Source organism: Streptomyces sp. NBC_01381, from assembly GCF_026340305.1.
GTDB lineage: Bacteria > Actinomycetota > Actinomycetes > Streptomycetales > Streptomycetaceae > Streptomyces.
This window is the reverse complement of sequence record NZ_JAPEPI010000002.1, coordinates 2,283,543-2,398,207: the sequence shown is the minus strand read 5'-3', so window position 1 is coordinate 2,398,207 and position 114,665 is coordinate 2,283,543. Positions and strand designations below refer to the sequence as shown.

Genomic DNA, 114,665 nt, shown 5'->3' with positions numbered 1-114,665 from the left:
GCTGATGACGGTGACCGAGGACCCGCACATCGAGCGCGCCTTGGCCGCGCTCGCGGAGTTGGCGCACAGGGTGACCGGTTCGTACGTGGCGATGGTGCGGGCGATCAGTGCGATGTCGGCCTGGATTCCGGGGAGGCTGCCGCCGCCCCAGATCGCGGTGTTGTCCGGCCAGGTCATCCAGGTGCGGGTGTGGCGGACGTCCTCGACGGGCACGCGGTAGCCGCCGGCGGCGGGTCGGCGGCTCGGCCCCGCGCCGGCCCTTCCCTGCGTCAGGGCAAGGGTCGCACCGGCGGCGGTCAGTCCGGCGGCCGCCAGGAATCTGCGCCTGTTCGGACCCGGTCGTGCGTGCGAGCCGACTGTGCTTCCGTTCATGTGGAGCCTCCTGTTGTCTTGTCTTTCCTTCTCTTGCCTTGCCTTTTGTCTTGCCTTGCCTTCTCTGCGAGGCGTCACAGGGCCCGCCGGGCGGCCGCGATTCCTTCCGGGTCCCAGCCGGGGCGCGGCACTGAGTCCATGAGCAGCCGTGTGTAGGGGTGTTGGGGTCCGCCGAGCACGTCGGCGGTGGTGCCCGCCTCGACGACACAGCCGTGCCGCATGACGATGACGTCGTCGGTGACGCAGCGGACCACGCCGAGGTCATGGGTGATGAAGAGGTAGCCGATCGCCGTCTGTTCGCGGATGTCGGCGAGCAGATTGAGGATCTGCGCCTGCACGGACACGTCGAGGGCGGCGACCGCCTCGTCGAGGACCAGGACGGCCGGCTCCACGGCGAGGGCGCGGGCGATCGCGACCCGCTGGCGCTGGCCGCCCGAGAGCTGTCCCGGCCTCGCGTCGGCGGCCCGCGTGCCGAGGCCCACCTGGTCGAGGAGTTCACGCACCCGGGACGTGTGGTCCCGGTCGGGGAAGTGCAGCCGCAGGGTCTCGCGCAGGACCGCTTCGACGCTCGTTCTCGGGTCGAGGGACAGATAGGGGTCCTGGAACACCATCTGCACCTCGCGGGCGCGGGCGAGCCGCCGCGCGCGCCCGCGAACCGCCGCGGGCCTGCGCGTTCCGCCCACCAACACCTCGCCGGTGTCGGCCTGTTCGAGGCCCACGACGATGCGGGCAGTGGTGGTCTTCCCGGAACCGGACTCGCCCACGATGCCGAGCGATCCTCCCTTCGGGAGGGTGAAGGACACGCCGTCCACGGCTCGTACGGCTCCGAAGCTGCGGGTCAGGCCGACGGCCTGGAGTGCGTATTCAGGCATCGGCGGCATCGACGGAGCTCCTTTCGGCGATCAGCCGGTCGGTGTGGTGACAGGCGGCCCGGTGCTCCGACCTGCCCGGTGCCGATCGGGATTCGGGCGACTGCTGGTCGCAGACCTCCGTGGCCAGCGGGCAGCGCGCGGCGAACGCGCAGCCGGTCAACGCCGTTCGCAGATCGGGAGGTTGACCATCGATGGCGGCGAGCCGGCCGGCTGCGGGCGCGTCCAGCAGCCGGCCGGCTGCGGGCGCGTCCAGGCGGGGTGTCGAGGCGAGCAGGGCCGCCGTGTAGGGGTGGCGGGGCCCCGCGAACAGCTCGTCCGCGGGGCCGCTCTCGGCGATCCGTCCGGCGTACATCACGTACACGCGATCGCTGATCGACGCGGCGAGGTCGAGGTCGTGGGTGACGAACAACAGGCCGGTGCCGAACCGTTGTTGAAGCCGGGTCAGCAGAGCGACGACCTCGGCCTGGGTGGTGACGTCGAGGGCCGTGGTCGGCTCGTCGGCGAGCAGCAGGGACGGGTCGCCCATGAGCGCGGCCGCGATCATGACGCGTTGGAGCATTCCGCCGGACACCTGGCCCGGGTATTTCCGGAGTACGGACGCGTCGACCCCGACCTCCTGGAGGAGTTCGGTCGCGCGGGCGGCCGCGTCGGTGTGGTTCATCGCTCCGGTCAGGACGACGCCCTCGGTGAGGAAGTCGCCGATGCGGCGCAGTGGATTGATGGCCGCTCGCGGGTCCTGGAAGATCATGGCGACGGTTCCGGTACGCAGGGCGCGCAGCCGTTCGGCATTCATGGTCAGGACGTCGTCGCCCGCGACGCGGACGCGGCCGTCGGCGATCGCGTCGGGCGGGAGCAGGCGCAGGGCGCTGCGTGAGGTGAGGGTCTTCCCGGAGCCCGACTCGCCGACGAGGGCGACGGTTTCACCCGCGGCGACGGTCAGATCGATGCAGTCGAGCACGGCCCGCGCGGTGCCGGGGAGAGTGATCCGCAGCCCCTGGATGTCGAGTGCGTACCCCTCGTACCCCTCGTACCCCTTGTCTTTGTCGCGGTCTTTGTCGCGTGTGTACGTCGTTCTCATGGGGTCCTCCTGGCGACGCGGTCGGCCCAGCGCTCGCCGACCACGTTGAACGCGACGACGGTGAGCACGATGAGGACGCACGGCAGTACCGCGGACAGCGGATAGCCGTGCTGGACGGCCGTCTGCCCGTCGAAGACCATGCGGCCCCAGTCGGGGGTGAGCGGGGGAACACCGAGCCCGAGGAACGAAAGGCCTGCGAGATCCATGAGCGCGTAGCCGAAGTTGATGGTCGCCTGGGCGAGGACGACCGGGGCGATGTTGGGCAGGACGTGGCGCAGGCAGATCTGGAGCGCCGAGTGGCCTTGGACCAAGTAGGCGCTGATGTAAGGGCGTTCACGTTCGGCGAGGACCAGTGAGCGGGTGAGGCGGCTGACGTAGGGGAGATAGGCGACGGCGAGGGCGATGACCGGGGCGAGCAGTCCTTCGCCGTACACCGAGATGATGAGGATGGCGAGGAGCAACCCGGGGAAGGCGAAGACGAGTTCGGTGCTGCGGGAGAGCACGGAGTCCAGCCAGCCGCCCCGCCAGGCGGCGGCGGTGCCGACGGCCACCCCGGCGAGCGTGGCGAAGACCACCACTCCGAGGGGGCCGAGCAGGGAGGTGCGGGCGCCGAGGAGCAGGCGGGAGAGGGTGTCGCGGCCCGCGGCGTCCACGCCGAGCGGATGGTCGGCGGAGGGCCCGGCCAGCGCGTCGCCCAGGTCGACGGCGTTGGGGTCGTGCGGCACCACCCACGGTGCGAGCAGGGCCGCGGCGACGACGAGGGCGACAAGGCCCAGACAGACGAGGTGGAGCGGTGAGCCGCCGACCCGGATCTTGGCGAGGCCGGGGCGGCGGGTGAGGACTGCGGTCATGCGGCGGACCCCCTTGAGCCGAGCGTGAGCCGCGGGTCGACCAGCGGAAGGAGCAGGTCGACGACCAGGTTCACGGCCATGAACAGGGCGACGATGATCAGCGAGATGGCCTGGACGGTCGGGAAGTCCTTGGTGGTGGTGGACAGTTCGAGGAGCTGGCCGATGCCGCCGACGCTGAAGGCGGTCTCCACGAGGATCGTGCAGACGAGCAGCGTGGAGACGACAAGACCCCCGGTGGTCAGGACGGTGCCGAGCGAGTTGCGGAACACATGGCGGCGGACGACTTGGCGTTCGGGTACGCCGCGACTGCGGGCCACGGTGACGTGCTCGCTGCCGAGCGCTTCGAGCATCGCCGAGCGGGTGACGCGGGCGAGCATGCCGATCAGGTAGAGGGCGAGCGCGACGGCGGGCAGGGTGAGATGCCAGACCATGTCGGCGAAGCCGTCGCCCGCGCCGCCGCTGGGGAACCAGCCGAGTCGTACGGCGAAGAGACCTTGCAGCAGCACGGCCGCGACGAAGGACGGCGTACCGACGGCGAACGTCGTGGCGACCAGGATGGCGGAGTCGGTACGCCCGCCGCGCACGGCGGCGACCCGGCCAAGGAGCAGACCGACGAGCACGACCACGGCGAGCGCCATCGAGATCAGCAGCAGCGTGGTGGGCAGCCGGTCGGCCAACAGGCGGGACACGTCGGTGCGGTAGGTGATGGACCGCCCGAAGTCGCCCTGCAGGACGTCGCCGAGCCAGGCGAGATAGCGGGCGGCGAACGGATCGTCCAAGTGGTACTGGGAGTTGATGGCCGCGACGGCTTCCGGCGAGGCCGAGCGGCCCGAGAGCAGGAAGCTCGCCGGACTGCCCGGCGCCAGATACATCGCGCCGAAGACCACGAACGACGCCGCGAGGAGGGTGGCGGCCATCTCGGCGACGCGCCGCACCGCGAATCTGAGGAAGGTCATCTCGCGGCCCCCACGTCGGCGGCCCACGGGTGGTACATGTACGAGATGGTCGTCGGAGCACCGGTGATCCTCTTGTTGAGGAACACGGCGGTGGGCCACTCCGCGACGGGGATCCACGGCAACTGCCGGGCGGCTCGCCGGTGGGCCGCCGCCTCGATCCCGAGACGCCGGCGCGGGTCGTCGACGGCACTGGCCCGGTCGATCAGCTTGTCGTACGCCTTGTCACTGTGCCCCGCGAAGTTCAGGTAGGCGCCGCTCTTGAAGTTCATCAGCACGTCGAGCGGATCGGTGATCGAGTCGTAGTACGTGAGCGGGAACATGTCGATGCCCTTGCGCGCCCCGGGGTCGGTGAACAGCGCGGTGAACGCGTTGGGCGCGATGGACTTGAGGCGGATGTCGAGGCCGATCCGGGTTCCCGCGTCCTGCACGGCGGTGGCGAGGAGCGAGACGTCCTGGCCGATGGAACTGGTGGCGATGGTCAGGGTCTTACCGGTGGCGCCCGCCTCCTTGATCAGCGCCTTGGCGCGCGCGATGTCGGGGGCGCCGGGCCGCAGCCCCGCAAAGGCCCGCTTCCTGGTCCGCTCCGGTGCGTCCGCCCAGGCGGCGCGGGTGGTGAGCGCACCGGTGGGCGTTCCGACTCCGCCGAGGCCGACCTGCACGAAGCCGGAGCGGTCGAGCGCCAGGGACAGCGCACGCCGGACGCGGAGGTCGCCGAGCGCGCCCCGCATGTTCGTGACGGCGACGTTGACCGTGCTCAGACCCTCGCCGAAGTAGAGCTTCCCCACGCCGCTGCCGTGCAGCCGGGCATAGCTCTCGGTGGGGATGAGATAGCTGCCGTCGGCCTCACCGCTCAGCAGAGCGTTGGTCCTTGCCGAGGCGTCGGGCAGAAACCGGAAGACGACCCTGCCGGACTTGGCCCGCTTCCCCCAGTAGCCGTCGAAGCGGTCGAGCTCGATGGACTGGCCCTTGTGCCAGGTACCCAGGGCGAACGGCCCGGTGCAGGCGAGCCCGCCGGACGTGCCGTAGTCCTTGCCCGCCGCCTCGACACCGGCCTTGGAGGCCACCACCCCGGCGGCGCTCGCCATGTACTGCGGGAACTGGGAGTCGGGCTTCTTGAGCTTGACGGTGACTTGGAGCGCGCCGGTCTTCCGTACGGAGGTGACGTTCTGGAACACCTGCGCCCACGCGGCGGCGTTGTCCGGGTCCCGCTGCCGCTCCAGGCTGTGGACGACATCCTCGGCGGTCATCGTCCCGCCGCCGTGGAAACGCACGCCCTCGCGCAGGTCGTAGACCCAGGTGGTGGGATCGGGGTGCGAGGCTTTGCGGGCCAGGCCCGGCTCGGTGGTAAGCCTCGGCGTCCAGCGCATCAGACTCTCGCAGACATTGGAGAGGACCATGTTCTGCGGGTAGTCGAACGCCACCGTGTAGTCGAGCGTGGGCGGTTCGGCGTAGAGGGCCCAGGTGAAGGAGTCGATGTCGCCCCTGGCCCGGGGAGTGCCGGCCGAGAGGGCTGACGAAATACCGGTGGCGTTCTTGGGCGGCCCGGCGCACGCCGTGAGGACGGCGAGCGCGGCAAGGGCGGCAAGGGCAGCGAGTGCGGTGCGGGCGGCGGTCGGTCCCGCGAACCGCCGGCCACGGCCCCGTCTCCCGGTGCGGCACGCATCTGAGGTGGTCATGGGGGCGCTCACGGCGGAGTCACGCGGTCGGACGGGCGACGGGGATCTGCTGGGTGATGCAGTGCACTCCCCCACCGCCGTACGCGATGGCCGCCGCCCGCACGCCGACGACCTTGCGGCCGGGGAAGGCGTCGGCGATCACCGCGAGGGCGTCCTCGTCATCGGGCAGCCCGGCCACCGGGACGACCACACCGCCGTTGGCGACATAGAAGTTGAGGTAGGACACCTCGACCCCACCCCCCGCCACGTCCGTGAACACGGTCTGCGGGACATCGACGATCTCCAGCGGACGGCCCTTGGCGTCGGTGGTGACCTCGAGCACCGCGCGGTTGGCGCGCATGCGGGCGTGGTCGGGGTGCGCCGGGTCGTCGGGAAGGGACACGACGACCTTGCCGGGGGCGGCGAACGCGCAGACGCCGTCGACATGCCCGTCCGTCTCGGTGTCGAGCAGCCCGCCGTACGGCAGCCACACGACCTTGGTGACACCGAGCCGCGCCTTCAGCTCGGCCTCGATCGCGTCCCGGCTCATACCGGGGTTGCGGTTGGGGTGGAGCAGACACTGCTCGGTGGTGATCAGCGTGCCCTCGCCGTCGACGGTGATCGACCCGCCCTCAAGGATCATGCCGGAGGGAATGCGGTCGATGCCGAGACGCTCCAGCAGCAGGCCGCTGATCCGGTCGTCGGCGTCGTACGGGTGATGCTTGCCGCCCCAGGCGTTGAAGCGGAAGTCGACCCCGGCCCGGCGGCCGTCCCCGTCGAGGACGAACAGCGGGGCGGAGTCGCGGAACCACGAGTCGTCCAGCGGCAGTTCGACCACGTCGACGCCGTCGACGCCACACCGCCTGCGGGCCTCTTCCCCGTGTCCGGGCGGCGCGACCATGGTGACCGGCTCGAACTCGGCGATGGCGCGGGCGACTTGGGCGTACTCGTCCTGCACCTGGTCGAGCACGCTCTCCCACAGGTCGACGCGAGTGGGCCAGGCCATCAGGCAGCCCTCGTGCTCGGACCATTCGGCGGGCATACGGAATGCGGTCATGAGGTGTCTCTCTTCTTCAGAGGAAGTACAGGCGGTTGAGGGAGACCGAGTCGGCGGGCTCGGAGCTGAGCGGGTCACCGTCGAGCGTGACCAGACCGGAGCGCTGATCGACGTCCACAGCGCCGGTACGGGAGTTGAGACGCAGATCGGCGAGCCCGATGCCACGCGTGCCGCGAACGGCGACACGGCGACGCCGGGTGGTCATCGTGTCGTTGCCCTGATCGACAGCGGCCTGGGCAACGAAGGCAACCGAGATGTCGGCGGGCGTCGCACCATGAGCCCCGAACAACGGCCCCAGGACAAGGGGTTCACAGGTGTCGGTGGCGGCATTGGGATCCCCGGTGACCCCATAGGCGGGGAAGCCGGACTTGAGGACCATCTGCGGCTTCGCCCCGAAGAACTGCGGGCGCCACAACACGATGTCGGCCATCTTGCCGACCTCGAGGGAACCGACCTCGTGCGCCAGACCATGCGCAATGGCCGGATTGATCGTCAGCTTGGCCATGTAACGCAGCACACGCGCGTTGTCGTCGTCCGGGCCGTCGCCGCCCATCGGACCCAGCTCGGCCTTCATCTTCCCGGCCATCGCAAACGTGCGGCGTACGGTCTCACCCGCGCGCCCCATGCCCTGCGCGTCCGAGGAAGTGATGCCGATCGCGCCCAGGTCGTGCAGCACGTCCTCGGCACCCATCGTCCCGGCCCGGATCCGGTCACGGGCCATGTGCGCATCACCCGGCAGATCCGTCTTCAGATCATGGACGGAGACGATCATCCCGTAGTGCTCGGCCACCGCATCCCGCCCAAAGGGCAGCGTGGGGTTGGTGGAGGAGCCGATGACGTTCGGGACGCCCGCCATCTTCAACACGTTCGGCACATGCCCACCACCACACCCCTCGATGTGGAAGGCGTGAATCGTCCGCCCTTCCAGCACCTTGAGGGTGTCCTCGACGGAGAGACACTCATTCAACCCGTCGCTGTGCAGGGCGACTTGAACGTCATGCTCCTCGGCCACCCGCAACGCCGTGTCCAACGCCCGCGTGTGGGCGCCCATGTCCTCGTGCACCTTGAAACCCGACGCGCCGCCCTCCGCGAGCGCCTCGATCAGCGGCGCGTCGTGCGAGGACGAACCCCGGCCCAGGAAACCGATGTTGACCGGCCACGCATCGAAGGCGTTGAACGCATGCCGCAGCGCCCAGGGCGAGTTGACGCCAACCCCCCACACCGGCCCGAACTCCTGACCGATGATCGTCGTCACCCCGGAGGCAAGCGAGGCCTCCATGATCCGCGGCGACAACAGATGGACGTGCGTGTCCACGGCACCGGCGGTGGCGATCAGCCCCTCACCGGACACGATCGACGTACCCGTACCCACCACCACATCGACCCCATCGAGCGTGTCCGGATTACCGGCCCGCCCGATGGCATGGATCCGGCCCTCCCGGATCCCGATGGACACCTTGCGGATGCCCTGCACCGCATCGATGACGACGACATTGCTGATCACCACATCACACGTCTCGCGAACCGCCGCACCCTTCAGGTGCAGCCCGTCACGGGCGGTCTTGCCAAAGCCCGCCAGGAACTCATCGCCGTACTGCTGCGCGTCAGACTCCACACGCACGATCAGACCCGAATCACCAAGCCGGACCCGATCCCCGACCCTCGGGCCGTGCACCGCGGCGTACTCGTGCGCGTCGATGTGCCGTGCGGTCATCGGTCAGCTCCCAAGTAGCCGCAGGCCGCAGCCTTCTGCAGCGCCGCCTTCCGCGCGCCCGGGGCGTCGAGCGGCCCGTCCACGAGGCCCGCGAAGCCGATCGCGACGCGGTCGCCGCCGATCGGCACGAGCCCCACCTCGACACTCTCGCCGGGCCCGAAACGCACGGAAGACCCGGCGGGCACCGCAAGGCGCATGCCGTATGCGACCAAGCGGTCGAAGTCCAGACGCGGATTGGCCTCGAAGAAGTGGAAATGGGACGTGACGCTGACCGGCACCGCCGCGGTGTTGCGCACGGTCAGCGTCACGACCGGCTCGGGCGTGGCCACGGTCTCCGACAGCGGCAGTACGGCGCCGGGGGCGTCGTCGCTCCGTGGCCACGCGCCGAACGGGTCGCTGATGTTGGCGAGCCGGGAGCCGTCGTCGAAGACGGCCTCGACCTGGATCTCGGTGACCACGTCCGCCACGCCCGGCAGCACGTCGTCGGGGCCCAGCACGGTGCGGCCGCGTTCGATGGCAGCGGCCAGGCGCAGACCGTCCCGCGCCGCCTCGCAGACGGTGTCGGCGATCACCGCGGTGGCCTCCGGGACGTTGAGCCGCAGGCCCCGCGCATGCCGGGACCGCGCGAGCTCGGCGGCGGTGAACAGCAGCAGCCGGTCACGTTCGGTGGGGGTCAACGGCATGGGCTCATTCCTCGCTCCGGGGTTCGGCAGGGCTCGACTGTGGCACTGACTGAATTTTCAGTCAAGAGTCAGGAGGCGACGAGCTCCGGCGGTGCGGAGGTCCGATCCGGTGGTGGGTTACTTCTCCCGCAGCAGGGCCAGCTCGGCGTCGATGGCGCCGCGCATCAGGTCACGCGCGTGGTCGATCTGCAGTCCGCCGCTGAGCCAGCGCATGCTGAGCCCTTCGAGCAGGGCGGTGAGCCGCTCGCCGGCCGCTGCCAGGGCGGGCGCCGGGGTCATCGGCTGCACCTGGCCGAGGAGGGCGGCCACCTCCTGCACCCACACCAGAGTCGCCCTGGCGAGGTCCTCCCGCAGCACTTCGTCGAAGACGGCACTCGCCCGCAGCTCGCCCCAGGCGGAGCTGTTCTCCCTGACCACCGGGGTGTCCTGCAGTTCCAGGAGGAGGGTCTCCTCCAGTTCCTCACGAGGAGCGAGCGGTTCGGCGTCCGCCTCGCGGCCGGTGGTGTAGCGCTCGGCGCGGTCGTTGATGAACTCGAGCGTCTGGCGCAGGATCCCGGTGCGGTCCTTGAAGTGGTAGTAGATCAGCCCGGTCGAGACGCCGGCCTCGGCGGCGAGCTCTTCGACGCGCAGGCCGCGGACTCCGCGGCGGGCGATGAGCCGTGCGGCCGCTTCGAGGATCTGAGTAGTGCGAGGCGCCATGAATCCGAACCCTACCCGGCCGCTTCCGGCCCGGTGATCTCGGGCGACCCTGCGTCAGCCGCCTTGGCGGTGGCGGCTCATGACCACCGTGACGGGCCCCTCGCCCGGCACGGCTTCGATCAGCCGCACGATGACGATGCTCTTCCCGTCCGGGCTCCGGACACAGAAGGGGCGCTCGTCGGCCAGTTCGTCGTACGGGAGCGTGGTCACCGGTTCGGTCTCGATGCCTCGTACGCAGTCGTCGGGGCTCAGTACATATCCGGCGGCGACGAAGGCGTCGCTGTCCTCGGGAAGGACGAACTCGCCATCGGCCACCTCCAGATACCAGGTGGCGGTCTCGGCCGGGACGACCTTCCCGGCCGAGAGATCGAATTCGTAGTCGGGGTCGGGGGCGGTGAGTTCGGCGTCCGCGTAGTCCGGCACGTACCCGGGCTTGGGCGAGGGTGAGGAGGAAGGTGTGGGCGGCCGGGACGAGGGAGTGTGAGGCCGGCCGGGGTTGTCGGGCGAACCGGAGGCTTCGGAGGAGTCACCTGCCGTGTTCTTGCGGTGGTCGAGGACGTAGTACGCCGTACCCCCGAGGGCCAAGAGGAACGCTGCCGTCAGCATGGCCACGACCCGTCGGCTCCGGCGGGCACGGCGCGGTGCGGAATCCGTCCGGTCGCCGCTGCCGGGGGCTTGTCGAGCACCGGCGGGGGCCGTGGGGGTGGGTGCGGCGAGCGTCGGCTGGGCGTGAATCTGTCCCGGCGCTTCACCATGCGCCGCGAGTCCCGGCGCTTCACCATGCGCCGCGATCTCGCTGCTGACACCGCGCGGGAGCCAGCCGTCGGTGAAATCCGGATGCGCCGCCACCGCGGGATGGGCGCGCACCGCGTCGATCAGCTCGCTCGGGGCGGGCCGGTCATCGGGGTGCTTGGCGAGGCAGCGTCGCAGCAGGTCGTACAGGTCCGCGGGGACCAGGGACAGGTCCGGCTCCTCGTGGACCACCCGGTACAGCGCGGCGGACTCGGGCCCGCCCCCGAAGGGGAGTACTCCCCCGGCGACGTACGCGGCGAGCGCGCCCAGCGCGAAGACATCGGTCGCCGGTGTCACCGCCAGGCCCATCGCCTGCTCGGGCGCCATGTAGGCGGCGGTGCCGATCCGCAGGCCCACGCCGGTCAGACCGCCGGCGTCGGCCGCGCGGGCGATGCCGAAGTCGATGACGCGGGGGCCGTCCTCGGCGAGCAGCACGTTCGCCGGCTTGAGGTCCCGGTGCACGACCCCCGCCCAGTGGATGGCCTGCAGCGCTTCGGCGATGCCTGCCACGAGCAGCAGCACCGTGCGCACCGGGAGCGGGCCGTGCCGCTCGATCACTTGTTGCAGGGAGGGGCCGGGGACGTAGGCGGTGGCCAGCCACGGCGTGGGGGCGTCGACACCCGAGTCGACGACCTGGGCGGTGAACAGGCCATGGATGCTCCGCGCGCTGGCCACTTCGTCGGCGAAGCGCCTGCGGAACTCGGGGTCGGCGGCGAGTTCCTCCCGCACCGCCTTCAGGGCGATGGGCCGCCCGCCCGGCGTACGGGCCAGGTACACGACCCCCATCCCGCCGGCGCCGAGGCGGGCGTGCAGGCGGTAGCCGCCGATTTCACGGGGATCGTCGGCCGACAGGGGGGTGTGGGCGGACTGCGCCCCGAGAGGCTGAGTGGGCATGCGGTGGCTCTTTCGGCGAGAGAGGTCGAGGCGCGGGACAGGCCGGTTGCCGCACCGGCACCAGCACGCGTGACGCGGCGGCCATGGGCCGCCTCTGCGGACGATCGTGCCGCTAACTAAAGTTTCAGTCAATGTGTGACCATACGAGACGGCGCTCAGCCGTCGTACGAGGACGGGGTGACGTGGGCGCGGACCGCAGGACGGCCATCTTGAGGGCGGCGGCCAGGGTCATCGCCCGGCGTGGGGTCCGCGGGCTCCGCGTGTCGGAGATCGCCGCGGAGGCGGGCGTCTCCACGGCGCTCGTCTACTACCACTTCAAGGATCGCGCGGGCATCCTGCGCCGGACCCTGGAGTTCATCAGCGACCGGGCGGAGCGCTACACGGGCGGGCACGCCGAGGACGGGGGCCCTGGGCGCGACCCCCGGCAGGACCTGGAGCGTTGCCTCCTCCTTGAGTTCCAGGACCGGCCCGAGGTCCGCGAGAACAGCACGGCGTGGGGCGAGTTGCGCGCCACCGCGGTCTTCGACCCGGAGCTGCGGGAAGCGCTGGCCGATGCCCGCCAGATCTGGATCGGCGAACTCACCGCCACCCTGGCGCGCATCCACCGGACCGCGCCCGCCGCCGCCCTCACCGCGTCCGCCGAGCGGCTCACCGCCGCGCTGGAGGGCCTCAGCATGCGCTGGCTCAGCGAGGTCCTGACCTTGGCCCACGCCCGCGAGCTCATGCGCGAGGCCATCGCGGTGGAGCTGGCGCATCTGCGGCGCGACGCCGCCATCTTTGACTGAATTTTCAGTTCGTGTCAGAGTCGAGTCAGTTCGGAGTCGAGTCAGCGAGCGACTCCGTCCGCGCCGCATCGCGCCGCATCGCGTCGCGTCGTGTCGCGTTGCGTCGTGTCGCGTTGCGTCGCGCCCTTCACGTGTCAAGCCCGCCCGCACTCGCTCGCCGAGCATCCCTCCATGCCGACGGATAGCTTGATCCCCATCACGATGATCGGAGTTCACCGTGCCTCTGTCTCTCCCCCACCGCCCCTCCCGCCGCACGGCCCTGCGCACACTCACCGGCATCGGTGCCGTGGTGCTCGGCGCCTCGGCGTGCGGACCCGGCGACGAACTGGCGGGGGCCGCGAGCACCGCCGGTGACGAGGACACGGCGGCGAAGGGGTTGCGCATGGGCGCCGAGTGGGAGAGCCACGCACGCACCTTCATGTCGTGGCCCGCCCTGGAGTCGGTGTGGGAGGAGGACCTCCCTTACGTACGCGAGGACATCGCGCGCATCGCCCGCGCCATCGGGGAGTACGAGTACGTCGTGATGATGGCGAGGCCCGACCAGCTGAAGGCCGCCCAGAAGGCCTGCGGTCGCGATGTCGAGGTCATCCCGCTGGCCGTCGACGACCTGTGGGCCCGCGACACCGTGCCGGTGTTCGTGGAGCAGGACGGCAAGGTCACCGGCGTCGACTTCAACTTCAACGGCTGGGGCAACAAGCAGGAGCACACCAACGACGGCCGGGTGGGCCAGACCCTCCTGTCCGAGTACGACATCCCGCGCAGGAAGGCGCCGCTGGTCGCCGAGGGCGGCTCGTTCGAGACCGACGGCGAAGGGACGCTCCTCATCACCGAGAGCTCGATCGTCAACGACAACCGCAACCGCGGAAAGAGCCGGGACCAGATCGAGGCCGAGCTCAAGCAGACCCTGGGCATCAAGAAGGTCATCTGGCTGGCCGGCGTGCGCGGCCAGGACATCACCGACGCCCACGTGGACAGCCTCGTCCGGTTCACCGCCCCCGGTGTGGTGCTCCTGGACAGGGCGCACCGCGACACGCCCGCCGACTCCTGGTCACGCGCGGCCGACCAGGCGAAGTCCGTGCTGAGCAAGGCGACGGACGCCAAGGGCCGGCCCTTCGAGATCATCGATCTGCCGCAGCCCGACCTGTACGAGATCACCGGCGAGGGCGACGACTTCGTCTCCACCTACGCGAACTTCTACGTCGCCAACGACTCCGTCTTCATCCCCAAGTTCGGCGACCGGAAGGCCGACAAGCGCGCCAAGAGCATCCTTCAGGAGCACTTCCCCAAGCGCGACATCGTGCAGATCAACATCGACACCATCGCCTCCGGCGGTGGCGGCATCCACTGCGCCACCCACGACGAACCCGGCGAGCCGGTCGACTGACCCCGGCCCGCCCCGAGAGCGACCGCCGTCATGATGCAACGCCTCTCTCCCCCCGTCCCGTCCCGCGGCAGACTGCTGCCCGAACCGGCGACGCGCACCGCGCGGGTCCTCGACGGCACACCCACCGACATCGGCTCCCGCGACTGGCGCGTCCTCACCGCCGACTCACGCGCGGGCTGCCGCTCGGGACGCGGACCGCCTCGATGCCGCGCCGGGCCGCGCGCACCGCACCGCTCGCGACCACCGCCCAGACCGCCAGGGCGGGCCAGAGCAGCACCTTCCCGCAGGTCCAGAGCGCCGGGATGTCCGCGGCCGTGGAGACGGAGAGCGACGCGACGGCGGTCATCCCGAGCGGGAAGACGGTGGCCCAGCGGCGTACGTCGTAGGGGAGGCGGGGGCGGAGCAGTTCGCAGCCGACCAGGACGGCGTACCAGGCGAGCGCGAGGCCGAGCGTGACGAAGGTGACGGTCCGCAGGGCGTCGTGCGCCGGGGTCGCCCAGTGCAGCGGGCCGTGCGGGACGGACGCGGCGACCAGCTTCGATCCGGCGAGCGCGGAGATGGCCATGGCGCCGGCGATGATCCAGTGGTCGCCCTGGCCGGTGGCGAGCTGTCGGAAGTCGAAGCGCCACAGCACGACGACGTACAGGCACAGGCCGACGACGAAGAAGGCGAGGGCGGGCCACATCAGCCACGCCTGCCGGTCGGCGGTCGCCACCGTCGCGGCGAGCACGACGATGGACTGGGTGGCCACGCACACCAGATACGCGGCGCCCGGCAGTCTGCTCTGCCAGTGCCGGATGACATGGGACATCAGCGACGGCCAGAGCAGTACGCAGATACAGAGCAGCGCCACCGACACGGGCTGCCTGCCGAGGAGCGAGAGCCGGGTGCCGAGTACCCCCGTCGCGGCGATGGCGGTCAGTGCGGGCGACGTGTCGATCTCGTGCCGCCAGCGGTCCCGTTCGGTCAGCAGATGGCGGCCGAAGACGGAGGCCAGGGCCAGCCAGACCACGGCGGCCACGAAGAGCAGCACGCGCGAGGCCCATTCGACGCCCAGGAGATGCAGCCCGACGGAGAGCACGGCGGTGGCCATCACCGCGGCCCCCGCGGCGGGCGGCAGATCGTCGAGCCAGTCCGCCCAGCGGGGGCCACGGCTGCTGGCTGCATCGCTCGGCATGGCGCGGCTCCATCGGCGTACGAGATCGGCGTACGAGTCCCCGCCCGAGATCCTGACACGGCCCCACGGCCCCGGCATGTCGGCGGCCGAGCGCGGCACCGTCAGGCCACGGGCGCGGTGATCCCCTCCGCCGCCCCGGCCTCCTGCGACGCCGCGAGCCGCAGTGCGTCGATGACGAGCCCCAGGTGCGGCTGGCGGGCGTCCCCGGTCCTGTTGAGCACGGAGACGGTGCGGGTCACCGGCCGGGCGAGGGGGTGCAGGCTGATGCCGTTGGTGTCGGCGGGCAGGGCCATGCGGGGGACGAGCGCCACGCCGGCCGCCGCACCGACCAGAGCGGTGAGTACGGAGAAGTCGCCGGCCAAAGCCGTGGCCCGGGGGACGAAACCGGCGGCCCCGCAGGCCCGTTGGGTGAGTTCGTGGCAGGAGGTCTCGGGACCCGGCAGCAGCCAGTTCTCGTCGGCGAGGCAGGCGAGGTCCGCCTTCCGGCCCGGTTCGATGCGGAGCCTGGCGGCGGTCGACGGATGCAGGGCGAGCAGCACCGGGTCGTCGAGGAGGCGGTGCTGCTCGCAGCCGGGGGGCAGGGTGCGCGGGAGCAGGGTGTAGGCGTGGACGACGGCCAGGTCCGCCTCGCGGCGGCGCAGGGCGTCGGCGGCGGGGCCCGGTTCGTGCTCGACGATGCGCAGCCCGGGGGCGGCGGTCTCGGCTTCCCGCGCCAGGGCCCGCCACACGGTGGGGAGCAGGACCCGCGCCGCGGACGGGAAGGCGGCGACGCGGACGACACCGCGGTGGCCCGCGCGCAGCGCCCGCACATCGGCCTCGGCGGCGGAGAGCCCGCCGAGGATCACCTCGGTGTGCTCGACCAGGAGCCGGCCCGCCGCGGTGAGGCGCAGCGTGCGGCCGTGCTTCTCCAGGAGCGGGAGGCCCGCCTCCTTCTCCAGGGTGGCCAGCTGCTGGGAGACGGCGGGCCCGCTGAGGTGCAGGGCCTCGGCGGTGGCCGTCACCGTGCCGTGCAGCGACAGATCGCGCAGCAGGCGAAGGCGACGTACATCGAACAAGAAGCTCACCTTCTCGATAGGAGAAGAAAGAGTAAGTAGACCTTTCTCATGGTAGGCGGAACCTTCGAGAGCGTGAACTTCAGCGTCGCGCACCGCCTGCCGCACCGCCTGCCGGTCTCTCGCCGCTTCCTCGCCCTCGCGGCGACCGTGCTCCTGTGGGCGTCGGCCTTCCCCGCCATCCGCGTCGGCCTTGACGGACTCGGCGTCGCGGGCCTCTCCCTGCTGCGCCTTGCCGTCGCGTCCGCCGCCCTGGCGCTCGTGGCACCACTCCTCGGGGTCCGCCTGCCCGAGCGCCGCGATCTCCCGCTGATCGCGCTGTGCGGGGCGACCGGCATGAGCGCCTATCAACTGCTCCTCAACTGGGGCGAGGTGCACGTTCCCGCCGGTACGGCCAGCCTTCTGGTCGCCGTCGCCCCGGTGTTCAGCGTGCTGCTCGCCACGGCCTTCCTCGGCGAGGCCCTCACCCACAACACCGACCTCGGCAGCGCCATCGCACTGGCGGGCGCTGCGCTGATCGCCCTGGGCGTCGGATCCACGCGCCTGTCGGCCGCCGCGCTCGTCGTGCTGGCCGCCGCGCTCGTCCAGGGCGTCTACCACTTCGCCACCAAGCCGCTGCTCAAGCGGTACACCGGCCTCGAAGTCGCCTGCTACGCCATGTGGGCGGGCACCCTCTTCCTGCTCCCGCTCGCGCCGGACGCCGTGCAACGGCCTGGCGCAGGCCCCTGCGTCCGCCGTCGGATCGGCGGTGTGCCTGGGCCTCCTGCCGTCCGCGCTCGGCTTTGTGACCTGGGGCTACGCGGTGTCCCGCGACACCGTCGCGGGGGCCACCGGCGCGCTCTGCCTCGTCCCGCCGGTCGCGCTCGCCGCCGCGTTCGTCTGGCTCGGCGAGACCCCGCGCCCGGTCGAACTCATCGGCGGCCTGATCAGCATCACGGGCGTCGTCCTCATCAACCGGCGGCTCACCCAGACCCCTCCGGCGCGCCCCGGCGCACGTCAGGAGGACAACGCTCCGGAGCACCGCGCCCGCTCCATCGCCTCCACGGGTGAACGCCTTTAGTACGCCGCCGATCTCGCCGTCGAGCCTCATAGGCTCCGGCACTTGAACAGCGACGGAGAAGTGTCCACGACCCGGCCCGGCCCGAGCGCCCCGCGGCGGTTCGCCCGCTGGCACGCGGGGCTCAGCGCCGCCGACAAGTTCGGCCTGTACGGAGTGCTGTGCGCCGTACTCCCCTTGCTGATAGCGGGAGTTACCTGGCTCGGCCAGTCCGTGGCCCCGCCGTCGCCCGTCGCCATGCTGGTCGAAGAGGTCGTCGACGCCTGCTCCACCGAGTGGCTCCTGACGCCGAAGGGCCGCTATCTGGCAGCGGGCTTCCAGGGCGGCGACGACCGGCAGTTGGCGCGCTGGCAGCGCGACGGGCTCAGCGTGCACAAGGACGCGATGACGGTCGAGGTCAGCCTGCGGGGCAACGCGGACAACGCCGTGGAGATCCGCGACCTCTCCCTCAACGTCACCCACCGCGGCAAGCCCGTGGCCGGGACGCCGCCCAGGGTGATGGGCTGCGGAGGTCCGGAATCCCCCGAGCGGATGGTCGTCGACCTGGACACCCTCCCGGTGGGCCACGACATCCCCGTCTCCTACCTGCAGCGCAGCCCGCACCAGCGCGCGGCGCGCAAGGCGGCCACCGAGTACGGCGGCGAGCGGATCACGCTGCCCCGCCAGGTGACGACCGACACCTTCTACCGCTTCGAACTCATCGCCCGCACCCAGCGGTTCGACTCCGAGTGGACGGCCACGATCACCTGGTGGGACGGCGAGGAGGTCCATCACGACAGGATCGACAACAGCGGGCGCGCGTTCCGGGTGTCGGCGGGGACGGGGGCGCAGGCAGGGGCCGGTTCGGGGACGGGCAGCGGCTGATGGCTGAGGCTGCTTCAGGGGTCCGCCCGCCGCTCGTGGCGCTCAGGGCCCTCGCCCGTCACCCCGTGACCGCCGCCGCCGCGGGCCTGCTCATCGCCGAGGCGCTCGCCGTGCTGCCCGCGCAGATCCGGTGGGCCGACTCCGGAGATCTGTGGACGCTGCGGGTGCTGCCCTACGAGTCGCCCCTGGGCATCCTGCGGCTGCTCACCGTCTCCCCCACGCTCCTGCTCGGCGAACGCAGCGGCGCCACGGGCCTGGCCCACGAAGCGCTGTGGTGCGCGCTCTTCCTCGGGATGCTGCTGTCCACGGCGTGGGCGGTGGCCGAGCGGATCGGCGGCGGAGACGCGGGGCGGCGCTGCCTCGCCCTCTGCCTCGCGCTGACGGCCTTCGCCCCGCAGGCCCATCTCCTTGCCCTGACCGCCCTGCGCCTGCCGGATCTCCTCCTCACCCCGTCCGGCCGTGGCACGAGCGCCCAGGAGCTGCTCGAAGACGCCCGCGAGGGAGCCGCCCATGCGGTACTGATGGCGCTGTTCGCGTGCGCGGCCGTGGCCCTGACCCGGCTCGGGAGGCGAAACCGCGAGCGACACAACCAACTCCCCGCCCTCCAGGGTGAATTGCCGGGCCTCCCGTCCCGCATCGCGGCGGCCGCCGCCGTCGGGCTCGGCGCGACCGGCACCCTGGGGCTGCTCACCTCGATCGGCGCCGCGCGTGCGGTGTGGCCCGCCGCGGAGTCGTGGTGCGCCCATGACCCAAAACCCGGCACCTGCGTCGAGTACCTGGTGGGGACGCTCATCCGCCCGCGCCCGTACTACGCCATGCCGGACGTCACGGGGCAGGTGCCCGAGGACGAGTTCCCCTCGTACAACGGGCCGTTCTTCCTGGACAGTTCACTTACCGCGCTGCTGGTGTTCGCCACAACCTGCGCGGTCGTCGCGTACGCGGTGCGCGCGTCCGCACCACACACCGGCTCCCCGCCGCTGACCGCCCTGCTCACCGGCTGGCTCGCCTTCACCTGGGCGGCGGTCGGGTATCTGGTCCCGCTGCGGTACGAGTTGGACGCGTCGACGTACGACGCGGCGCCGCCGGCCTCCTGGGCGGTGCTGCTGATTCCGCCGACCGGGCTCCAGTACGCGCTGCTCGCCGCCCCGCTGTTCGCGGTACTGCTCGCCGCCGCCACCCGGCTGCGCCGCGCCGTGCCCGCGCTCAGGAGGTGACGTCGTCCCCCCGTCACTCGGCCCGCCCCACCACCACCCACCTCGACGGCAGCTCGATCCGCGTGCCGTCCGGCGTGAACTCGGTGGTGATCAGCGGCAGTTCGCCCTCGGCGTGGACGGTGAGGCCCGCCGACCCGATGTACGCGAGCACGGCGTCGTCGGCGACCTCGCCCGGTGCGATGCCGTGCGCGAACACCGGCGCGAGCTTGGGCGGCGGGCCCGCGGGGCTCTGGGCGAGGCCCTTGAGGACGGGGCCCGCCGCCTCCGCGAGCTCGACCACGAAGGCTCTGCCGCGCTCGCCGACCAGTGCGGCGATCCCGTCGACGAGCGGCTGGCGGTCGGCGGGTTCGCACTGGTGGAGCACGCCGCGCATATAGACGTTCACATCGCCGAGTTCCGCGTGCAGCTGCTCGGCCTCTGCCTGCTCGGCCGCGTCGATCTGCCGGAACTCCGCCTGCCCCGCGGGGTCGGCGTGCCGGGCGTGTTCGAGGGCGGCGGCGGACAGGTCGGCGCCCATGACGCGCGGGAAGCGGTCGGCGAGGAAGCGGGTCTGGGTGCCGTTCCCGCAGCCGAGGTCCACGACGGGCAGGCCGATGGCCGCCATGTGCGGTTCGAAGAGGGCCAGATGGATGCCGACGGCGAGCGCGGGATCGGAGTCCCAGAAGACGGCTCCCTGTTCGTCCGGAGCCTCCCGCCAGAACCCCTCCCAGGCCTCCTTGTACCGACTCGTGACGCTCATGCCCAGCTCCCCAGGATGCGACGGCGGCCGCCGAATCCGACGGCAAGATCGGTCTACCGCGCCCGGGGAGCGCGGACAAGCCACCCGCGCGGTTCTTCACCGCGCATTCGATGTGTTCCCGCCGGGCGCACCCCCGGGGGAGCCGGCTCACCGACGGGGCGGCGCCAGCTCGAACCACACCGTCTTGCCGGTGCTCGTACGGCTCGTGCCCCACTCCTTGGCGAGCACGCTGACGATCCGCAGACCGCGTCCGAACTCGTCGCCGGGGCCCGCGTTGAGCAGCGTGGGCAGGGTGTGGTCGTCGTCCTCGACCTCGCAGATCAGCGTGGGTCCGGAACGGACCAGGCGCAGTTCGACGCGGCCGCCGCGGGAGTGCCGCACGGCATTGGTGACCAGCTCGCTGACCAGGAGCTCCGCCGTCTCGATCAGGGCGTCGCGGGACCAGGCCCGCAGCTGTCCGCGCACCAGCTCGCGGGCCCGGCTCACCTCGCTGGGGTCGAGCGCGAGCCCCCACCGGGCGACGTCCTGTTCGGCGACGCCGTTCAGCCGGGCCATCAGGAGGGCCACGTCGTCCTTGCGGCCGCCGCGCGTGTTCAGGGCCCGGATGATCGTGTCGCAGGCGTCGTCCATGGAGGCCGCGGGGTGGGCCGCGGACTCGGTGAGGGTGGCGAGGCCGACGCCGATGTCCTCGCCGCGCACCTCGACGAGGCCGTCGGTGCACATCAGGAGCCGGTCGCCGGGTGCCACGCGCACGCCGACCGCCTCGAACGGCACGCCGCCCACGCCGATGGGCGCCCCCGTCGGCAGATCGAGGAGCTCGCTGCGGCCGTCGGCGGCGCGGACCAGGACGGGCGGGATGTGACCGGCGTTGGCCAGCTGCAACTCCCCCGCGATCGGGTCGTAGACCGCGTACAGACAGGTCGCGAGATAGTGTTCGCCGAGGCGCTGCGCCAGGTCGTCGAGGTTGCGCAGGAGCTGCGCGGGCGGCAGGTCGAGGGCGGCCATGGTCTGCACGGCGGTGCGCAACTGGCCCATCATCGCTGCCGAGTTGAGGCCGTGCCCCATCACATCGCCCACGACGAGCGCGGTCCGCGATCCGGGTAGTTTCACGGAGTCGAACCAGTCGCCGCCGACCCGGCCGAGGAGCGTGCCCGGCAGATAGCGCGTGGCGATGTCGCAGCCGGTCATGCGCGGCTCGATGTGCGGCAGCATGCTGTCCTGGAGCGTGTCGGCGACGCTCTCCTGGTACGTGTACATGCGGGCGTTGTCGAGCACGAGGCCCGCGCGGGCGGCCAGTTCGGCGCCGGTGACGCGGTCCATGTCGTTGAAGACGGGCCGCTCCCGGTGGCGCAGCAGGATCATGAACCCGAGGACCACGTTGCGCGCCTTGAGCGGTACGACGAGCATCGAGCGGTGGTTGATGAGCGGCCGGATGTCGCGCTTCTCGAACTGGGAGGCGATGGCGTTGCCCATCTCCTCGCTGATGCGCGGCACGAGGACCGGATCGCCGGAGGTCATGCACTGGAAGAACGGCGTGTGCGCCGGGAAGGGCATGGATTCGCCGACCGGTACGACATCGTCCCAGCGGCCCGGCTCGTCCGTGTGCTCCACGGCGACCCGGTGCCAGAGCGTGGTCTCGTCCGGCGGGCCTTCGGGGAACCCCTCGCCCGCGACGACCTGTTCGCGCAGATAGGTGCCCGCGACGTCCGTGAAGCGCGGCACGACGGCCCGGCTGACTTCGAGGATCGTCTGCGAGAGGTCGAGTGAGGAGCCGATACGCCCGCTGACCTCGTTGAGGAACTCCAGGCGCTCGCGCACCGCGGCGTATTCGATGTCCTCGCCCTCGTCCGCGGCGTCCGGCACCGGGATGCGGCCCGCGGCGACCGCTTCCTTCTCGCGCCGCCTGCGCTCCTTGCGCTCGGTGCGCCGGGCGACGCCCCAGTCCGGGGTGACGGGCACCCGGTCGTGCTTGCTGAACTCCAGGACGGGATAGCCCAGTTCGAGGACCTGGGCGACGATGCGGGAGCTCTCGCCGACGCTCATGCTGGGCAGGATCTCGGGCAGCCGGCCCGCCAGCTCGTCCGCTCCGGGGAAGTCGGTGTGCAGGGCGAAACCGGGTGCTATCCGCTCCACCTGGCCCGGTTCGAGGCTGTCCGCGTCGACGAGCCGGTCGGCGTCCGCCGCGAGGACGAGCAGCCGCTCCGGGCTCGGGCCGACGAGCGGGTACGCCCACCACAGGACGTCCACGCGGCTCTGCTCACGCCCCGGGACGGACAGTCGCGCGCGCCCGGCGGCCGGATAGGAGATGCGCCCGTCGAGGGAGGTCTCCAGGTCGGGGCCCAGACCGTCGTACGTCCCGTACGGCTCGCGTTCGTCGGGGATCGCGCCGGCCACCGGCAGCAGGTCGCCCGCCGGGGCGCCCACCGCGTCTTCTTTCGCGTATCCGAACAGCCGCCGTGCGCCGGTGCTCCAGTGGGAGACGAGGCCCGCGGCGTCGATGACGACCACGGCGAGCGGGATCCGGCCGGCCACGGCGTGCCGCGCCATCGGCCCGCCCGGGGTGCCCTGATCCATGGCCAACGCTCCTTCCGGCGACACCGTGCAGCCGCGCCGCCCCAACCACCGTACGACCGGCACGGGTTGCCTTGCGGCGCAATGGGGGAATTGGCCCGCGCCGGAGCGCGCGTCCGGCGCGGGTGGGGCCGCGTTCCGCCGGACGGCCCCTAGTCCTCGTGCCCGAGCTGAAGATCCCGCTCCGTACGTCCGCCGCCCGCGACCTGCAGCACGGTGGCCACCGGCGGGTACCCCGCGGCGATGACCGTGTACTCGCCGGACGACAGATCGATGAATCGGAAACTGCCGTCCTCCCTCGTCGTCAGGGTGTCCACCACGTTCCCCGCCGCGTCGAGGAGCGTCACGCGCGCGTCCTCGACGGGCCGCCCGCCGCCGGCCCGCACGGTCCCCCGCAGCACCGCGCCGCCCGCGAGCTCCACGTCCTGGCGGGTCTCGCGCGAGGCCTGCACGGTGACGGGCAGGGCGGCCGGGCGGAAGGCGGGGGCGCTGGCGGCGAGGGTGTACTCGCCCGCCACCAACTCCGTGATGACATAGCCCCCTTCGCGCCCGCTGCGGGTGGTGGCGACGACTTCGCCGCGTACGTCGGTGAGGGTCACCGCGGCGTCCCTGACCGGGGACCCGTCGGCGGTGAGCACGCTGCCCGCGAGCCGGCCCGCGCCGCCGAGCACCACGTCGAGCTCCACGGGGCGCTCGCCGACGGTGACGGTGACCGCCTGCGGCTGGTGACCGCCCGCGGCGGCGATCAGGACGAACGATCCGGAGCCCGGCGTGGACAGCGCGTACCGCCCGTCCTCGCCGCTCGCGCCCCGGCCGATCTGCCGGCCCCCGACATCGATGAGGGTCAGGGCGGCGCGGGGCACGACGGTGCCGTCCGGGTGCTGCACGGTGCCGCAGACGGGCACCCCTGCGACGTACGCGGTGCGGGCCTGCGGGATGGACGTGGGCTCGGCCGTGGGGGCGTTCTGGGACGCTGCGCTGGACAACAGGGGGGTCTCCTTGAGGAAGAAGGCGATCAGCATGCCGAGGACGAGCACCGGCACCAAGTAGAGGAAGATGCGCGGCATCGCGTCGGCGTAGCCCTGGATGTAGCCCTCGCGCAGCTGGGCGGGCATCGCGTGCACCAGCTGCGGGGTGATGGACTCGGGGTCCGGAAGGCCCGCCCCGGCCGGGATGCGGTCGGCGAGCGAGTCCGCGAGCCGGTCGGCGAAGAGGGTGCCGAAGATCGCGGCGCCCACGCTGCCGCCGATCTGCCGGAAGTAGTTGTTGGCGCTGGTGGCGGTGCCGAGATCGGCGGGGCGTACGGCGTTCTGCACGGCGAGGATGAGCACCGGCATGACGAGGCCGACGCCCGCGCCGAGCACGGCCATCCAGATGCTGTAGTTCAGCCGGGAGGTATCGGCTTCGAGCCGCGAGAGCAGCCACATCCCCACGACCGACAGGATCCCGCCGAGGATCGGATAGATCTTGTAGCGCCCGGTGTGGCTGATGAGCTGCCCGGCGAGGATCGAGGCGCCGACGACGCCGCCCATCATCGGGAGCATGAGGAGTCCGGACTCGGTGGCGGTCGCGCCGTCGACCATCTGCAGGAAGGTCGGCAGATAACTGGCCGCTCCGAAGAGGGCGACTCCGATCACCATGCCTACTAGACCGGTGATGTTGAAGACGGAATCACGGAACAGGCGCAGCGGAATGATCGGTTCTGCCGCGAAGCGCTCGGCGACGAGGAAGAGCACGGTCGAGACGAGTGCCCCGGCACCGAGCCCCAGGATGACCCTCGACCCCCACGCGTACTCGGTCCCGCCCCAACTGGTGAGCAGCACCAGGCAGGTGGAGGCCGCGGCGAGCAACAGCGCGCCGAGCACGTCGAGTCTGGCCTTCGCGGTGGGCTTGGGCAGCTTCAGTACGAGGGTGACGACGGCGAGGGTGACGAGGCCGAACGGCACGTTGAAGTAGAAGCACCAGCGCCAGGTGACGTGGTCGGTGAAGAACCCGCCGAGCAGCGGTCCCGCGACCGAGGCGAGGCCGAACGCGGCGCCGATCAGGCCCATGTAGCGGCCGCGTTCCCGGGGCGGCACGATGTCCGCGATGATCGCCTGTACGCCGATCATGAGGCCGCCGGCGCCGATGCCCTGGATGGCGCGGAAGGCGATGAGCTGATCCATGGTCCGCGACCAACCGGCAAGCGCGGACCCGACGATGAAGATGACGATCGCGAACTGGAAGACGCCCTTGCGCCCGAAGAGATCCCCGAGCTTCCCGTAGATGGGAAGCCCGATCGTCGAGGTGAGCAGATAGGCGGTGATCGCCCAGGACATCTTGTCCAGGCCGTGCAGCTCGCCGACGATCTTGGGGAGCGCGGTGGCGACGATCATCTGCTCCAGCGCGGCGAGCAGCAGCGCGAGCATCAGCCCGACGAACACCATCCGGACACGGGCGGGGCTGAGCCCTTCCACACCCGAAGCGGATTCGTACGGCGGCGGCGATGGTGGCGCCTCTGCCACCTCCGGGCCCGCCGCCTCGCCCCGCCCGGCGCCCTTCACCAGCGTCGTCCCGCCCACGTTCTGCTCCCCTCGTCACGCTTGCGCCGCACATTTCTCGCATTACGCGACAACTGCGAGCAAGCGCGACGAGCCGCCCCGGCACGGGGCCCGGCAGACGTAAGCGCCGGTGGGAGCCCTACGGCGTACAAGCGCACCGAACGGAGAACCACTCGAAACGGTGAGCGTGACAACAACCCCTATGGGCTACAGGAGTTGAGGCTCAGACCTGCTTCCAGACCTACTTCTCCACCTCGGCCGCCAGCTTGGCGAGCACCTCGTCGTAGATCCGCACGAGCCCCTTGGGCGCGAAGGTCTTCTCGAAGAAGCCGCCGATCCCGCCCGCGCCGTTCCAGACGGAGGAGACGACGACGCGCGCCTTGCCCTCGCCCGCCGGGGTGACCGTCCAGGTGGTGACCATCGAGGAGTTGCGGTCCTTCTCGACGAGCTCACCGTCGGTCGGCTCACTGACCTCGAGCAGACAGTCCCGGATCCGCTTGCTGGTGGCCTGCAGCTTCCAGTGGACGAGCGTCCCCTCGCCGTCCCCGCCCTCACGCACCTCGTACTCGCTGAAGCGCTCCGAAAGGATCTTCCCGCGCGTGCCGTCGTAGTCGGCCAGCGCATCGAAGACATCCTCCGGCCGACCCACGATGACCCGCTCCGTGGTCGCCTCGACCTGCGCCATTGCACTTCCTCCAGCACTCGGTGACTCAGAGATTCCGCCAAAGCCAACCACTCTGCGCACCGGGGCCCCAAATCGGGGTCCGCTAGGTATCCGGTCGCACGATCAAGGGAACATGTGTTCTATTGTGTGGCCAGTGCTACCGAGGAGGCGTCATGCGCTGGGAGAACCTCGCCGACGGGCCGTCACGGGGGGTCGCGGATGCCGCGCTGTTCGGCGCGGACGCGGTTACCACCAGGACCTTCGACACACCTGAGTTCAGAGGGATCACGTTTCACGAGATTCGGGCCAAGACGATCGTGAACCGGGTGCCGGGGGCGTCCCGGATGCCGTTCGAGTGGACGGTCAATCCATATCGGGGGTGCACGCACGCGTGCGTCTACTGCTTCGCGCGCAAGACGCACAGCTACCTCGACCTGGACACCGGGCTCGGCTTCGACAGCCAGATCGTCGTCAAGGTGAACGCCCCCGATCTGCTGCGCCGCCAGCTTGCCTCGCGGCACTGGCAGGGGCAGCACATCGCGATGGGCACCAACGTGGACTGCTATCAGCGCGCCGAGGGGCGGTACGGGCTCATGCCCGGGATCATCGCGGCGCTGCGGGATCACGCGAATCCCTTCTCCATCCTCACCAAGGGCACGCTGATCCTGCGGGATCTGGAGCTGCTGCGGCAGGCCGCCGCCGTCACCGACGTCGGGATCTCCGTGTCCGTCGGCTTCGTCGAGCACGAGCTGTGGCGCACCGTCGAGCCGGGCACGCCCGCCCCGGAGCGGCGGCTCGACGTCGTACGGACGCTGACCGAGCACGGCATCGGATGCGGGGTGCTGATGGCGCCGGTCATTCCGTTCCTCGGGGACCGGCCCGAGCAGCTGCGGGCGACCGTGCGGGCCATCGCCGCCTCAGGGGCGAACTCCGTGACGCCGCTCGTGCTGCATCTGCGGCCCGGAGCGCGCGAGTGGTTCATGGAGTGGGTCGCCAAGCACCATCCGTATCTCGTGCGCCGCTACGAACGGCTGTACGCGGAGGGCGCCTACGCACCCAAGTGGTACCAGCGCCGGATCACCCGGCAAGTGCACGAACTGGCCGAGGAGTTCGGCATCGGCCCGGCGCGCGCGGGCGCCGCCCGCCGTATCCGCGTATCCGAAGAGGCCGAACCGGCGCCCGCACCCGGAGGCACCCAGCTCACGCTTCTCTGATCCGACCTCCGGACCTGACCCGCGCGCCGCGGTGAACCGTTCTCTTTCAGGTCATTCATCGGCAGAACGAGCCCTTCCGAGCGGGCTTTCCGGGACGATGCCGCGGGGGCCGTGGCACCCACGGTCCCGAACCCCCCGCCCCGGGAGGCCCGATGAAGAAACGCGCCGTCGCCCTGTGCGGCGTCGCCGCGGTGGTGGCCTCGATGGTCACGGCCGCGGTGCCCGCAGCGAGCGCCGACAGCACAAGCACCCCGCGTACGCCCACCCTCACCTGGAAGAAGTGCACGACCAAGGACTACCCCACACTGCAGTGCGCCTCCCTGAAGGTGCCCCTGGACCACGACCGGCCGCACGGCCGGCAGATCACCCTCGCGCTGTCCCGCGTCCCGCACACCGCGAAGAAGTCCCAGGGCCCGCTCCTGGTCAACCCCGGCGGCCCCGGCGGCAGCGGTCTTTCGCTCGCCGGGTTCGTCGCGAAGTCGCTGCCGGCGAAGGTGGCGGCGCAGTACGACGTCATCGGCTTCGACCCGCGCGGCGTCGGCAAGAGCACACCGGCACTGAACTGCCGCCCCGGCCACTCCTCCCCGGTGCGCCCCGACACCGTGCCCGCCACACCCGCGATCGAGAAGGCGAACCTCAAGCGGACCCAGTCCTTCGCGAAGGCGTGCGCCGAGAAGTACGCGGACGTACTGCCGTTCATCGACACGGTGAGCGCGGTCAGGGACATGGACGCGATCCGCGGCGCCCTCGGCGCCAAGAAGATCAACTACTTCGGCTACTCGTACGGCACCTACCTGGGTGCCGTCTACGGAAAGCTCTATCCGGACCGCGTACGCCGGATGGCCCTCGACTCGATGGTCGACCCGACGGGCGTCTGGTACGACGACAACCTCCAGCAGGACTACGCCTTCGACGCACGCCACAAGGCGTTCGCCGCCTGGGTCGCCCAGCACGACAAGACGTACAAGCTCGGCAAGGACCCGGCGAAGGTCGAGGCCAAGTGGTACGCGATGCGGGGGGCCGTCGCCAAGAAGCCCGCGGGCAAGAAGGTCGGCGCCGGTGAGCTGGAGGACACCTACCTCCCCGGCGGCTACTTCAACGGCTACTGGCCGTTCCTGGCCGAGGCGTTCGCCGCGTATGTGAACGACAAGGACGCGGATCCGCTCGTGGAGGCGTACGAGAACTTCGGCGCCGTCGACGCGGCGGGCGACAACGGCTACAGCGTCTACGCCTCCGTGCAGTGCCGTGACGCGTCCTGGCCGCGCGACTGGGGCACCTGGCGCGACGACAACTGGCGGGTCCACGAGAAGGCACCGTTCATGGCGTGGAACAACGCCTGGTACAACGCCCCGTGCGCGTTCTGGCCGACGGAGTCGCTCCGGCCGACGGACGTGTCCAACGCACAGCTCCCGCCGACGCTCCTCTTCCAGGCGACGGACGACGCGGCCACACCGTACGAGGGCGGCGTCACGATGCACCGCAAGCTGGACGGATCGAGTCTGGTCGTCGAGCAGGGCGGCGGCAACCACGGCATCACCCTGTCCGGCAGCAGCTGCCTGGACGAACACCTGGCGACGTATCTGGAGAACGGGAAGGTGCCGCGCAGCGGCGGCGAGATCGACGCGGTGTGCAAGGCACTGCCCGACCCCAAGCCGCTGAGCACGAAGGCCGGTTCGGGGCGCGGGGCCACGCTGCACGGCCTGCTCGGCTTCCGCAGCTAGCCGGGCCGAACCCCGGGTGTCCGGACAACACCCATGCCCGTCGGGGGCGTTGATGGCTCCATGGTCCAAGATGGACCCATGAGCCGACTGACCCACATCAGCGCCCCCGACGGCGTCTCCCCCGCCACGCAGTACACGCACGTGGTCATGGGCACGGGCCGCTTCGTGGCGATCTCCGGCCAACTCCCCCTGGACAAGGAGGGAAACCTGGTCGGCGAGGGCGATCCCGCCGCGCAGGCGCGGCAGGTCTTCGACAATCTGTGGCACTGCCTCGTGGCCGTGGGCGGCAGCTTCAGGGACGTCGTGAAACTGACGTACTTCGTCACGGACATGGCGTACATGCCCGCGATCCGCACCGCCCGTGACACCTATCTGGACCCGGCGCGCCTCCCCGCAGCCTCGGCGGTCCAGGTCTCCGCGCTGGTCTCGCCGGAGTGCCTGATGGAGATCGAGGCGTACGCGGTGCTGTAGGGCACCGCTGCGTCACTGGTCCGGCAGCCGGGCAAGCGCCGCGGACGCCGCCGCGGCGAGCCGCGGATGGCCGCTCGCCCTCGTCAGGACGTCCCTGGCCCGCGGGTCCCCAAGGGCGCCGAGGCCCTCCACGCACGCGAGCGCGATCTTCCCGTACGGGTCGTGCGGGACGAGCCTGCGCTGCAGCGTGGTGATCAGGGCGGGCACCGACTCGGGGGCATGCAGCTCGGTGAGCAGGCGCACCGGATGCAGGGCGTAGGCGATGCGCAGTTCATTGGTGGCGAGGGCGGCCGCCGCGCGCGCCGTGCGCGGGTCGCCGAGCCGCCCCAGGGCGTAGGCGGCGGCCGCGCACCGCGAGGGATCCCGGTGGTTGAGCAACAGCACCAGCGACTCGAAGGCCCGGCGGTCCCCGGCCGCGCCGAGCCGGACCGCCGCCAGTTCGCGCGCCCACAGCGGCTGCCCGGCCGCCGCGAGCACGTCCGCCAGTTCTTCCCGATCGGCGGTCGCCACCAGCCTCTCGTAGGCCTTCGAGACCCCCGCCTCGCGGCGTAAGCGTTCCGTCACCGTCCGCAACTCCACGTCCATGACGGGGAGCCTATCCGCGATGTAGATCACAAACACCGGGGACTGGCGCGCTCGTTACTCGCCGGTTAGTCTCATGTGAGCGGGGCACACTCCTCGTAAAGCAGTTTCTTTTCTCGCGGCGGCCTGGTGACGCAGCCGGCGCGATTGCTTGTCGGTTCGGTACTTCAGGTACCTCAGCTCCACCCAGTACGACGTGGCTCCGGGACAGAGCCGGTCGACTTCTCACGGGCGTGCGCGCTTTCGCCGCCCGGTCACGACACGCAGCACCTCCCTCCGTACGCCGCGCATCCCTCAAAGCGCCCGCGTGCGCCCCTCAGTCGTCACTCACCTTCCTGGAGTCCACACATGGACACTCCCTTGAACACCGTCGCCGTGATCGGTCTCGGCACCATGGGCACCGGCATCGCCGAGGTCCTGATCCGCGCGGGCCGCGAGGTCATCGGCATCGACATCAGCGAGGCGGCTGCCGTGCACGCCGTCACCGCGATCGAGGCTTCGACCGAGCGGGCCGTGCGCCGCGAGCACCTCACCGAGGACGAGCGGCAGGGCGCCCTCGCCCGCCTGCGCACCTTCACCGACCTGAGCGCCGCGGCCGACGCCGACCTGGTGATCGAGGTCGCCCCGGAGTCGTACGAGATCAAGCAGCAGATCGTCCGTGAGCTCGACGGCGTCGTGCGCCCCGAGACGATCATCGCGACCGGCACCAACGCGCTGTCCGTGACGCGCCTCGCCGCCGAATCGGCGCGCCCCGAGCGGGTGTTGGGCCTGCACTTCTTCAACCCGGCACCGGCGATGAAGCTGGTCGAGGTCGTCTCGTCGGTGCTTACCGCGCCCGCCGCCGTCGCCGCCGTCACCGAGCTCGCGTACGCCCTGGGCAAGGAGCCCGTGGCGGTCGGCGACCGGCCCGGCTTCGTCGCCGACGGACTGCTCTTCGGCTACCTCAACCAGGCCGCCGCGATGTACGAGGCGAAGTACGCGTCCCGCGAGGACATCGACGCGGCGATGAAGCTGGGCTGCGGCCTGCCGATGGGCCCGCTCGCGCTGCTCGACCTGATCGGCGTCGACACGGCCCGCACGGTCCTCGACGCCATGTACACGGAGTCGCAGGACCGCCTTCACGCCCCCGCGCCGATCCTCAAGCAGCTCAGCGAGGCGGGTCTGACCGGCCGCAAGTCGGGGCGCGGCTTCTACTCGTACCAGGAGCCGGGCAGCTCGGTCGTGGTGCGTGACGCGCTGACCCCGCTGGAGAGCGGTCAGCAGATCGGCGGCCGGGAGATCCGGTCGGTCGGCGTCGCGGGGTCGGGGACCATGGCGTCCGGCATCGCCGAGGTGTTCGCCAAGGCCGGCTACGACGTGGTGCTCGCCGCGCGCAGCGAGGAGAAGGCGGAGAAGGCCAAGGCCCGTATCGGCAAATCGCTTTCGCGCTCTGTCGAGAAGGGGCGGATGACGGCGGAGACGGCGGCCAAGACCCTGGACCGGATCGCTCCGGCCGGTTCGTACGACGCGTTCGCCGATGTCGACCTGGCCCTCGAGGCGGTCGCCGAGGACCTGGAGATCAAGCAGCAGCTGTTCGCGGCGTTCGACAAGGTCTGCAAGCCGGGCGCGATCCTGGCGACCACCACCTCGTCCCTGCCGGTCGTGGCCTGTGCCCGCGCCACCTCGCGGCCCGGCGACGTGATCGGCATGCACTTCTTCAACCCGGCGCCGGCGATGAAGCTGGTCGAGGTCGTCCGCACGGTCCTGACGACCGACGAGGTGCACGCGACGGTCCGCGAGGTCTGCGCGACGATCAAGAAGCACCCGGTGGACTGCGGGGACCGCGCGGGCTTCATCGTGAACGCGCTCCTGTTCCCCTACCTCAACAACGCGATCAAGATGGTCGAGGAGCACTACGCGACGCTCGACGACATCGACGCCGCGATGAAGCTCGGCGGCGGCTACCCCATGGGCCCCTTCGAGCTCCTGGACGTCGTCGGCCTCGATGTCTCGCTGGCCATCGAGAAGGTCCTGCACAGCGAGTTCCGCGACCCGGGTCTCGCCCCCGCTCCCCTGCTCGAACACCTGGTGGCCGCGGGCTGCCTCGGCCGCAAGACCGGCCGCGGCTTCCGCGAATATGCCCGGCGGTAAGCCGGGCACGGAGGGGAGCGCGCCCGGCGAAAGACCGCGCACGGACTGGGGCGGGCTGCTCGATCCGTCGGGCGGCCCCGTCCCGCAGGAGCACTCGACTGCGCATATGCAGTACGTTCGGGTCATGCCCAAGGCCGCCAAGTCCACACGTACGTCCGCTACGCCCGACGCTCCGGAGAGCGCGGCCGGCAGCCGCGCCGCCGCTCAACGGCTCAAGATGCGCCGGGAACTGGCGGCCGCGGCGATGGAACTCTTCGCGTCCAAGGGGTACGAGGCGACGACGGTCGACGAGATCGCGGCGCAGGCCGGAGTCGCCCGGCGGACCTTCTTCCGGCACTTCCGCTCCAAGGAAGAGGCGATCTTCCCGGACCACGACGACACGTTGATCCGGGCGGAGGCGGTGCTCAACGCGGCGCCGCCGCACGAGCACCCGCTGGACACGGTGTGCCGGGGCATCAAGGAAGTCATGAAGATGTACGCGGCCTCGCCCGCGGTCTCCGTGGAGCGTTACCGCCTGACGCGCGAGGTGCCCACCCTGCGCGAGCGGGAGATCGCCTCGGTGGCCCGCTACGAACGGCTCTTCACGCGCTATCTCCTGGGCCACTTCGACGAGCAGGCGCACCACGACGGCAACGACGATCCGCTGCTCGCGGAGGTCGCGGCGTCGGCGGTGGTGACCGCGCACAACCACGTCCTTCGCCGGTGGCTGCGTGCGGGCGGCCAGGGGGACGTGGAGACGCAGCTGGACCACGCCTTCGCGATCGTCCGCAGGACGTTCGGTTCGGGCATCGGGGCGGGGCGTGACACCACGACCACTCCGGCGGCCTCGGTGAGCACCGGAGGCGATGTCCTGGTGACCGTCGCACGGACGGACGCACCGCTGGACGAGATCATGCGGACGATCGAGAAAGCACTGCGGGAGCGGGCCTCGTAGGTCCGGGTTTCACCCTGATTGTCCTTGGCTTTTATGGGGGCGCTACCCACGGGTAGCGCCCCCTCTGTCATGCCCGCACACCCTCTGACCTGCACTGATCGATCATCTATCAAAAATTCATGGCACCCAGTGTCTTGCCCCTTGGCACGCGGTGCCATACGTTGATGTTGTCCGGGCGGCCGGCGTGCAGAGAACTTCCGTACGCCGGCTGTCCCCACAAGCCACGGCTCGTGCGCCCGGACGCCTGCGTCACAGGCAACCTCCCGCGCCACACCAAGCGCTGCCGAGCTTCACCCTCCGCCGAACCGACGGCACACCCTCACAAGCACCAGCAGCACCCGACGTAACCCTCAAGAGCGTGTTCCCCTCAGAGGGGGACCGCACTTCGCCGGAGGCATCACCGTGAAGGAAATCCTGGACGCGATCCAGTCGCCGGACTCCACGTCCGCCGACTTCGCCGCTCTCCCCCTGCCCGACTCGTACCGCGCGATCACCGTGCACAAGGACGAGACGGAGATGTTCGCCGGGCTCGAGACCCGCGACAAGGACCCCCGCAAGTCGCTGCACCTGGACAATGTTCCGGTGCCGGAACTCGGCCCTGGTGAGGCCCTGGTGGCCGTCATGGCCTCCTCGGTCAACTACAACTCCGTGTGGACCTCGATCTTCGAGCCGATGTCGACCTTCGGCTTCCTGGAGCGCTACGGCCGCCTGAGCGAGCTCACCAAGCGCCACGACCTGCCGTACCACGTCATCGGCTCCGACCTCGCGGGCGTCGTCCTTCGCACGGGACCCGGCGTGAACGCCTGGAACCCGGGCGACGAGGTCGTCGCGCACTGTCTGAGCGTCGAGCTGGAGTCCTCCGACGGCCACAACGACACGATGCTCGACCCCGAGCAGCGCATCTGGGGCTTCGAGACGAACTTCGGCGGCCTCGCGGAGATCGCCCTGGTCAAGTCCAACCAGCTGATGCCCAAGCCGGACCACCTGAGCTGGGAAGAGGCCGCATCGCCCGGCCTGGTGAACTCCACCGCGTACCGCCAGCTGGTCTCGCGCAACGGCGCCGGCATGAAGCAGGGCGACAACGTCCTGATCTGGGGCGCCAGCGGCGGCCTCGGCTCCTACGCCACGCAGTTCGCCCTGGCCGGCGGCGCCAACCCGATCTGTGTCGTCTCCAGCCCGGAGAAGGCCGCCATCTGCGAGGCCATGGGCGCCGAGGCGGTCATCGACCGCAACGCCGAGGGCTACAAGTTCTGGAAGGACGAGCACACCCAGGACCCCAAGGAGTGGAAGCGCTTCGGCAAGCGCATCCGCGAGCTGACCGGCGGCGAGGACGTGGACATCGTCTTCGAGCACCCCGGCCGCGAGACCTTCGGCGCCTCGGTCTACGTCACGCGCAAGGGCGGCACGATCGTCACCTGCGCCTCGACCTCGGGCTACAACCACGAGTACGACAACCGCTACCTGTGGATGTCCCTGAAGAAGATCGTGGGCTCGCACTTCGCCAACTACCGCGAGGCCTGGGAGGCCAACCGGCTGATCGCCAAGGGCAAGATCCACCCCACGCTCTCCCGCGTCTACTCCCTCGAAGAGACCGGGCAGGCCGCCTACGACGTGCACCGCAACCTCCACCAGGGCAAGGTCGGCGTCCTCGCGCTCGCGCCCCAGGAGGGCCTGGGCGTGCGCGACCCGGAGATGCGGGCCAAGCACATCGACGCGATCAACCGCTTCCGGAACATCTGAAGGCCGAGGGTTCGTACATGACAGAGCGTCAGAAGGACCGGCCGTGGCTCATGCGGACCTACGCCGGTCACTCCACGGCCGAGGCGTCCAACGAGCTGTACCGGCGCAACCTCGCCAAGGGTCAGACGGGCCTCTCGGTCGCGTTCGACCTGCCCACGCAGACGGGCTACGACCCGGACCACATCCTCGCCCGCGGTGAGGTCGGCCGGGTCGGAGTCCCCGTCTCGCACGTCGGCGACATGCGACGGCTGTTCCAGGACATCCCCCTGGAGCAGATGAACACCTCGATGACGATCAACGCCACGGCCATGTGGCTCCTGGCGCTCTATCAGGTGGTGGCGGAGGAGCAGGGCGCGGACATCACGCAGCTCCAGGGGACGACGCAGAACGACATCGTCAAGGAGTACCTGTCGCGCGGGACGCACGTCTTCCCGCCGGGCCCCTCCCTCCGCCTCACCACCGACATGATCACGTACACGGTGGCGAACATCCCCAAGTGGAACCCCATCAACATCTGCAGCTACCACCTGCAGGAGGCCGGGGCCACTCCGGTGCAGGAGATCGCGTACGCGATGTCCACCGCCGTCGCCGTGCTCGACGCCGTACGCGACTCGGGGCAGGTCCCCGAGGAGAAGTTCGGTGATGTCGTCGCCCGTATCTCCTTCTTCGTGAACGCGGGTGTCCGCTTCATCGAGGAGATGTGCAAGATGCGCGCCTTCGGCCGCATCTGGGACCAGATCACCCGCGAGCGGTACGGCATCACCAACCCCAAGCAGCGCCGCTTCCGCTACGGCGTGCAGGTCAACTCCCTTGGCCTGACCGAGGCCCAGCCGGAGAACAACGTCCAGCGCATCGTCCTGGAGATGCTGGCCGTCACGCTCTCCAAGGACGCACGCGCGCGTGCCGTGCAGCTGCCCGCCTGGAACGAGGCGCTCGGTCTGCCCCGGCCGTGGGACCAGCAGTGGTCGCTGCGCATCCAGCAGGTGCTCGCGCTCGAGAGCGATCTTCTGGAGTACGAGGACATCTTCGAGGGCAGCCACGTCATCGAGGCCAAGGTGGAGTCCCTCGTCGAGGAATCGCTTGCCGAGATCGACCGGATCGAGCAGATGGGCGGCGCGATGGCCGCCGTCGAGTCCGGCTACCTGAAGTCGCAGCTGGTCTCCTCGCACGCCGAGCGCAGGGCCCGGATCGAGGGCGGCGAGGACAAGATCGTCGGCGTCAACTCCTACGAGACGACCGAGCCGAACCCGCTCACCGCGGACCTGGACACCGCGATCATGACGGTCGACCCGGCGGTCGAGAACCGCGTGGTGAACGCCCTCAAGCACTGGCGCGACACCCGCTACCAGCCGCCGTTCAACCACCCGCGCCCCTGCAAGGCCCTGGAGAAGCTCAAGGAGGTCGCCGCCGGCACGGGCAACCTCATGGAGGCCACCCTGGAGTGCGCACGCGCCGGTGTGACGACCGGGGAGTGGTCCGGCGCCCTGCGGGAGGTCTTCGGCGAGTTCCGGGCCCCCACGGGCGTTTCGAGCGCTCCGGTGGCCGTGACCGCCGAAGCCGGCACGCCGCTCGCCCTCGTGCGCGACAAGGTCGCCAAGACCGCCGCCGATCTCGGCACCGGCAAGCTCCGCTTCCTGGTCGGCAAGCCGGGCCTCGACGGGCACTCCAACGGCGCCGAGCAGATCGCGGTCCGCGCGCGCGACGCCGGGTTCGAAGTGGTCTACCAGGGCATCAGGCTGACGCCCGAGGAGATCGTCGCCGCCGCGCTCGCCGAGGACGTACACGCCGTGGGCCTGTCGATCCTCTCGGGCTCGCACGCACAGCTCGTACCGGACGTCCTGGTGCGGCTGCGCGAGGCGGGGGCGCCCGACATACCCGTGATCGCGGGCGGCATCATCCCCAACAGCGACGCCGAGGACCTGAAGGCGGCGGGTGTGGCCGCCGTCTTCACCCCCAAGGACTTCGGCATCACCGAGATCATCGGCCGTATCGTCGACGAGATCCGGAAAGCGAACAAGCTCGACCCTCTGGAGGTCCCCGCATGACCGCGCCCATCAACCGTCTCCGTCCCCGCCGTTCATGTCTGGCGGTCCCGGGGTCGAACCCGCGCTTCCTGGAGAAGGCCCAGGGCCTCCCCGCCGACCAGGTCTTCCTCGACCTGGAGGACGCCTGCGCGCCGCTCGCCAAGCCGGAGGCCCGGCACACCATCGTCAAGTTCCTCAACGAGGGCGACTGGACGGGCAAGACGCGGGTCGTGCGCGTCAACGACTGGACGACCGAGTGGACGTACCGCGACGTCGTCACGGTCGTCGAGGGCGCGGGCCAGAACCTCGACTGCATCATGCTGCCGAAGGTGCAGACGGCCGACCAGGTCGTCGCGCTCGATCTGCTCCTGACCCAGATCGAGAAGACGATGGGCTTCGAGGTCGGCAAGATCGGCATCGAGGCGCAGATCGAGAACGCGCAGGGCCTCAACAACGTCAACGCGATCGCGCAGGCTTCCCCGCGCGTCGAGACGATCATCTTCGGCCCGGCCGACTTCATGGCCTCCATCAACATGAAGTCCCTGGTCGTCGGCGAGCAGCCGCCCGGCTACCCCGCCGACGCCTACCACTTCATCCTGATGAAGATCCTGATGGCCGCCCGCGCCAACAACCTCCAGGCGATCGACGGCCCTTACCTGCAGATCAAGAACGTCGACGGCTACCGCGAGGTCGCCAACCGCGCCGCGGCGCTCGGCTTCGACGGCAAGTGGGTGCTGCACCCCGGCCAGGTCGAGGCGGCCAACGAGGTCTTCTCGCCCTCCCAGGAGGACTTCGACCACGCCGAGCTGATCCTGGACGCGTACGAGTGGTGCACCTCCGAGGCCGGCGGCAAGAAGGGTTCGGCGATGCTCGGCGACGAGATGATCGACGAGGCCAGCCGCAAGATGGCCCTGGTCATCTCCGGCAAGGGGCGTGCCGCCGGCATGACCCGCACCTCCAAGTTCGAAGCCCCGGAGGCGTAAGACTCATGCAGTTCGGCCGCACCTACGAAGAGTTCACCGTCGGGGACGTCTACAAGCACTGGCCCGGAAAGACGGTCACCGAGTACGACGACCACCTCTTCTGTCTCCTGACGATGAACCACCACCCCCTCCACATGGACACCAACTATGCGGAGAAGACGACCGACTTCGGGAAGAACGTCGTCGTGGGGAACTACATCTACTCGCTGCTCCTGGGCATGTCCGTGCCGGACGTATCGGGCAAGGCGATCGCCAACCTGGAGGTCGAGTCGCTCAAGCACGTGGCGCCGACCTTCCACGGCGACACGATCTACGGCGAGACGACCGTCCTGGACAAGACCCCGTCGAAGTCGAAGAACGACCGCGGGATCGTCTACGTGGAGACCAAGGGCTACAAGCAGGACGGCACGCTGGTCTGCGTGTTCCGCCGCAAGGTGATGGTGCCCACCGAGACGTACATCAAGGAGCGCGGCGGCGAGCAGCCCGGCCGCCCGGAGCCGAAGAGCCAGGAGAAGAAGTAGCCATGAGCCGACTCGCGCAGACCGCCGGTCTCACCGACATCCAGCAGGAGATCCTCTCCACCGTCCGGGACTTCGTCGACAAGGAGATCATTCCGGTCGCGACGGAACTCGAGCACCGCGACGAGTACCCGCAGCAGATCGTGGACGGCCTCAAGGAGTTGGGCCTCTTCGGCCTGATGATCCCGGAGGAGTACGGCGGTCTGGGCGAGTCGCTTCTCACGTACGCGCTGTGCGTCGAGGAGATAGCGCGTGGCTGGATGTCGGTCTCCGGCATCATCAACACCCACTTCATCGTGGCCTACATGCTCAAGCAGCACGGCACGCAGGAGCAGAAGGACACCTTCCTTCCGCGGATGGCGGCCGGCGAGGTGCGCGGCGCGTTCTCCATGTCGGAGCCGGCGCTCGGCTCCGATGTGTCGGCGATCACGTCCAAGGGCGTCAAGGACGGCGACGAGTACGTTCTCAATGGTCAGAAGATGTGGCTGACGAACGGCGGCACGTCGACTCTGGTGGCCGTTCTGTGCCGAAGTGACGAAGGACACCCCGAGGGCACGGCGCCGCACAAGTCGATGACGACCTTCCTCGTCGAGAAGGAGCCCGGTTTCGGAGAGGTCCGCCCCGGCCTCACCATCCCCGGGAAGATCGACAAGATGGGTTACAAGGGCGTCGACACGACCGAACTCATCATGGACGGACTGCGCATTCCGGCCAATCGCGTACTTGGCGGGGTCACCGGCCGAGGGTTTTACCAAATGATGGACGGCGTCGAAGTCGGCCGCGTGAATGTCGCGGCGCGTGGCTGCGGTGTCGCTCAGCGTGCATTTGAGTTGGGTGTCTCATATGCCCAGCAACGCCACACTTTCGGCAAGGCGATCGCTCAGCACCAGGCGATTCAGTTCAAGCTGGCCGAGATGGCTACCAAGGTCGAGGCCGCTCATGCGATGATGGTGAACGCAGCACGCAAAAAGGACTCCGGGGAACGAAATGACCTCGAAGCAGGGATGGCGAAGTACCTCGCATCCGAATACTGCAAAGAAGTCGTAGAGGACGCGTTCCGGATTCATGGCGGTTACGGCTTCTCGAAGGAGTACGAGATCGAGCGCCTCTACCGTGAGGCTCCGATGCTGCTGATCGGTGAAGGTACCGCCGAAATCCAGAAAATGATCATTGGTCGGCGACTGCTCGAAGAGTATCGATTCCAGGGCTAGATGTCTGGTTTGGGGCGTTTTCGTCGAGAAGAAGATCACACCCTGTCAACGCTCTTCGGCCGTCGACTCAGCTTCCTGGCTTGCCCAGTTGTGGCTGGCAACCGATAGCATCCCGGGAAAAGCCGCCGTCCCCCGTTCACTGCGCGGCATCATCCGCTACGAAGGTCATCCATGCCCCACAGCCAAACCTCTGCACCACGCGATGGCATCCTCAAGGGTCGTCTTGCGCGCGGAGCATCGCCGTGGCTCCTGCCGACCGTCGCCACCGCGGCAATCAGCCTCGTCCGCGCGCGTCGCTCCAAGGGCGCCGCGGCCGTCGCCGTACCGACCACCGCGCTCGCTGCGGGCATGCTGTGGTTCTTCCGCGACCCCGAGCGCGAGATCTCCCAGGGCCGGGTCATCTCACCGGCCGACGGTGTGGTGCAGAGCATCATGCCGTGGAAGGACGGACGCACCCGCGTCGCGATCTTCATGAGCCCGCTGAACGTCCACGTCAACCGCGCGCCCCTCGCGGGCACGGTGACGTCCGTGGAGCACATCCCCGGCGGGTTCGTCCCGGCGTTCAACAAGGAGAGCGAGAACAACGAGCGCGTTGTCTGGCACTTCGACACCGAGCTCGGTGACATCGAGATGATCCAGATCGCGGGCGCGGTCGCGCGGCGCATCGTTCCTTACGTGCCGCAGGGCACGAAGGTCGAGCAGGGCGAGCGCATCGGCCTGATCCGGTTCGGCTCCCGCGTAGACATCTACCTCCCCGAGGGTGTCGAAGTGGACGTCGAGGTCGGTCAGAAGACCGTGGCTGGGGTGACTCGAATTGACCGTGGTTGATCCTGAGACACAGGCCGGCTGGGTTCCCGAGGCGGCGGAGGACGAGGCGGACGAGGAGATGCCTCTCTCACTCCGCCTCTCAATAGCGGACACCCTCACGCTCGGTAACGCCACGTGCGGGTTCATGGCGGTGTACTTCACCACCACGGGCATCCTCATCCCGTACGTGCAGGGAAGCACCGAGAGCGGCATGGCGCGGCACTCCGCCGCGACCGCCGTGATCCTTATGCTCTGCGCGGCTGTCTTCGACCTCTTCGACGGGCTCGTGGCGCGAAAGCTGCGGTCCTCGCCGATGGGCGCGGAGCTGGACAACCTGTCGGACCTGATCAGCTTCGGTCTGGCGCCGGCGTACTTCGTCCTGGTCTACGGCATGGTCGCGGACGACGCGCACCAGAGAGTGGCCGCGGTCGGAGCGATCGTGGTGCTTCTGGCGGTGGTGCTGCGGCTTGCGCGGTTCTCGTGCGTGACCGTGAAGGACGGCACCTTCCAGGGCATGCCGTCGCCGTTCGGCGCGCTGACGGTCGTCTCGATCGTGCTGCTTGAGCTGCCGTTCGTGGCGACGCTGCTCGCGATCATCGGTACGGCGTGGCTCATGGTGAGCCGGGTCGAGTACCCGAAGCCGCGGGGGCCGCTGGCGGTGGCGATGCTGGCGTGGATCGTCGCGGCGATGGGACTCCTCGCCGCGTGGGCCTTCGAGGCACCGGGCGGTCAGCTGCTCCTCCAGACCGGGTGTGCGCTGCAGCTGGTCCTGGGCGCGGTGATTCCCCTGTTCGCGACGGCTCGCCGGGTGAACAACTTCCGGGACAACCGGAGGGAAGCGCGGGCGACGCAGTTGCCGTAGCGGCGCTTGAACGTTGCCTTTGGGGGCCTGAACCGTATGGTTCGGGCCCCCTTTGGTTTTCTTTCCCCAACCCCACCCCTACCCGAATCACTTCCGGCTCCGCCGGCCGCGAAGTGGCCGTAGATCACCGGCTCCGCCGAGTTCGTCCTCAAACGCCGGACGGGCTGAATGGTCTGCGGCCGGGCTGGAAGAACTACCGATCGGGGTGGGTGGGTAATGCGGGGCAATCGGGTGGGTGGGCGGGAAAAGATCCGCCGCGAAGCGGCGGTCTTGTCGGGGTCTGGGGCGAAGCCCCATGGTTTCGGTAAGGGGCGGGGTTGGAGAAGATCAAGGCCTGACCAGCACCTTCACGTGGTCGTCAGGGACTGCCCCCGCGACGCCGCGTCCTGCCAGGCGTCGAAGGGGTCGCGCACCGCGGGGTCCACCACCACATGCGCCCCGAAGCGCCCCGCTAGCTCCCGCCGACGCGGAGACGGCTCCGATACGACGACGGGCGCGACGCCCCGCTCGACGAGCGCCGCGGTCGCGCCGAGCCCGATGGGCCCCGCCCCGATGACGACGGCGCCCGTACCCTCCGCAGGTGCCGCACGGGCGACATTGCCGAAGCCGACGGCGAGCGGCTCGGTGAGCGCGGCCACGCGCGGCGGTACATGGTCCGGGACGGGGACCAGCGCGGCCAACTGCAGGACCATCCGCTCGCCGAAGCCACCGGGGAAGGCGTTGGCGTAGCCGATCGTCCGCAGGGTGTCCTCGCCGTCAAGCGCCCACGGGAGCCCCACGACCACCTGCCCCTCCCACTCGGTGCCCGAGTGGGAGGGGCGGCGAGGAAGTCCTCGGTGTGCCGTGCCGCCGAGAGGTCGGAGCCGCAGATCCCGGTCATCAGCGTCTGCGCGAGCACCTGGCCCGGGCCCGGCACCGGCTCCGGCACATCGGTCTCGACGAAGCGCCCGCCGCGCAGCACCGCCGCCCTCATCCCCGGCCTCCCCGTACGACGGCCGCCTCGACCGCCTGCCGCATCGCGCCCACGAACCGCTCGCTGTTCGCCCGCGCCCACTCCATGGACGCCGTGCGCCCCCGGTTGGCGCCGGTGAAGTGCGGGACGACGTACTCGGCGAACAGCTCATAGCTGCGCCGCTTGGCCTCCGGCGTACCCGTGGGCAGATCGAGGACGAGCAGGGTGCCGAAGCCGCCGGAGGCCTCCGCAAGGGCCTCGATGCGGGCGATGGCGTCCGCGGGGGTGCCGATGGTCGCAACCCCGAAGACCGGGAAGCCCTCGCCGGTCCACTGGGCGACGGCGTCCGCCGCCGTACGGCCCCAGCTCATCGTCGTGCCCGACAGTCCCTCGATGTAGCGCGCCAGATGCAGCACCCCGGTCCGCGGTGTGGCCGTGCTCGGCGCAGGACTTCTCGTACGCGGCCCAGTTGCCGTTGAGCGCGGCGAGGCCCGTCGGGTCGGCGGCGGCGAGGGAGAGCAGGCCAATGCCGTGCCGCCCCGCCTGCACGGAGCCCGATGGAGAGACGGTCGATGCGACCGCCATCTCGATGCCCTCCGGGGCTGAACCAGTCCGTGCGCGCGGTGACGGTGTCGCCGCGCAGGAGACGTACGACGGCGTCCAGCGCGTCCGCCATCATGGCGCGCTGCCGCAGCGGATCGATGCCCATCATGAAGGCGTCGGACGCGAGCTGACCGGGTCCCGCGCCCAGCACGACCCGCCCCATCGTCTGGTGGTCGAGCTGGCGGATGCGGTCCGCGAGGACGAGAGGGTGGTGGTACGGGAGGGAGTTCACGCCCGTGCCAAGCCGGATCCGCCGGGTGTGCTCGGCGGCCGCCGCGATGAAGACCTCCGGGGAAGCGATCGTCTCGTACCCGGCGGAGTGGTGCTCGCCGATCCAGGCCTCGTCGAAGCCGAGCGCGTCGAGATGGCGGACGAGGTCGAGATCGCGGCGGATCTGGAGGGTGGGGTTGCCGTCGATGCCGTGGTAGGGGGCGAGGAAGGTGCCGAAGCGGGTGGGGAGTTGGGAGGAGCCCTGGTGATCCACGCGTACGCCTTTCGCCGGACAGACGTAGGACATAAGGTCTGGCATGCAGGTTCTTACGTCCTATACCTGACCGTCGAAGAGGTCAACAGACAGCAAGGGGTGGGAAGTTGGCCGACGCGCCACGCACACGCCGCCGCGGCGACGGCTCCCCCAGCGCGCGGACGCTGCTGCTCACGGTCCTGGGCGAGTACGTCCGCTACGCCGGCGCCGAGCGGGTCTGGTCGCGGGCCGTCGTCGGGGCGCTCGGCGACTGCGGGGTCGGCGAGGCGGCGGCGCGGCGGGCGGTGACGCGCCTCGTCCAGGAGGGCTGGCTGCGTACGGAGGCGGTGGGTCGATGGACGCGGCTTTCCCTTGAGCCGCGCCTCGTCGCCCTCCTCACGGCGTGGACGCACCGCCTTGAGCGGGCGGTCGAGGAGACGCCCTGGCACGGCGAGTGGCAGCAGCTGCTGCTGCGGGTCCCGGCGGACGGGTGGCGTGACCGGGCGCTGGTGGAGGGGCAGTTGGCGTTCGAGGGATTCGGGTCGCTCGGGCAGGGCGTGTGGATCGCGGCGGACGCCGGGGGCGTGGCGGCGGTGCGGGAGCTGCTGCGGGAGCAGGGGCTCGCCCCGTACGCGGTCTGGCTGTGCTCGCGCTCCGCCGAGCCGGGTGAACTGGTCGGCAGGGCCTGGGACTTGGCTGCGGTGCGGGCGGCGCACGAGGAGTTCCTGACCCGCTTCCGGGGAGCGGGTTCCTCGCCCGCGTCACCCGAGGAGGCCTTCGTCCTGCGCACCCGCCTCGTGCACGCCTGGCGGGCCACGTTCGAGCGGGACCCTCGGCTGCCGGGAGCGCTGCTGCCGCCCGACTGGCCCGGGTTCACGGCGACGCGTCTGTTCGTCGACACATGGCGCGCGGTTCGGGAGCCGGCTGACCGGCGTTGGGCGCGCCTGGCGGAGGATCCGCGGGGGTGAGGCAGGGGCCGAGCCCCTGCCTCGTCGAGCCGTTGCTCACGCCCCCGGCGTGTATCCCTCGGCCACCTCCGAAGCGCCCGGTTCGCGGACGACCTTCATGCCGCCCGTCGCGCTCTTGTCGGGGCGCAGGATCACGCTCTCCTTGGAGGACGGGGACTTGGGGTCGGTGAAGTTCTGCGTGACGCCGAATCCCGTGTCGTACGCGTCGATGGTCAGAAGCGCCTTGTCGACGCCCTCACGGGTGAGGTCCTTGCTGTCGCACGCCTTCTTCAGGGCCTCGCCGAAGACGGAGGCCGCGGTCCAGCCCGCCGTCACGCCGTTGTCGAGGGCGTCCTTCGGGTAGGCCGCCTTATAGTCGGCGACCAGCTTCTTCGCCACTGCCGTGTCCGCGCCGATCGGGAGGGTCGGCGATGCCACGTAGTAGTTCTTCGCGAGGGCCGGGCCCGCCTGCGTGCCCAGGAGCTGGGGCGAGAACGCCGAGTTGTTGCCGATGATCGGGACGTCGAACTTCCCCGCCGCGGCCACACCCACCAGCGAGGCCGCCTGCCGGGGACCCGCGCTGATGACGATGCCCTTGACGCCCGCCTTCTTCAGGGCGGACACCTGCGCCGTCATGTCGTTGTCGGTCGGCTTGATCTTCTGCTCGACGACGGTGAGGCCAGACTCCTTCGCCATGTGCTGGGAGCCCTTCAGGGCGTTCTCGCCGTAGTCGCCCTCGAAGTAGACGTGGCCGAGCTTGTCGCCCTTCTTGAGGCCCTTCTCCTTCATCAGGAAGTCGATCGCGTTGATCGTCTCCAGGTCGTACGTCGAGCCGACCACCCGCACATACGGGCTGCCGAGCAGATTCGCCGACCAGGCCTGCGGCAGGACAAGGCCCTTGTTGCCGTCGACGCGCTGTTTGACCGCGGCGACGAAGGGCGAGCCGATGAACTGGGCGAAGCCGAGGACGTCCGGCTCCAGTTCGGTGTACGCGGCGACCGCCTTCTGGGGGTCGTAGCCGTGGTCGCGGATGGTCAGCTTCAGCTTGTATCCGCAGATGCCGCCGTCGGCGTTGGTCTGCTTGACGTAGAGCTGCTGGGCCTGGGTGACGCTCTTGCCGAGGGTCGCGTAGACGCCGGTCATGTCGGTGAGCACGCCGAGGTTGATCGTCTTCCCGGAGATGCCGTCGCCGGTCTTGACCCCGCCCGCGCCCTTCTTGTCGCCGTCGTCGTCGTTCGCCTTGGAGCTGCAGGCCGCCAGGGCCAGCAGCGCGGCGAGCGCCGTGACCGCCGCAGTGGCCCGCTTCCGTGTGCGTGAACTCATCGTTCCTCCCCTGATTCCACTGAAGCCCGGCCGGACTTCGGCCTGGAGCGCCGGGCGGCGATGCCGGCAAGGCCGCCGGGCAGGAAAAGGACCACCGCCACGACGGCGGCGCCGTACAGGTACCGGGACGCCTCACCCGGTGTGATCCCGCCGGTGCCGGGGGCCGAGACCAACGGCAGCGCGTCGCTGTACCGGGTCAGGAGCTGGGGCAGCAGGGACACCACGGCGGCACCGGCCACCGCGCCCGCGACCGAGCCGAGACCGCCGATGACGATCATGGCGAGGTATTCGAGGGACAGCGTCATGCCGAAGTAGTCCGGCACGGTGCGCTGGAAGACCAGGGCGAGCAGCACCCCGGCCAGGCCCGCGTACATCGACGACAGGACGAAGACACCGGCGCGGTAGCGGGCGACGGGCACGCCGATGACGCCCGCGGCGATGCGGTGGTCGCGGATGGCGTTCATGGCGCGCCCTGGGCGTCCGCGCAGCACGCCGCGGGCGAAGAGCCCGCAGCCGACGAGGAGGACGAGCCCCGCGTACCAGAGCTTCTCCGATGCCCCGAACGGCACGGCGGCGACGACGAGTTCACTGTCGTCGAAGGTGATCCCGAAGACGCTCAGGGGTGGTACGTCGCGGCCGTTGGAGCCGCCCGTCAGGTCGTGGGCGTTGAAGAGCACGTGCTGCCCGATGAAGATCAGGGCGAGGGTCGCGATGCCGAGGTAGGCGCCGCGCAGGCGCCCCGCGATGGGGCTGAAGAGCCCGCCCGCGATGCCCGCGATGGCGACGGCGAGCGCGGCGGCGATCCAGGTCGGCAGGCCGAGCCCGGTCAGGCCGCCCTCGCCGTCCCCGGCCAGTACGCAGTATCCGTACGCGCCGATGGCGAGGAAGAAGGCGTGCCCCATGGAGAGTTGGCCGGTCGCGCCGGTGAGGAGGTTGATGCCGATCGCGCCGATCGCGGCCGCCATGGCGAAGAGCCCGGCCTGCAGCCAGAACCGGTCGAGGTAGAAGGGCAGGGCGAGCAGAAGCACCGCCCCCGCGGCCCAGACGTAGGCCCGGGGGCTGCGCAGTGCCGTACGACTGCGGGAGCGCAACTCGCGGCCGCGGGCCAGGACTTCAGACACGGGCGAGCTCCTTCGTGCCGAAGAGTCCGGCGGGCCGGATGAGGAGGATGACGGTCATCACGAGATAGGGCGCGAGGTCGCCCAACCCACGGCCGAGGAAGGTGAGTTCGCTCTGGTATCCGGTGGCGAGCGACTCCGTCACGCCCACCACGATGCCGCCGACCAGGGCGCCCGTCGTCGAGTCGAGGCCGCCGAGGATCGCGGCGGGGAACGCCTTCAACGCGGCGAGCGATGTGGCCCGTTCGAGCCCGGGGGTCGGGAAGACGGTGAGGAAGAGCGCGGCCACGGCGGCGAGTCCGCCCGCCACGGCCCACGCGCCGAGCGAGACCCTGCCGAGCCGTACGCCCATCAGCGCGGCGGTCTCCGGGCTCTCGGCGGCGGCGCGCATCGCCACGCCCCAGGAGGTGTACCGGAAGGCGAGCAGGAAGACGGTGATGAGGAGCGCGGCGGCGACGAACGCGGCGATCCGTGTGTGGGCGAGGGAGATCGACCCCACCGTGAGCACGGAGTCGCCCCACGGGTCGCCGAGCGCGAGCACGTCGGTGCCCAGGCGCCGGGTGAGTTCGGTGGTGAGCAGGATGTCGACGCCGATGGTGACGATGGCGAGCACACTGTGGTCGGCGCCCCGGTAGCGCCGCATGACGAGGAACTCGACGGCGGCACCGACCACCGCGGCGCCCGCGATGCCGACGAGCAGCGCCGGCCAGAAGCCGATGTCGTCGTGGAGGGACGCGGTGATGTAGCCGCCCGCAAGGAGCAGCGAGGCGTGCGCGAAGTTCACCACTTCGGTGGCGCGGAAGATGACGACGAAGCCGAGGGCGATCAGGGCGTAGACGGAGCCCATCGAGAGGCCGTTGAGGAGGAGTTCGACGAAGGTGGTCACCGGGTGCCCTCCCCCAGGTAGGCCCGCACGACCGCCGGGTCGTTCTGTACGTCCGCCGGGGTGCCGTCGGCGATGCGGCGCCCGAAGTCCAGTACGGTCACCGCGTCCGCGAGCCGCATCACCACCCCCATGTCGTGTTCCACCAGGACGATCGAGATGCCGAGGCTGTCGCGTACGCCGGCGATGACGGCGGCGGTGCGGCGCCGCTCGTCCGCGGTCATCCCCGCCACGGGTTCGTCGAGCAGGAGCAGCCGGGGTTCCATGCACAGGGCGCGGGCGAGTTCGGCGAGCTTCTGCTGGCCGTAGGGCAACGAGCCCGCGGGCGCTTCGAGTTGACGCTCGATGCCGACGAACGCGGCGATCTCCCGGACCCGTTCACGGTGCAGACGCTCCTCGCGGGCGGCCGACGGCAGGCGCAGCCCCGCTGCCACGAAGCCGGTGCGGGTGAGCCGGTGGCGGCCCAGCATCAGGCTGTCGGCGACGGTGGCGCGCGGCGGCAGCGCGAGGTTCTGGAAGATCCGTGCGACACCCAGGCCGGCGATGCGGTGCGGCGCCATGGCCGTCAGCTCGTGCTCCCCGAAGCGGACGGTGCCGCCGGTGGCGCGGTACACCCCGGACAGGACGTTGAAGCAGGTGGACTTGCCCGCGCCGTTGGGTCCGATGACGGCGTGCACGGTGCCGGGCCTGACCGTGAAGCTGACGGCGTCGAGCGCGGTGAGACCCGCGAAGCGCACGGTCAACTCCCTTACGTCCAGCGGCGGTACGCCCGCGTCGAGGGGCGGCGCGTCGGCCGCCGGACGGTCATCGGTCATCGCCGGCCCGCCCATCGCCCGAGCACCGGGAGCGCGCCGGCGCCGCGCGACGCATCGTCCGCCGCGGTCTCGTCGACCACGCCGAGATAGCGGCGGCGCACCTCGTCGGATGCGGCCAGTTCGTCCGCAGGGCCTGCGAGCGCCACTTCGCCGACGTCCAGGACGTACGCATGGGAGGCGAGGCGCAGGGCGAGCGCGGCGTTCTGCTCGACCAGCAGGACCGAGGTGCCCTGGGCGTTGATCTCCTGGACGGTGTCGGCGATGCGGGCGGCCATCAACGGGGCGAGTCCGAGGGACGGTTCGTCGAGGAGCAGCAGCTTCGGCGATGCCATCAGGGCCCTGGCCACCGCCAGCATCTGCTGCTCGCCGCCCGAGAGGAGACCGGCGCGCTGGCCGGCGCGCTCCGCGAGCACCGGGAAGAGTTCGTGGACGCGGCTCAGAGCGGTGGCCTTCGCCGCCCGGCTTCCGGCGGAGCCCAGCGCGCCCGCCCGCAGATTGTCCGCGACGGTCATCCGCGCGAACACCCGTCTGCCTTCCGGCACTTGGGAGACCCCGGCGGTCACGACGCGGTCCGCGGGCCATCCGTCGACGCGCCGCCCGCCGAAGTGGACCGAGCCCGAGGTGAGCGCCCCTCGGTGGAAGGAGAGGGTGCGCGAAATGGCGCGCAGGAGCGTCGACTTGCCCGCGCCGTTGCCGCCGAGCACGGCGACGACGGCACCGTCCGGCACCTCGATCGACACCTGCCGCAGCGCGCGCACCGGCCCGTATCCGACCGACGCGTCCCGCACCACGAGTCCGGAACCACCCACCTGGGACCCCCTGCTCTCCGCCCGCCCTGCGCGTGGCGCTCACCCCAGCACCGCGCGGGGCGCCCGTCCACGGCCCGTGGCCGAATCGCTGCGGGTGACCAGCGGGATCGCCCGCCGGTTGTGCACGGGCACAACACCCCGTGTCAGGGGCCTGCCGGGGGCGGCCGGGCGGTGGCATCCTCCGCACCAAGAGGGGCTACGGGCGGCGGCGAGGGGGAACACCGTGAGCGGGCGCAGGCCTCGGACAGGTCACGACTGGAAAGTGCTTGAGGGGGCGGCCAGGGCGCTGCTGCCCCGTATCCCCGAGCTGGTGGACGAACATCTGCGGCAGCTCTCCGAGCACTCCCCGGTGTACGCGCGGGTGCTTCCGTACGACCAGCAGTGGCAGGAGGCCGAGGAGGCGATGCGGATCGGCATCGAGACGATCTCGGCGCCGCGCGCGTCGCCGCGCCGCGATCTGGAGTACGCCGAGGAGGCGGGGCGGCGGCGGGCGCAGCAGGGCCTGCCGCTCGACCTGGTGGTGCACTCGTACCGCAACGCGGGCTATCTGGTCTGGGACGCGCTGCTCGAAGGCACGGTCGGGCAGGACCCGGAACGCCTCGCGGTCCTGATGCGCTCGGCGACGATGGTGTGGTCGGCGGTGGACGCGCAGGCGGCGGCCGCGTCCGACGCGTACCGGGCGACGGAGATGGAGCTGCGGCGGCGCACCGACGAGCAGTTGCAGGCGCTCCTCGACGCGCTGCTGGAGGGCCAGTCCGCTCCCGGGCTCGCCGCGCAGGTGGCCGCGGGTCTTGATCTCCCGGAGCGGGGGCCGTACGCGGTGGTGGTGCTGCGGGCCGAGCGGCGGGACGGGCGTGCGGCGTTCCACCGGCAGATCCAGCAGGCCGGGTTCCGTTTCGTCTGGCGGATGCGGGCGGACCGGGAGGTGGGGGTGGTCGCGCTGGGCGCGGAGGATGGCCTTGACGCGCTGGCCACCGCGCTGGAGGGGCGCTGCCCCGGTCCCGGCGGGATCAGCCCCGTGGTGGCGGGCCTGGCCGAGCTCGGCCACGCGCGGCGGCTCGCGGAACTGGCCCTGCGGACGTGTCCGCCGGACGCGAGCGGGATCGTACGGCTCGATCAGCGGATGCCGACGGCGCTTGTGGTGAGCCAGCCGGAGCTGGCGGGGCGCCTGGTGTCCGACGTGCTCGGGGAGGTGCTCGCCCTCGAACCGGGGGATCGGGCGGTGCTGCTTGAGACGCTGGACGCGTGGCTGGTGTGCGAGGGGTCCGCGGGGCGGGCGGCCGGGCGTCTGTACTGCCACCGGAACACGGTGTTCAACCGCTTGCGGCGGTTGGAGCAGCTGACCTCGCGGTCGTTGGCCCGGCCTCGGGATCTGATGGAGATGACGCTGGCGTTGGATGCGTATCGGCTGACGCCGGGGTGAGGTGGGCCTGGGCGGAACCCGGGGGTGCAGTGGCCGTCGATCACCGGCTTCGCCGAGTTCGTCCTCAAACGCCGGACGGGCTGAAAGGTCTGCGGCCGGGCTGGATATCTCCAGCCCGGCCGGCCTTTGAGGGCATCAGGGACCGTCGCTACGTCAGACCAGGAAGTCCCGCGCGATTCCCTCCGCCACCGTCTCCAGGATCGGTCCGGCCTCGGCAATACAGCGCGCCACATCCGGCTCCACGTCCGTGAGTGCGTATGCCCGCCGGATCCCGGCGCGGCCCAGCGCCTCCGCCGGGAGGGCGAGGCGGCCGCAGACCGCGACGACCTCGATGCCCGCGGCCCGTGCCGCCGCCGCGACCCCGGCGGGAGCCTTCCCGTGCAGGGTCTGCTCGTCCAGCGAACCCTCACCCGTGATCACCAGCGTCGCCCGCTCCAGCGCGGGCGCGAAGCCGAGGACGTCCAGCATGACCTCGATGCCGGGCCGGAAGCTCGCGCCGAGCCCGACGAGCGCGCCATAGCCGATGCCACCGGCCGCCCCGGCTCCCGGAGACTCCGCGTACTCAAGGGCGGCGGAACCGGCCGTCTCGGAGAGCACCCGCGCGAAGTGCGCGAGCGCCGCGTCCAGCTCGGCCACGTCTTCCGGAGTCGCGCCCTTCTGCGGCCCGTACACCGCGGGCGCGCCCTTCGGTCCCGTCAGCGGATTGTCCACGTCGCTGGCGAGGACGAGGTCCACCTCGGCGAACCGGGGGTCCAGGCCGGACAGGTCCGCGCGCGCCAGCGTGGCCAGCGGGCCGCCGCCCGGCGCCACCGGCGCACCCTCGGCGTCCAGGAACACCGCGCCGAGAGCGGCCAGCATCCCCGCACCGCCGTCGGTCGTCGCGCTGCCGCCGACGCCGAAGACGATCGTCCGCGCCCCCGCGTCGAGCGCGGCAAGGAGCAGCTCTCCGGAGCCGTACGTCGTGGACGTGAGCGGCGCGAACACGCCCTCGGGCAGCAGCTGGAGGCCGGACGCCTCCGCCATCTCGACCACGGCGGTCCCGTCGCGCAGCGCGTACGCCGCGGTGACCTCGTCGCCGAGCGGTCCCGTGACCCGTACCTCGCGGCGTTCGAAACCGGCCGCGACCGCCGCGGCGACCGTGCCGTCTCCGCCGTCGGCCACCGGCAGCGCCTCGACCTCCACCTTCGGGTCGACGCGGCGGAGCCCGGCCGTCACCCGCTCGGCGACCTCCACGGCCGTGAGCGACCCCTTGAACTTGTCCGCGGCAATGAGCACATGCTGCGCATCCCGCGCATGCCGCACACGCCCCGCCGTCTCAGCAGCGTCCGCCACCTTGCATCCCCTTGCTTTCCGGGCCTTGCTCACGTCAAGGCAGTCGCGCCGCTGCGACCATAACCGCAGATGGGGCCGCCTGCCCATGGCTGCCTTTTCGCGAGGGCGGCAGATTCGGCCACCAAATCATCTTTAATCGGCTCAAAGACGGTCAGGTGGATCAGGGAAATGATCGATCAGTCCTTGCCGCCGGCGCCGCGCGAGTCGTACAGCTGGTGCACCATCCGACCCCCGTCAAGGGGCGGCGGCGGCCGGCACGGTCGTACGGCGTGTCATGTGCGCTCCCTATTTCTCGCCTAAAACCGGACAAACTTCTCACGCTCCACGACAAAGGCTCTGCGTTGACCGCGCGGAAGCACCGCGAATTCGGTAAACCGGACGCATGACCCCAGTGCATGCGGAACTCGCCGACCGCGTACTCGGCGGCTGGATCGGGCGGATCGCCGGCAACATGCTCGGCAAACCCATCGAGCGGGGCGACTACTGGACGCGTGATCGCATCGAGCGCTATCTGCGACAGGCCGACGCGCTGCCGCTCACCGACTATCTGCCCGAACCCCCCTCCTGGGTCGAGGAGTTCCAGCTGCGGCCCGAGTGGCAGCGGTGCGTACGGGGCGGGGTGCACGGCAGCTGCCGTGACGACGACGTCGACTACGCGATCCTCGGCCTCGACCTCCTGGAGACGCACGGCTTCGGATTCAGCACGGAACAGGTCGGCGAGCTGTGGCTGCTGCGACTGCCCTATCTGCAGACCTTCACGGCGGAGCGGGCCGCGTACCGGAATCTCGCGAACGGGCTCAAGCCGCCGCTCACCGCGACCTACGACAACGCCTACCAGGAGTGGATCGGCGCCCTCATCCGCGCCGACATCTTCGGCTGGACCTGTCCCGGCGCCCCGCGCCGCGCCGCCGCGCTGGCCCGCCGCGACGCCGTCCTCTCGCACACCGGCAACGGCGTGTACGGGGCGATGTGGGCGGCGGCGCTCATCGCGGCCGCGTTCAGCGCGCCGACACCCCGTGCGGCGCTCGACGCGGCCCTCGGCGTGATCCCGTCGAGCAGCAGGCTCGCCCGCACGGTGCGCCGGGTCCTCTCGCTGCACGACGCCGGGCTCGGCTGGGAGGAGACCCTGGCCACCTCGGAGCAGGAGACCGCGGGGCTCGGCTGGATCCACACGGTGCCGAACTCCGCCGTCCTGACCGCCGGACTCCTGTACGGCGAGGGGGACTTCACCCGCACCATCGCCCTGACGGTGCGCGGCGGCCTGGACACGGACTCGAACGGCGCGACGGCCGGATCGGTCGCAGGCGTGCTGTGCGGAGCCAAGGCGATCCCCGCCCAGTGGCGTGATCCCCTCGAGGACCGGGTGCGGAGCGCGGTGTTCGGTTTCGACGGGTCCCGGATCAGTGAACTGGCCGCGCGGACCGTGGACTTGGCCGAGATTCCGCGCGTGTGACGCAAGCGGGTCGCGGCGGCCGCTGCGTCTAGGCTTCCGGTGTGACCTTCCAGGACTACGCCACATACATCGCAGGCCTCCCCCGCGTCATCGCCGGGGCCGCCGCGCTCTTCAGGGACGCCGAGGGACGGGTACTGCTCGTCGAACCCAACTACCGTGACGGCTGGGCGCTGCCCGGCGGGACCATCGAGTCGGACGACGGAGAGACACCACGCCAGGGGGCACGGCGCGAGACCGCCGAGGAGATCGGCCTGGACCTCGAACTGGGGCCGCTGCTCGTCGTGGACTGGGTGCCCGGTGCGGACCGGCCACCGCTGGTCGCCTATCTGTACGACGGCGGGGTGCTCGACGAGGACCAGCTGAAGTCGATCCGCCTCCAGGAGGAGGAGCTGCTCTCCTGGCGCCTGGTGGCCCGCGAAGAGCTGCGCGAGTATCTGCCGGGCGAGCTGGGTCTTCGGGTCCTCGCGGGACTCGCGGCGCTCGACGCGGGGCAGGGTGCGGTGGAGCTGGAGAGCGGGGTGCGGGTGAGCTGAGAGGCCGCCTTCAGAAAAGCGCGGCTTCCCTTAGAAGAGCGCGGCTTCGCTGCCGGTCGTCGCTCCCTCGAAGGCCAGCAGCCGCTGCTTGCGGTCGAGTCCGCCGCCGTAGCCGGTCAGGTTGCCGCTCGCGCCGATGACGCGGTGGCAGGGGACGATGACGCCGATCGGGTTCTTGCCGTTGGCCAGGCCCACGGCCCGGGACGCGTTGGGTTTGCCCAGTGCGTCCGCGAGCTGCCCGTACGTACGAGTCTCGCCGTACGGGATCAGCTGGAGCTGTCGCCAGACGGTGCGCTGGAAAGGCGTGCCGTCCAGGCGCAGCGGCAGGTCGAACTCCGTCAACTCGCCCGCGAAGTAAGCCTCCAGCTGGCTGATCGTCTCGCCGAACGGCGCGGGATCGCGGTCGCCGAAGGTCTCCTCGGGTGGACGGTGGCGCTGCTCCGTCATGTAGAGGCCGCTGAGGGTGCCGTCCGTGGACACGAGGGTGAGCGGCCCGTAGGGGCTGTCGATGAGGGTGTGCAGCCGGTGCATGAGAGTGCCGCCCTTTGCTTGTTGCTTCACGCGGGGATCGTGTTGATGGGGTGCTCGTCGGTGGCCCACAGGTACTGGACCGCGTAGGCCCGCCAGGGGCGCCAGGCCGCGGCGCGCGCGGTGAGCGCGGCCGGGGTGTGCGGAAGGCCCAACTCCTGTGCGGCGCGCCGGATTCCGAGATCGGACGGCAGGAACGCGTCCGGGTCGCCGAGCGCGCGCATCGCGATCACCTCCACCGTCCAGGGGCCGAACCCGGGGAGTTCGATGAGCCGCGCCCTGGCCTCGTCCCAGTCGCTCTCCACGCCGAGCTGGAGCGATCCGTCGGCGAGGTGACGTACGAGGGTGGTCAGCGTGGTGCGGCGGCTGCGCGGCAGCGCCAGCGCATCCGGGTCGAGCGCGGCGAGCGCTTCCGGCGCCGGGAAGAGGTGCGTGAGGCCGCCCTCTGGGTCGTCGACCGGCTCTCCGTGCGCGGTGACCAGACGCGCGGCGTGGGTGCGGGCCGCGGCCGTGGAGACCTGCTGGCCGAGCACCGCGCGTACGGCGAACTCCGCCTCGTCGACCGTGCGCGGCACGCGGCGTCCCGGCGCCTTGTCGACGAGCGGCGCGAGCAGCGGGTCGGCGCGCAACTGGCCGTCGACGGCCACCGGGTCGGCGTCCAGGTCCAGCATGCGGCGGCAGCGGCTGATGGCGATGGTGAGGTCGCGCAGGTCGGTGAGGCTGAGGCGGCAGGCGATGTGGTCGGGGGTGGGGGTGAGGGCGACGACTCCGTGCCCGTAGGGGAGGCGCAGGGTGCGTCGGTACGCCCCGTCGCGCCACTCCTCCACTCCGGGTACGGCGGTGGCGATGAGGTGGCCGAAGAGGTTGTCCGGGGTGAGCGGGGCGCGGAAGGGGAGGCGGAGGGAGAGCACTCCGGGGACGGCGGGCTTGGGGGCGGCCGTCTTGGGCACCCGGGCCCTCAGCTCGCCCGGGGCGAGGGCGAAGACCTCTCGTACCGTGTCGTTGAACGTACGGATCGACGAGAAGCCCGCGGCGAAGGCGATCTCCGCCATGGGCAGCGTGGTCGTCTCGATGAGCAGGCGCGCGGTCTGCGCGCGCTGGGCGCGGGCCAGGGCGAGCGGCCCCGCGCCGAGCTCCGCGAGGAGCTGCCGCTCGACCTGGCGGGTGCTGTAGCCGAGGCGGCCGGCCAGGCCGGGGACGCCTTCGCGGTCGACCACTCCATCCCCGATGAGGCGCATCGCGCGGGCCACGAGGTCGGCGCGCTGGTTCCACTCCGGGGAGCCGGGGCTGCTGTCGGGGCGGCAGCGCTTGCAGGCCCGGAATCCGGCCTGCTGGCAGGCTGCCGCGCTCGGGTAGAAGCTCATGTTCTCGGGCTTCGGAGGGACCACGGGGCAGCTGGGGCGGCAGTAGATCCGGGTGGTGAGAACGGCGGTGAAGAACCACCCGTCGAACCGGGCGTCCTTCGACTGAACTGCGCGTACGCAGCGGTCGGCGTCGTGATGCATGACGCCGGCACCGGTGCTGGTGCCGGCGGCGGCCTGGCTGGTGGCGGTGGCCGTGACGGTGGGCATGGCTCAAGGATCGTGCATGACGGACACCATGGCTGGCGAAAATCCGACATGGACCTTGACCCAGCCGTCTTGGCTGTGCCCACCTGCCGGGCCCCGATGAAGCAGTACGCCGGGGGCAGCGCCCCTACCCCTCCGCCAGCGCAGCCGTAAACGCCTCGTAGGCCTCCGCATCGAAAAGGACGAAGCGGATCTCATCGAAGGCAGCCGCCACCGCATGCTTCCGCACCGTACGGACGGCGATACGGGCCCCATCGTCCAGGGGCCACCGGTAGACACCGGTCGAGATCGCGGGGAAGGCGACCGTCCGGGCCCCCACCTCCTCGGCCACGCGCAGCGACTCCCGGTAGCAGGAAGCCAGCAGGCCGGACCGGTCCTCCGTGGCGGACCACACCGGCCCCACGGTGTGGATGACGTACTGCGCGTCAAGCCGCCCGGCGGTGGTCGCCACCGCCGCACCGGTCGGCAGCCCCTTGCCGTAGTGCGACGCCCGCAGCCGCCGACACGCCTCAAGGATCTCCGGCCCGCCGTTCCGGTGAATCGCACCGTCCACCCCGCCACCTCCCAGCAGGGAAGAATTCGCGGCGTTGACGATCGCGTCGGCGGTCTGCCGGGTGATGTCGCCCTGGACGAGCGTGATGGCCGTCATGCGGAGCGAAGCCTCCTCCATACCGCCTTGGCGGCGTTGTGCCCCGACATGCCGTGCACCCCGGGCCCCGGCGGCGTCGCGGACGAGCAGATGAAGACCGCGGGATGCGCGGTGTTGTACGGGAAGAGGGACAGCTTGGGGCGGAGCAGCAGCTGGAGCCCGCTCGCCGCGCCGCAGGCGATGTCACCGCCCACATAGTTCGCGTTGCGCTCGGCCAGCTCCGCCGGACCCGCGGTGGCGCGCGCGAGGACCCGGTCCCGGAAACCGGGGGCGAACCGCTCCAGCTGCCGCTCGATCGCGTCGGTGAGATCCCCGCTCCAGCCGTTGGGGACATGCCCGTACGCCCAGAAGACCTGCTTGCCCGCAGGCGCGCGCGATGGATCGACGACACCGGGCTGCACGGTGATGAGGAACGGCCGGTCGGGCGCCCGGTTCTCGCGCGAGGCGGCACGCAGGGCCGCATCGATGTCCGCGCTGCCGGCCCCGACCTGCACGGTGCCCGCGACGCGCGCCTCCTTGGCGGTCCAGGGGACGGGGCCGTCAAGGGCGTAATCGATCTTGAAGGCGCTCGCGCCGTAGCGGTAGTTCTCGTAACTCCGCCCCAGGCCCGCGATCCGCGCGAGCGCCGTGGGCGATGTGTCGAAGACGTACGCGCGGGCGGGCGGCAGGTCGTCGAGCCGCTTGACCTCGTAGTCGGTGTGCACCGCGCCGCCGAGGTCCTTCAGATACGCGGTGAGCGCGTCGGAGATCGACTGCGAGCCGCCGCGCGCGACCGGCCAGCCGCGGGCGTGCGCGGCCAGCGCGAAGACCATGCCGACACCGCCGGTGGCGAGCCCGCCGAGCGGCGCGATGACATGGGCGACGAGCCCGGAGAACAGGGCGCGGGCCCGGTCGTCGCGGAAGCGCCGCATCAGCCAGGTGGCGGGCGGCAGACCGACGAGTCCGAGGCGCGCGAGGGTGACCGGGTCACGCGGCAGGGCCGTCGTCGGCAGCGACATGAAGTCCCGCAGGAGGGTGTCCCACTTGCTGACGAAGGGCTCGACGAGCCGTCGGTACGTCCCCGCGTCGCGCGGCCCGAACGAGGCGGCCGTCTCGGCGACGGAGCGGGAGAGCACGGCGGCGCTGCCGTCCGGAAAGGGATGCGCCATCGGCAGCTCGGGCTGCAGCCACTCAAGGCCGTACCGATCGAGCGGCATGGTCCTGAACACCGGTGAGTTGACGCCCAGCGGGTGGGCGGCGGAACAGGGGTCGTGCCGGAACCCGGGAAGGGTCAGCTCCTCGGTCCGCGCACCACCGCCCACGGTGCCCTTGGCCTCGAAGACGGCCACGGAGAAGCCACGGCGGGCCAGCTCGACGGCAGCGGTAAGACCGTTCGGTCCCGCCCCCACGACGACGGCATCAAGCATCGACGGCACCTTCGGACTCCTTTGTCAGCCGATGGCCACTGCCGCCCAGGATAGGCCTGGCCACCGACAGCGCCGTGGGCGCGGGTAGCCTCTGGCGGGTGACGCAATGGTTCCGCCGCGCCGACGCGGGCTCCGACGGCTGGTTCGAGGCCGGGGACGACTCCGTCGTCGTACGCCAGGCGTCCTTCGACGAGCCGCACGGCACGGCCTCCGTCGCCGCCTCGCGCGATGAACTCGCCTGGGTCCACGAGCAGTTCGGAACGCTGGGCGCGGGGCTCTACACGGCGCGGTACGGCGCACTCCTGAACGACTCCGTCGAGGATGACGCCAAGCCCGTCACCGAGGCGGTCACCCGGCCGGTCACCGAGGCGGAGTTCGAGAACGCGTGGCGGCGCGCCCGACACGGCCGCAACACCTCGCCGCCGAGCCCGGGCGGCCCGCTCCCCCAGGGCACGCGGCGGACCGGCACGGTCAGTGAGCTGCCATGGGGTCCGGGCAGGACCGGGCTCTTCGTGGACCTGGGGCTGCCGATCCACTGCTTCGTGGACCTGGCCGGGCTCCCCCTGGATCCCGAGGACTGGCCGGCCGTCGGCACCGTCACCGAGTTCGAGGTCACCACCGTCCACTTCCACTTCGAGTCGGGCGGCGCCCCGCAGATCAGGCTCCGGCCGACAGCAACGCCACCACCCGGTCGGCCGTGGCCGCGTCCCGGGCGGCCGTGAACGGCAGGGCGTTGCCGCCCGCTATCCGGAAGGGCTGACCCGCCACGGTCAGGTCGCTGCCGCCGGCCTCCGCCACGAGCAGCAGTCCCGCCGCGTGGTCCCAGGCCAGCTCCCAGGAGAAGGCGATCGCGTCCAACTCGCCCTTGGCTATGGCCAGATACTCGAGACCGGCCGACCCGCAGGGCCGCGGCGCGACGCCGTCCGCCCGAAGGCCGCTGAGCGCACGCTTCTGGTCATCGGTGGTGAAGTCCGGGTGCGAGGTGGCCACTTCGATGACCTCGCCCGGCGTGCCGGCCACCAGGCGCCGTCCGTCGAGCCAGGCGCCCTTGCCGCGCACCGCGACGGCCATCTCGTCAAGCGCCGGGGCGTACGTCCACGAGGCGTGCACCTCTCCTCGCCACGCGAGCGCGACGAGCATGCAGAAGCCGGGGTCGCCGTGCACGAACTGCCGGGTGCCGTCGACCGGGTCGACGATCCACACCGGCGCGTCGCCCCGTATCGCCTCGTACCGCGAGGGGTCGGCGTGGACGGCTTCTTCTCCTACGACCACGGAGCCGGGCAGCAGCTCGGTGAGCGCGGCGGTCAGCTGCTCCTCGGCGAGGCGGTCGGCCACCGTCACGAGGTCGTGCGGGCCGCTCTTCTGTACGACGTCATCCGCTGTGAGCTGCCGGAACCTCGGCATGACCTCGGTGGCGGCAGCCTTGCGGAGGGCCTCTTCTACTGCGGGTACTCCGCTTTCCAGAAAGTCTTCGATCATGCCTCCATGAGAGCACGCCGCGCTGACAACGCGTACGGAGCGGGTGTATGAGGGGTTTCCCCAACGTGAATTCCACGCAACCCCGGGCGCCGGTCCACAGCCGCGGCCCACGGCCGCACCCCCGCCTCACCTCTCCGCGTTCAGCGCGTCCACCGCGCCCCTGGCGTCGCCGATCGTGAGGTAGTCCACGGCGACGAAGTTCACCGGCCTGCCGCGCTCGCGTTCACAGGCGTGTACGCGGTCGAGGACCGCATCGCGGGTATTGACCGTGCCCGCGTCCAGGCGGCTGCCGCCGTCGATGGTGATGAAGTGGTTCAGGAGGAAGAGGCGCTTGTCCGTGCCGCCCCGGTGCGGGACGCAGGTCATGTCCTCGGGGGTGCGGAACGCGTAGGGGGTCTCCATCCCGTACCGGTAGAAGTTGCGGTACCAGGGCGCGGGCCCGTCGGCGCGCTCGGCGAAGACGACGAGGCGCTTGCCGCTGTCGATCATCTCGCCAAGATCGGGCCACGGGCGCGAAGGGTCCGGGTCGGGCGTGAAGAGCAGGTCCGTGAGCCCGGCCTCCTCGAACGCGGCCGCGGTGGCCTCCGCGTCCACGGCATCCTGGACGATCAGCGTGACGACCTCGGTGGGGTGGGCGCGCAGCCAGTCGCCGACCTCCCTCAGCGTGGGCACCAGGCCGATGGCGCCGGCCCGGCACACCGAGTGGCAGAGCCACAGACCGTCCCGTGGCGGGTTGAACTTGTTGATCGCGGCCAGGATCTGCCCCTGCAGCCGGGGCGAGAACTCCGACCCCTTGAGCCGCTCGGCGATCTGCTCCGGGCGCTCCCAGGTGTAGGTGTCGATCTGCAGGGCCCGTACGCCATCGTTGAGCTGGGCGGTGATGCGGGGGTCCTGCAGGGGCCCGATGAACTGGTCGGCGGTGGTGGACATCGCGTTGTGCGAGGTGAGCTGGGCGATCTCGTCGTAACTGCGGTCGCAGAGCCGGGAGCTGCCCTGACAGACCCGCGGTTCGGCACGTCCTGCCGCCAAGGGTGCGAGGACGACACCCCCGAGCGCGACCCCCGCCACCCCTGCGGCGAGCACCTGCACGCGCCGGGGGCTGACCGTCAGGGCGGGTCCCGTCTGCCAGGCCCAGCCGACGGCGACGAGCAGCGCTCCCCCGGCGAGCAGGATGTACGCGGCGACGGTCGCGGTGGTGAGCACGCCGTCCACGGCGGCTCTGCCCACGTCGTCGACGAGCCGCGACACGGACCCCGGCCAGGACGCGGGCGTGCTGATGACGCCGCCGTCCGTGGCCACCCGGGCGGCCACCACGCACAGCCCCGTGAGGGTGCCGCCCGCGGCGAGCGCCCAGCCGAGCCCCATCAGGCGCCGGGCGGGAGCCGCGGGCCCGGAGACCCACAGGAACGCGAGGGCCGCGACGCCGAGCAGGGCGGCTAGCGGCTCGACCACGCCCTGGGCGAGGTGCGTGACGGAGCGCGCCCGGTGCAGCGGGGCGAGCGCGTCGCCCGATGTGTCGAGGTCGGCGGTGATGTTCCAGGTGTCGCCGCCGGCGGTCTCGCGCAACTGCTCGGTCGCCTGGCGGGTGCGGTCCGACACCGCCTCGGGCCCGACGGCGGCGAGCGCGGAGGCGATGTCCCCGCTGTCCAGCGCCACCTCGACCTCGGGACGGAGCTTGTCGCGGCGGTCCTCGGGCACCACCTGGAGCAGCGCCCGCGTGGCCGCGACGGCCTGGTCCCTGGACAGCTCCAGGGTGGGCAGATCGGCCGGCGGCACCCCTGCGGCCACGGCGTTCGCTGCCTGGTCGAGGGCCGCGACGAAGGCGGGGAAGTCGGGTTCGGGCTGCCGCTGTACGGAGGCGACGAGATCACCGAAGTACGTCTGGGCGAGGTTGCCGACATTGGTGAGCAGCGGCCGCAGGTCCGCGGTGAGGCGCAGCGTGTCGTGCTCGCCCCGCAGATATCCGGTCACCTCCGCGATCTGCCGGTCGGCCATGGCGCGCAAGGTCTCCGGGGGCAGCACGATCTTCAGGTTGGAGGTGACGGCCGCCTCCGGGACCGGCAGCCGCCCCAGCAGGTCGCGGGCGACCGGGAGGGTCTGCGGGTCGACGAGGACTTCGTTGTAGAGGCGGTCGTAGGCGTGCTGCTCGTCGAGGACGCGCTGGTGGAAGCCGGGGCTGAGGACCGTGCTGCGCGCCGTGGCCGTCGCGGCAAGGACGGCCACGCACAGCACCGCCACGATCCAGGCGACGGGCCGGAGCCTGCGCCGCAGACGGATCGCGCGCTCTTCCATGAACTCAGGTTGAGTCCCACGGGCGGGCGCGGCGACTCGGTACGTGCGTGACGCACCGGCCCCGGCAGACGACAGCCGACAGCCGAGGCGAAATGCCCCACCCACACAACCGACATAAGGTGCATTACGGGGCGTAATGCACCGGAGGCCTTCAGTAGCCACCCGTCCCGAGCCACCCGTCCCGAAAGGGCCCGCCCCATGCACCCCTCCCTCACCCCGGAAGCCCTCGCCGAGCTGCGGAAGACGCGCACCTATCCGGCCGTCACGGTCCTGCTGCCGACGCACCGCAGGGAACCGGACAACGCCCAGGATCCCGTGCGGCTGCGCAATCTCGTCGCCGAGGCCAAGGAGCGCCTGAACGCCGATCCGGCCGTGACCAAGGAGCAGCGCGCGGAGGTGGCGGGGCAGCTGGACCGGGCGGTGGCCGATGTCGATCTCGTGCACGCCGAGGACGGGCTCGCGGTCTTCGCCGCACCCGGCGAACACCAGGTGTGGTCGATCGCCAGGACGGTGCCGTCGCGGGTGGTGCTCTCGGACACGTTCCTGACACGCAACCTCGTCGCGGCCCGGGCCGCCGAGCGCCCGTACTGGCTCCTCGCCGTCTCCGCCGACCGCGTCACGCTGTGGGACGGCACGCCGGAGCGGGTCGGCGAGCACACCGCCGACGGGTTCCCGCTGACCCGGAGCCTCGACGACCCGGACGCCGAGCGCAAGGAGCGGATCGGCGATCTGCCGAGCACCTTCCGCAACGAGCGGACCCGTACGTTCCTACGCGCGGCGGACCAGGCGGTGAGCGCCGTCCTCGACGCTCACCCGCGCCCCTTGTTCGTGGCCGGGGAAGCCGCGGCGCTCTCCCTCCTCGACGACATCGGCACGGTCACCAAGAAGGCAACGCGGGTGCCGCACGGCGGTCTCGCGGACGGCCCCGCGGACGCGGTGGGCCAGGCGATGGCTCCGCTCGTCGCCGACCGGGAGAAGGCCGAACTCGACGCCCTGCTCAAGGAGTTGGACACGGCACGGGGCCGGCGGCAGTTCGCCGCGGGGCTCGACGAGGTCTGGCAGAACGTGACCGCCGACCGGGTCCGGCTGCTCGCCGTCGATGACACCTTCCGGCAGACCGTGCGCGACGACGGCGGGCATCTGGTGCCTGCCACCGCCGACGATCTCGACGCCGTCGAGGACATCGTGGACGAGATCGTGGAGCGGGCCCTGGACACCGGCGCGCAGGTCCGTTTCGTACCCGAAGGAACGCTCACCGAGCAGGGCGGGATCGCCTGCGCCCTGCGGTACTGACGTCAGTCGCAGCAGTGATCAGTCGTAAGCGTGATCAGTCGTAGCAGTGACCAGCCGTAGCAGTGAGTCGCAGCAGTGAAAGGACCGCACCGAATGAATCCCCTGCCGCCCGGCGCGCCGCGACGCCCCAGGAAGGCGGTGTCCGCCGCCCTCGCGCTGGCCGCCGCCGTCACGGCCGCCGCCCTCGTCTCGTGCAGCACCGACAGCGACGCTCCCTCCAGCGAGGGCAGCCGGACCATCAGCGAGCGGCCGACGGCTCCCGATTCGGCGTCCTTCTCGGAGAAGACCGCGTCGCCCCTGAAGTCGGCCGCGTCCGAGGCCGCCGAGTCCGCGCGCGCTTCGGCATCGGAGGCGGCGGAATCGGCCTCGGAGCGCGCGGACGAGTTCGAGGCGTCCGTGTCCGCGGAGTCCGAGCGGGTCCAGAAGGCCGCGCAGGACGAGCTGAAGGACGTGGACGGCGAGGGCAACGCGATGTCCGACGTGTCGATGACGGGCAAGCCGCGCTCCGAGACCGGCGGCGTGCTCGCCTCCATCGTGACCATCACCAACAGCACGGACGAGAAGGCGTCGTACGCGCTCCAGGTCGACTTCCTGGATCCCGACGGCAAGACCGTGGAGACGCGCTACATCGGCAAGGAGGACCTCGACCCCGGCGAGCGGGCCCAGGCGTACGCCATCAGCCACGCGCCGCCGGAGCCGAAGCTCTCCGCGAAGCTGGTCAAGGCCCAGCGGTACTGAGCCGCGGCCTGGTTCAGAAGTCGACGGCGTCGCGGATGAGCGGGCACGTCATGCAGTGCCCGCCGCCGCGGCCCCGGCCGAGTTCGGCGCCGACGATGGTGACGACCTCGACGCCCGCCTTGCGCAGCAGGGTGTTGGTCTGGGTGTTGCGGTCGTAGGTGACGACCACGCCCGGCTCCAGGGCGACGGCGTTGTTGCCGCTGTCCCACTGCTGGCGCTCGGAGGCGTACACGTCTCCGCCGGTCTCGATCACCCGCAGCCCGGGGAGCCCGAGCGACTTGGCGACGACGTCGACGAACGTACGCGAGCCCTCATCGGTGATGTCCATGCCGGCCGGCCCTTCGCCGGGGCGCAGCGTGAAGGAGTGCACGGCGTCCATGATCTTCGGGTAGAGCGTGACGACATCGCGGTCGGCGAAGGTGAAGACGGTGTCGAGGTGCATCGCGGCCCGCAGCTTGGGCATGCCGGCGACGACGACCTGCTCCGCCGCGCCGCTCTTGAACAGCGAGGCCGCGACCTGTGTGATGGCCTGCCGCGATGTGCGCTCGCTCATGCCCATCAGTACGACGCCGTTGCCGACCGGCATGATGTCGCCGCCCTCGAACGTGGCCTGGCCCCAGTCGAGTTCGGGATCGCCCCACCACACCTGTGCGCCGGTGAAGTCGGGGTGGAACTGGTAGACGGCCTTCATCAGGAGCGTCTCGTCGTGCCGGGCGGGCCAGTACAGCGGGTTCAGCGTGACGCCGCCGTACAGCCAGCATGTCGTGTCGCGGGTGTAGAGCGTGTTCGGCAGCGGCGGCATCAAGTACTCGCGTACGCCGGTGGATTCGCGGACGAGCGCCACATAGGCGGAGCGGAACTCTTCCGGCAGATCCGCGGTGGCGAGGCCGCCGATGAGGTAGTCGGCGAGGCGGCGCGGCTCCAGGGTCTCCAGGAAGGCGCGGGTGTCGTCGATGAGACCGAGCCCGACCTCGTTCGCGGTGATCTTCCGCTCCAGAAGCCAGTTCCTGGCCTCGGGGATCGCCATGGTCCGGGCGAGCAGGTCGTGCAGTTCGACGACCTCGACACCGCGCTCCTTGAGCTTGTCGACGAAGTCGGCGTGGTCGCGCTGGGCGTTCTCCACCCACATGACGTCGTCGAAGAGCAGGTCATCGGCGTTGGTGGGGGTCAGTCTGCGGTGCGCGCGACCGGGCGCGCAGACCAGCACCTTGCGCAGCTTGCCGACCTCGGAGTAGACGCCGTAGTCCGGGGTGCTCGGCGTGTCGGGGCTTGTCACGATGTGCCTTTCCGATGCAGATTCCGATGCGAGTACGGCGTGGGGGCAGGTGAGTTGACGGTGGGTCAGAGGCTGATCCAGCCGGCCGCGAGGGCGATGACACCGACCACCGCGCCGGCGGTCGAGACGGCGAGGATGACGAGCTCGCGCGGCGAGAAGAGGCGTCTGCCCTGTTCCCGTCTGGCCATCACGAACAGGATCGTGGCCGGGGCGTAGATGATGAACGAGACGAGGACGAACTTGAGGCCTGCCGCGTACAGCAGGAACGCCGTGTAGACGACCGCGATCGCGCCCACGACGAGTTCGCCGCGCGTTCCCCTGCCCCCGTGGGTGAGGTCGTCCGGCCGCAGCGCGATCTTCGCGGCGAACGCGGCCGCGAGCAGATAGGGGATCAGGGAGAGTGAACTGGTCAGGTCGAGCGCGAAGTTGAACGCGTCGTCGGAGAACGACGTGACGATCAGGACGACCTGCGTCAGGCATGTGGTCATCAGGAGCGCGGGCACGGGCACGTCGGCGGCGGTGGAGCGGCCGAGGAAGCGCGGCATGTCCTCGTCCTTGGCCGCCACGAACAGCACTTCCGCGGACATCAGCGTCCAGGCCAGATACGCGCCGAGCACCGAGATGATGAGCCCTACGCTGATGAACACCTGACCCCAGGTGCCCACCGCGGACTCCAGGACTCCGGCCATCGAGGGCTGGCGGAGCGCGGCGATCTCGTTCATCGGCAGGATGCCGTACGACACGATGGTGACCGAGGCGAAGACGGAGAAGACACTGAGGAACCCCAGGACCGTCGCCTTTCCCACGTCCTTGCGGCGCTTGGCGTGGCGCGAGTAGACGCTGGCGCCCTCGACGCCGAGGAAGACGAAGACGGTGGCGAGCATCGTGCCGCGCACCTGGCTGAAGAGGGAGCCGGAGTAGTCCGCGCCGCCGAAGTTGTCGGCGAAGACGTCCGCCTTGAAGTAGAAGAGCGTCAGGACGACGAAGAAGAGGATCGGGACGATCTTGGCGACCGTCACGACGCGGTTGATCGCCGCGGCCTCCTTGACGCCCCGCTTGATGAGCAGGAAGAACCCCCACAGGCCCACGGACGACAGCAGCACGGCGAGGCCGGTGTCCCCCTCGCCGAGGCCCGGCCAGATGGCGCCGACCGTCGACATGATCAGGACCCAGTACGTCACGTTGCCGACGCAGGCGCTTGCCCAGTAGCCGAACGCCGAGAAGAAGCCCAGGTATTCGCCGAACCCGGCCTTGGCGTAGGCGTAGACACCGGCGTCCAGATCGGGTCTGCGGACGGCGAGGGTCTGGAAGACGAAGGCGAGCATCAGCATGCCGGTGCCGGCGATCGCCCACGCGATCAGCGCACCGGCGACACCGGTCTCGTCCGCGAAGCGGCTGGGCAGCGAGAAGACCCCGGCGCCGACCATGGAGCCGACGACCATCGTCGTCAGCGTCAGGAGCGTCAGCTTGGCCGCCGGCCCGGATCTGGTGGTGGCCTGCTCGCTCGTGTCGGCGTGACTCATCAGCCCCTGGTCGCCTCCCGTCCGGGCGGGCCGGCGCCGACGGTCGACCGACCACCCTGAGCGCGAACCTATCCCCGGCCTGCCGGATTGTCCTGATATGGACACCCAAGGCGATGAAAATGAACCGTGCGCTGCGGCTAACTCGACGGAGTGGACGGTGCGGGTGCCGTAGGCCTGGACGCCCTGGTGTCGTCGGCCGGGGTCTTCTGCCAGGCGGTCGTGCCGATGCGGCCGGTGTTGCCGAGGTCGATCCGGCCCTGCGGCGTCACGGTCGCCTTGCCCAGGCCCTTGGCCGGGGTGACCTCCAGATACGTGCCGCTGACGGCGGTCGTCGTCGTGTCGGTGACGGTGTTGCGCCAGACCAGCGCGGTGTAGGCCGACTCCCCTTGCTTCAGCGTGACGGGGTGCGGCCCGGGGTCGTCCATCTGCGTGACGGGTTCCGGCCCTTCGAGGATCTGTACGTCGAGGGGTTCACGGTGCTCGTCGAGCACCCTCAGTCCCGGGTAACCGTTCAGCCGCTGGACCCGCTTTCCGCAGTTGGTCAACGTCACGCTCATCGCGCGCAGCCCCATGGCGGCGTCGACCATGCCCGGCTCGATCCGCACGCCGGAGGCCGGGCACGAGGAAGTGGGCACGGCCGGCACAGGGTCCTCCTCGACGGGGATCGGCGTCCTCGACGCCAGGCCGGGCGCCGTGGGCACACCCGAGGCGGCGGCGGAAGGACCGCTTTCGGGAGCGGCGTCCGCCGTCCGTTCAGGGTTCCTCTCCCGATCGAGCTCATCCGAGAGCCCGCACCCTGCGGCGAGCAGGGCGACAGCCGCGAGGGCCCCGACATGTCTGAACGGTATGACGGTCACCCGGCGATCTTATGGAGTCGCGTTCCGGGCCGCCACGAGCCCCGATTCGTAGGCGAAGACGACCAGTTGGGCCCGGTCGCGCGCGCCGAGCTTCGTCATCGCCCGGCTCACATGTGTCTTCGCCGTGAACGGGCTGATCACCATGTGCTCGGCGATCTCCTCGTTCGTCAGTCCGCGCGCGGCGAGCGCGGTGACCTCGCGCTCCCTGCGGGTGAGCGTCTCCAGGCCCGGCGCCGTGGCCCGGTCCGGCGGCCGCGACACAAACTCTCCGATCAGCCTGCGGGTCACCGAGGGCGAGAGGAGGGCCTCCCCGCGAGCGACGATCTCGATGCCCTGCAACAGATCCGCGGGCTCGGTGTCCTTGAGCAGGAACCCGCTGGCCCCGGCACGCAACGCATCGAAGACGTACTCGTCGTGGCCGTAGTTGGTGAGGATCACGACGCGTACGCCTCCGAGCCGCGGGTCGGCGACGATCCGGCGCGTCGCCTCGATCCCCGTCATCACGGGCATCTGTACGTCGATGAGCGCGACGTCGGGCACGCACTCGCGCACGAGGGCGACCCCACGCTCCCCGTCGGCGGCCTCCCCCACCACCTCGATCCCGTCCTCGGCATCAAGCAGCGCACGGAACCCCGCCCGCATCAACGCCTGATCGTCCACCAACACGACCCGGATCACGCCCACTCCCCACGCCGCCGGGCATCGGCGACGACCTTCGCCTCCGAGCTGGGCGGGGCGCCGGGGCCGGGGCCGTCCGAGATACTTGGGGCATGTGAGCTGGGCGAGGCGCCCGGGCGATCCGAGACGCCTGGCGCACGCGAGCCGGGCAAAGCACCCGTGCCACCCGAGACACCTGCAGCACGTGAGCCGCCCGAGCCCGCCGACTCACCCGAACCTGCCGATTCACCCGAATCTGCCGAGACCCTTGGGCCCGCCGAGTCACCCGAGCCCGCCGAGACGCCTAGGCCCGCCGATCCACCCAAGCCCACCGAGACGTCTGGGCTCCCCGATACACCCGCCCCAGCCGAGCCGTTGGAGACGCCGGAACCGTCCGAGACTCCCGAGCTGCCTGCGACACCCATCTCTCCCGAGCCGTCCGTCACCCCCGACCTGCCGTTCCCCTCCGAGCCCGCCGCACGCACAGCCTGGGTTGCATGCGCACGCGCAGACGCGGCCACACCCGCACCAACCACCCCCGAAGCCACTCCCCCCACCCCCAACGGCAGTTCGGCCCACACCGCGAACCCTCCCTCGGCCCGCGGCCCCGCCCGCAGCGTGCCGCCCAGTGCGACGACCCGCTCCCGCATCCCCGTGAGGCCCGTCCCCTCCGCCGGCGGCAGCCCAGCGTCGGCGAGCCCGTCGTCCGTTACCCGGACCTCCAACTCCCGCTCTCCATAGTCCAGTTCGACCGTCACCCGCGCGGCACCCCCCGCATGGCGTGCCGCGTTGGTGAGGCCCTCCTGCACGATCCGGTACGCAGCCCGCTCAAGGCCCCCGGCCAGGCCCCGCTCCCGACCCCGCACCGTCAGCTCCACGTCGAGGCCGGCCGCCCGTGCACGCTCCACCAGGAGCGCGGGGCTCCCGGTCGGCTCGTCCGTGCGCAGTACGTCCAGCGTGGAGCGCAGTTCGCGCATCGCCTCGCCGCTTGCCTCCTGGATGGCGAGCAGCGCGGGCGGTATCTCCTCGCCCCGTTTGCGGGCGAGGTGGACGGCAACCCCCGCCTGCAGCTTGACGATCGAGATGCTGTGCGTCAGCGAGTCGTGCAGTTCGCGCGCGATCCGCAGCCGCTCCTCCCCCGCACGGCGCAGCGCCGCCTCCTCGCGGGTCCGCTCGGCCTCCAGGGCGCGCTGCTCGGTCTGGCGCAGATACGCCTGCCAGTTCTTGTCGGCGAGGCCCGTGACCAGGGCGCACAGGAACCAGCCGGCCAGCAGCACGGTCCGCTGGGCCACGTCGTCCGCAGCGGGGCCCGCCACCGCGAAGCCCGCGAGGAACACACCCGCGGCCGCCGCAGCGACACCCCGGTGGCCCGCCCGCGCCGCCGTGTGCACGGCCGCCACCACCGGTATCGCCGCCACGCTGTCCGCCCCCGTGTGCAGCACCTCGCCCAGGAGAGACGCGGTGGTGACGGCGAGCACGACCCGGGGCACCGCCCGGTGCGCGGCCAGGGCCAGCGAACCTGCCGCCAGCAGCGCGTAGTCAAGGAACCCCGCATCGTCCCCGTACACCGCCGCGACGACGACGATCACGCCCACGACGGCCGCGAGCACCGCGTCGCCGAGCCACACCCGCCACCCCTCGCGATCCGCGCGACCAGCCACCCTGCCCACCCCCGCCCTCCGTCGATCCCCCACCGCACCCCGCCGCGCATCCGCGCGTTCCCCCGCGTGTTCAAAACCATAAACGGCCCCACTGACAACGGCGTCGTCCGAGCAGACCGCTTCCCCACTACTCCCGCCGCAGTAGTCACGGCCCCGCCCGCCCCCGGCGACGTACTCCCAACTGCCTTCCGACGTACGACGACCCGACGCACCCGGCACCAGCACTCTCGATGCCATGGCAACCTTCCGATACACCGATCCCGTACTGCCGAAGTCCGCGACCGGCAGGACCGCCGACGCCTACGCGCAGATGGCCGTCGATTTCGGCCTCGCGGAGCCCGCGCCGCTCGTCGCGCTCTCCCCGGCACCCGAACTGTTCACCGCCACCTGGGCGTTGCTCCGCGAGTCCCTGCTCGCGGGCGACGGCACGCCCGGTGACGGCACCCCAGGTGACGGCACCCCCGGCGGCAGCACCCGCACCGACCGCGAGCTGGTCGCCGTCGGTGTCTCGCTCGCCAACCGCTGCCCGTTCTGCGTGAGCGCGCACACGGTGATGCTGCACGCCACCGGCGACCACCGTGTCGCCGAGCGGGTGCTGCGCGGCGAGCAGCCCGATGACCCGGACCAGGCGCGGCTGCTCGCCTGGGGCAAGGCCACCCGCACACCGGGCGCCCCGGAGCTTGCGCCGCCGTTCCCGCGCGCCCACGCCCCCGCGCACATCGGCACCGCGCTCACCTTCCACTTCATCAACCGTGTCGCGTCGTCGCTGATGACCGAGCGGATGCTGCCGTGCAACGCGCAGCGCCTGCGCGTGGTGCGCTCGCTCGGCGGGCGTTCGCTGCAGAAGGCGGTCCGCCGCACCGTCACGCCCGGCGACTCGCTGGCCCTGCTCGACGAGCCGCTGCCCGGCCCCGATTGGGCCGCGGGGTCGCCCGTCGGTCCCGCGTACGCCGCGCTCCGTGCGGCGGCGACGATGGGTGCCAGCCTGCTCGACGATACCGATCAGCGGCTCGTCGAGGAGACGCTGGCGTCGTGGGACGGCGCGCATCCGCCGATGGTGTGGGAGTCGCTGCCGGACCGCACGTCCCGGCCGGGGGCACGGCTCGCGCTGCTCGCCGCGCTCGCGCCGTACCGCATCACGGACGAGGACGTGGCCGCCTGGAAGAAGCCGCCGTTCAGCGACCACTGCCTGGTGCATCTGATCTCGTACGGCGCGTTCGCCGCCGTCGACCGCATCGAGAGCGGCATCACCGCCCACCTCACCAGGGAGGCGTCATGACCACGGAGAAGATCGCCGCCGCCAACTCCCGCCAGGTCAAGGCCTGGAACGGCGATGTGGGCACCCACTGGGCCGCCCATCACGGGCGCTTCGACACGATGCTGGGCGGCCTGAACGACACGCTCTTCGAGGCCGCGGCCATCGGCGCCGGCGACCGTGTCCTCGACATCGGCTGCGGCGCCGGGGGCACCACCCGGGTCGCGGCCCGGCGCGCCGCGCACGGCCACGCGGTCGGCGTCGACATCTCGGCGCCGCTCCTCGACGTCGCCCGGGCCCGCACCGCGGCCGACGGCATCCCCAACGCGGCGTATGAACTGGCCGACGCCCAGGTCCATGCCTTCCCGGCCGCGGCGTACGACGTGGCGATCAGCCGGGGCGGAGTGATGTTCTTCGCGGATCACGCGGCCGCGTTCGAGAACATCGGGCGTGCGCTGCGGCCCGGCGGACGGCTCGTGTTCGTCTGTCCGCAGCCCGTCGGGGAGACAGAGAAGGCAGAGGAGGCGGAGGAGGCAGAGCAGGCAGCGGAGACAAGTGAAGCGAGCCAGGAAGCCCGGGCTCTCGCTCTCTTCGGCAAGCTCCTCGAAGACGAGGCAGGGCCCGGGGAGCAGCCGTCCGCCGACGCGCTCGCGACCCGTGCCGCGATGGCCTCGCTCTCCGACCCGGACCGCATCCACGAGGCGCTCGCCGCCTACAAGGACGTCACGGTGACGCCCGTGAGCATCGAGGCCGTCTGGGGCGAAACCCCGCGGGACGCGGTCGACTTCATGCTGTCGCGCACGCCGGGCCGGGCCGTGGCTCCCGAGGCGCGGGCCGCTCTGGAGGACGTGTTCCGTCCGTACGCGACGGAGAGCGGGGTGCGGATGCGGGCGGGGGTGTGGCTGGTGACGGCGGTACGGCCCTCGTAGGGCGCTGCCCGTCATCACCTGCCGAACGGCCGCGCATACCCCACCACTTGGGCGGCCAGGCCCGCGATCGCCGCCGCCTCCACCACCGAAAGGGCGAGCAGCAGTCCGCCTCCTTCCCCGTCGGCCCAGAAGACGACGAGGCCGGCCAGCGGCACCACGCAGAACGCCACCAGGTCGACCAGGCACTGGATGACCTTGCGCGAGCGGCGCCGCGCGTCACCGCGATGGGCGGTCTCCCAGCCGAAGGCCGCCGGGGGCGCGGGGGCCGCGGAGTCCGCCCTCTCGTCCGTGGCCGCCAGCTCCGCGAGGCGCGGCCCGAGATCGCCCCGCACATAGGCGCCGATCGCCGAGATCTTCTCGTCGTTGACGAGGTAGGTCCACCCCAGGACGACACAGACGGGCCCCAATGCGAGGAGCATCGAGGCCCGTTCGGTCTGTGCGGTGGCGGCGACGAGTGCCGCGACGGCCGCCAGCGTCACGTACAGGAGATTGTCGCGGAACCCGATCCGGGCCTTCTGCTCGTCCTTGACGACCTGATACTCGGCGAGCAGCAGCTGCCCGACCGTTATGTCCCCCTGCGCCCCGCTCATGCCTCTCCCCATCTGTGAACCGCTACTCCCGTAAGTGTCAGGGGAGTTGTACAGTCCTCTCCACTCCGCGTTGGATCACGGCACCCGCACAGCGCCCTGTCCCTGTCACGTGGCACCTCCGCACGAGCCATCGTGGCCGGGCGTGCCCTGTCAAGAACGGCCTGCCCATGAACGACGCCAGTCCTCCCCCCGTTCCCTCCGCCGGCCCCACCCCCGTCTCCTCCCCGGCTCAGCTCACCGCGACCGGGCACACGATCCCGACCCAGCGTTCCCACCCCGACGGCCGGGTGTCGCTCGCCGACGGCGTCACCCTGGACGACCCGCGGTTCGCGAACGAGGACCTCCTTCCGGTCCCCATGGAGCGGCGGACCTGGGGCGTGTACAACTACACGGCCCTGTGGGTGGGCATGGCCCACAACATCCCTTCCTGGACCCTGGCTTCCGGCCTCGTGGCGCTCGGCATGGACTGGAAGCAGGCGGTGCTCGTCATCGCTCTGGCCAATGTGATCGTGCTGCTCCCGATGCTTCTGACGGGCCACGCGGGACCCAAGTACGGCATCCCGTTCCCCGTCCTGGCGCGCGCCTCCTTCGGACTGCGGGGCGCCAATCTCCCGGCGTTGATCCGCGCGGCGGTGGCCTGCTGCTGGTTCGGCATCCAGACCTGGATCGGCGGCCAGGGGATCTTCCTGCTCCTCGGCAAGATCTTCGGCGGCTGGGCGAGCGCATCGGAGGTGGGCGGCTATCCCTGGACCCTGTGGCTCTGTTTCGTGGTCTTCTGGGCCTTCGAACTGGCCGTCATCTACCGGGGAATGGACGCACTGCGCCGCTTCGAGAACTGGGCGGCGCCGTTCGTCCTCATCGGCGCGGTGGTGCTCCTGGTGTGGATGGCGTCGAAGGCGGGCGGCTTCGGTCCGCTCCTGGACCAGCCCTCGGAACTGGGCTGGGGCGCGGACTTCTGGAAGGTCTTCTTCCCCTCCCTCATGGGCATGATCGGCTTCTGGGCCACCCTGTCCTTGAACATCCCCGACTTCACCCGCTTCGGGAAGGGCCAGCGGGCCCAGGTCTGGGGCCAGTCCCTGGGTCTCCCGACGACGATGACGGCCTTCGCGCTGCTCTCGGTCCTCGTCACCTCCGGTTCGCAGGCGGTCTACGGAGCGGCGATCTGGGACCCGGTGGAGCTCTCCGCGAAGACGGACAACGTGTTCGGCCTGCTCTTCGCCCTGGTGACGGTCCTGGTCGCGACGGTCTCGGTGAACATCGCGGCGAACGTCGTCTCTCCCGCGTACGACCTGTCCAATCTCGCCCCCAAGCTGATCAACTTCCGTACCGGAGCACTCATCACGGGCGTCATCGGCGTCCTGGTCATGCCGTGGAAGCTGACGGCGACGCCCGAGCTGTACATCTTCACCTGGCTCGGGGTGGTCGGCGGTCTCCTCGGCACGGTGGCGGGCGTGATGATCGCCGACTACTGGATCATCCGCCGTACGGTCCTCGACCTCGCCGACCTCTACCGCCCGCACGGCCGCTACTGGTACACGGCGGGCTGGAACTGGCGGGCCCTGCTGGCCTTCACCATCGGCGGCACCCTCGCGGTGGGCGGCTCCCACTCGGCCCCGGGAAAGGGCCCGTTCCCCGAGGACGGCCTCATCCCCTTCCTTGAGCCCCTGGCGGACTACGGCTGGGCGGTGGGCCTGTTCGCGGCGCTCTTCATCTACGTACTGACGAGTCTGGGCAGCCGCGGCGGCGGAACGCTCTCCGACCGGCGATGATTCGGCGCCACGGGAGCGGTCTACCCCTGTGGACGCACACGTCACAGGAGGCTCCCATGCGCAAGCTCGTCGTCACGGAGAACGTCACGCTGGACGGCGTGATGGACATGGCCGGGGGGTGGTTCGACCCGCTGGACAAGGAGACCGACCAGTCCGACATCACGGCCGCCGTCGCCGAGCACCGTGCGGCGGCCGACGCCCTGCTCGTCGGCCGCAACACCTTCGAGGCGTTCCGCGGCTTCTGGCCACTCCAGGAGGACGACCCCACCGGGGTGTCCGGCTATCTGAACGCGGTGGACAAGTACGTCGTCTCTCGCACGATCGGCGACCCCGGCTGGGAGAACTCCACCGTGCTGCGCGGCCCCCTCGTCGAGGAGGTACGGGCGCTGAAGGAGGCGCCGGGCCGCGACATCGTGGCGACGGGCAGCACACGACTGGTCCACGCACTGATCGCCGAGGACCTGGTCGACGAGTACCGGCTGTTCGTCTTCCCGGTGGTCGTCGGCTCCGGCGCCCGCCTCTTCGAGTCCGCCGACATCCGCCTGGACCTCCTGGAGACACGGCCCTTCACCTCGGGCACGGTACTGCTGCGTTACGCACCCACCGCACGGAATGGAGGCTAGGCCTGCCGTCTCGCATGACTTACAGTCACGGCTTGTGCGGCGACCGGGGTTCCTGTGCCGCAACGGTCCGAGTGATGCGGCGGAGGCACGGTGGACGACCCGGAGCCGGCGAAGGCGGTCTGGAACCGGCTTGCGGACGAGCTGACCTACGGGGACGCCGTCAGCCGCCTGCACGCCGAGGACAAGGTGCTCAGGGGCTATCTGGCGCAGCAGCACATGACGGGCGTGGACGAGGAGAAAGTCACGGCGGAGTTCCACCGGGAGCATGTCGTCGGTGAGGTACTGGCCTCGGGGTACGGGGAGTACGAGGAATACCAGGACGCCGTGGAGCAGCGCGACCGAGCGGTCGAAGAGTACGGACGCACGCGCTTATCGGCCAGGCGTCTCTTTCTGCTGCTCTGGCTGGTGACACTGCGCTGGCAAGTCGCTTTCGTACGCCGCCAGTGGCGCAATTCCCTGCCGGCCGCGCTCGCGGATCAAGTGGGTCCTGTACTCAGACGCCTGATCGGGGAAGACCACAACACCCTGCTCGTCACGCCCGACATTCTGGGGCTCGTCGAGGTGCACGATCTGCGGTACGTCGTTCCGCACCGCGAGCAGGAGAGCCTCGAAGCGAAGATGGAGTTGATGGCCGGCGGGACCCTGGCGATCTCCGGTCCGCGCGGCGTCGGGAAGTCCACTCTCCTCAGGGACCTGGCGGAGAAGCGGCGCGCGGACAACCATCTCGTGGTCCCCGTGGAAATCCCTTCCGCCTACGTCCCGCAGGAATTCCTGCTCTCGCTGTTCCAGCGGGTGTGCGAGCAATTCCTGGCGATGCACGGGCGGGCGCCCGATTCGTCGTTCGTCTTCCTCATCAAGCTGCGCAAGCACATCCTGCTGCGGATCCGCGGGGCGGTGTCGTTCGGGGGCCGGCTTCTCGTCGCCGCGGTCCTGCTGTCCGTCGCGCTGGCACCGGCGGCACGGGCGATGAACCGGTCCCTTGACGGCGGCTTCTCCGGATGGCTGACGCGTACGTGGGATGACATCTGGGCATCGGCGGTGCAGCTCTGGACGGACCACCCGTGGCTGACGCGCGTACCGCTCGCGCTGCTCGGCCTCGGCATTCTGGTCTCGCTGCCGAGGTGGCAGAAGAAGTCGCCGCTCCTCAAGGAATGCGTCAACTACCTCTATCTCCTGCGGACCGCGCAGAGCACAAGTCTGGCGACCACCACGGGTCTTACGCCCTTTTCCGCCGGAACCGTGGGCGCGGGCCGCACCACGACCCTCTCCTCGCGCACGCTCACTTTCCCTGAGCTGGTGGTTCATTTCCGGGACCTGCTGGAACGCATGGCCAAGGCGGCGGACAACGGCCGGATCTTCATCGTCATCGACGAGATCGACCGCATCGGTACGGCGGACGACGCACGATCGCTGCTCGCCGAGATAAAGGCGGTCTTCGGTATTCCGAACGTCTACTTCCTCATCTCCGTCGCCGAGGACGTCGGCGCCGATTTCGTCCGCCGAGGGCTCCCGGTCCGGGACATCATCGACAGCTCATTGGACGACGTCGTCCATATCGAGCCCCGGACCCTGGAGGAATCGCACGCCATACTCCAGAACCGGGTCCCCGGCCTGACCACCCCTTTCATCGCCCTCGCGCACTGTCTCTCCGGCGGCATCACACGAGACCTGATCCGCTACACACGCCGGATGGTCACCATCCCCAGCAGCGGCCGCAATCAACTGCCCCAGGTGGCCCACGCCCTGCTCTGGGACGAGCTCAGGGAGACCCTGTCCGGCTTCCGCGTCCTCCTTGCCAGGGCCGACCACCCGCCCGACTGGGCACAGCGCATGGACGACACCCGCCTGGCCGTCCTGCTCCTGCAAGAACGGCCCGGGGACGAGCAGACAGCGCTCGCACGCGACGCCGTCCGGCGCCTTATCGACGCATCCGCACCGCCGACGGAGAACGCGGCGGACACCGGCCCCTCACCCGAAACCCGGCGCCAGTGGGACGAGTTGGGGGCGTACGGCGACTTCATGCTCACCCTCCTCGACTTCTTCGGCCGCAAGAACTTCCCCACCCTCGACGACATGAAGGACGCCGGAAACGAATGGGACGTGCAACGCCTGGCAGAGGCGCGTCGCGAACTCGCCCTGTCCCCGGCGGCGACACGGCTCGCCCTGAAACGGTTCCGGGAGGCGTGGGGAATGCCGGAAAGCGACGAGCCTTAGCCCCCTCCAACAGGCCTGATCGCACAGCGTAACTGTCCGATATGCCCAGAGTGTCCGCGCGTGCCACGATGAAGGAACCCATCCCCCCGACACTCACGAGGAGTGACACTCATGGGTAAGCAAGAGCGATCTGCCCGCCGGCGCGAGCAGGGGAACAACCCCCTGCAGGGCAACAACCCCCAGCAGGACCCCATCCAGCAGGGTCAGCGTCAGCGGCAGGAGCCCGGTCAGGCCGGCCAGCGCAGCGATCGACAGCGCCAGCAGGCGGAGCGCGGTATGCCTGAGGACCGCGCGGCGCGCCAGCAGGAGATGAGGGACCGGCAGGCCTGAACCCCGGGTCAAACCTGTGGGTGATCGAAGGGGCGCACCAGATCGGACGGTGCGCCCCTTCACAGCGTCACTTCTCGGCGTCGCCTCGCGACCCCACCTCTCGGCGCCAACGCGCCCCGCCCTTCCGTGACATGGGCCACACACCGGCTCCGGCATGTCACACTCCGCCCGCCCGGCCCGTCCCGTGTGTGAGCGCCCACGGGAGGCAAGGGATGTCCGAGAGCACCACCCCGAAACGGACCGAGCAGCGGGCAACGGGAGGCGAACGCGTCGCCGACTGGGCCGACGGACGGCTCGGCGTCTACGGAATCAGCCGCAAATATCTCCGCAAGGTCTTCCCCGACCACTGGTCGTTCCTGCTGGGCGAGATCTGTCTCTACACGTTCATCATCCTGATCATCACCGGCATCTATCTGACCCTGTTCTTCCACCCGTCGATGAACGAGGTGGATTACCACGGCAGTTACCTCCCGCTGAACGGGGTCCGGATGTCGGAGGCGTACGCATCGACGCTCGACATCAGCTTCGACGTACGCGGCGGACTGCTCATCCGGCAGATTCACCACTGGGCCGCGCTGATCTTCGTCGCCGCCATGCTGGTCCACATGATGCGGCACTTCTTCACGGGGTCGTTCCGCAAACCCCGCGAGCTGAACTGGGTGTTCGGCTGGCTGCTGCTCGTACTCGCCCTGTTCGAAGGCCTGTTGGGCTATTCACTCCCGGACGACCTGCTGTCCGGTACGGGGCTGCGTTTCGTCGAGGGCGCGCTCCTCTCCATACCGGTCGTCGGAACGTATCTCTCGTTCTTCCTCTTCGGCGGTGAATTCCCCGGCGACGACATCGTGGCCCGCTTCTACTCCATCCACGTCCTGTTGCTGCCCGGCATCATGGCGGCGCTGGTCGTGACGCACCTGATCCTCGTCGTCTACCACAAGCACACCCAGTTCCCCGGCCCCGGAAAGACCGAACGCAACGTCGTGGGCGCGCCGTTCTTCCCCGTGTATCTCGCCAAGGCGGGCGGATTCTTCTTCCTGGTCTTCGGTGTCGTGACGGTGATCGCGGCGATCGCGTCCATCAACCCGGTCTGGTCGTACGGCCCTTACCGCGCCGACCAGGTCTCCACGGGCGCACAGCCCGACTGGTACCTGGGCTTCGCGGAGGGCCTCGTCCGCGTGATGCCCGGCTGGGAGATCACCCTGTGGGGCCACACCCTGGCCCTGGGCGTGTTCATCCCCTTCATCGTGTTCCCTCTGATCCTGCTCATGATCGGCGTGTATCCGTTCATCGAGGCGTGGATCACCGGCGACCACCGCGAACACCACCTCCTGGACCGCCCCCGAAACCGCCCGGTGCGCACGGGACTTGGCGTCGCCTGGCTCACCATCTTCTTCGTGGCGCTGATCGGCGGCGGCAACGACATCTGGGCGACGCGCTTCCATCTCTCCCTGAACGCCGTCACCTGGTTCGTGCGCGTGGCCCTTTTCGCGGGCCCGGTGATCGCGTTCGTGGTCACGCGACGGATCTGCCTCGGGCTCCAGCGACGGGACCACGACAAGGTGCTGCACGGCAGGGAGACGGGCCGGATACGGCGACTGCCGCACGGCGAGTTCGTGGAGATCCACGAACCCCTGGAACAAGGCGAGTTGCACCGACTGACCCAGCACGAACAGCCCACCCCGCTCGAAGCACTGCCGGACACGGACGAGCACGGGGTCCGCAGACGGGTACGGCGGGCGGAGCGGCTGCGGGTGGCGCTGTCGCAGTGGATGTACGGGGACAGGGCTCAGATCCCGAAGCCGCGTCCGATGGTCGACGCGGGAGTTCAGAGCGAGGAGCAGGCGCCGGCATCGACGACCCGAAGGCCCCCGACAGCTGGGTCGAGTGCGCCGCGTACGTAACCGTTGGGCGCCGCAGCAGTGAGCTGGAGGAAGTCGATCACCTCGCGTGTGATCACCTCGCCCGGCAGCACGTTCGGGATTCCGGGGGGATACGCCGCCAGGGTGTCGGCCGAGACCATGCCCACGGCGTCCTCGGCGCGTACCGCCCGGGAAGGGCTGAGGAAGGCCTCGCGGGCCGTCATCAGTGCGGGTCCGGGGGGAGGCAGCCGTGGGCGGTCGGCGGTGGGCGCGCTGTCCGGCGGTGCGGACGGGAGGCAGTGCAGCGCTTCCACGAAGCGATCCGTGTCCGGGACGGACCCCGCGCCCACCACCGCGACGATCGCGGAGTCCGTCGCCACCTCGACCATGATCTGGTGGTCGCGTGACAGGCGGTGCCGCGCCTCGTGGCCGCTGATGCCGCCGCTGCGGGTGTCGATCGCGATCCGCAAGGGATCGGCGGCGGCTATGTCGGGGAATCTCCCGAAGGTGTCGCTGACGATGGCGAAGCGGCCAAGGCTGCGGATCACTCGTCGCATCTGGTCGGCGGTGGACACGGATGCTCCGATGGCTGCCCGGTCGCGTACGAGAGCGGCGCGTGCGACGTCGAGTGAAGCTGTCAGGAGCGCGCTCGCGCTCGTCGACTGGACCATGCGGAAGGCACGGTCGACCAGCGGCTCGAGGCGCTCGGCGAACGGTCCTTCGGCGAGGTGCAGCATCGCCGACTGCGTGAGGCTGCCCGCCAGCTTGTGCGTGCTGGAGACGACCAGGTCGGCCCCCTGGGCGAGGGCACCGGCCGGCAGGTCGGGGTGGAAGCCGAAGTGCGAGCCCCAGGCCTCGTCGACGAACAGCGGTACGCCGGCGGAGTGCGCGGCGTCGGCCAGGCCGCGGACGTCCGCCGCCGCACCGAAATAGCTGGGAGTCACCACGTAGGCGGCCGCGGCGTCCGGATGCTCCGCCAGCGCCTTGGCCAGGTCCTCAGGGGTGATGCCGTGCGCGATGCCCTGGTCGGCGTCGACCGACGGATGCACGAAGCGGGCGCGCAGCCCGGAAAGGACGAGACCGTCGATGACGCTCGAATGGACACTGCGTTGGACGACCAGTGCGCGGCCCAGGGACGGAGCCACGAGCGAGGCGATCTGGTTTCCCTGCGACGCCCCGTTCGTCAGGAACCAGGTGCGGCGTGCGCCCCAGGCGGCCGCCGCGAGGTCGAGTGCCTGGGCCAGCGGCGATCCGGTGCCGAGATCGAGGCCCTCCAGGAGAGGCGGGAAGTCCAGGCGGAGGGCGTCGGGGCCCATGAGCGACGTCAGCTGATCGAACCGGGCGGTGTCCGCCCCGTGGCCGGGCACATTCAGCCGGAGCCAGCCGCGGCCCGCGTGGGCCTGCAGCGCCGCGGCGTACGGAGCATGGTGCTGACCTGCGGCGGTAGGACATCGTGCGGCGACTGCCGCGGTGGCGGTGCTGTTCACGCCGCCGAGCGTCGCAGGCTTTCAGTCATCGAGGAACACAGGAGTTATCTACACCCCTCCATATGCTGTCTATATGCTTGAGCTTCGTCAGTTGCATGTCCTTACCGCGATCGCGCGCGAGGGGTCACTCGCGGCGGCGGCCCGGATGCTGCACTACAGCCAGCCGACGATCACCCACCACCTGGCCGCGCTCGAGTCCCATTTCGGTGCCCGGCTCGTCCAGCGCGGACCGCGGGGAGCCGAGCTCAACGAACTCGGCGCCACGCTGCTGCCGCATGCCGAAGCGGTCCTGGAGCGGCTCGGTCTGGCCGAGCGGGAGGTCCGCGATCTGGCCGAGCTGGGCACCCGCACCCTGCACATCGGGACCTTCCCGACCGCCGGCGCCCTCCTGCTGCCGCCCGCGGTCAAGGTGCTGCTCCAGGCCGGCGTGCATGCCTCCATGACCGAGGGTGAACTGCCCACTCTGCTCAAGGGGTTGCGGGCCCGGGAACTGCACGCGGCGCTCGTCTTCTCCCAGCCGGGCGACCGGCTCGACCTCGACGACGACTTCGATCTGCATCCCCTGCTGCACGACCCACTGCAGTTGGTGCTGCCGGAGGACCACCGCTGCGCCGGACAGACGCACGTCCGCCTGGAGGATCTCCGCGAGGACAACTGGATCGGTGCCGCCGATCCCGGCGATCCCTGCGACCGCGCTCTCGCCCGTGCCTGCGCGCAACACTCGTTCCAGCCCGTGCACACGCTGCGGACGGACGACTACGCGGTCGTCCAGGGCTTTGTCGCCGCGGGCGCCGGAGTGGCGGTCATCCCCCGCCTCGCCCTGGGGACTCCGCATCCGGACGTCGTCCTGCGACAGCTCGAAGGCGAGCCCCTGGCGCGCGAGATCAGCGTCGTCACCCTGCGCACGTCGGCGGCCTCCACCATCGCGACCTTGATGGACTGCCTCGACCGACAGGCGGGAGAGATCCGGCGGCGCTGGGCGGATGCGGGTGCGGGTGCGGGTGTGGGTGTGGGTGCGGGTGCGGGTGCGGGTGCGGGTGCCGATACCGATGCCGCGGTCGGCGCCGATGCCGATGCCGACTCCGTGCCGGAGTGACACCTTCCGGTTGTCTCGACCCCAATGCCCGAAGCGCCCCGAGGCGCGGCGTGACAAGGGTCGCACCTGAATTCGCGGGCGATGGACGCGCTGTCGCCGCGTGCCCCCTGATCTTGGGCCTACCCGCTGGTAGGCGGCTTTTCCCCATGATTCCAGCGCTGTTGCGGAAGATCGCCTGCGTGTTAGCGTCCCGGACCGTCGGGGGGCCGACCTCGCTGAGCGAGAGGAATTCCGTGGGTCACATGCACCATCTGGCAGGCGGCTGGATCACTCCGGCCCTGTCGTACGCCATGGCCGTCGTCGGCAGCGCGCTGGGACTGCGCTGCACCGTCCGGGCGTTGGCCGCCGAGGGAAAATCGAGAAGGAACTGGCTCGTCACCGCGTCGATCGCGATCGGGGCCGGCATCTGGACGATGCACTTCATCGCGATGCTGGGCTACACCGTCGACGGCACGGCGATCCGTTACGACATCCCGCTCACCCTGCTGAGCCTGATCGTCGCCATCGGAGTCGTCGGGGGCGGCGTCTTCATCGCCGGTTACGGCGGCTCCCGCATCCGTTCCGTCCTGCTCGGCGGGCTCGGCACCGGACTCGGCGTCGCCGCGATGCACTACATCGGCATGGCCGCGGTCCGGCTCAACGGCGACCTTTCGTACGATCCCGTCGTCACCGCCGCTTCCGTGGTCATCGCCATCGTCGCCGCATCGGCCGCGCTGTGGGCCGCGCTCACCATCCGCGGCCCCGCGATCGCCGCCGGCGCCGCCCTCGTCATGGGCCTCGCCGTCAGCAGCATGCACTACACGGGCATGGCGGCCGCCTCCGTCTCCGTCCACGCCGGAACCACCGCACTCGACGGCGCGAGCGCCACCTCCTTCATCCTGCCGCTGGCCGTGGTCCTCGGCTCCTTCCTCTTCCTGACCTGCGCCTACGTCGCCCTGTCGCCGAGCGCCCAAGAGCGTGCCCAGAACGAGGCCGCCGCACGGCCGCTGCGCGAGGTGGAGCTGCCGGCCGCCTGAGGCCGCGTCGCAGCCCAGCACTCCCCCGCGCCCTTCGCGCCGCTCGCCTCTTCCCCTCTTCCCCTCCCCCCCCCCAGACACTCCTGCTCCGCCAAGGAGACGCTTCGCCATGCCCGAACGCCCTCTGCTGCCCGAACGGCTGCGCCCCAAATCCATCAGAGCCAAGGTCGTCACGCTGCTGACCGTCCCGGTCGTCTCGCTGATGGCCCTGTGGGGCCACGCCGCGGTCACCACCGCATCCCAGGTCTCGGCCACCGAGCAGCTCAAGGAGATCAACTCCGCTCTGATCAGGCCCATTTCGGATTTCACCACCGCCGTACAGGCCGAGCGCACCGCGGCCGTCGCCCACCGCGCGGCCCCGAGCGCCGCGACCGAGAGCACCCTGGACGCGGCCGCGTCCCGTACCGACAAGACCGTCACCGCCCTGCGCTCCGGCATAGCCTCCGACACCACCGACATCGCCGCGCTCGACACCACGCTGCCGGACCGCATCCAACGACTCCAGGGCAGTGCCCGGTCGCTCACCGCGACCCGCGCGTCCGCCAAGAACCGCACCACTGGAGCGGACACTCTCCTCGCCCGCTATACCACCGCCGTCGACCGGGCCTTCGCGGTGCGTACGGGGCTCTCCGGCGCCGAACGCGGAGAGCGCCACGAAGCGAGCTCGGACTCCCGTGACGTGATCGAACTCGCCCGCGCCCGCGAGGCGTTGAGCCGGCAGGACGCGGTGCTGGGCGCCGCCAGGGCGACGGGAGCCATGTCACCCGCGCAGTACCGCGAGTTCGTCGGGGACGTCGCGCTGCAGCGTGAGCTGACGCGAGCAGCGGTACCGGACTTGAAGCCGCCGCATGCGGGCGCGTACCACCAGGTCCTTGACGCCGGGGCCACGAGCCGTGTGACCGAAGCCCAGGACGCCGTGCTGCACGCCGGTGCGTCCCGTGCCGTGGGCGCCGTGACGGCCGAGGAGTGGCGGGCGGGTGCGGTGCCGACCCTCTCCGGCCTCGCCGACGCCGAACGCCGGGCGACGGCGGCGGGCACGACAGCCGAGCCCTACTCCCTTTCCACACTGGGCAGTTCGGGCCTCGCGGTGATTCTCGGCCTGGTCGGCGTCGCGGTGTCCTTGCTGCTCTCCGTACGGATCGGACGCGGTCTCGTCACCGACCTCACCAGGCTGCGCAACACCGCGCTCGACCTCGCCGCCACCCGGCTGCCCGCCGCGATGCGCCGCATCCACAACGGCGAGGACATCGACCTCGACCAGGAGGCGCCGCTCGCCCGCACCGAAATCCGGGACGAGGTAGGGCAGGTCGGAGCCGCGCTCACCACCGTCCAACGGGCCGCCCTGCGTGCCGTCGCGGGCCGGGCCGCCGTCCTCACCGGCGTCTCCGGCGTGTACGTCAGCCTCGCCCGCCGCAGTCAGGCCCTCCTGCACCGCCAGTTGGCGCTTCTGGACACGATGGAGCGCCGCACGGACGACCCCACGGAGCTGGAAGACCTCTTCCGGCTCGACCACTTGACGACCCGCATGCGCCGGCACGCGGAATCGCTGCTCATCCTGTCCGGCTCCGCACCGGGCCGTGCCTGGCGCAACCCGGTGCCGCTGATCGACACCGTCCGGGCGGGCATCGCGGAGGCCGCGGACATCAAGCGCGTACGCCTGGAGGGCATCCCCGATCTGCGGCTCGACGGCAGCGCGGTCGCCGACCTGGTGCACCTCGTCGCCGAACTCACCGACAACGCGGCCCAGTTCTCGCCCCCGCACACCCCCGTGGTGGTCCGCGGAGAAGAGGTCGGTGCCGGCGCCGTCCTGGAGATCGAGGACCGGGGTCTCGGCATGGGGGACGACGCGCTGGCCGCGGCCAACGAGCGGATCCGCGCGACGGACGTCGACCTCCTCGACTCCCGCAGGCTCGGCCTGTTCGTGGTCAACCGCCTCGCGCAGCGCCGGCACCTCGAAGTGACGTTGCGCCGCTCGGTCTACGGCGGAGTGACGGCGCTGATCGTCATCCCGCGGCACATCCTCGAGGCCCCGCAGCCGGGCCTGCGTCCACTTCCGGAGCCAGATCTTCCGGAGCCGGACCTGCCGACGCCTGTTCCGCCGAAGGCCGTTCTGCCGGAGCCCGTTCCGCCAGAGCCGGATCTGCCGGAGCCGCCTCCGCCCGTGTTGGATGACCCGGAGCCGTCCCCCCGCCAACGCACGGACACAGCCACCGACAAGGACGGGGAACCCTCCACCGAAGACGGACTCCCGCGCAGAGTCCGTCAGGCGAACCTCGCCCCCGAGCTGCGCAAGGGCGAGCCGGAACCCCCGGCACCCCGCTCGACCCGGCGCTCGCCCGAGGCGGCCCGAGCCACCATGGCCTCCCTCAGCTCCGGCCGCCGCCGGGCCCAGCGGGAACAACCGGACACCACCACTGAAGGAAGTCTTTGATGACCCCGACCTACAACGTCACCAGCCTGGGCGGCGGCAGGGACGACCACACCCCTGAGGGACCGGGGGCGGGCATCGACTGGCTCCTCGACGACCTGGTGACACGAGTCCCCGAGGTCCGGTACGCGGTGATGCTCTCCGGCGACGGCCTCTGCGTCGGGGCCTCCACGGGTCTTGGCCGCGACGAGTCCGAGCGCTTCGCCGCGATCGCCGCGGGCTTCCACTCCCTCGCCAAGGGCGCGGGCCGGCACTTCGACGCGGGCGGCGTCGTCCAGACGATGGTCGAGCTGGAGGGCGGCTTCCTCTTCGTGGTGGCCGCGGGCGACGGCTCGTGCCTCGCCGTGTTCACGGACGGACATGCCGACATCGGCCTGGTGGCGTACGAGATGGCGGTCCTCGTCGAGCGCGTACGCGAACACCTGGACGTCCCCACGAGGACGGACGGCGACGACGCCCCATGACGACCCCGCCCCCGAACCGGCACGGCCCGCACCCGAACCGGCCAGGACCGCACCCCGACCGGACCACCGACGCCTGGACCGACCGCTACGACGAGGCGGCAGGCCCTCTGGTCCGCCTCTACGCCATGACCGCCGGCCGCGCCCACACGGACAACGGCGCCGAGCGCATCGACCTGATGGCCGTCGTCCGAGCCACCGGAGCCACCGCCGGGCCTGTGCTGCCGCCCGAACAGCGCGATCTGCTGGCCCTGTGCGGCAGCGGCCCGCGGCCCGTCGCGGACCTGGCCTCGGACATGGGCCTCCCGCTCGGTGTCGTACGCGTCCTGCTCGGCGACCTGACGACCCACGGCCTGATCAGCATCGCCCCGCCCGCCGCCCCCGCACACACCGCACGCCCCGACATCCCTCTCCTGCGAGAAGTGATCAATGGCCTCCGCGCACTCTGAACAAGCCGCACCCGCCGCCGACTTCACCGCCCTGAAACTGCTCGTCGCCGGCGGCTTCGGCGTGGGCAAGACCACCCTGGTCGCCTCGGTCAGTGAGATCCGACCGCTGCGCACGGAAGAACAGCTCACCGAGGCTTCCCGCCCGGTCGACGACCTTCAGGGGGTGAAAACCAAAACAACCACGACCGTCGCCATGGACTTCGGCCGCATCACCCTGGCCGACGACCTGGTCCTCTACCTCTTCGGCACACCCGGCCAGGACCGTTTCTGGTTCGTCTGGGACGAGTTGGCCACCGGCGCCCTGGGCGCGGTGGTCCTGGCCGACACCCGCCGCCTCGCGGACAGCTTCGCGGCGGTCGACTACTTCGAGAGCCGCGGCATCCCTTTCACCATCGCCGTGAACTGCTTCGACGGCATCCGCACCCACGCCCCCGAGTCCGTGCGCCGCGCCCTCGACCTGCCGCCCGACGTGCCCATCACCCTGTGCGACGTACGTGACCGGGCATCGGGAAAGGACGTACTGATCACCCTGGTGGAACACGTCCTGCACCACGCTGAGCAGACATCCCGGGACGCCTGAGCCCCAACCCCCGCGAAGAGAGCACTGACGGCTCTTCGAGGAGGCTGTCGTCGCGGCGCTCGACTCGGCGACCTCGGCGCGGGCCCGCAGGCCGGGAGCCTCGCTTCGCGCGGCAGCAGCCGGAAGGCGGCCGCGTGATGGACCACCGCGTACAACGCCCAGGAACGGTCCAGCGGGGTGTCCGGCTGCCAATGCGGTGCGGACCCCGGACCTGAGCCGAAGACCAACTCCGGTGCACGGACGAGCAGTTCGACCTTCGCTCCCGCCTCGTGCAGCAGGGGCCGCACTCTCCTGCGCCGACTGCCCGGCCCCGACCACCAGAACCTGACGGCCCGCGAACTTCCCCAGATCGGAATGGTGCGAGCTGTGCGAGGCCAGCGGGGCGGCTCAGGGCTGTCAGACGGCGAGCGGCCGATGAGGGGGTGGGCCACGGCGAATGACCGTGGCGACAAGGAGAGTTCGAACGGGTGGCGCCCGGCCGGGTCGTGGACATGCGCGCCAAGTGGCACCCACGGCAGTCAGGTCCAGGGGCGTGCAGGCAGGAACGAACAGCCTGCGCAGCACCGCACGCATCGCCTTCCACCCCCGCCCGGCCGCGTACAGGACGCGCCGCCGAGTGGCATCCACGCCGTGCAGCAGTACGGCGCACAGGGCTGTCAGTACGACGTGAGCGGCCACCACGGACAACCCCGCGTGCGCGGACGACGTCCACCCCGATTCCGGGTTGATCGCGGCGTCGGCATGCACGAACCCGTAGCTGGAGTCGAACGCCAGATGGTGGACGATGACCGCGACGGAGGTCCCCAGCAGGGAGTACAGCTCCGCCTTGACCCACCCATGATGGGGCGCAAGCCGCGCCGTGTCACTACCGGCGCCGGTCAAGCGCCTGCCGGAGGGGGTACATCCTGGAGTAGAGAGCGGACGCACCCCCTCCGAGGTGGGACATGAAGCGCAGGAACTATCGCCGTATCGCGTTCGCGATCGGCGCCCTCGCGACACTGGCCATGACCCTGTGGGTGGCGACCTGGCTGGTCAAGAACTTCTGACCGACAGGGGCAGCCAGCCACTACGCAAGGCGACAGCGCGGGCGCCCGCGGTGTCAAGGTCGCCTTAGCCAGTTCTGCTCCACGGCCTGCCAAAGCCGGGTCAAGGCAGCCGCCTTCCGCGCACGCCGGGCCGGCCAACGGTAATCAGCGGCCGGCAGGAAGTCGCGTGCTCGCCGGTTCGCCCTGGCCGGTTCGCCATTTGGGTGAAACAGCGCTCTTCTGACGGAGTTCCAGGGGCGTGTCACCGCTCGTTGCTGTTGGCTGCACCGCAGAGATCGACAACGGGAGGTGCGCCTGATGCCCCAGTACGGCGTACTCCTGTGCCGCCTGTCGCGAACTGCGGGCGTCATCGTACTCATCGCCCTTGCCGCACTCCTCCATGGGAGCGCGACCGCCGCCGCGAGCCCTGCGATGCCGGTATCAGTCGCCGCTCCCGACAGTCCGTCGGGCGTTGCGGGCGACAGCTTCGAGTCGAACCGACACGAATCCGGCCAGCACGACGGCGCCCATGCCTGGCGTGCCGGATCAGGCTCCTCGAGCAAGATGCGACACCCCTCGGTGGCACCCCAAGGTGCCAGCGCCATTCATGTCGGTGCCTGGCACGGTGCGGCTTCGTCAGCCCAGTTCATCCGTCGGGCCGCCATGGGCCCCGCGCCCTGTTCCGCGACGGGTTCCAGCCGCGTCCTGCGCTGCTGACCGCTCCCGCGTCCCCGGCAGACGTCCGGGGACGCGCCGCGTCGGTCATCCTTCTCTCGCAGGAGCAGCCAGTCATGCCCGCAGATCCCTTCGCGGTCGTGTGCGCCTTGGTGCGTGCCGAAGCCGCCCGCAGTGCCTCCCTCGCCGGACCGTCGCCCCAGGCCCGGACATCCCAAGTCGAGCCACGTCCCGCCGCTGAGGCGCCGCACCCGCCTACGAGCCATCCGGCCCAGCCTGTCACGCCCGATGGCCCCAACTGAGCCATGTGCTGCGCGGATTGAGGCGCTCACCGCGATCCGTTCTCCGCGTGGTCATCCAGCGCACGACCGGGCGCGGGACGCTGCCGCACGCCTGAGGCCCGCACACGGACGCGCATTCATGCGATGCCGCGGGGACACCGGATGCCAAGCCGGTAAGACCGTCGGCGTCCATCTCGTACGGCGCCGGGCGGGCACGCGGAAGTAAGTGGTGCGGCCCCGGCCGGACGCCCCCGCTGTCCGGCCGGGGCCCACCCATGCCCAGGCCCGAATCCTCAGTCGTGCGGTGCCTGCCCGCTCACCCGGTGATCGGCGTGGCTGAGCGCCTCCATGACCAGCCGCTTCAAGTGGCCGTCAGCCAGGCGGTAGTGGATGTGGCGGCCATCGCGGCGCGTCTCCACAAGGCCGGCGAGGCGGAGTTTGGCCAGGTGCTGGCTGACCGCGGTGCGGGACGCGGCGCAGCGTTCGGCGAGCGAGCCGACGTCCGACTCGCCCTCCCCGAGCGCGAGCAGCCACAGCACATGCAGCCGCGTCGGATCCGAGAGCAGCGCGAACACCCGGGTCGCCTCGGCGAGACGGGCGGTGTCAGGTTCGCGCAGGTGCGCATGGGGCGCAGCTGGGACAGGCTCGCGTTTGGGCATGCGCCCAGCCTAGAGCGGGGTGGACGGGACAGTCTTAATTGTCATGTGCGCAGATGCGCACATGAAAGCTAGGCTGGCTGAACAGCCGATCGCCCCTACGACCGGGGAGCCCTCCGCATGCTGTCCGTTCTGCGCAACCGCACCTACCGTCACCTCTTCACCGCGCAGGTCGTCGCCCTGAGCGGCACCGGTCTGGCGACGGTGGCGCTCAGCCTGCTCGCGTACGACATCGCGGGCGACAGCGCCGGTGAGGTGCTCGGCACCGCGCTCGCGATCAAGATGGCGGCGTACGTGCTCACCGCCCCCGCGATCGGCGCATTCGCCGACCGGCTGCCACGCCGCACGCTGCTGGTGGGCGCCGACCTGATCCGGGCAGGGGTCGCCCTGTGCCTGCCGTTTGTCGGCCAGGTCTGGCAGGTCTACGTCCTGGTCTTCCTCCTCCAGTCCGCGTCGGCGGCGTTCACCCCGGCCTTCCAGGCCGTCATCCCGGACGTACTGCCGAAGGAGCGCGACTACACGCGGGCGCTTTCGCTGTCCCGGCTCGCCTACGACCTGGAGAGCCTGTTCAGCCCGGCACTCGCGGGCCTGCTGCTGACCGTGATGACGTACAACTGGCTGTTCACCGGCACGATGCTGGGCTTCGTGGCGTCGGCCGCGCTGGTCGTGTCCGTCGCGTTGCCGAAGCCGACCGCCGCTCCGCGTACGGGGCCGATCCACGCCAAGGCCACGGCGGGCAGCCGACTCTTCTTCCAGGTGCCGCAGCTGCGTTCCCTGTTGGCTCTGAACCTCGCGGTCGCGGCCGCGAGCGCCATGGTGACCGTGAACTCCGTGGTGTACGTGCAGGGCGTGTTCGGGCTCTCGGTCGGCTCGGTGTCCCTCGCCCTGGGGGCGTACGGCGGCGGCTCGATGGCCGTCGCACTGGTCCTGCCCCGCGTGCTCGACCGGGTCCGGGACCGGACCGTGATGCTGAGCGGGGCACTGCTCCTCGTGGCCATGTTCGCGGGACTCGGAGTCATCACGACCGGGCAGGGCGGGAGTTGGCGCTGGCCCACGCTCCTTGTGACATGGGCGGCGTTCGGTGCGGCGTGCTCGATGGTGCTCACGCCTGCCGGGCGGCTGATCCGGCGTTCGGCTCCGAAGGAGGAACGGGCGGCGGCGTTCGCGGCGCAGTTCTCCCTGTCGCACTCGTGCTGGCTGCTCACGTACCCGCTGGCGGGATGGCTGGGCGGGGCGGCCGGCCTTGGCTGGGCCGTGGCCGGCCTTGGCACCATCGCGCTGGGCGCGGCGGTGGGGGCGCTGCGGCTGTGGCCCGCGCGGGCCGGGGAGCTGGCGGTCGGCCCGATGGGTGCTTCGGCCGTCGATCCGGTGGTCGAGCACGAGCATGCGGGCCTCGCTCCCGACCACCCGCACATCGTCGACGCCCTTGCCGTGGGCGCCGGCTGGCGGCACAGTCACCGACCCTTGGCGGACGCATTGCACGCCCACCACTGACTCCTCGCCCTACGTCGCCGGGGCGAGGCCGCTGCGGTGGGCGAAGACGACTGGCTGGGCGCTGGTGCGCTGCCTCGTCGGCGCGATCGCCGTCGCGCCGACCTGGGTCGCCCTGTCTGTCCATGGAGGGGTCAATGGCCTTCCGACCTGCTGCCCCGCGGCGGTTCAGCAAGCCCCGCCAGCCCCAAAGGGGTTGGCGGGGCCGGGGCCGGTACGTCGCGCTACACGTGGGGTCAGGCGACGACTGGTGTCGGCTGCTCGGCCTCGGTCTTGGCGTCGGCCGCCCGCGGGGCGAGGAGACGCTGTGCCAGGGCTCCGAAGAGGATGCCGAAGACCGCCCACAGCACGGCCTGGATCGCCAGTGAAGCGACCCGGAACTCCCACAACAGGGCTGCGGGGAACCCGGCCTTGACCGCGTCGTCGTTCGCGGGCAGGAACACGAACGCGACAGCGACCACGGCGATGAACCCCGCCCCGGCGGCAAGCGTCGCGTTCCAGTTGCCCAGACGCGGTGCCAGTCGCCGCCCGATGATGACGGCGGCGATGCCGAGCAGCACGCTGAGCAGGATCATCAGGAAGAACAGCGTGGTGCGCTTCGAGATGGTGTCCGGGTTGCCCACCGCGGGTGGGGTCGCCGGGTATTTCAGGAACGGCACGAGGTAGACGGTGGTGAAGGCGGCGGCGGCCGTGAGCGCGGCGGTCGCCCGTGGGCTGAACCGGCCGACGCGGCCCAGCGCGAAGGAGAACGCCAGGGACGCGATGCCGCCCAGAGCGACCCCGTACACCAGAACACCCGTGGCCAGACCGGCGGTCGACTGCACCGACCGGCTGACCGCTTCTTCCTCCTCGGCGGCCTCCTCGTGCGCGGCGCCACCGTGCCCCGCGTGGGGCGCTTCCTGGGCGGCCTGGGCCTCCTCCACGGCGATCGAGCCGTCGACGGGCGGCTCACCGATCGAGTAGGCCACACCGAAGGCGAAGAGTCCGGCGATCAGGCCCGCGAGCATGCCACGGACCAGCAGATTTCTCACAGTTGAGGCGTGCACGTACTTGTCGCCTCTCAGTGGCACGGGAAGCCGAGCAGATGACGACCGTCGTGGACCCACTCGTGCACGTCGGTGCCGGCGAACACGGAGGTGGCACCCTGCTCGGCGCCCACGAAGTAAAGCGCGATCAGCGCCAGGAGTCCGACGAACACCGCCCAGGGCAGGACAGCCCGTACGGGCAGAGCAGCCGGTGCAGGAGCGGAAGTGGCGGAAACGGCAGCATTGACGACAGCATCGGCCATGATGAAACCTCCTTGGGGAACACGCGTCCCATACGGTGGTGCAGGACGACGGTCCACGGGTCTGACTCACCGCGGCGTCACCCTCGAAGGGTTCCGCTTCGGCTCACAGTGGCGCGACCGTGCCGGACTTGCACCGGACTTCCGTCTCGCCGTCGTCACGTTCTGTTGAAATGTTCGCCGTGACCGTACCGCGTGCCGTACCTCCGGCCAAGGGCGTGAGTCGCTTATCACGCCGATACGCCCCCGTCACGCCGACACGCCCCCGCAGATAGGGTTGCCGCGGGTCAACGGCCAGGTGAAGGCCCTGCGGAGGAATCGATGACCGTACGTCTCACGCTGATATCTCCCGCCACGAGTGAAGCTTTGAAGGAGGTCCGCTTCGACGACGACAGTCCTCTCGACCCGGCGGGAATCGCACGCACCGAGGCGGCCGCCGGCTCACTCCCCCCGGCCGTTGCCACCTACACCTCACCGTCCCCGCGCTGCCGCCGGACCGCCCAGGCACTCGGCCTTGCCCGCGCCGAACCTCTCGCCGCCCTCGCCGCCTGCGACATGGGCCGCTGGCGAGGCCAGACGCTGGACTCCGTGGCAGGCGCCGAAGCGGAAGCCGTCGCTCTCTGGCTGGACGACCCGACTGCCGCACCCCACGGCGGCGAATCACTGCGCGAGGTACGCCACCGCGTCGCATCCTGGCTCGATGCCTTGGGCGACCTTGCCGGGCACGTCGTCGCCGTCGCCGAGCCCGACGTGATCCGTGCGGCCCTCGTCCACGCCTTGTCGGCACCCGACCAGGCATTCTGGCGACTGGACGTCCGCCCGCTCACCGCCACCCAGCTCAGCGGCCGCACCGGCCGATGGAACGTCCGCAGCGGTCACGCCCTGACACCACAAGGAACGAGTCCGATGCGGCCGCAATAGGGGCGAGTCAGCCCTGCAGTGCGGGAATCACAGCGCTCCCGTACCCGTCGATGACCCGCTCCCGCGCGTCATGCATCGCGTCGGCCTGGGCTGCTCGCGGGGTGGGGGCGACGGGGCGGGCGCACGGTGGGCACGGTTGCGGGCAATGCACATTCGGCCTGCGGTGTTGCGGTTCATCTGTTGCGGCAACGGCCTGCACTGCGACAGGAGTTGTGCGTTGACGGCGTGGTACAGCTTTCCATGTCGAGCAGGGCACCGGCTCCCGGCACCCCTTGCGCCGCTCGTGAGGATGACCCGCCTCAACTCCTCGAAGCGGAGCGCGCGTTGCACGAGAATGTCTCTCATGCGTGAGTCGCTACGTCAGGAGCCGGAGGCCGAGGTGCTGTCGGAACTGTCGGCCCCGGTCCGTGGCTGAGCACGGCCCAGCGTCGCGACCAGGGAGCGCCAGGCCACGACCGTCGCAACAGGCCGGCCAGGGCGATCGAGTTGGACAGGACGACGTTCACGGCCTCCAGGGATGCGCCCACCGCCGACCACCCCATCCACCCTCAAAGCGAGCTCCATGCACTTCAGGCGAGCGCCGCGCGCGGATCTCCATGGGCCCAAGTGGCCATTGGGCGTCCGGGAACTTCCGGTGGCCCCCTGGCTCAGCGGCGGAAGGCGAGTACCGCGTTGTGGCCGCCGAAGCCGAAGGAGTTGCTCAGGACGAGGTTCCCGTCCTCGGGCACGGGCCTGGGGGCGATGGTCACGACGTCCAGGCCGATGGCGTCGTCGAGGTTCTCGCAGCCGAGCGTGGGCGGGATGAGCCCGTGGTGGAGCGTGAGGACGGACGCCACCGCTTCCACGCCACCGGCCGCACCCTGCAGGTGTCCGAAGTGGCCCTTCAACGATGTCACCGGCACCGGCCGGGCGGCGGCGTCGTGACCCTCCAGGACCTCGCGCAGGGCCCTGGCCTCGGCCAGGTCTCCCTCGACGGTCGCCGTGGCGTGCGCGTTGACGTGGGCGATGTCCCGTGTCGTGGCGTCCGCATCGCGCAGGGCGGCGCGCAGGGCGCGCACGATGCCCGCTCCGGTCGGGTCGGGGGCGGCCATGTGGTGGGCATCGGCGGACAGGCCCCAGCCCGCGGCCTCGCAGTAGATGCGTGCGCCGCGAGCGAGCGCGTGCTCCTCGGCCTCCAGGAGGAGCACGCCGGCGCCTTCGCCGTGCACGAAGCCGTCCCGTGCCTTGTCGAAGGGGCGGGAGGCGCCGTGCGGCTCGTCGTTGCGGGTCGACAACGCGCGCATGGCGGCGAACGCCCCCATGACCGTGGGTGTGAGCACGGCCTCGCTGCCTCCGGCGAGCGCCATGTCGAGGTGGCCGTGGCGGATGCGGTCGATGGCGTTGCCGATGGCTTCCGTGCCGGACGCGCAGGCGCTGGTGACCGTGCGGGCCTCGCCGGTCAGGTGCAGATCGATCGATATCTGCGAGGCCGCCTGCGAGGGGACCGTCATGGCCGCGGCCAGCGGCGGCACGTACCGCGGCCCCTTGTCCCGCAGCCGCCGGTCGGCCTCCACGAGAACGGGGGCGCCGCCGATGATGGTGCCCATGGAGATTCCGGCCCGATCCGCGGCCACCCGGCCCTCCTGGGCGTCCGCGAGCCCGAGACCGGCGTCCTGCCAGGCTTCGCGCGCGGCGATCACGGCCAGGAGCGCGGAGCGGTTCATACGCCGGGCCTGCGCGCGCGGGATGAGCGTGGCCGGGTCGACCGTGACGGGTGCGGCGATACGGACCGGCTGGTCGGCGAACTCCTCACCCGCCAGCTCGCGTACGCCGCACCTGCCGTCCAGCAGCCCCTGCCACAGCTCTGGCACGTCGGCGCCGAGCGGGGTCACCGCCCCGAGCCCGGTGACCACCACCCGGCGGGGGCGACGAAAGCGAGCTTCCTCGGCATCCCCGTCACGAATATTGCCGTCATTCAGATGTACGCCGTTGAACATGGGGGAGCCGCTCTCACAAAAAGGTGCATTGCGCAGGCTTTACGAAGGAGAAACCCCCGCAAGCCCCACCAGCGTAACCGGCCCCAAAACTCATAAATGGCGCGAACGCGGACACTGATGATCAGTGTCACAGCAACATTCCTGACGGCCGCACCCGGCCTTCGGGGGCCGGGTGCGTCAGACGCGGCGTCAGGCCAGGCTCTCGGCATCGACCTTGACGACCTGCGCGGGACCCGCGCGGAACGCCGGGCTTGCCGCGTCGGCCTCGATCATGTGCGGGGTGGCGTCATGGGCGGCGAGCGCACCCTCCGACGCCCACCGTTCGATGAGCACGAACCGGTCGTGGTCGCCGCTCACCTGGTGCATGTCGTACTGCAGGCATCCCTCTTCGGCGCGCACGACCGGCGCGAGACGCTCGTAGGCGTCGATCTGCTCCTGGCCGCGGCCCGGGAGAGTGGTGATGTGGATGACGAGCTGTATCGGCTGAGACATTCCTTGATTTCCTGTCTTTCAGTGTTTGCTGTGCATGGATTCGCTATGCATGGATGCGCAGCACCCGGTGCACGCCCCGGACATGCGCGAGCTCGCTCAGTTCGCTCAGCGCGCTGTCCAGCGCGTGTTCCGGTGCCGGGAAGGTGATGAACACGACGCGCGCCTGCTGTTCCGATCCGCGCTGGTCCACCGTTCGGATCGATACGCCGTGGCGGCCGAATACCCCTGTCACCTCGGACAGGACGCCGGGCGCCTCGTCCACATCGGCCCGGACGTAGTAGGAGTGCACCAGCTCCCGTGCCGGGCGCAGGCTCGCGGTCGGGCCGACCGGGATGTGCCGGTGCCTGCCGCGCAGCAACTGGTCCGCGGCGCCGACGACGTCGCCGAGGACCGCCGACGCCGACGGGCGGGGGCCCGCGCCGTGGCCGTAGAACATGAGCTCGCCCGCGGCGGACGTGGTGACGAACACCGCGTTGAAACTGTCGCGCACGCTTGCCAGCGGATGGTCGCGGGCGACCAGGGCCGGGAAGACCTGGGCGCCTATCGCCCCCGGGGCATCGGCGCCGCCGGTGGGGTCGGCGAACCGCTCGGCCACGGCGAGGAGCTTGATCACGAACCCGAACCGGGCGGCCAGTTCGAAGTCCTCCCGGTCGAGACCGACGATGCCCTCCCGGCTGACGCCGTCGACCGGTACCGCCTGGTTGAAGGCGAGCGAGGCGAGTATGGCGATCTTGGACGCCGCGTCGGCGCCCTCGATGTCGGCGCTCGCGTCGGGCTCCGCGTACCCGAGCCGTTGGGCCTCGGCCAGCGCCTCGTCGAAGCTCAGGCCGTCGCTCATCATGCGCGTGAGCATGAAATTGGTGGTGCCGTTGATGATGCCGACAACGCGCCGCACGTCCTCGGCGAGGAGCGATTCCCTGATGGGACGCAGAATAGGCACCGCCGCCACCGCGGCGGCCTCGAAGAAGAGGTCGACCCCTGCCGCGTCGGCCTCGGCGAACAGTTCGGGCCCCTGGCTCGCGATGAGCTCTTTGTTGGCGGTGACGACGGATTTTCCGGAGCTCAGCGCGGTCCTCACCAGTTCGCCGGCCGGCCCGGTTCCGCCGATCAGCTCGACCACGACATCGACGTCGTCGGCCTTCACCACATCGTGGACGTCGCCGGTGAACAGCTTCGGATCCAGTGCGGACGAACGCGGCTTGTCCGGATCGCGCACCGCTATGCGTACGAGATCAAGGGTGATGTCCGATACGTCCGCGACCGCCGCCCGCCGCTCGACGAGCAGTTCGGCAAAGGCCTCCCCGACCGTTCCGCACCCGAGCAGACCGATTCTGACGTGCTTTCTCATGTGTGTTCCGTCGTTCCGTTTGTTCCTAGTGCGAAAGGTGGGTTCCGAAGCTGCGGCGGTAGTAGACGAGAGGCGCCTTGGTCTCGACGTGCTCCGCTTCCGCGACGTCCACGCGCCCGAGCACGATGACGTGGTCCCCGCCGTCCACCAGATCGGCCACGCCCGCCGCTATCCACGCCGAGGTCCTGGCGATGCGCGGAACGCCGTGGTCGATGTCCCAGGACGTCCCGTGGAACTTGTCGACGACGCTCTTCGACGCGAAGGACATCGCCAGGTCGGCCTGGTCGGCGCCGAGCACATTGAGCCCGAGTCGGCCGGACTCGCGGATGACGTCGAGCGTTCTGGACTTCCGGTCCAGGCTGACCATGACCATCGCCGGAGTGATCGAGAGCGAGGCGAACGCGCTGACCGTCGCCCCGCACGGAGCGCCGCCCCGGGACATGGCCGTCACGATCGAGACGGGCGTGGCCACACAGGCCATGACGTCCCTGAAGGCGTCCTGCAACGTGGTTTCAGTGGTGTTCATCGATCCTGCCTGTTCCGATCCACAAATGTGTCGTCCGCGAGGTCCATGTCCAGGCCGAACCCGAGACCGGGGAGCTCGTCGACGAACCACGAGGTGAGAAGCGCGGGATATGCGTCGGATGCGAGCACTTCGTCCAGCGCCGCATCGACGGCGCGGACGAGTTCCCGGTCGTCACGCCGCATCATGAATCCGTAGAACTCCCCACCGAGCCGGACGTCGAGGAGCGTGATGTCCTCGTGCGCCGCGCCGCCCCGGAGCAGCGACCTGAGGATCACCTCGTCCGCCACCATGGCCCCTGTGCCCGGGTCGCCCAGGAACGCGTCCCTGGCCGCGCCGATGGAGTCCACACCGACGAAGGTGTACGGGAACTCCAGGTCGGTCCGGCTCTCGAGCGCGGCCTGGCTGGTCGACCCCTGGATACCGACGATCCGCGGACCGCCCGCCACCTCGAACGCGCCGGGCTTCACCGCGATCCGGTGGGAGGTGCGGAAGATCGGCCTGCTGAACGCAGAGCGCAGCCGCCGCTCCTGCGTGATCGTCGTCGATCCGCACTCGATGTCGATGCGCCCCTCCGCGAGCAGCCGCTCCCGCGTGGAGGACGTGACCTCGACGGCCTCCAGCGGCGGCATCGCGTGCGCACCGCCGAAGACCTTGGCGAGAACGAGGCGCGCCAGGTCCACCGAGTAGCCGACGGGGTCGAACTCCGCGGTCGGTGCGTGCGCGTAGCTGAACGGCGGGGTGTTCCGCTGGAAGCCGACACGGACAACCGCACGGTCACCTGCATTAGTGGACAACGATCGCCCCTCTGTCCGTTCCGTCCGTCGGGCTCTGAGCCGCGAGCTCCGTCACGAGCCCGAGCAGCGGTGCGGGGTCCGCGAGGAGGTACATGTGTCCTCCGGACACCGTCAGTTGAGAGAAGTGCCGCGTGGTCAGCGACGCCCAGCCGGCCATCGCGTCGGGCGCCACCAGGTGGTCCTGGTCGGCCGAGACGCAGTACAGGTCGACAGGGAGCGACCGGGGCACGAGGGTGGGGAACTCGCGGGACATCCACGCAAGGTCGGCGGCGAGGAGGTCCGCGTGGAACGCGTCGGCGGCCCCGCCCCCGTCCACGGTGGCCGCCCCGCGGACCTCCCGCGGCGACCACGCGCCGATGCGGGAGGTGTACGGAGGCGGCGCCTGGGCCGAAAGGACCACCCGCACCCGGCGCCGGTAGACCGCCCAGATCGCGTCGGCGACCGCCCACGCGACGGTCGCGCCCATGCTGTGACCGAGGAGCACGATGTCGTCGTACGGCAGTGCGCAGATGCGCTGGGCGATCTCCACGGCGAGGTCGCCGAGGATCACGTCGGTGAGCGGCTCCGCCGCGCGGTCCTCGCGCCCCTTGAGCTGGACCAGGACCACGTCCAGGTGCGGGGCGAGCTCCCCCGCCCAGCCGCGGAACGCGGAGCTGCCCCCACCCGCATGGTGGAAACAGACGAGCGCGCTGCGGTGGCCGTGCGCGTATCGGCTCAGCAACCGTGCCTCCGCGCCGTGGATATGACGGCCCATCAGCTACCGGCCCGGGTCTCGGATCGCTCGTGTCCCGGTACGACGACGCGGGCGAGTCCGGTGCGGTACTGGTCCGCGAGTTCCCGGTACTCGGCGGCGGTCTCGTCGAGGACCGCCACGTCGCTGTCGCTCAGTGCCATCAGGACGGTCGCGGGGTTGCCAGCGATGAGACTCCGCGCCGGGTAGACGGGTCCCGCACCGAGTACGATGCCCGCGGAAATCCGGCAATTCGCCCCGATCTTCACCCCGTTGAGCAGCATCGCGCCGATGCCGACGACTGTTCCGGCACCGACCTCGCAGCCGTGAAGCACCGCGCTGTGGGCGACCGTGACGTTCTCGCCGACGGTCAGCGGGCAGTCGGGGTCGGAGTGCAGCATCGCGTGATCCTGGATGTTCGCACCCCGGCCGATGCGGACGGGTCCCTTGTCCCCGCGAATGGTCACGCCGGGCCAGAGGCTGACGTCCGCCTCGATCTCGACGTCGCCGATCACCACGACGTCGTCGAAGGCGTAGACGCTCGGGTGGATACGCGGCCGGACGCCCTGGAAGCTGTAGGTCTTCATGGGTCAGGCTCCCTTCTGCAGAAGCGGCGAGAGCCGGGCGAGGCTCGCGAGGACCTCGTCCTTGGACAGCCCGAAGTCGACGAGGCAGGCGACCTCGTTCACGCCCATCGAGCGGAAGTTCTCCAGCGTGGTACGGGCCCGGTCCGCATCGCCGATGAGCGAGCTGGTGGAGACGTACCGCTGGAACACCATCTCCAGGAACTCGTCCCGGTCGGCGTCGAGGTTCTGGAGCGTCGCGGACTTGTCCTTCGACTCGCTCTGGCCCGAGGTCGCGTGCTGCGTGACGAAGGAGCCCAGGTACTCGATCATGGCCGGCCGGACCCGCTCCACGGCCTCGTCCGCATCGGCGCCGACATAGGTGTGCAGCATCAGCGACACGACACCGCCGTCGGGATCGAGCCCTACCCGGGCGCGTGCCTCGCGGTAGATCTCGATGCGCTTGTGGAGTTCGGCGGGGCCGAAGTTGATGAGCGCCGTCAGGACGTTGAGGCCGTTCTCCCCCGCGAACCGCCAGGAATCCGCGTTCTTCGACGAGGTGAGCCAGAGCGGGAGTTCCGGCTGCACGGGCCGCGGGTAGGTCAGGATGTCGTGCTGCTCGCCCAGGGCGTCGGTCCGCGCGACGGGGTTCCCGCGCCACAGGTTCTGGAGCTCCTCCCGCGCCTCGTTGAGCAGCTTGCCCCGGCTCTCGAACCCGTCGGGGTTGAGGACGAAGTCCCGCGCGTGCCAGCCGGGCGCCACCGCGAGGTCCACGCGCCCGCCCGACAGATTGTCGACGAGCGCCCACTCCTCCGCCGCGCGCAGCACGTTGTGCAGCGGCAGGTTGATGCTGCCCGACCGGATCCGCACGCTCTTCGTGATCACGGCCAGTGCCGCGCCGAGGACCGCCGGGTTGGGGTAGGCACCGCCGACCTCGGTGAAGTGCCGTTCCGGCGTCCAGATCGCGCTGAATCCGGCGCCGTCGACATAGCGGGAGACCTCGAGCAGCAGATCATAGGGATCGCTGTCGCCGCTGAGGCCCGAGAAGAAGATGACACCCACGTCGGGCAGGGTGGACGGGGAGGACGCCTGGTGTGCGCGGGGTTCGGGGGCCTTCGTGGTCCCCGACTTCAGTCTCTCCTTCAGCTTCGCCAGCTGACCGGCTTCGAGGAAGGAATTCTCAGGCATGGACAGGCTCCTCGAGCAGTAGTGCCTTGATCACGTTCGTGGTCGCCGAGACCGAGCTGTTCTCGTAGAAGTCCCGGACGGAGAAGTCGAGTTCGAAGGTCTCGCGCAACTTGTTGATCAGCTGGATCGCCATGAGCGAGTTGCCGCCGAGATCGAAGAACTCGCGGTCGTCGTCCGACGCCGACGCGCCGAGGAAGCTCTCGAAGATGCCCGCGACGATCCGCCGGATCTCCTGGGTCGCCTCGTCGGATTCGCCGCCCGGCGCCGACTGCGGCGAGTCGTCGTCCCGGGTGTCGCTCGCCGCGGGCACGGCCGCCGCCGACGGCTTGGGCGCGTCCCCTGCCGCACGAACGCTCTGGGCGTCGCCCGCGGCGTATCCGAGCGTCGGCTCCACCCAGTGGATGTGCCGCTCGAAGGCGTACGTGGGCACGGACGTCATGCGCGTGGCGCTCGCACGGTCCTCGATGGACACCTCGGGGTCGGCGGCCCAGCCGAGCGCGACGGCGTCCGCGAATGCCTCGTCCTCGTGCTCCACCTCGCCGAGCGCCTGCGCCAGTTCGAGGGTCGAGGCGGCAGCGGAGCCGAAGCCGGCCCGGACGAGGTTGCTCATCGACCGCCCGGGGCCGATCTCGATGAACCGGGTCACCCCCAACTCCCGCAGCGTGTCCACGGATTCGGTGAACTCGACGGTGCGCAGCAGGTGGTCCGCCCAGTAGTGCGGGCTCTTGGCCTCGTACTCCGTGAGCAGCCGGCCGGTGATGTTCGACACCAGCGGAATCCGCGGCGCCCGGAAGGCGACCGACTTCAGGACGTCGCGGAACGCGTCCGCGGCGTTCTGCATGAGCGGCGAGTGGAAGGCGTGCGACGTCGCGAGGCGCTGGTGGTGCAGACCTGCCTCGGCGGCGCGCGCGGCGGCCGCCTCGATGGCCTCGTGGGTGCCGGACAGCACGGACTGCTGAGGGGAGTTGGTCGCCGCGACCACCAGGGGCCCGCCGTCCAGCAGGTCCGCGAACGGTTCGAGGCTGCCGACAGCGAGCATCGCCCCGGTCGGGCAGTCGCCCATGAGCCGGGCCCGCGTCGCGACGAGCTCGGCCGCGGTGGGCAGGTCGAAGACGCCCGCGACCGTCGCGGCGACGACCTCGCCGAGGCTGTGCCCGAAGAGGTAGCGCGGACGGACGCCCGCGTCGATGAGCGCGGTCGCCAGTGCGTACTCGACGGCGAACAGGAGCGGCTGCGCCACGGAGGTGCCGATGCCGTCGACCTGCCCGTCGGGGCCAAGGTAGTCGCGTACGTCGAAGTCGGTGTGCGCGTTCACCGCGTCGATCGCCTCGTCGAGCCGGCGGGCGAACTGCTTGTTCTTCGCGGCGAGCACGGCGCCCATGGCCCGGCGCTGCGTCCCCTGCCCCGCGAAGACGAACGCGATCTCGTTCGCCCCCGCCTCGGCTCCCTGGTGGTAGCGCTCGGCCTTCAGCCGGGCGACCGCCTCGGCCCGGTCGACCACGGCCAGCGCCGCGCGGAAGGGATGCCGTGTCCTGCCTTCGCGCAGCGTGTACGCGTACTGGGCGAGCGAGGCGTCCGGATCCGCGGCGAGGTGCGCGGCGAGGGCGTCCGCCTGTCGCCGCAAGGCCGCTTCGGACCGCGCCGAGAAGGTGAGGATGCTCGGTCCCGCGGTCGGCTCGGCGGGCTCGGCCGGGGCCTGATCGAAGCTCTTGAGGATGACGTGACTGTTGGTGCCGCCCATGCCGAAGGCGCTCACACCGGCCCAGTTCTCGGTGTCGCTCTCAAGGGCCCGGCCTTCGGTGGTCACGAAATACCGTGAACCGTCCAGGTCGAGCGCCGGGTTGACCTCGCCGATGTTGATGGTCGGCGGCACGTACTTGTGCTTGAGGACCAGCGCCGCCTTGATCAGGCCGATGATGCCCGCGGCGATGTTGAGGTGCCCGAAGTTGCCCTTGAGCGAGCCGATGCCGCAGGGCGCACCGTCGTAGCCGTACGCCTGCTTGATCGCTTCGATCTCGATCGGGTCGCCGAGCGCCGTGCCCGTGCCGTGCGCCTCGATGTACGTGATGTCGGTCTGCTTGGCGCCCGAGAGCTGCAGGGCGTCGGCCAGCACCCCGACCTGTCCCGAGACGCTCGGCGCGGTGAAACTCACCTTCTGGGCACCGTCGTTGTTCACCGCCGAACCGGCGATCACTGCGTGCACCTCGTCGCCGTCGGCGATCGCGTCGCGCAGCCGCTTCAGCAGGACGAGGCCGAGGCCGTTGGTGAAGAGTGTGCCGTTGGCACCGGCGTCGAACGGACGGCAGACACCGTCCGGGGAGAGCACACCGCCGACCTGGTACGGATATCCGGACTCCTGCGGAACGCGGACGTACACCGCACCGGCGACCGCGGCGTCGCACTCGTTCAGGAGCAGGCTCTGCACGGCCGAGTGCACGGCCACGAGCCCGGTCGAGCAGGCGGTCTGCACGTTCACGCTGGGTCCGCGCAGATTCAGCTTGTACGAGATCCGGGTGGCCAGGAAGTCCTTGTCGTTGCCATGCCGCACGACCATCTCGCCGAGCGACTCGACCAGGTCGGGGCGGTGCAGGGCGCCGAAGAGGTACGTGCTCATGCCCGAGCCCGCGAAGACGCCGATCCGCTGCTGGGTGCGGTGCGGATCGATGTTGGCCCGTTCCAGGAGCGACACCGACGACTCGAGCATGAGGCGCTGCTGGACATCGAGGACATCCGCCTCGCGCGAGGAGTAGCCGAAGTACGTGGAATCGAACTCGGCGACGCCCTCCAGGACCCCGGCCCGCTTCACGTAGTCCGTACGCGACCGTCGGCTCTCCGGCACCCCTGCCGCCGCGACCTCCTCGTCGGTGAGGTCCCGGATGGCGCTCTCGCCGTCCACCAGCTTCTGCCAGAACTCCTCGACGCTGCCCGCCTGCGGCAGTCGGCAGTCCATCGAGACGATCGCGATCAGCTCGTCATCACTTTCCATGTTCATCCTTAGTCGGTGCCGTACAAGAGGGCGTTGCTAGAGCTGACGGGTGCGCCTGGCCGACAGGACGCGGCCACGGCCGGCCCGGCCCCTGGCCGTGGCAGCGCCGGGCACGCGGCCGCTCGGCTCGTTCGCCATGGATTCGAGGAACCGCCGCTGCGCGTTGAAGGAGGCGTGCTCGAAGAGGCGGACCAGAGGGAAGCGCACACCGAACTCACGCTGGATCTCCGCGTGGAGCACGACGATGGTCAGCGAGGTTCCGCCCACGTCGAAGAAGTTCGACTCGCGGTCGGCGAGGGATGCCCCGCCGCCGGCCACGGAGAGCCAGATGCGTTCGAGGCGCTCGGCCACCGACCCGCCCCGCGGGCCGGCCGTGCTCGCGTCGGCGGCGCGCCGGGCGCGCTCCTCGATGTGGTGGCGCGCGGCCTCGGCGAGGACCTTGCGGTCGACCTTTCCGTTGGGCAGCTTGGGCAGCTCGGCCTTGAAGAGAAAGGCCGCGGGGACCATGACGCTCATCAGGCGCTCGCCCAGGTAGTCGCGCAACTCCCGCTCGGCGCCCGTGTCGCCCTCCACGACAGCGACGATGACCTTGGTGAACCGGTCCTCCTGCGCGCAGACGAACACGTCGCGGACGCTGGGGTGCGACTGGATCGCGGACCGGACTTCCTGAAGCTCGATGCGGACGCCCGCGATCTTGATCTGGTCGTCCGCCCGGCCGAGGATCTCCAGGCCGCCGTCCGCGGCGCGACGTCCGAGGTCCCCCGTCGGATAGGCGACGACGCGCTGCCCGTCGACGTCGATCTCGACGAACGGCGAGACGAGCCGACCGTCGACGAGGTAGCCGTGCGAGGGGTGCTCCGCGGCGATATGGATCTCGCCGGAGGCACCGTCGGCGCACGGCTTCCCGTGCTCGTCCAGGATGTGGCTGCGCGATCCGGGGCGGTTGGGGCCCACCTGCTGGATCCCGGCGGCCGGGCGCTCGGGGACCCGGTGGGAGTGCTGGGCCAGCGTCGTCTCGGTCGGGCCGTACAGATTCACCACCTGGCAGGCGGGGAAGAGCTCCTGCCAGCTGCGCACCAGGGCGCCGTCCAGCGGCTCGCCCGCGAAGAAGGAGAGCCGGACGGCCGGCATCGGCTCGCTCTGCGCGAGCTCGGACAGCCACACCTTGCCCAGCGAGGGCACCAGGTGGAAACCGGTGATCTCCTTGCTCTGCAGGAACTCCCGCACCCCGGCGGCGTCGAGGTGCTGCTGGTCCGGAATGCACAGCGTGGCGCCCGAGATCAGCGGCATCAGCGCGTCCCGGAACCAGACATCGAAGGACAAGTTCGTCAGGTGCGCGAACCGGTCGTGCGGGCCGATACCGAACTCGCCGGACTGCCACTCCAGGAACTGTGAGAGGCCCGTGTGGCTGCCGATGATCGCCTTGGGCTTACCGGTGGAACCGGAGGTGAAGGCGACATAGGCGTAGTCCTCGTCGTCGAGGTCCGCGACCGGCACGCCCTCGGGCGCGGGCCGCAGCGTGACCCGGTGGCCGTGCGCGCAGTCGACGGTCGCCCGGGCAGGACCGCAGTTCAGCATCGTCTCCCGCCGCCCTTGGGGCAGCGCGTCGTCGACGAGCATGACGATCGCCCCGGCCCGCCACACGCCGAAGACGGCCACGATCACCGAGGCGCTGCGACGGCCCTGGACGCCGACGACGTCACCGGGTCCGATGCCCTGCGCCGTCAGCTCGTCGGCCACGTCCTGGGCCCGCGACAACAACGCGGAGAAAGAGACCGACTCGGAGCCCGCGGTGATCGCGGTCGCGTCGGTGAACTTCTCGCACGCCCGCCGCAAAAGGGTGTCGACCGCTTGCACGGATCAGTTCTCCATCCGGTGAGGCTCGTTCACCGGTCTGTGCCGGGTGAGCGTTCGTTGAGGTTCTTCCCTGCCGCGGCGAACGCACAGTGCGACGATCGGGTCGTCGATTCAGGGTTCGCCTCAGCGATCTCTTCAGCGACCGCGAAAGCAGAGACTGAATGCAGCTCTTTCGCGGGGGCTTTTCTGCCATCGGGCCGCAGCGTATGCAGCGGTAATTCATCCCGGTCAAGCGGCAATAATTTGCCGGTCGAGAGCGAAGTGGCCCCGCGGATTCCGCAGATCCTGACAGCCGCTTCCCAAGATCGTCAACCAGCAAATATTTGCCGCCAGTTCGGCTGCCCCCCGGCCTCCGTGTCGGGCGTCACACTCACACACGCGCAGGCGGCGGGTAGCATACTGACAGGCCGTCACGCTCGCACTTTGACCAGGGAATTACCGTTCTCGGATCTTTGCGCAATACATAGAAAGGTATTTCTCGGGCCGTGCATCACGCCGTAAGACTCCCGGATTTGTTGCGTGCCTGGCGAGCAACCGCGGGAAAGGAATCACAAAGCGGAAAACCGCTCCCGCAGAAAGAAGTCGCCCAACGCATGGCGGTGAGCGAGCGCTGGTATCGCAGCCTGGAGAGCGACGCGGGCGTACCCCTCACCCCTGAAGTGCTGAACCGGCTCGCCACCGCGCTGACCTTGGGCACCGACGAACGTCTGGCCCTCTTCGGGCACGTGTACGTGAACGGCGGGCACGGCAGCGTGCCCGCGCCCAAGGAGCAGGACGCGGCCCAGGTCGCCCTGGCGCGGTGGTTCACCGCCCAGGAACACCTGGCCACGTACCGCGTCGACCACGCGTGGAACGTCGTCGGTCACAGCGAGACCATGGCGACGTGGTTCCCCTGGGTCCTGGAGCCGGGCGCCAACCTTCTGCGCTGGGCCCTCACCACACCCGCCGCGCGCGAACAACTCGCGGACTGGCCCATGCACGCCGCCGCCTACCTCTCCCAGCTGCGCTTCTCGCTGGCGACGAGCCCGCACCACGAGCAGCTCAGCACGCTGCTCGACGAACTGCTCGAAGACCCGGAGTGCCGAGCCCTGTGGGAGCGCGAGCCCAGGGTGCTCGCCTACCGGCAGGGGCACGTGTTCAAGCTGCGTCTTCCGCATGTCTCGGACGAGGACATCATCGTCACTTCGCAGATTCTGCTGCCCGCTTATCAGCCCGAGATCAGGCATGTCCTGCTGCTCCCGCTGTAGCAGTCGGCGCATGACAATCTTGCAGACCACATCCACGTACGGGAAGCACGCGCAAAGCACCAGAGAAAGGCAATCGTGAGCCGGTCGAAGGGAACAACAGAGGCGCCCGGCGCCGCGGGGTCCGCGAGCGGAGTGGACGGCCGCGCGCTCGTCGCGGCCTCCGTCACCGTAGTCCTGTGGGCATCGGCGTTCATCTCCATCCGCAGCTCCGCCACGCACTTCGGACCGGGTGCGCTCGCCTTCGGCAGGCTGGCGGTGGCGGCCGTGGTCCTGAGCGCGATCCTGCTGGTCCGGCGCGAGGGGTTCCCGCCCCGTGAGGCCTGGCCCGGCATAGCCTCCTCAGGCATCCTGTGGTTCGGCGCGTACATGGTCGCGTTGAACTGGGGCGAACGCGAAGTGGACGCCGGCACCGCCGCCATGATCGTCAACGTCGGGCCGATCCTGATGGCGCTCCTCGGCGGGTGGCTGCTCAAGGAGGGCTTCCCCCGCAAGCTGATGGCGGGAATGGCGGTGTCGTTCGCCGGCGCCGTGGTGGTCGGCATCGCCACGTCCGGCAGCGGCGGATCGTCGGTCGTCGGCGTCCTGTTGTGCCTGTTCGCTGCGGTGGTGTACGCGGTGGGTGTGGTGCTGCAGAAGCCGACGCTGAAGCACGCGACTCCGCTCCAGGTGACGACGTTCGGGGCGCTCGTCGGGGCGATCTCCTGCCTGCCGTTCAGCGGCCAGCTGGTCACGCAGGTGAGCCGCGCCCCCGCGTCCGCGACCTGGCAGATCGTGTACCTGGGTGTCTTCCCGACAGCACTCGCGTTCAGCACCTGGGCCTACGCCGTGTCCCGCACCACCGCCGGAAAGATGGGGGCCACGACCTACGCGGTACCGGTCATCGTCGTCCTCATGTCCTGGCTCTTCCTCGGCGAGGTACCCAGCCTGCTCGCGCTCCTCGGCGGCCTCCTGTGCCTGTGCGGGGTCGCGGTCTCCCGGACGCGGGGCAAGACACCGGATCCGCAGGACACTCCGCACGGCCCGGTGACCACCGAGTCCGCCGGGTCCGCCGAAGTGCCGTCGCAGTCCGCGCGCCCTTAGATCCTCCGGATCCGGGGAGAGCAGCCACAGCGATCGACCGTTACGTCCACCGGAGATGGACCGCATCTGAACGAGACCCGCCGAGACCCTCCGAGCCCCGCACGTACGAACTCTGGTGCCACGTCGAGACGTTGACGCTCGAAGCCGGGAGCCGCGGCGCGGCGCGCACCGGCGCCACACAGTCGGCCGGGACGGCACCCGCGTTGCTGTTGGCGATCTTGGCTGTATCAGCTGCCGGGCGGGCGTGGGGTGTTCTGGCAGATTCGTTGGAATGGGGTGAGCAGTCGCGGGAGGCGCGTCTGGTCAGGTGCCGGGTAAAACGTACTCGCTGAGGCGGATCAGGTCGGCACCGGCGGCGGTGAGGATGTGCTTGACGTGTGTCTTCGCCAGTCCGCGGTAGCGGCAGTGGCGCAGGCCGTGTGCGTGGACGGTCTCGGAGACGGTAGCTTCGCAGCCCGCGCGCAAGACGTAGGTGGCGGCCTCGACCGCCGGTTTGCCGGTGCAGGACAGACGGTCCGGACAGGCCCGGCAGGCTTTTCGGGGGGAAGAGCGCCGAGTGGTGCAGTCGGCCGTCGAGTTGAGTGTCGTGCCAGGGCGGACTGGTGACGCCGCGTGGGCAGGTGGCCGCGTGCTGGTCCCATTCAGGACCACATCAAGGACCTGGCCGAGGAGTACATCGACGACAGCGTCCGGCTCTCCAGCCAGATCCGCCCGGGCCGCCTCATCATCGTGGACCTGCGCGACGATCTCATCGAGAAGGACGACGCCCTCGGCCTGTTCGTCGTCCTCATGCAGCTCTTCGCCGACGCCCGGGACGGCGACCGTCGCTTCAACAAGCTTGTCGTCTTCGACGCGGCGCACAAGTACATCGACAGCCCCGACCTCGTGTCCGGCCTCGTCGAGTCAGTCCGCGAGATGCGGCACAAGGGCATGAGCATCCTCGTGGCGAGCCAGGACCCGCCATCCGTGCCGGTCCAGCTGATCGAGCTGTCCAACCACGTGATCTTGCACAAGTTCACTTCCCCGGCCTGGCTGAAGCATCTTCAGAAGGCGAATGCCGCACTGTCCGGACTGACCGCGGAGCGGCTTGCTGCGCTCGGCCCGGGGGAGGCGTACGTCTGGTCCGGTAAGGCCAATGGGTCGGCAGTCAGGGAGCAAGCCGGATACTCTCCGCGATCGGCGACCGCCCCATGCTGAACGGTGCTCCTCGTTGCTGTGTCCTGGCCCCTCTGCTCGGGTTCTAACCGCCACGCAGGCTCCGGCGTTCCCCGCCGCCACGGCGGCCAACGCCGCCGGAGTCCGCGGGGTCCCGGCGCGGGCGTCGGGTGCACAGGAGGCGGCGAGGCACAATGACGATCGCTGGACCGCGCTGCTTGCTCAACGCCCTCGCGAGCACGCTCGCCCTGCGGCTACACGCGCGGGAGCACGGCCCTGTCTCCTACGGCGCATCGCCAGCCCGGCGCCGATCTCCGCCTCCCACTGCTTGGTGAGGCCGGCAGTCAGTCCCGCAGGGCGGGGATGACCGCTGCCCCGTAGCCGTCGATGACGGCCTCGCGGGCGTCGTGCATCGCGTAGACCGCGAACTGATCGACCCCGAGATTCTTCAACTCCCGCAGCTTCGCGACCTGTTGCTCCGCCGTCCCGATGAGACAGAAGCGGTCCACGACCTCGTCCGGCACGAACGCCGTGTCGGGGTTGTCGGCCCGCCCGTGGTGGGAGTAGTCGTACCCCTCGCGGGCCTTGATGTACTCCGTCAGCGCCTCGGGGACCACATCCGAGTGTTCGCCGTACTTGGCCACCAGGTCCGCCACATGATTGCCGACCATCCCGCCGAACCAGCGACACTGCTCACGCGCGTGCGCAAGCGCCGCCGGTGAGTCGTCCTCCGTGAGATACGCGGGCGCCGCCACGCAGATCGTGACCGACGCGGGGTCGCGGCCCGCCGCCGCGGCCGCGTCACGCACCGCCTTGATCATCGTCTTCGTCAGGTAGGGGTCGGCGAGCTGGAGGATGAAGCCGTCGGCCTCCTCGCCCGCCATCTTCAACGCCTTGGGCCCGTACGCCGCCATCCACACCGGCAGTTGGGCATCCGGCTTGATCCAGGGGAAGCGGACGACCGTGCCGCCGCCCAGGTCCGCCTCCCCGCCCGAGGCCAGCGTCCTGATCACCTTCATGGCCTCGCTGATCCGCGCCAGGGTGTTGGGCTTGCGGCCCGCCACCCGCATCGCGGAGTCGCCACGGCCGATGCCGCACACCGTGCGGTTGCCGTACATGTCGTTCAAGGTCGCGAACGTCGACGCCGTCACCTCCCACGTCCGCGTCCCCGGATTGGTGACCATCGGGCCCACGATCAGGTGCTCGGTGTTCGCCAGGATCTGGCTGTAGATGACGAAGGGTTCCTGCCACAGCACCGACGAGTCGAAGGTCCAGCCATAGCGGAAGCCGTTGCGCTCCGCGCGCTTCATCAGGCTGATGACCTGCGAAGCCGGCGGGTCGGTCTGCAGGACGAGTCCGAAATCCATGGTGCGTCGCCTCTCCTAGCCGAGGTACTGCGTCATTAGCCGAGGTACTGCGTCGTGCCGCGCGGGACATAGCAGCCGTGCCCGGCCCGCCCGGTGAACTTCCGCTCGTCGATGACCACTTCGCCCCGCGAAAGCACCGTCTCCACCTGCCCGGTGACCCGTTTTCCCTCGTACGCCGAGTAGTCCACGTTCATGTGATGCGTCTCCACCGACATGACCTGCTCCGCCGCCGGATCGTAGACGACGACATCCGCGTCCGCGCCCGGCGCGATCGTGCCCTTCTTGCCGTACAGGCCGAACATCCGCGCCGGGCTCGCGCAGGCGATCTCGATCCAGCGGCGGCGCGTGATGTGACCGTCCACCACCGCCTGGTGGAGGAGGTCCATGCGGTTCTCCACACCCGGCAACCCGTTCGGGATCTTCGAGAAGTCGCCCCGGCCCAGCTCCTTCTGGCCCACGAAACAGAACGGACAGTGGTCCGTCGACACCACCTGGAGGTCGTTCGTGCGCAGGCCCCGCCACAGCGCCGCCTGGTGCTCGCGCGGGCGCAAGGGAGTTGAGCAGACGTACTTCGAGCCCTCGAAATCCGGCTCCGCGAGGTTGTCCGTGGAGAGGAAGAGGTACTGGGGACATGTCTCGCCGAAGACCGGAAGTCCCTTGTCCCGCGCGGCCGCCAGCTCGGCGAGAGCCTCCTCCGCCGACACGTGCACGACGTACAGCGGAGCCCCCGCGACCCGTGCCAGCTGGATCGCGCGGTGGGTGGCCTCCGCCTCCAGGAGGGCCTTGCGCACCTCCCCGTGGTAGCGCGGATCCGTCTCGCCGCGTGCGAGTGCCTGCTCGACCAGTACGTCGATCGCGATGCCGTTCTCGGCATGCATCATGATCAGCCCGCCGTTCGACGCCGAGCGCTGCATGGCGCGCAGAATCTGCCCGTCGTCGCTGTAGAAGACTCCCGGATACGCCATGAAGAGCTTGAAGCTGGTGATGCCCTCCTCCACCAGGAAGTCCATCTCCTTCAGCGACCGCTGGTTCACATCGGAGAGGATCATGTGGAAGCCGTAGTCGATGGCGCACTTCCCGTCCGCCTTCGCGTACCAGGCGTCCAGACCGGCCCGCAGGGACTGCCCCTGGCTCTGCACCGCGAAGTCGATGATGGTCGTGGTGCCGCCCCAGGCGGCCGCTCGCGTGCCCGTCTCGAACGAGTCGGAGGCAAAGGTCCCGCCGAACGGCAGCTCCATGTGCGTATGCGCGTCAACTCCCCCCGGAATCACGTACTTTCCGGTCGCGTCGATCACGCGGTCCGCGGTCCACGCCTCGGCCGCGTCCGTGCCGTGCGCGGCGAGCGCGGCGATCCGGCCGTCCTCGATCAGCACATCGGCGTGGGTCTCCTCGGCGGCGGTGATGACGAGACCGCCGCGGATCAGGGTGCGGGTACTCATGGTGGGGCGCTCCCTTTCAGGCTTGGGCGTACGTACGTGCGGGCATAGCGGGGTGCGTGGACTACACGCCCCTCAGGGCTCGTTCCAGGAACGTCGCCCCCTCCTCCGCCTCCGCGACCGTCAGCGTCATGGGCGGCGCGATGCGCAGCACGCTCGTGTCGTGGCCGCCGCCCTTGCCGATCAGGAGGCCATCTGCGCGTGCCGCTTCCAGCGCGGCGGCGGCCGCCCGCGGATTCGCCTCGCCCGTGGTGGGGTCGACCAGTTCGATGCCGATCATCAGGCCGCGGCCCCGCACTTCGCGTACGACGGGGATCTGGGCGCAGATGGCGCGCAGCCGCTCGATGAGGAGGCCGCCGACGCGCCGGGCATTGCCCTGAAGGTCGTGTTCCAGGAGGTAGGTGAGGTTGGCGTTGCCCGCAGCCATCGTGACCGGGGAGCCGCCGAACGTCGAAATGGAGTTGGAGTCGAGGGAGTTCATGACGTCGGCGCTCGCCACGACGCCGCCGATCGACATGCCGTTGCCGATGCCCTTGGCGAAGGTGAGCATGTCCGGCGGGCCGCTCGCGGCGTGCGCCTGCCAGCCCCAGAAGTGGTCGCCGGTGCGGCCCCAGCCGGTCTGCACCTCGTCCGAGATCCACAGGATGCCGTGCTCCCGCAGGACCTCGCGGAACGCCGCGTAGAGCCCGTCCGGAGGTGAGGTGAAGCCGCCGACCCCCTGGATCGGCTCGGCGATCAGTGCCGCCACTCCCCCGCGCGCCTGCCCGAGCATGTCCCGCAGGTCGGCCACGCAGGCCTCGGTGAACTCGGCGTCGGTCAGCTTGGCGTACGGGCCGCGGCCGCGGACGCCCCCATGGACGTACAACGTCTGGAGCGGCGAGAGGCTGGTGGGCGACCAGCCGCTGTTGCCGGTGATGCCGACGGCCGTGAACGAGCGGCCGTGGTAGCTGTTGCGCATCGCCAGGATCTGGTTCGAGCGGCGGTGCGTGGTGGCCAGGAGCAGGGCCGTGTCGTTGGCCTCGGTCCCGGAGGTGGTGAAGAAGACGCGGGCGTCCGGGATGCCGGAGAGGCCCGCGACGCGCTCGGCGAGGTCGATCATCGGCCGGTTGAGATAGAGCGTGGACGAGTGGATGATCCGCCCGGCCTGCTCGCTCACCGCCTTGGTGACCTCGGGCAGCGCGTGTGCGGTCATGGTGGTGAGGATGCCGCCGAAGAAGTCGAGGTACTTGCGTCCGTCCGCGTCCCAGACATGGCGGCCCTCGCCATGGGTGATCTCCAGCGGCTCGGCGTAGTAGAGCGCGAGCCACTCGGGCAGGACGGACTTGTGGCGGCTGTACAGATCCCTCACGGCTGGACCAGCCCTTCGTACGCGTCGGGACGGCGGTCGCGGTAGAACGCCCACTGTTGGCGTACTTCCTCGATCAGGCTCAAGTCCAGGTCCCTGACGACGAGTTCCTCGGCCTTGTCGCTCGCGGTCTCGCCGACGAACTGGCCACGCGGGTCGACGAAGTACGAAGTGCCGTAGAAGTCGTTGTCGCCGTACTCCTCGACGCCCACGCGGTTGATCGCGGCGATGAAGTACTCGTTGGCGACGGCGGCCGCGGGCTGTTCGAGCTGCCAGAGGTGGGCGGAGAGGCCGCGGGATGTGGCGGAGGGGTTGTAGACGATCTGCGCGCCGTTCAGGCCGAGCTGGCGCCAGCCCTCGGGGAAGTGCCGGTCGTAGCAGATGTAGACGCCGACCTTGCCGACCGCGGTGTCGAAGACGGGCCAGCCCGCGTTCCCCGGCTTGAAGTAGTACTTCTCCCAGAATCCCTTGACCTGGGGGATGTGGTGCTTGCGGTACTTGCCGAGGTACGAGCCGTCGGAGTCGATCACGGCGGCGGTGTTGAAGTAGAACCCGGACTGCTCGACCTCGAACACCGGCACGACGATGACCATGCCGGTCTCGCGGGCCAGCGCCCGCATACGCGTGACGGTTGGGCCGTCCGGCACGGGCTCGGCCCAGCGGTAGTGCTCGGGCTCCTGGACCTGGCAGAAGTAGGGGGCGTTGAAGACTTCCTGGAAGCCGATGATCTTCGCACCCTGGCGGGCCGCCTCGCGGGCGTGCTCCTCATGCTTGGCGATCATGGATTCGGTGTCGCCGGTCCAGGTCGCCTGGACGAGTGCGGCGCGTACGACGGTGGCCATGAGAGCTGCTCCTTCGCAAGTCCGTGATGGGACGTCAGAGAGCTTCTACGCCCGTAGACTTGATGCGTAGATAGGAGAACGTAAGCCTCGTCGACCTGCTGGGCAAGACCATCGCCGTTAACCGGCGGAGTCGATCATGTTTCGCACCCGAGCGGGCGAGAAGCGATCACCCGGCGATCAGGACACGAGCGTCGTCAGGCGGCGTCAGGCGGCATCAGACGGCGTCAGGCACTGAATCCGGCCACGCGCAGCGCGTGCACCAGATCCCAGTGGTGCTCGTCCGACACGCCCTGGGCCGCCCCCAGGAGCAGCGGTATGAGGCGGTAGGGATCGGTGTGCGCGCAGCCGGCCGCGTCCTCGGCGGTACGGACGCGGAGATAGGCGTCGAGCAGCGCACGGGCCTCGCGCTCGCGGCCCGCGTCGATCAGCGCGAGCACCGCCTCGGCGATTTCCGGCGCGGGCCGTGCAACACCCTGCCGCAGCAGCTTGCGGCAGTCGTCGGCGCGGCCCGACCCGGCGAGCGCGTCGGCAAGGGCGACGAGCCGGTCGGGCGGCAGCGACGCGGCCTCCCAGAGCAGCGTCGACCAGTCGGCGCCGAGGCCCGCCCGGTGCAGTTCACCGGCGAACGCGGGGAGGCGGGCCGCGGGCCAGCCCGCCGCTTCGACGAGCACGCCGTGCGCCTCGCCGCTGCGGCCTTCGCCGCGGAGCCTGACGAGTGCGGCGACGGCTTCGGCGGTGGCGCGGTCGCCGTCGCGGTCCGGTCCGATGAAGACACTGCCGCTGTCGCTGTCGACGTCACCGGGGGCCGGTTCGCGGGCCCCGTCGTCGGCGTGCGCGTACCGTGCGCCGCGCGGAGTGCGCCCGGCGG

101 protein-coding genes, 2 pseudogenes and 1 riboswitch (2 of these 104 cut by a window edge) are annotated in these 114,665 nt (G+C 70.5%); of the genes and pseudogenes, 43 read left to right on the top strand and 60 right to left on the bottom strand.

Going from position 1 to position 114,665, the window contains the following annotated elements:
- The 11 genes from OG453_RS32335 to OG453_RS32285 all read right to left on the bottom strand — a co-directional run.
- Window positions 1-372, bottom strand: partial view of an agmatine/peptidylarginine deiminase gene (locus tag OG453_RS32335; protein ID WP_266872095.1) — the start only. It extends 786 nt beyond the left edge of the window; the window shows 372 of its 1,158 coding nt (coding positions 1-372); the start codon lies at window positions 370-372; the stop codon falls past the left edge of the window.
- A 74-nt stretch (window positions 373-446) separates the two neighbouring features.
- Window positions 447-1,244 (bottom strand): ABC transporter ATP-binding protein, encoded by a 798-nt coding sequence (locus OG453_RS32330; RefSeq protein ID WP_266873205.1) that lies wholly within the window; start codon window positions 1,242-1,244, stop codon window positions 447-449.
- On the bottom strand, window positions 1,237-2,322 hold the full coding sequence (locus OG453_RS32325; RefSeq protein ID WP_266872094.1) for an ABC transporter ATP-binding protein: 1,086 nt from the start codon (window positions 2,320-2,322) through the stop codon (window positions 1,237-1,239). Before OG453_RS32325 ends, OG453_RS32330 begins: the two co-directional genes overlap by 8 nt.
- Window positions 2,319-3,173 (bottom strand): ABC transporter permease, encoded by an 855-nt coding sequence (locus OG453_RS32320; RefSeq protein ID WP_266872093.1) that lies wholly within the window; start codon window positions 3,171-3,173, stop codon window positions 2,319-2,321. Before OG453_RS32320 ends, OG453_RS32325 begins: the two co-directional genes overlap by 4 nt.
- Window positions 3,170-4,129 carry an ABC transporter permease gene (locus OG453_RS32315; RefSeq protein WP_266872092.1) on the bottom strand — a complete coding sequence of 320 codons (960 nt, stop codon included), beginning with the start codon at window positions 4,127-4,129 and terminating at the stop codon, window positions 3,170-3,172. The genes OG453_RS32320 and OG453_RS32315 overlap by 4 nt, the downstream gene beginning before the upstream one ends.
- On the bottom strand, window positions 4,126-5,805 hold the full coding sequence (locus OG453_RS32310; RefSeq protein ID WP_266872091.1) for an ABC transporter substrate-binding protein: 1,680 nt from the start codon (window positions 5,803-5,805) through the stop codon (window positions 4,126-4,128). Before OG453_RS32310 ends, OG453_RS32315 begins: the two co-directional genes overlap by 4 nt.
- 19 nt (window positions 5,806-5,824) lie before the next feature.
- The gene (locus tag OG453_RS32305) at window positions 5,825-6,841 is read right to left on the bottom strand and encodes an agmatine/peptidylarginine deiminase (protein ID WP_266872090.1); all 1,017 of its coding nucleotides are present in this window, start codon (window positions 6,839-6,841) and stop codon (window positions 5,825-5,827) included.
- 16 nt (window positions 6,842-6,857) lie between these two features.
- The gene (locus OG453_RS32300; RefSeq protein WP_266872089.1) at window positions 6,858-8,555 is read right to left on the bottom strand and encodes an urease subunit alpha; all 1,698 of its coding nucleotides are present in this window, start codon (window positions 8,553-8,555) and stop codon (window positions 6,858-6,860) included.
- A complete protein-coding gene (gene ureA / locus OG453_RS32295; protein WP_266872088.1) occupies window positions 8,552-9,238 on the bottom strand; it encodes an urease subunit gamma in 687 nt (228 codons plus the stop codon). Before ureA ends, OG453_RS32300 begins: the two co-directional genes overlap by 4 nt.
- A gap of 117 nt (window positions 9,239-9,355) precedes the next feature.
- Window positions 9,356-9,937, bottom strand: a complete 582-nt coding sequence (locus OG453_RS32290; RefSeq protein ID WP_266872087.1) for a TetR/AcrR family transcriptional regulator — start codon at window positions 9,935-9,937, stop codon at window positions 9,356-9,358.
- A 54-nt stretch (window positions 9,938-9,991) separates the two neighbouring features.
- Window positions 9,992-11,623, bottom strand: coding sequence for a serine/threonine-protein kinase (locus tag OG453_RS32285; protein ID WP_266872086.1), 1,632 nt, complete (start codon window positions 11,621-11,623; stop codon window positions 9,992-9,994).
- Window positions 11,624-11,805: 182 nt separating this feature from the next.
- On the opposite strand from OG453_RS32285, the gene OG453_RS32280 reads away from it, so the two are divergent.
- Together OG453_RS32280 and OG453_RS32275 are read left to right on the top strand one after the other, a co-directional pair.
- Window positions 11,806-12,408 carry a TetR/AcrR family transcriptional regulator gene (locus OG453_RS32280; protein WP_266872085.1) on the top strand — a complete coding sequence of 201 codons (603 nt, stop codon included), beginning with the start codon at window positions 11,806-11,808 and terminating at the stop codon, window positions 12,406-12,408.
- Window positions 12,409-12,625: 217 nt separating this feature from the next.
- Window positions 12,626-13,792, top strand: coding sequence for an agmatine deiminase family protein (locus tag OG453_RS32275; RefSeq protein ID WP_266872084.1), 1,167 nt, complete (start codon window positions 12,626-12,628; stop codon window positions 13,790-13,792).
- A gap of 154 nt (window positions 13,793-13,946) precedes the next feature.
- Here OG453_RS32275 and OG453_RS32270 read toward each other — a convergent pair whose 3' ends face one another.
- Both OG453_RS32270 and OG453_RS32265 read right to left on the bottom strand, forming a co-directional pair.
- A complete protein-coding gene (locus tag OG453_RS32270) occupies window positions 13,947-14,969 on the bottom strand; it encodes a tellurite resistance/C4-dicarboxylate transporter family protein (RefSeq protein ID WP_266872083.1) in 1,023 nt (340 codons plus the stop codon).
- Window positions 14,970-15,070: 101 nt separating this feature from the next.
- Complete coding sequence (locus tag OG453_RS32265; protein WP_266873204.1) at window positions 15,071-16,033, bottom strand: LysR family transcriptional regulator; 963 nt, start codon at window positions 16,031-16,033, stop codon at window positions 15,071-15,073.
- Window positions 16,034-16,072: 39 nt separating this feature from the next.
- Between OG453_RS32265 and OG453_RS32260 the strand changes: the two are divergent.
- The 4 genes and pseudogenes from OG453_RS32260 to OG453_RS32245 all read left to right on the top strand — a co-directional run.
- A pseudogene (locus tag OG453_RS32260) lies at window positions 16,073-16,483 on the top strand (EamA family transporter); the annotation flags it as partial.
- 286 nt (window positions 16,484-16,769) lie between these two features.
- Entirely contained in the window at window positions 16,770-17,081 is a 312-nt protein-coding gene (locus tag OG453_RS32255; protein ID WP_266872082.1) for a DMT family transporter, read from the top strand.
- 42 nt (window positions 17,082-17,123) lie between these two features.
- Window positions 17,124-17,942, top strand: coding sequence for a hypothetical protein (locus tag OG453_RS32250; RefSeq protein WP_266872081.1), 819 nt, complete (start codon window positions 17,124-17,126; stop codon window positions 17,940-17,942).
- Window positions 17,942-19,156 (top strand): hypothetical protein, encoded by a 1,215-nt coding sequence (locus OG453_RS32245; RefSeq protein WP_266872080.1) that lies wholly within the window; start codon window positions 17,942-17,944, stop codon window positions 19,154-19,156. The genes OG453_RS32250 and OG453_RS32245 overlap by 1 nt, the downstream gene beginning before the upstream one ends.
- Window positions 19,157-19,169: 13 nt before the next feature.
- Here the strand turns inward: OG453_RS32245 and OG453_RS32240 are convergent, their stop codons facing one another.
- The 4 genes from OG453_RS32240 to OG453_RS32225 all read right to left on the bottom strand — a co-directional run bounded on the left by OG453_RS32240 (window position 19,170) and on the right by OG453_RS32225 (window position 25,691).
- Window positions 19,170-19,895: a class I SAM-dependent methyltransferase gene (locus OG453_RS32240; protein ID WP_266872079.1), complete on the bottom strand. Its 726-nt coding sequence runs from the start codon at window positions 19,893-19,895 to the stop codon at window positions 19,170-19,172.
- A 147-nt stretch (window positions 19,896-20,042) separates the two neighbouring features.
- The gene (locus tag OG453_RS32235; protein ID WP_266872078.1) at window positions 20,043-22,469 is read right to left on the bottom strand and encodes a SpoIIE family protein phosphatase; all 2,427 of its coding nucleotides are present in this window, start codon (window positions 22,467-22,469) and stop codon (window positions 20,043-20,045) included.
- A gap of 149 nt (window positions 22,470-22,618) precedes the next feature.
- The gene (locus tag OG453_RS32230) at window positions 22,619-24,970 is read right to left on the bottom strand and encodes an MFS transporter (protein WP_266873203.1); all 2,352 of its coding nucleotides are present in this window, start codon (window positions 24,968-24,970) and stop codon (window positions 22,619-22,621) included.
- 277 nt (window positions 24,971-25,247) lie between these two features.
- Complete coding sequence (locus OG453_RS32225; protein WP_266872077.1) at window positions 25,248-25,691, bottom strand: SRPBCC family protein; 444 nt, start codon at window positions 25,689-25,691, stop codon at window positions 25,248-25,250.
- 152 nt (window positions 25,692-25,843) lie between these two features.
- Between OG453_RS32225 and OG453_RS32220 the strand changes: the two genes are divergently transcribed.
- The 3 genes from OG453_RS32220 (at window position 25,844) to OG453_RS32210 (ending at window position 29,076) form a co-directional block, all read left to right on the top strand.
- Window positions 25,844-26,884: an Rv2578c family radical SAM protein gene (locus OG453_RS32220; RefSeq protein WP_266872076.1), complete on the top strand. Its 1,041-nt coding sequence runs from the start codon at window positions 25,844-25,846 to the stop codon at window positions 26,882-26,884.
- 152 nt (window positions 26,885-27,036) lie between these two features.
- Entirely contained in the window at window positions 27,037-28,605 is a 1,569-nt protein-coding gene (locus tag OG453_RS32215; RefSeq protein ID WP_266872075.1) for an alpha/beta hydrolase, read from the top strand.
- 78 nt (window positions 28,606-28,683) lie between these two features.
- Entirely contained in the window at window positions 28,684-29,076 is a 393-nt protein-coding gene (locus tag OG453_RS32210; protein ID WP_266872074.1) for a RidA family protein, read from the top strand.
- A gap of 12 nt (window positions 29,077-29,088) precedes the next feature.
- Here the strand turns inward: OG453_RS32210 and OG453_RS32205 are convergent, their stop codons facing one another.
- A complete protein-coding gene (locus tag OG453_RS32205) occupies window positions 29,089-29,661 on the bottom strand; it encodes an adenylosuccinate lyase (protein ID WP_266872073.1) in 573 nt (190 codons plus the stop codon).
- Between the two features lie 345 nt (window positions 29,662-30,006).
- On the opposite strand from OG453_RS32205, the gene OG453_RS32200 reads away from it, so the two are divergent.
- From OG453_RS32200 to pssA, 9 genes are all read left to right on the top strand, one after another.
- Window positions 30,007-31,788 (top strand): 3-hydroxyacyl-CoA dehydrogenase family protein, encoded by a 1,782-nt coding sequence (locus OG453_RS32200; protein ID WP_266872072.1) that lies wholly within the window; start codon window positions 30,007-30,009, stop codon window positions 31,786-31,788.
- Between the two features lie 106 nt (window positions 31,789-31,894).
- Complete coding sequence (locus OG453_RS32195) at window positions 31,895-32,722, top strand: TetR family transcriptional regulator (RefSeq protein WP_266872071.1); 828 nt, start codon at window positions 31,895-31,897, stop codon at window positions 32,720-32,722.
- Between the two features lie 402 nt (window positions 32,723-33,124).
- The gene (gene ccrA, locus OG453_RS32190; RefSeq protein WP_266872070.1) at window positions 33,125-34,462 is read left to right on the top strand and encodes a crotonyl-CoA carboxylase/reductase; all 1,338 of its coding nucleotides are present in this window, start codon (window positions 33,125-33,127) and stop codon (window positions 34,460-34,462) included.
- Between the two features lie 17 nt (window positions 34,463-34,479).
- Window positions 34,480-36,507 (top strand): protein meaA, encoded by a 2,028-nt coding sequence (locus OG453_RS32185; RefSeq protein WP_266872069.1) that lies wholly within the window; start codon window positions 34,480-34,482, stop codon window positions 36,505-36,507.
- Window positions 36,504-37,469, top strand: coding sequence for a CoA ester lyase (locus OG453_RS32180; RefSeq protein WP_135333644.1), 966 nt, complete (start codon window positions 36,504-36,506; stop codon window positions 37,467-37,469). The genes OG453_RS32185 and OG453_RS32180 overlap by 4 nt, the downstream gene beginning before the upstream one ends.
- Window positions 37,470-37,474: 5 nt before the next feature.
- Complete coding sequence (locus OG453_RS32175; RefSeq protein ID WP_266872068.1) at window positions 37,475-37,990, top strand: MaoC family dehydratase; 516 nt, start codon at window positions 37,475-37,477, stop codon at window positions 37,988-37,990.
- Between the two features lie 2 nt (window positions 37,991-37,992).
- Entirely contained in the window at window positions 37,993-39,198 is a 1,206-nt protein-coding gene (locus OG453_RS32170; RefSeq protein ID WP_135333646.1) for an acyl-CoA dehydrogenase family protein, read from the top strand.
- A gap of 171 nt (window positions 39,199-39,369) precedes the next feature.
- The gene (locus OG453_RS32165; RefSeq protein ID WP_266872067.1) at window positions 39,370-40,026 is read left to right on the top strand and encodes a phosphatidylserine decarboxylase; all 657 of its coding nucleotides are present in this window, start codon (window positions 39,370-39,372) and stop codon (window positions 40,024-40,026) included.
- A complete protein-coding gene (pssA, locus tag OG453_RS32160; protein WP_266872066.1) occupies window positions 40,013-40,867 on the top strand; it encodes a CDP-diacylglycerol--serine O-phosphatidyltransferase in 855 nt (284 codons plus the stop codon). The genes OG453_RS32165 and pssA overlap by 14 nt, the downstream gene beginning before the upstream one ends.
- Before the next feature lie 347 nt (window positions 40,868-41,214).
- Here the strand turns inward: pssA and OG453_RS32155 are convergent, their stop codons facing one another.
- The 3 genes from OG453_RS32155 to OG453_RS32145 form a co-directional block, all read right to left on the bottom strand.
- Window positions 41,215-41,646 carry a hypothetical protein gene (locus OG453_RS32155; RefSeq protein WP_266872065.1) on the bottom strand — a complete coding sequence of 144 codons (432 nt, stop codon included), beginning with the start codon at window positions 41,644-41,646 and terminating at the stop codon, window positions 41,215-41,217.
- Window positions 41,647-41,836: 190 nt separating this feature from the next.
- Window positions 41,837-42,190, bottom strand: coding sequence for a hypothetical protein (locus OG453_RS32150; protein ID WP_266872064.1), 354 nt, complete (start codon window positions 42,188-42,190; stop codon window positions 41,837-41,839).
- On the bottom strand, window positions 42,187-42,906 hold the full coding sequence (locus OG453_RS32145; protein WP_266872063.1) for an LLM class flavin-dependent oxidoreductase: 720 nt from the start codon (window positions 42,904-42,906) through the stop codon (window positions 42,187-42,189). The genes OG453_RS32150 and OG453_RS32145 overlap by 4 nt, the downstream gene beginning before the upstream one ends.
- A gap of 107 nt (window positions 42,907-43,013) precedes the next feature.
- On the opposite strand from OG453_RS32145, the gene OG453_RS32140 reads away from it, so the two are divergent.
- A complete protein-coding gene (locus OG453_RS32140) occupies window positions 43,014-43,853 on the top strand; it encodes a PaaX family transcriptional regulator C-terminal domain-containing protein (protein ID WP_266872062.1) in 840 nt (279 codons plus the stop codon).
- Window positions 43,854-43,889: 36 nt separating this feature from the next.
- Here OG453_RS32140 and OG453_RS32135 read toward each other — a convergent pair whose 3' ends face one another.
- Genes OG453_RS32135 through OG453_RS32115 form a run of 5 tightly spaced genes read right to left on the bottom strand, consistent with a single transcriptional unit; the run spans window position 43,890 to window position 48,780 of the window.
- The gene (locus tag OG453_RS32135) at window positions 43,890-45,155 is read right to left on the bottom strand and encodes an ABC transporter substrate-binding protein (RefSeq protein WP_266872061.1); all 1,266 of its coding nucleotides are present in this window, start codon (window positions 45,153-45,155) and stop codon (window positions 43,890-43,892) included.
- Window positions 45,152-46,222, bottom strand: coding sequence for a branched-chain amino acid ABC transporter permease (locus tag OG453_RS32130; protein ID WP_266873202.1), 1,071 nt, complete (start codon window positions 46,220-46,222; stop codon window positions 45,152-45,154). The genes OG453_RS32135 and OG453_RS32130 overlap by 4 nt, the downstream gene beginning before the upstream one ends.
- Before the next feature lie 46 nt (window positions 46,223-46,268).
- Window positions 46,269-47,159, bottom strand: a complete 891-nt coding sequence (locus OG453_RS32125; RefSeq protein ID WP_266872060.1) for a branched-chain amino acid ABC transporter permease — start codon at window positions 47,157-47,159, stop codon at window positions 46,269-46,271.
- Window positions 47,156-47,971: an ABC transporter ATP-binding protein gene (locus OG453_RS32120; protein WP_266872059.1), complete on the bottom strand. Its 816-nt coding sequence runs from the start codon at window positions 47,969-47,971 to the stop codon at window positions 47,156-47,158. The genes OG453_RS32125 and OG453_RS32120 overlap by 4 nt, the downstream gene beginning before the upstream one ends.
- Entirely contained in the window at window positions 47,968-48,780 is an 813-nt protein-coding gene (locus OG453_RS32115; RefSeq protein WP_266872058.1) for an ABC transporter ATP-binding protein, read from the bottom strand. The genes OG453_RS32120 and OG453_RS32115 overlap by 4 nt, the downstream gene beginning before the upstream one ends.
- Before the next feature lie 223 nt (window positions 48,781-49,003).
- Here OG453_RS32115 and OG453_RS32110 point away from each other — a divergent pair, with 223 nt between their 5' ends.
- Window positions 49,004-50,203: a CdaR family transcriptional regulator gene (locus OG453_RS32110; protein WP_266872057.1), complete on the top strand. Its 1,200-nt coding sequence runs from the start codon at window positions 49,004-49,006 to the stop codon at window positions 50,201-50,203.
- Between the two features lie 153 nt (window positions 50,204-50,356).
- On the opposite strand, the gene OG453_RS32105 is transcribed toward OG453_RS32110, so the two are convergent.
- A complete protein-coding gene (locus OG453_RS32105) occupies window positions 50,357-51,478 on the bottom strand; it encodes a glycerate kinase (protein WP_266873201.1) in 1,122 nt (373 codons plus the stop codon).
- A 439-nt stretch (window positions 51,479-51,917) separates the two neighbouring features.
- Here OG453_RS32105 and OG453_RS32100 point away from each other — a divergent pair, with 439 nt between their 5' ends.
- Together OG453_RS32100 and OG453_RS32095 are read left to right on the top strand one after the other, a co-directional pair.
- Window positions 51,918-52,988, top strand: coding sequence for an ADP-ribosylglycohydrolase family protein (locus OG453_RS32100; RefSeq protein ID WP_266872056.1), 1,071 nt, complete (start codon window positions 51,918-51,920; stop codon window positions 52,986-52,988).
- A 41-nt stretch (window positions 52,989-53,029) separates the two neighbouring features.
- A complete protein-coding gene (locus OG453_RS32095) occupies window positions 53,030-53,521 on the top strand; it encodes an NUDIX hydrolase (RefSeq protein ID WP_266872055.1) in 492 nt (163 codons plus the stop codon).
- A gap of 30 nt (window positions 53,522-53,551) precedes the next feature.
- Here OG453_RS32095 and OG453_RS32090 read toward each other — a convergent pair whose 3' ends face one another.
- The 4 genes from OG453_RS32090 to OG453_RS32075 all read right to left on the bottom strand — a co-directional run bounded on the left by OG453_RS32090 (window position 53,552) and on the right by OG453_RS32075 (window position 57,672).
- Window positions 53,552-54,052, bottom strand: a complete 501-nt coding sequence (locus tag OG453_RS32090) for a methylated-DNA--[protein]-cysteine S-methyltransferase (RefSeq protein WP_266873200.1) — start codon at window positions 54,050-54,052, stop codon at window positions 53,552-53,554.
- A 26-nt stretch (window positions 54,053-54,078) separates the two neighbouring features.
- A complete protein-coding gene (locus OG453_RS32085) occupies window positions 54,079-55,554 on the bottom strand; it encodes an AlkA N-terminal domain-containing protein (RefSeq protein ID WP_266873199.1) in 1,476 nt (491 codons plus the stop codon).
- 190 nt (window positions 55,555-55,744) lie between these two features.
- Window positions 55,745-56,266, bottom strand: coding sequence for an O-acetyl-ADP-ribose deacetylase (locus OG453_RS32080; RefSeq protein ID WP_266872054.1), 522 nt, complete (start codon window positions 56,264-56,266; stop codon window positions 55,745-55,747).
- On the bottom strand, window positions 56,263-57,672 hold the full coding sequence (locus OG453_RS32075; protein ID WP_266873198.1) for an NAD(P)/FAD-dependent oxidoreductase: 1,410 nt from the start codon (window positions 57,670-57,672) through the stop codon (window positions 56,263-56,265). The genes OG453_RS32080 and OG453_RS32075 overlap by 4 nt, the downstream gene beginning before the upstream one ends.
- 98 nt (window positions 57,673-57,770) lie before the next feature.
- Between OG453_RS32075 and OG453_RS32070 the strand changes: the two genes are divergently transcribed.
- On the top strand, window positions 57,771-58,394 hold the full coding sequence (locus OG453_RS32070; protein ID WP_266872053.1) for a hypothetical protein: 624 nt from the start codon (window positions 57,771-57,773) through the stop codon (window positions 58,392-58,394).
- On the opposite strand, the gene OG453_RS32065 is transcribed toward OG453_RS32070, so the two are convergent.
- Window positions 58,330-59,151: an inositol monophosphatase family protein gene (locus tag OG453_RS32065; protein ID WP_266872052.1), complete on the bottom strand. Its 822-nt coding sequence runs from the start codon at window positions 59,149-59,151 to the stop codon at window positions 58,330-58,332. The genes OG453_RS32070 and OG453_RS32065 overlap by 65 nt on opposite strands.
- A gap of 126 nt (window positions 59,152-59,277) precedes the next feature.
- The gene (locus OG453_RS32060; RefSeq protein ID WP_266872051.1) at window positions 59,278-61,443 is read right to left on the bottom strand and encodes a hypothetical protein; all 2,166 of its coding nucleotides are present in this window, start codon (window positions 61,441-61,443) and stop codon (window positions 59,278-59,280) included.
- Window positions 61,444-61,641: 198 nt separating this feature from the next.
- Here OG453_RS32060 and OG453_RS32055 point away from each other — a divergent pair, with 198 nt between their 5' ends.
- Together OG453_RS32055 and OG453_RS32050 are read left to right on the top strand one after the other, a co-directional pair.
- On the top strand, window positions 61,642-62,736 hold the full coding sequence (locus OG453_RS32055) for a chemotaxis protein (RefSeq protein ID WP_266872050.1): 1,095 nt from the start codon (window positions 61,642-61,644) through the stop codon (window positions 62,734-62,736).
- Between the two features lie 93 nt (window positions 62,737-62,829).
- Entirely contained in the window at window positions 62,830-63,474 is a 645-nt protein-coding gene (locus tag OG453_RS32050; RefSeq protein ID WP_266872049.1) for a hypothetical protein, read from the top strand.
- Window positions 63,475-63,487: 13 nt separating this feature from the next.
- On the opposite strand, the gene arcA is transcribed toward OG453_RS32050, so the two are convergent.
- The 5 genes and pseudogenes from arcA to OG453_RS32025 all read right to left on the bottom strand — a co-directional run.
- The gene (gene arcA / locus OG453_RS32045) at window positions 63,488-64,750 is read right to left on the bottom strand and encodes an arginine deiminase (RefSeq protein ID WP_266872048.1); all 1,263 of its coding nucleotides are present in this window, start codon (window positions 64,748-64,750) and stop codon (window positions 63,488-63,490) included.
- Window positions 64,751-64,815: 65 nt separating this feature from the next.
- On the bottom strand, window positions 64,816-66,273 hold the full coding sequence (locus OG453_RS32040; RefSeq protein WP_266872047.1) for a basic amino acid/polyamine antiporter: 1,458 nt from the start codon (window positions 66,271-66,273) through the stop codon (window positions 64,816-64,818).
- Window positions 66,274-66,410: 137 nt separating this feature from the next.
- Window positions 66,411-67,130 carry a DUF4232 domain-containing protein gene (locus OG453_RS32035; RefSeq protein ID WP_266872046.1) on the bottom strand — a complete coding sequence of 240 codons (720 nt, stop codon included), beginning with the start codon at window positions 67,128-67,130 and terminating at the stop codon, window positions 66,411-66,413.
- Window positions 67,131-67,139: 9 nt separating this feature from the next.
- Window positions 67,140-67,808, bottom strand: coding sequence for a response regulator transcription factor (locus OG453_RS32030; protein ID WP_266872045.1), 669 nt, complete (start codon window positions 67,806-67,808; stop codon window positions 67,140-67,142).
- A gap of 536 nt (window positions 67,809-68,344) precedes the next feature.
- A pseudogene (locus OG453_RS32025) lies at window positions 68,345-69,415 on the bottom strand (sensor histidine kinase); the annotation flags it as partial.
- 268 nt (window positions 69,416-69,683) lie between these two features.
- On the opposite strand from OG453_RS32025, the gene OG453_RS32020 reads away from it, so the two are divergent.
- Window positions 69,684-70,727 (top strand): carboxymuconolactone decarboxylase family protein, encoded by a 1,044-nt coding sequence (locus OG453_RS32020; RefSeq protein ID WP_266872044.1) that lies wholly within the window; start codon window positions 69,684-69,686, stop codon window positions 70,725-70,727.
- Entirely contained in the window at window positions 70,724-71,632 is a 909-nt protein-coding gene (locus OG453_RS32015) for a class I SAM-dependent methyltransferase (RefSeq protein ID WP_266872043.1), read from the top strand. Before OG453_RS32020 ends, OG453_RS32015 begins: the two co-directional genes overlap by 4 nt.
- Window positions 71,633-71,646: 14 nt before the next feature.
- On the opposite strand, the gene OG453_RS32010 is transcribed toward OG453_RS32015, so the two are convergent.
- A complete protein-coding gene (locus tag OG453_RS32010; RefSeq protein ID WP_266872042.1) occupies window positions 71,647-72,222 on the bottom strand; it encodes a hypothetical protein in 576 nt (191 codons plus the stop codon).
- Window positions 72,223-72,389: 167 nt separating this feature from the next.
- Between OG453_RS32010 and OG453_RS32005 the strand changes: the two genes are divergently transcribed.
- The 5 genes from OG453_RS32005 (at window position 72,390) to OG453_RS31985 (ending at window position 79,056) form a co-directional block, all read left to right on the top strand.
- Window positions 72,390-73,991 carry an NCS1 family nucleobase:cation symporter-1 gene (locus OG453_RS32005; protein WP_266872041.1) on the top strand — a complete coding sequence of 534 codons (1,602 nt, stop codon included), beginning with the start codon at window positions 72,390-72,392 and terminating at the stop codon, window positions 73,989-73,991.
- Window positions 73,992-74,047: 56 nt separating this feature from the next.
- Window positions 74,048-74,614 carry a dihydrofolate reductase family protein gene (locus OG453_RS32000; protein WP_266872040.1) on the top strand — a complete coding sequence of 189 codons (567 nt, stop codon included), beginning with the start codon at window positions 74,048-74,050 and terminating at the stop codon, window positions 74,612-74,614.
- Between the two features lie 90 nt (window positions 74,615-74,704).
- Window positions 74,705-76,828 carry a P-loop NTPase fold protein gene (locus tag OG453_RS31995; protein ID WP_266872039.1) on the top strand — a complete coding sequence of 708 codons (2,124 nt, stop codon included), beginning with the start codon at window positions 74,705-74,707 and terminating at the stop codon, window positions 76,826-76,828.
- 111 nt (window positions 76,829-76,939) lie between these two features.
- A complete protein-coding gene (locus OG453_RS31990; protein WP_266872038.1) occupies window positions 76,940-77,158 on the top strand; it encodes a hypothetical protein in 219 nt (72 codons plus the stop codon).
- 212 nt (window positions 77,159-77,370) lie between these two features.
- A complete protein-coding gene (locus tag OG453_RS31985) occupies window positions 77,371-79,056 on the top strand; it encodes a cytochrome bc complex cytochrome b subunit (RefSeq protein ID WP_266872037.1) in 1,686 nt (561 codons plus the stop codon).
- Here OG453_RS31985 and OG453_RS31980 read toward each other — a convergent pair.
- Window positions 78,981-80,501 carry an aminotransferase class I/II-fold pyridoxal phosphate-dependent enzyme gene (locus OG453_RS31980; protein ID WP_266872036.1) on the bottom strand — a complete coding sequence of 507 codons (1,521 nt, stop codon included), beginning with the start codon at window positions 80,499-80,501 and terminating at the stop codon, window positions 78,981-78,983. The genes OG453_RS31985 and OG453_RS31980 overlap by 76 nt on opposite strands.
- Before the next feature lie 73 nt (window positions 80,502-80,574).
- Here OG453_RS31980 and OG453_RS31975 point away from each other — a divergent pair, with 73 nt between their 5' ends.
- The 6 genes from OG453_RS31975 to OG453_RS31950 all read left to right on the top strand — a co-directional run bounded on the left by OG453_RS31975 (window position 80,575) and on the right by OG453_RS31950 (window position 86,531).
- A complete protein-coding gene (locus OG453_RS31975; protein WP_266872035.1) occupies window positions 80,575-81,597 on the top strand; it encodes a LysR family transcriptional regulator in 1,023 nt (340 codons plus the stop codon).
- Between the two features lie 233 nt (window positions 81,598-81,830).
- Window positions 81,831-82,613: an MHYT domain-containing protein gene (locus OG453_RS31970; protein WP_266872034.1), complete on the top strand. Its 783-nt coding sequence runs from the start codon at window positions 81,831-81,833 to the stop codon at window positions 82,611-82,613.
- Window positions 82,614-82,722: 109 nt separating this feature from the next.
- Entirely contained in the window at window positions 82,723-85,044 is a 2,322-nt protein-coding gene (locus tag OG453_RS31965; RefSeq protein ID WP_266872033.1) for a nitrate- and nitrite sensing domain-containing protein, read from the top strand.
- Window positions 85,044-85,505, top strand: a complete 462-nt coding sequence (locus tag OG453_RS31960) for a roadblock/LC7 domain-containing protein (protein WP_266872032.1) — start codon at window positions 85,044-85,046, stop codon at window positions 85,503-85,505. The genes OG453_RS31965 and OG453_RS31960 overlap by 1 nt, the downstream gene beginning before the upstream one ends.
- Entirely contained in the window at window positions 85,502-85,951 is a 450-nt protein-coding gene (locus OG453_RS31955; RefSeq protein WP_266872031.1) for a DUF742 domain-containing protein, read from the top strand. The genes OG453_RS31960 and OG453_RS31955 overlap by 4 nt, the downstream gene beginning before the upstream one ends.
- A complete protein-coding gene (locus OG453_RS31950; RefSeq protein ID WP_266872030.1) occupies window positions 85,932-86,531 on the top strand; it encodes an ATP/GTP-binding protein in 600 nt (199 codons plus the stop codon). Before OG453_RS31955 ends, OG453_RS31950 begins: the two co-directional genes overlap by 20 nt.
- Window positions 86,532-86,927: 396 nt before the next feature.
- Here OG453_RS31950 and OG453_RS31945 read toward each other — a convergent pair whose 3' ends face one another.
- Entirely contained in the window at window positions 86,928-87,413 is a 486-nt protein-coding gene (locus OG453_RS31945) for a hypothetical protein (protein ID WP_266872029.1), read from the bottom strand.
- 1,392 nt (window positions 87,414-88,805) lie between these two features.
- Complete coding sequence (locus OG453_RS31940; protein ID WP_266872028.1) at window positions 88,806-89,171, bottom strand: helix-turn-helix transcriptional regulator; 366 nt, start codon at window positions 89,169-89,171, stop codon at window positions 88,806-88,808.
- 117 nt (window positions 89,172-89,288) lie between these two features.
- Between OG453_RS31940 and OG453_RS31935 the strand changes: the two genes are divergently transcribed.
- On the top strand, window positions 89,289-90,662 hold the full coding sequence (locus OG453_RS31935) for an MFS transporter (RefSeq protein ID WP_266872027.1): 1,374 nt from the start codon (window positions 89,289-89,291) through the stop codon (window positions 90,660-90,662).
- 233 nt (window positions 90,663-90,895) lie between these two features.
- Here the strand turns inward: OG453_RS31935 and OG453_RS31930 are convergent, their stop codons facing one another.
- Together OG453_RS31930 and OG453_RS31925 are read right to left on the bottom strand one after the other, a co-directional pair.
- Window positions 90,896-91,705 (bottom strand): CbtA family protein, encoded by an 810-nt coding sequence (locus OG453_RS31930; protein ID WP_266872026.1) that lies wholly within the window; start codon window positions 91,703-91,705, stop codon window positions 90,896-90,898.
- A gap of 14 nt (window positions 91,706-91,719) precedes the next feature.
- Window positions 91,720-91,947, bottom strand: a complete 228-nt coding sequence (locus OG453_RS31925; protein WP_266872025.1) for a CbtB-domain containing protein — start codon at window positions 91,945-91,947, stop codon at window positions 91,720-91,722.
- A 59-nt stretch (window positions 91,948-92,006) separates the two neighbouring features.
- Window positions 92,007-92,090: riboswitch (cobalamin riboswitch) on the bottom strand.
- A 175-nt stretch (window positions 92,091-92,265) separates the two neighbouring features.
- Here OG453_RS31925 and OG453_RS31920 point away from each other — a divergent pair.
- Complete coding sequence (locus OG453_RS31920; RefSeq protein WP_266872024.1) at window positions 92,266-92,865, top strand: histidine phosphatase family protein; 600 nt, start codon at window positions 92,266-92,268, stop codon at window positions 92,863-92,865.
- Window positions 92,866-93,512: 647 nt separating this feature from the next.
- Here OG453_RS31920 and OG453_RS31915 read toward each other — a convergent pair.
- The 10 genes from OG453_RS31915 to OG453_RS31870 form a co-directional block, all read right to left on the bottom strand.
- The gene (locus tag OG453_RS31915; RefSeq protein WP_266872023.1) at window positions 93,513-94,841 is read right to left on the bottom strand and encodes a beta-ketoacyl synthase; all 1,329 of its coding nucleotides are present in this window, start codon (window positions 94,839-94,841) and stop codon (window positions 93,513-93,515) included.
- A 189-nt stretch (window positions 94,842-95,030) separates the two neighbouring features.
- Complete coding sequence (locus tag OG453_RS31910; protein WP_266872022.1) at window positions 95,031-95,333, bottom strand: putative quinol monooxygenase; 303 nt, start codon at window positions 95,331-95,333, stop codon at window positions 95,031-95,033.
- A 43-nt stretch (window positions 95,334-95,376) separates the two neighbouring features.
- Window positions 95,377-96,681, bottom strand: a complete 1,305-nt coding sequence (locus OG453_RS31905) for a homoserine dehydrogenase (protein ID WP_266872021.1) — start codon at window positions 96,679-96,681, stop codon at window positions 95,377-95,379.
- A 25-nt stretch (window positions 96,682-96,706) separates the two neighbouring features.
- Window positions 96,707-97,207: a flavin reductase family protein gene (locus OG453_RS31900; protein WP_266872020.1), complete on the bottom strand. Its 501-nt coding sequence runs from the start codon at window positions 97,205-97,207 to the stop codon at window positions 96,707-96,709.
- Window positions 97,204-98,001 (bottom strand): transporter substrate-binding domain-containing protein, encoded by a 798-nt coding sequence (locus OG453_RS31895; RefSeq protein ID WP_266872019.1) that lies wholly within the window; start codon window positions 97,999-98,001, stop codon window positions 97,204-97,206. The genes OG453_RS31900 and OG453_RS31895 overlap by 4 nt, the downstream gene beginning before the upstream one ends.
- Window positions 97,991-98,722, bottom strand: a complete 732-nt coding sequence (locus OG453_RS31890) for a thioesterase II family protein (protein WP_266872018.1) — start codon at window positions 98,720-98,722, stop codon at window positions 97,991-97,993. Before OG453_RS31890 ends, OG453_RS31895 begins: the two co-directional genes overlap by 11 nt.
- Window positions 98,723-98,754: 32 nt before the next feature.
- On the bottom strand, window positions 98,755-99,318 hold the full coding sequence (locus OG453_RS31885) for a gamma carbonic anhydrase family protein (protein WP_266872017.1): 564 nt from the start codon (window positions 99,316-99,318) through the stop codon (window positions 98,755-98,757).
- 3 nt (window positions 99,319-99,321) lie between these two features.
- Window positions 99,322-100,482, bottom strand: a complete 1,161-nt coding sequence (locus tag OG453_RS31880; protein ID WP_266872016.1) for a MupA/Atu3671 family FMN-dependent luciferase-like monooxygenase — start codon at window positions 100,480-100,482, stop codon at window positions 99,322-99,324.
- Window positions 100,475-103,468: a beta-ketoacyl synthase N-terminal-like domain-containing protein gene (locus OG453_RS31875; protein WP_266872015.1), complete on the bottom strand. Its 2,994-nt coding sequence runs from the start codon at window positions 103,466-103,468 to the stop codon at window positions 100,475-100,477. Before OG453_RS31875 ends, OG453_RS31880 begins: the two co-directional genes overlap by 8 nt.
- A gap of 36 nt (window positions 103,469-103,504) precedes the next feature.
- Entirely contained in the window at window positions 103,505-105,325 is a 1,821-nt protein-coding gene (locus tag OG453_RS31870; protein ID WP_266872014.1) for a non-ribosomal peptide synthetase, read from the bottom strand.
- 485 nt (window positions 105,326-105,810) lie between these two features.
- On the opposite strand from OG453_RS31870, the gene OG453_RS31865 reads away from it, so the two are divergent.
- Window positions 105,811-106,572, top strand: coding sequence for a helix-turn-helix domain-containing protein (locus tag OG453_RS31865; RefSeq protein WP_266872013.1), 762 nt, complete (start codon window positions 105,811-105,813; stop codon window positions 106,570-106,572).
- A 132-nt stretch (window positions 106,573-106,704) separates the two neighbouring features.
- Complete coding sequence (locus OG453_RS31860; protein WP_266873197.1) at window positions 106,705-107,652, top strand: DMT family transporter; 948 nt, start codon at window positions 106,705-106,707, stop codon at window positions 107,650-107,652.
- 303 nt (window positions 107,653-107,955) lie between these two features.
- Here the strand turns inward: OG453_RS31860 and OG453_RS31855 are convergent, their stop codons facing one another.
- A complete protein-coding gene (locus OG453_RS31855; protein WP_266872012.1) occupies window positions 107,956-108,303 on the bottom strand; it encodes a transposase in 348 nt (115 codons plus the stop codon).
- On the opposite strand from OG453_RS31855, the gene OG453_RS31850 reads away from it, so the two are divergent.
- Window positions 108,265-108,849, top strand: coding sequence for a hypothetical protein (locus OG453_RS31850; RefSeq protein WP_266872011.1), 585 nt, complete (start codon window positions 108,265-108,267; stop codon window positions 108,847-108,849). The genes OG453_RS31855 and OG453_RS31850 overlap by 39 nt on opposite strands.
- Window positions 108,850-109,151: 302 nt before the next feature.
- Here the strand turns inward: OG453_RS31850 and OG453_RS31845 are convergent, their stop codons facing one another.
- The 5 genes from OG453_RS31845 to OG453_RS31825 form a co-directional block, all read right to left on the bottom strand.
- Complete coding sequence (locus OG453_RS31845) at window positions 109,152-110,174, bottom strand: TIGR03842 family LLM class F420-dependent oxidoreductase (RefSeq protein ID WP_266872010.1); 1,023 nt, start codon at window positions 110,172-110,174, stop codon at window positions 109,152-109,154.
- A 35-nt stretch (window positions 110,175-110,209) separates the two neighbouring features.
- A complete protein-coding gene (gene hydA, locus OG453_RS31840) occupies window positions 110,210-111,613 on the bottom strand; it encodes a dihydropyrimidinase (protein ID WP_266872009.1) in 1,404 nt (467 codons plus the stop codon).
- 61 nt (window positions 111,614-111,674) lie between these two features.
- Window positions 111,675-112,958 carry an aspartate aminotransferase family protein gene (locus OG453_RS31835; RefSeq protein ID WP_266872008.1) on the bottom strand — a complete coding sequence of 428 codons (1,284 nt, stop codon included), beginning with the start codon at window positions 112,956-112,958 and terminating at the stop codon, window positions 111,675-111,677.
- Window positions 112,955-113,797, bottom strand: a complete 843-nt coding sequence (locus tag OG453_RS31830; protein WP_266872007.1) for a nitrilase-related carbon-nitrogen hydrolase — start codon at window positions 113,795-113,797, stop codon at window positions 112,955-112,957. Before OG453_RS31830 ends, OG453_RS31835 begins: the two co-directional genes overlap by 4 nt.
- A gap of 224 nt (window positions 113,798-114,021) precedes the next feature.
- On the bottom strand, window positions 114,022-114,665 hold the 3' portion of the coding sequence (locus OG453_RS31825; RefSeq protein WP_266872006.1) for a hypothetical protein. It continues 853 nt past the right edge of the window; the window shows 644 of its 1,497 coding nt (coding positions 854-1,497); the start codon falls outside the window, past its right edge; it ends in the stop codon at window positions 114,022-114,024.

What these genes read in the sequence shown, in the direction of transcription:
- OG453_RS32330 (WP_266873205.1), bottom strand. Translation starts at nt 1,244, where the DNA reads ATGCCTGAATACGCACTCCAGGCCGTCGGCCTGACCCGCAGCTTCGGA.
- OG453_RS32325 (WP_266872094.1), bottom strand. Translation starts at nt 2,322, where the DNA reads ATGAGAACGACGTACACACGCGACAAAGACCGCGACAAAGACAAGGGG.
- OG453_RS32320 (WP_266872093.1), bottom strand. Translation starts at nt 3,173, where the DNA reads ATGACCGCAGTCCTCACCCGCCGCCCCGGCCTCGCCAAGATCCGGGTC.
- OG453_RS32315 (WP_266872092.1), bottom strand. Translation starts at nt 4,129, where the DNA reads ATGACCTTCCTCAGATTCGCGGTGCGGCGCGTCGCCGAGATGGCCGCC.
- OG453_RS32310 (WP_266872091.1), bottom strand. Translation starts at nt 5,805, where the DNA reads ATGACCACCTCAGATGCGTGCCGCACCGGGAGACGGGGCCGTGGCCGG.
- OG453_RS32305 (WP_266872090.1), bottom strand. Translation starts at nt 6,841, where the DNA reads ATGACCGCATTCCGTATGCCCGCCGAATGGTCCGAGCACGAGGGCTGC.
- OG453_RS32300 (WP_266872089.1), bottom strand. Translation starts at nt 8,555, where the DNA reads ATGACCGCACGGCACATCGACGCGCACGAGTACGCCGCGGTGCACGGC.
- ureA (WP_266872088.1), bottom strand. Translation starts at nt 9,238, where the DNA reads ATGCCGTTGACCCCCACCGAACGTGACCGGCTGCTGCTGTTCACCGCC.
- OG453_RS32290 (WP_266872087.1), bottom strand. Translation starts at nt 9,937, where the DNA reads ATGGCGCCTCGCACTACTCAGATCCTCGAAGCGGCCGCACGGCTCATC.
- OG453_RS32285 (WP_266872086.1), bottom strand. Translation starts at nt 11,623, where the DNA reads ATGCCCACTCAGCCTCTCGGGGCGCAGTCCGCCCACACCCCCCTGTCG.
- OG453_RS32270 (WP_266872083.1), bottom strand. Translation starts at nt 14,969, where the DNA reads ATGCCGAGCGATGCAGCCAGCAGCCGTGGCCCCCGCTGGGCGGACTGG.
- OG453_RS32245 (WP_266872080.1), top strand. Translation starts at nt 17,942, where the DNA reads ATGGCTGAGGCTGCTTCAGGGGTCCGCCCGCCGCTCGTGGCGCTCAGG.
- OG453_RS32240 (WP_266872079.1), bottom strand. Translation starts at nt 19,895, where the DNA reads ATGAGCGTCACGAGTCGGTACAAGGAGGCCTGGGAGGGGTTCTGGCGG.
- OG453_RS32235 (WP_266872078.1), bottom strand. Translation starts at nt 22,469, where the DNA reads ATGGATCAGGGCACCCCGGGCGGGCCGATGGCGCGGCACGCCGTGGCC.
- OG453_RS32225 (WP_266872077.1), bottom strand. Translation starts at nt 25,691, where the DNA reads ATGGCGCAGGTCGAGGCGACCACGGAGCGGGTCATCGTGGGTCGGCCG.
- OG453_RS32220 (WP_266872076.1), top strand. Translation starts at nt 25,844, where the DNA reads ATGCGCTGGGAGAACCTCGCCGACGGGCCGTCACGGGGGGTCGCGGAT.
- OG453_RS32215 (WP_266872075.1), top strand. Translation starts at nt 27,037, where the DNA reads ATGAAGAAACGCGCCGTCGCCCTGTGCGGCGTCGCCGCGGTGGTGGCC.
- OG453_RS32210 (WP_266872074.1), top strand. Translation starts at nt 28,684, where the DNA reads ATGAGCCGACTGACCCACATCAGCGCCCCCGACGGCGTCTCCCCCGCC.
- OG453_RS32205 (WP_266872073.1), bottom strand. Translation starts at nt 29,661, where the DNA reads ATGGACGTGGAGTTGCGGACGGTGACGGAACGCTTACGCCGCGAGGCG.
- OG453_RS32200 (WP_266872072.1), top strand. Translation starts at nt 30,007, where the DNA reads ATGGACACTCCCTTGAACACCGTCGCCGTGATCGGTCTCGGCACCATG.
- OG453_RS32195 (WP_266872071.1), top strand. Translation starts at nt 31,895, where the DNA reads ATGCAGTACGTTCGGGTCATGCCCAAGGCCGCCAAGTCCACACGTACG.
- OG453_RS32185 (WP_266872069.1), top strand. Translation starts at nt 34,480, where the DNA reads ATGACAGAGCGTCAGAAGGACCGGCCGTGGCTCATGCGGACCTACGCC.
- OG453_RS32180 (WP_135333644.1), top strand. Translation starts at nt 36,504, where the DNA reads ATGACCGCGCCCATCAACCGTCTCCGTCCCCGCCGTTCATGTCTGGCG.
- OG453_RS32175 (WP_266872068.1), top strand. Translation starts at nt 37,475, where the DNA reads ATGCAGTTCGGCCGCACCTACGAAGAGTTCACCGTCGGGGACGTCTAC.
- OG453_RS32170 (WP_135333646.1), top strand. Translation starts at nt 37,993, where the DNA reads ATGAGCCGACTCGCGCAGACCGCCGGTCTCACCGACATCCAGCAGGAG.
- OG453_RS32165 (WP_266872067.1), top strand. Translation starts at nt 39,370, where the DNA reads ATGCCCCACAGCCAAACCTCTGCACCACGCGATGGCATCCTCAAGGGT.
- OG453_RS32150 (WP_266872064.1), bottom strand. Translation starts at nt 42,190, where the DNA reads ATGAGCTGGGGCCGTACGGCGGCGGACGCCGTCGCCCAGTGGACCGGC.
- OG453_RS32135 (WP_266872061.1), bottom strand. Translation starts at nt 45,155, where the DNA reads ATGAGTTCACGCACACGGAAGCGGGCCACTGCGGCGGTCACGGCGCTC.
- OG453_RS32120 (WP_266872059.1), bottom strand. Translation starts at nt 47,971, where the DNA reads ATGACCGATGACCGTCCGGCGGCCGACGCGCCGCCCCTCGACGCGGGC.
- OG453_RS32100 (WP_266872056.1), top strand. Translation starts at nt 51,918, where the DNA reads ATGACCCCAGTGCATGCGGAACTCGCCGACCGCGTACTCGGCGGCTGG.
- OG453_RS32090 (WP_266873200.1), bottom strand. Translation starts at nt 54,052, where the DNA reads ATGCACCGGCTGCACACCCTCATCGACAGCCCCTACGGGCCGCTCACC.
- OG453_RS32085 (WP_266873199.1), bottom strand. Translation starts at nt 55,554, where the DNA reads ATGCATCACGACGCCGACCGCTGCGTACGCGCAGTTCAGTCGAAGGAC.
- OG453_RS32080 (WP_266872054.1), bottom strand. Translation starts at nt 56,266, where the DNA reads ATGACGGCCATCACGCTCGTCCAGGGCGACATCACCCGGCAGACCGCC.
- OG453_RS32075 (WP_266873198.1), bottom strand. Translation starts at nt 57,672, where the DNA reads ATGCTTGATGCCGTCGTCGTGGGGGCGGGACCGAACGGTCTTACCGCT.
- OG453_RS32065 (WP_266872052.1), bottom strand. Translation starts at nt 59,151, where the DNA reads ATGATCGAAGACTTTCTGGAAAGCGGAGTACCCGCAGTAGAAGAGGCC.
- OG453_RS32060 (WP_266872051.1), bottom strand. Translation starts at nt 61,443, where the DNA reads ATGGAAGAGCGCGCGATCCGTCTGCGGCGCAGGCTCCGGCCCGTCGCC.
- OG453_RS32055 (WP_266872050.1), top strand. Translation starts at nt 61,642, where the DNA reads ATGCACCCCTCCCTCACCCCGGAAGCCCTCGCCGAGCTGCGGAAGACG.
- OG453_RS32050 (WP_266872049.1), top strand. Translation starts at nt 62,830, where the DNA reads ATGAATCCCCTGCCGCCCGGCGCGCCGCGACGCCCCAGGAAGGCGGTG.
- OG453_RS32040 (WP_266872047.1), bottom strand. Translation starts at nt 66,273, where the DNA reads ATGAGTCACGCCGACACGAGCGAGCAGGCCACCACCAGATCCGGGCCG.
- OG453_RS32020 (WP_266872044.1), top strand. Translation starts at nt 69,684, where the DNA reads ATGGCAACCTTCCGATACACCGATCCCGTACTGCCGAAGTCCGCGACC.
- OG453_RS32015 (WP_266872043.1), top strand. Translation starts at nt 70,724, where the DNA reads ATGACCACGGAGAAGATCGCCGCCGCCAACTCCCGCCAGGTCAAGGCC.
- OG453_RS32010 (WP_266872042.1), bottom strand. Translation starts at nt 72,222, where the DNA reads ATGAGCGGGGCGCAGGGGGACATAACGGTCGGGCAGCTGCTGCTCGCC.
- OG453_RS32005 (WP_266872041.1), top strand. Translation starts at nt 72,390, where the DNA reads ATGAACGACGCCAGTCCTCCCCCCGTTCCCTCCGCCGGCCCCACCCCC.
- OG453_RS32000 (WP_266872040.1), top strand. Translation starts at nt 74,048, where the DNA reads ATGCGCAAGCTCGTCGTCACGGAGAACGTCACGCTGGACGGCGTGATG.
- OG453_RS31990 (WP_266872038.1), top strand. Translation starts at nt 76,940, where the DNA reads ATGGGTAAGCAAGAGCGATCTGCCCGCCGGCGCGAGCAGGGGAACAAC.
- OG453_RS31985 (WP_266872037.1), top strand. Translation starts at nt 77,371, where the DNA reads ATGTCCGAGAGCACCACCCCGAAACGGACCGAGCAGCGGGCAACGGGA.
- OG453_RS31975 (WP_266872035.1), top strand. Translation starts at nt 80,575, where the DNA reads ATGCTTGAGCTTCGTCAGTTGCATGTCCTTACCGCGATCGCGCGCGAG.
- OG453_RS31965 (WP_266872033.1), top strand. Translation starts at nt 82,723, where the DNA reads ATGCCCGAACGCCCTCTGCTGCCCGAACGGCTGCGCCCCAAATCCATC.
- OG453_RS31960 (WP_266872032.1), top strand. Translation starts at nt 85,044, where the DNA reads ATGACCCCGACCTACAACGTCACCAGCCTGGGCGGCGGCAGGGACGAC.
- OG453_RS31955 (WP_266872031.1), top strand. Translation starts at nt 85,502, where the DNA reads ATGACGACCCCGCCCCCGAACCGGCACGGCCCGCACCCGAACCGGCCA.
- OG453_RS31950 (WP_266872030.1), top strand. Translation starts at nt 85,932, where the DNA reads ATGGCCTCCGCGCACTCTGAACAAGCCGCACCCGCCGCCGACTTCACC.
- OG453_RS31940 (WP_266872028.1), bottom strand. Translation starts at nt 89,171, where the DNA reads ATGCCCAAACGCGAGCCTGTCCCAGCTGCGCCCCATGCGCACCTGCGC.
- OG453_RS31935 (WP_266872027.1), top strand. Translation starts at nt 89,289, where the DNA reads ATGCTGTCCGTTCTGCGCAACCGCACCTACCGTCACCTCTTCACCGCG.
- OG453_RS31925 (WP_266872025.1), bottom strand. Translation starts at nt 91,947, where the DNA reads ATGGCCGATGCTGTCGTCAATGCTGCCGTTTCCGCCACTTCCGCTCCT.
- OG453_RS31920 (WP_266872024.1), top strand. Translation starts at nt 92,266, where the DNA reads ATGACCGTACGTCTCACGCTGATATCTCCCGCCACGAGTGAAGCTTTG.
- OG453_RS31915 (WP_266872023.1), bottom strand. Translation starts at nt 94,841, where the DNA reads ATGTTCAACGGCGTACATCTGAATGACGGCAATATTCGTGACGGGGAT.
- OG453_RS31910 (WP_266872022.1), bottom strand. Translation starts at nt 95,333, where the DNA reads ATGTCTCAGCCGATACAGCTCGTCATCCACATCACCACTCTCCCGGGC.
- OG453_RS31905 (WP_266872021.1), bottom strand. Translation starts at nt 96,681, where the DNA reads ATGAGAAAGCACGTCAGAATCGGTCTGCTCGGGTGCGGAACGGTCGGG.
- OG453_RS31900 (WP_266872020.1), bottom strand. Translation starts at nt 97,207, where the DNA reads ATGAACACCACTGAAACCACGTTGCAGGACGCCTTCAGGGACGTCATG.
- OG453_RS31885 (WP_266872017.1), bottom strand. Translation starts at nt 99,318, where the DNA reads ATGAAGACCTACAGCTTCCAGGGCGTCCGGCCGCGTATCCACCCGAGC.
- OG453_RS31880 (WP_266872016.1), bottom strand. Translation starts at nt 100,482, where the DNA reads ATGCCTGAGAATTCCTTCCTCGAAGCCGGTCAGCTGGCGAAGCTGAAG.
- OG453_RS31875 (WP_266872015.1), bottom strand. Translation starts at nt 103,468, where the DNA reads ATGGAAAGTGATGACGAGCTGATCGCGATCGTCTCGATGGACTGCCGA.
- OG453_RS31845 (WP_266872010.1), bottom strand. Translation starts at nt 110,174, where the DNA reads ATGGATTTCGGACTCGTCCTGCAGACCGACCCGCCGGCTTCGCAGGTC.
- hydA (WP_266872009.1), bottom strand. Translation starts at nt 111,613, where the DNA reads ATGAGTACCCGCACCCTGATCCGCGGCGGTCTCGTCATCACCGCCGCC.
- OG453_RS31830 (WP_266872007.1), bottom strand. Translation starts at nt 113,797, where the DNA reads ATGGCCACCGTCGTACGCGCCGCACTCGTCCAGGCGACCTGGACCGGC.